The organism is Flagellimonas beolgyonensis (genome assembly GCF_003992615.1).
Classification (GTDB): Bacteria; Bacteroidota; Bacteroidia; order Flavobacteriales; family Flavobacteriaceae; genus Flagellimonas; species Flagellimonas beolgyonensis.
Genome location: NZ_RZMY01000003.1, coordinates 2501 through 117843, shown reverse-complemented (window position 1 = coordinate 117843; position 115343 = coordinate 2501). Strand labels below are relative to the sequence as shown.

The window sequence follows — 115343 nt, the reverse complement described above, 5'->3', positions numbered from 1 at the left end:
TCTTTACCGACCCCACTCTCCCCGGTGACCAGGACGGAAATGTCCGTTGGTGCTACCTGAATGGCTTTTTCTATGGCACGGTTGAGCTTAACATCATTGCCGATGAGCTCAAACCGCTGTTTAATGGATTGAACACTTTCCATGTATCAATTGTTCTTTGAGTAACCTACGGCTTCACCGATCAAGGTGGCGGAGGTGCATTCGTTGATCTTTACGTCGACAAAGTCGCCAATTTGGAAGTTTTCCTTTGGAAACACCACCACGGTATTCTGGGAATTGCGACCCATCCAATGGGCATCCGATTTTTTGGAAGGCCCTTCGATCAACACTTCTTCCACTTTGCCCACATGTTGTTGGGTTCGGTATAGGCCGTGTTTTTGTTGTAGGTCGATGATTTCGCGTAGGCGTCGTTTTTTGGTTTCTTCCGGAACATCATCCTCCATTTTTCGCTCTGCCAATGTGCCTGGACGCTCTGAATAGGCGAACATGAAACCGAAATCGTATTTCACATATTCCATTAAACTCAAGGTATCCTGATGGTCTTCCTCGGTTTCCGTCGGGAATCCTGTTATCATATCCTGACTTATGGCACAATCGGGGATGATGCGACGAATATTGTCAATCAGTTCGAAATATTCCTCCCGGGTGTGCAAGCGGTTCATTGCTTTCAATATGCGGTTGCTACCACTTTGCACGGGCAGGTGGATGTATTTGCAGATGTTGTCGTATTTGGCCATGCTCTCGATCACATCGAGGGTCATGTCCTGTGGATTGGATGTGGAGAATCGGATGCGCATTTTGGACTGGGCCTGAGCCACAAGCTCCAACAATTTGGCAAAGTTCACCGAAGTGGCCTTTTGCATGTCGGAAGCTTTGTCAAAATCCTTTTTGAGTCCGCCTCCGTACCAAAGGTAGCTGTCCACATTTTGGCCCAATAAGGTTACTTCCTTGAAGCCTCTTTCCCAAAGGTCGTTCACTTCCTCCAAAATGGATTGTGGGTCACGGCTACGTTCCCGACCGCGGGTAAACGGTACTACGCAAAAGGTGCACATGTTATCGCAACCACGGGTAATGGATACAAAGGCGGTGACTCCGTTGGAATTCAAGCGAACCGGGGCCACATCGCCATAGGTCTCATCCTTGGACAGGATCACATTTACGGCATTTCTTCCTTCATCAATTTCCTGGATCAGATTGGGTAGGTCTTTGTAGGCATCCGGGCCCACGACCATGTCCACGATTTTTTCCTCCTCCAAAAATTTGCTCTTCAACCGTTCGGCCATACAGCCCAAAACCCCAACTTTCATACCTGGGTTGGTCTTTTTAACGGCGTTGAACTTTTCCAAACGTTTGCGCACGGTCTGTTCCGCCTTTTCACGAATGGAACAGGTATTTACCAGGACCAAATCGGCCTCGGCCAGATCTTGGGTGGTATTGAAACCTTCGTTGGCCAAAATGGAAGCCACAATTTCGCTATCGGAAAAATTCATTTGGCAACCGTAACTCTCAATGTAGAGCTTACGGGTGTTCTTTTCGTTCCCTGTCATCGCCAATGAGCTTCCTTGCTGGCTTTCGTCAATAATTTTCTCTATGCTTTCGTCCTTGATCATATGGGTTCAATGGGGTGCAAAGATAGTGCTTATTCCATTTTAGTGACAATTTGGCAGTATTTTTTAAGATTATGTTGTGGAATCAATTGTTAGTAGTAATTTAAAGTTCGAAAACAACTGACCGAACCCATGGATTTTACAAACATCACCCAACGCATCGGTGCGAGCGCACCCATAGAATTTGGAACCGTATTTAACAACTCTGTAGAGCTTTTTAAAAAGGTATGGCTACAGGGTTTCATTACTATTTTGTTGACCCTTTTGGCGATTCTGCCTTTTTACTTGGTTATTTATGCTCCCATGATAGCTATGGGCATTACTGATCCTGAAACCCTCAGACATAACCAAATGCCCCCGGTGTTCACCCTTTTTATGATAGTTTTTATGCCCATTTTCATGTTGGCCATAATGACCATTTCCTTGTGTTTGAACGCGGCTTTTCTTCGTATATGCCGTAAGTACGATCTTGGTGAAATGGGGAAGGACGATTATTTTTTCTACTTTAAAAAGGAGTATCTAAAAAAGGCCTTTGTATTGGCCCTGTTGATGCTTGGTTTGTCGTTGTTGGGCCTACTGGCCTGTGGCTTGGGAATTATCTATTTGGTGGTCCCCATGTATTTGTTTCCTGCTTTTCTTGCTTTTGACAAAGAACTGTCCCCGATGGAAATTGTAAAATCCAGTTTTGCCCTGGGCAATAAAAATTGGTTGATGGTCTTTTTGCTGGTCGTAGTAACCGGGATTGTGGCCGAACTGGGCGTTGTACTTTGTTTTGTGGGTGTGTTCTTCACGGCCATGTTCAGTAAGATTCCTGCATATTTTATGTACAAGGATACGATAGGGTTGTCCATGGATATTTAATAAAAAACGCCCTTGATTCAAGGGCGTTTTTCTTTTTCTGTTCTTTTCAGAATCAATCCATCGAAATCATTTTGATGTGATTTTCATCTGCTTTGTTGTTGATGGCCGTGGCCCTTTCTTGGATCAATCGGTTTAAAGCGCTGATTTCCGTATCCAATTCCTTGGTCACTTCGGCAAAAAACGCTTTGGCCTGTTGGGTTGGTCGTTGGTCGCCACGCTGCGAATCGGCCAAGAGAAATGCAATCCGGTTGTTGATGCGGATACCATAGTTCAATGGGTCTTGTCGGCTTTGGTTTTTGGTCATGTGAATGTTGTTCTCGATCACGGAAAGTTCGGTTTCAAAATCAGTGGCCATCTTTTGCAATTCGGGGTTGTCCTTGGTTTTGGCCTTGAGATAGTCTAAATCTTTCTTGATGTTCCTGATGTTGATGATGGCATTGTTGGCGCGTGTCACTTGATCACGAACGGCCATTAAAAAGTCAAATTGATCTTGAAAATCTTTTTGTGTATTGGGTATGCGTGGATCTTTCACAATGGAAAATTCTTGCTCCATGGACTGGCCATTATACGTGAGTCTTACCTTATAGTTTCCTGGAACAGCCTTCGGTCCTACATTGGGTGATGAGTAGAATACCATTCCTTCAAATTCTTGGAAGCCGGGGTAGCGCATGTTCCAGACCATGCGGTTGCCACCCTTGGTCACCTCCAGTTTTTGAGTGGAGGCAGGATTTAACTTATCCGGCATAGCCGTGTTCGAAAAGCTTCGGATCACGGTACCGTCCATTTCCAAAATATCCAAGGAAACTTGGTCGCCCTCTTTGATATCGTTCAAATAAAAATTGATGATTGCCCCATTGGGATGGTTTTCGCCCACCAATCTGGTGTCCGGCTCTTGCCACCCACCACTTTGGTGCATGCGGTAGGCCATATCCGGTTGGTACAGGTAAAAATCACTGTTCCTGACCTCGTCGGACAGTTGATGAAGTGGGGTCAGGTCATCGATCATCCAAAAACTTCTACCATGTGTGGCCGCTATCAGGTCGTTGTCCCTAACGTGAAGATCTCTAATGGAGGTGATGGGTAAGTTCAACTGGAAGGAAGACCACGACTCCCCGTCATCAAAGGAAACGAACATACCCCATTCAGTGCCGGCGTAAAGCAGTCCTTCCCGTGTTTTGTCAGCGCGAATGGCCCTTGTGTAGTAGTTGTCTTTGATGCCGTTAGTGATCAATTTCCATGTTTTGCCGTAGTCATCGGTTTTATATAGGTAGGGAGTGTAATCGCCAAATTTATAGGAAGTGGCCGCCACATACACGGTTCCCTTTTTAAAGGGACTTGGATCGATGCAGTTGATCATGTTCAATTTAGGGGATAGGGACGAGGGAGGGGTCACATTTTCCCAGGTAACGCCATTGTCGCGGGTTACATGGATCAAACCGTCGTCGCTACCTGTCCAGATCACCCCTTTTTCAAGAACAGACTCACTGATGACAAAAATGTTGGAATAAAATTCCGCCCCTGTATTGTCCTGGGTGATGGGACCTCCAGAAGACTCAATGGTTTCTGGAATCCCTCTGGTTAGGTCCGGAGAAATGGTCTTCCAGGATTGTCCGCCATCGGTGGTTGCATGCAGGTAATTGGATCCTGCATACAAAACATTCGAATCGTGCCTGCTGAAGGTAACCGGATAGTTCCAGTTAAATCGGTACTTCATGACTTCGGCCCCGGAACCTGCTGGGTTATCCGGCCATACGTTGGTAGAAATAGTCTGCCCGGTGGTGTGGTCCAAACGGTTCATGTACCCTTTATAGGTGCCCCCGTACACCAATTGATTGTTTTTGGGGTCTGGAGCCAAGTGGGCACTCTCGCCACCTGCCGTGGGCTCCCAATCAGCTTCGGTAATGGCTGCATCCGATGAGCGGTGCGAGATACGCAGGGCGGTATTGTCCTGTTGTGCACCATAAATACGATATGGAAATATGCTGTCGGTAGCAATACGATAAAATTGGGCAGTAGGTTGGTTGTAATAAGTGGTCCAGTTGTTGCCGCCATCATTGGAGATTTGTGCCCCTCCATCATCCGCAATGATCATGCGTTGGTTGTTGTTGGGGTCGATCCACAGATCGTGGTGGTCGCCGTGGGGCGCATTTTTTAGAGTGAATGTTTTCCCGCCATCGGTAGAAACGCCGTAGCTTACGTTCATTACCCATACTTTGTCCACATTTTGGGTGTCGGCATAGATCCGACTGTAGTACCAAGCCCTTTGACGCAGGGCGCGATTGGTGTTTATTTTTTTCCAGGTCACTCCCGCATCATCAGATCGAAAGACACCTCCGTCCTTAGCTTCGATAATGGCCCAAATACGATCGGAATCCAATGGGGAAACGGCGATGCCAACTATGCCCCAGGGAAAACCTGGCAATCCTGAACGGGTAGAGATGTCTGTCCATGTATCGCCACCATCCGTACTTTTAAACATTTTACTATCGGGTCCACCACTGTCCATGCGGTAGCCGTTGCGCTTCATTTCCCAAGTGGCTGCATAAAGGATCCGGCTGTTGTTGGGATCCATAATCAAATCCCCGGCCCCGGCCTTATCACTGACATATAAAATCTGTTCCCAATTTTTACCACCATCGGTTGAGCGGTAAACACCCCGTGTCTTATTGGGCTTCCAAAGATTTCCGATGGCTGCCACATAAACAATATCCGGATTTTTGGGATGGATACGGATTCGGGCAATATGTTCGGAGTCATCCAACCCAATAAATTGCCAGGTCTCACCGGCATCCATACTTTTCCAAAGTCCTTTTCCAGAGGAGACATTGCCGCGAAGCGTTTGTTCACCTTCACCCACATAGATAATGTTGGGGTCCGATTCCGAAACGGCGACGGCACCAATGGAACCCCCAAAATAGCCATCCGAAATACACTCCCAAGAATTTCCGGCATCGGAGGTTTTCCAAACACCACCGCCCGCTGTACCCATATAATAAAGGTTGGGGTCGTTGGTCACTCCGGTAACGGTACCTGCCCGTCCCCCACGGTGCGGACCCACCATGCGCCATTCCATGCCGTTGTACAGGGTTTGGTCATACGTTGTGGTGGTCTTGTTTTTTTTGCGTTGTGCAGTGGAAGGATAAAAGCAGAGCAGGGCAATGGCCAAAAGAAGGATGCGATGGGTCATTTTGAAGCGGTTTAGTTGGTTATCGACCTTAAAAATACTAATAATTTAAAGTTCAATTTGGATTCTATTTTTATAATTAATGATTTTGGATTTTGGTCGATTTACATCAAAATCAATAGTTTCAAATCTTAAAGTTTAAATTTTAATATACTTTTGTTACCACAAAACCCAGTGCATGCCAAAGAATTTAGTTATAGTTGAGTCCCCCGCAAAGGCCAAGACCATAGAGCGTTTTCTTGGAAAAGATTATCAGGTCGAGTCGAGTTTTGGACATATTGTCGACCTTCCTTCCAAAGAGCTCGGTGTTGATGTGGAGAACGATTTCAAACCAAAATACACTGTTGATAAAGAGAAAAAGGCCTTGGTGAAAAAGCTGAAGGACCTTGCCCAAAAAGCTGATATTATTTGGCTGGCCAGTGATGAGGACCGCGAGGGAGAGGCCATTTCATGGCATTTGGCCGAAGAGCTGAAACTCGATAAAAACAAGACCAAGCGCATTGTTTTCAACTCCATTACCAAATCGGCAATCCAGAAAGCCATTGAAAACCCAAGGGACATCAACTATAATTTGGTGAATGCACAACAGGCCCGAAGGGTATTGGACCGTTTGGTGGGTTACGAGCTTTCGCCAGTACTTTGGAAAAAGATAAAACCGGGACTCTCTGCAGGTAGGGTGCAGTCCGTTGCAGTACGTTTGATCGTGGAGCGCGAAAGGGAGATTGAAGCATTCAGTCCTGAAGCGTCGTTCCGAATCAAAGCGGAATTCAAGACAGAGGGAGGCAACACGGTCGCAGCGCGACTGAACAATCCGTTCCCGACCAAGGCAGCAGCAGAATCTTTTTTAAAGCAAAATATAGGAGCGGATTTTTCAGTGGCCGATTTGACCAAAAAACCGGCCAAAAAATCTCCGGCACCGCCATTTACAACCTCCACCTTGCAACAGGAAGCATCACGAAAATTGTATTTTTCGGTAAGCCGCACCATGCAGGTGGCCCAACGTTTATATGAAGCGGGTCTGATCACATACATGAGGACCGATAGCGTTAACCTTTCCAGTGAGGCACTTGCCGCTGCAAAGGACGCTATTCTACAAAACTATGGCGAAGAGTATAGTAAGGTCCGGAATTTTAAGGGCAAGACCAAAGGGGCACAAGAGGCCCACGAGGCCATTCGCCCCACCGATATGAAACTACAGTCACCACAATTGGAGCGGGACCAGTCCAAACTGTATGAATTGATTTGGAAACGTACCCTTGCTTCTCAAATGAGCGACGCCGAATTGGAACGTACCAATGTAAAGATAAAGGCCAGTACGCATAATGAAGAGTTTATGGCCAATGGGGAAGTGGTCAAGTTTGATGGATTCCTAAAGGTATATTTGGAAGGCACCGATGATGAGGACAGCTTGGAAGAGCAAGAAGGTATGTTGCCTGCACTTCGAGTTGGGGAGCCTTTGCAAAATATATTCATTTCTGCCACTGAGCGCTTCACTCGACCACCATACCGCTATACAGAAGCCTCCTTGGTGAAAAAGTTGGAAGAACTGGGCATCGGAAGACCCTCTACCTATGCACCTACCATTTCCACTATTCAAAATAGGGGTTACGTAGAAAAAGGTACTATTGAAGGAACCGAGCGTAAGTATATGCAGTTGGTTTTGGAGAATGGTAAGCTATCCGACACCCAATTAACAGAAACCGTTGGGTCGGATAAGGGAAAAATGGTGCCGACCGATATTGGAATGATCGTGAACGATTTCTTGGTGGATCATTTTACCAAAATCTTGGATTATAATTTTACCGCCAAAGTAGAGGAAGATTTTGATGAAATAGCAGCCGGTGAGGAAGATTGGCAGCATATGATGAAGAACTTTTACAAGGATTTTCATCCCAATGTCATCGAAGTTGAGGAAAATGCAGAACGGGCCAGCGGTGAACGTGTTTTGGGCACCGACCCCAAAACCGGCCGACAAGTGTCCGTTCGATTGGGTCGTTTTGGACCCATGGTGCAAATCGGCACTGTGGAAGAAGAAGAAAAACCCCAATTTGCCAGCTTATTGCCGGATCAGTCCATAGGCACCATAACTTTTGAAGAAGCGATGGAGCTATTCGAGCTACCTAGAAAGTTGGGCGTTTATAAAGGGGAAGAGGTCGAGGCCAATGTAGGCAGATTTGGACCCTATGTGCGCTTTGGTAAAAAGTTTATTTCGTTGGATCAGGGCGAAAGTGCATTTGATGTGGATTTGGATCGCGCCATCGAATTGATCCAGGCCAAGGAAAAGGCAGATGCCCCCATCGCCAAATATGAAGGATTGGATGTGACGAAGGGCAAAGGTAGGTTTGGACCTTTCATTAAATGGAACGGCATCTTTATCAATGTCAATAAAAAATATGATTTTGATAACCTATCCCAATCCGATATCGCCGAGTTGATCGAGGACAAAAAGAAAAAGGAGGCCGAGAAATTGGTCCAGGAATGGCCAGAGGAAAAAATCCGTATCGAAAAAGCGAGATGGGGAAGGCACAATATTATAAAAGGTAGGGTAAAAGTGGAACTCTCCAAGGATGTGGATCCATTGAAATTGACTTTGGAAGAGGTCAAGGCCCTCATCGAATCAAAAACACCGAAGAAAAAAGCCAAGGCAAAAGCAAAAAAATAGTATGGCGTTCGATTTTCTGGTTCCAGTAAAGGACAAGGTACTGGCCCATTCCGAATTATTGCCGCAGCAAGCACTGGGCAAGAATGTTTTTGTACACACCGAAAAGGACGGACTCCCGGTTTTTGCCCACGCCGATGTCGCTATTTTTGGCGTTTTGGAATCCCGCAATGCTTTTGAAAAGAAACCCGAAAAGTTGGATGTGGACGAAGTGCGCATCCAATTGTACCGATTGATGATGGGCAACTGGAATTCAACCATCATCGATATCGGTGATGTGGAAGAGGGCGATACGGTGGAGGATACCTATTTTGTGGTGAAGGAAATCGTGGCCGGATTGCTCGAAGAGAATATTATTCCCATCGTAATAGGACTTACCCAGGATATTACCTATCCAACCTATCGTGCGTTTGATAAGATCCGCGATATGGTCAATATCGTTTCCATCGACAGTCGGTTCGATTTTGGCGAGGATGATGAATTGATTTCCTCCCATTCCTATATGAGTAAGATCATAACCGATAAACCCAACAACCTTTTCAACTTTTCCAATATTGGCTATCAAAGCTATTTCAATGCCCAGGAAGAAATGGACCTCATGGAACGCTTGTTCTTTGATGCCTACCGATTGGGTGAGATTGCTGCCCATATTGAATTGGCAGAACCTGTTTTGCGCAGCAGCGATATCGTTAGCCTTGATCTCAGGGCCATTCGTGCCAGCGAAATGGGCTGGTCCAAAAACTTTTCCCCCAACGGATTTACCGGAAGGGAAATTTGCGCGATTGCGCGATATGCCGGTATCAGCGACCGGGTCTCCCTATTTGGCATCTACGAAGGGGAGAATTCCAACCAGGCATTTCAAATGATCGCCCAGATCATTTGGTATTTCATTGAAGGGCTCAGTTTCCGTATCAAGGAACAGCCCAGCTCAAAGAGCGAAGACTTCACAAAGTTCACCGTCCCCACGGATACGGAAGAATTGGTGTTCTACAAAAGCCACGTTACCGAAAGGTGGTGGGTAGAGGTTCCATCAATTTTGGCCGAACATACTAAAACAAATCCGGTGGCGTTATTACCATGCACCGAAGGGGACTATTTGGATGCTTGCAACCAGATCATTCCAGAAAGGTGGTTCAAAGCCTACAGGAAAGGCTTTAACTAAACAAATTAATTTTTGGGCATTAATCGTGTTTGCACAATAATTTATTCAAAAATCAGTTTTGAGAGTAATGAATTTGTGTTTCACAGTTTATAATCTTGAATCGAATAATTTAACCTAAAGTATGAGAAAGCTATTCTTTTCATCTATAGCACTTGTTTTTTTGCTTACCAGTTGTGGCTCTAAATCAAGATCAAAAGGTGAACTAGTTGGGGTAAGTGGTAAAAAATGGCATCCAGAGAAACCCTATGGAATGGAACTGATTCCCCGAGGCGCCTTTGTTATGGGTAAGGCTGAAGAGGATCAGGCAAAAGTGTTGAACGCACCGACCAGAACGGTGACCGTTCGTTCCTTCTATATGGACGACACGGAAATCACTAACAGTGAGTACCGTCAATTTGTGGAGTGGGTAAAGGATTCCATTGTTAGGACCAGATTGGCCATCTTGGCCGATGAATTGGGAATGGGTCCGGATGATGAAGGTATCGGGGAGTACGCTTTCAAGGATACCGACACCACCGAACTATCTGCCTACGACAAGTACATGCTCGACAATTATGCTGGCCTGGGTGAAACCGGCTACGAAGGAAGGGCATTGAACAAAGATGTGGATTTGATCTGGGATACTTCCGAGTATCCGGATGAGTATTACGCCGAAGTGATGGATTCCATCTACTTGCCGGAAGAGGAAAGCTACAATGGTCTTAGGAGCATCGACGTAACCAAATTGAAGTACAAGTACAACTGGATGGATATTGAAGCTGCCGCACGTTCCAGAACAGGTAGCAGAAAAGACTTCATTAAGCAGGAAGAGTTGGAGATCTACCCGGATACCACCGTATGGATCAGGGATTTTGAGTACTCTTACAACGAACCCATGCACAATGATTATTTTTGGCACGATGCCTATAGTGATTACCCAGTGGTGGGTGTCAACTGGATGCAGGCCAAGGCCTTTTGTAACTGGAGGACCAAGTTCAAGAACGACGATCAAAAAAGCCGTGGCAAACAATTCGTGAACCAGTTTAGGTTGCCGACCGAAGCTGAGTGGGAATATGCCGCACGAGGCGGTATCGAAGGAGGAACCTATCCTTGGGGTGGTCCGTACGTGATCAGTGATACCGGTTGTTTTATGGCCAACTTTAAACCACAACGTGGAGATTATGCAGCCGATGCGGCATTGTATACAGTAGAAGCCAAATCATTTGAACCAAATGATTACAACTTGTACAACATGGCCGGTAACGTATCGGAATGGACCAATTCCAGTTTCGATCCAGGGGCCTACGAATACCTGTCCACCATGAACCCGAACGTTGGTTCCGGACAAAACAAGAGAAAAGTAATCCGCGGAGGATCTTGGAAGGATGTTGCCTACTTCCTACAAGTGAGTACCAGGGATTACGAGTACCAAGATTCCGCAAGAAGTTACATTGGATTCAGAACGGTACAGGACTACATGGGCGAGGAAGACTCAACCAATGGTAGAAGTGGATTATAAGCATTGAAAATCAGAGAGAACATTATATAAATAGCAATTTCGTAACCAAATACTTATTTATATAACTTAATTAAAACTAGAATTATGGCACAGTCAAAATCAACAAAAAAGCTGTTTAACATGGCCTACGGGCTTGGAGCATCGGTAGTAATCATCGGTGCATTGTTCAAGATCCTTCACTGGGAGTTTGGACCACTTACTGGTGGACTTCTTCTTGCTGTCGGACTTATTACCGAAGCATTGATCTTCGCTATCAGTGCATTTGAACCAGTAGACGACGAATACGATTGGTCGTTGGTATACCCTGAATTGGCCGGTGGTCAACAGAACGCTTCCAGAAAACAAGAGGCTAAAGATGCCAAGGAAGCTGAAGGTCTTCTATCCAAGAAATTGGATGAATTGCTTAAAGAAGCCAACATCGATGCCGATTTGTTCTCCAGTCTAGGTGAGAGCATCAAGAGTTTTGAAGGTGCCGCTAAAAATATCGCTCCTACTACAGATGCTATCCAGCACACCAAGAAATACTCTGAAGAGTTGTCCCACGCTGCCGCTCAAATGGAATCTTTGAACAGCTTGTACAAAGTACAGTTGGAAAGCGCTAGCAGACAAGCCTCCATCAACGAGGAAGTTGTACAGAACGCAGGTGCGTTGAAAGAGCAAATGGAATCCTTGGCTACCAACCTTTCTTCCTTGAACGGAGTTTACGGTGGTATGCTATCCGCTATGGGTGGAAGAAACTAATTAGACGTTTTGATCAACAAAAAACAAACCCAAATCAAATTAATTTTTAAAATCTAATTAGAAAAACATGGCAGGAGGAAAACAAACACCACGTCAGAAGATGATCAACCTAATGTACTTGATCTTCATCGCGATGTTGGCCCTGAATATGAGCAAGGAAGTACTTGCGGCTTTCGGACTTATGAACGAAAAGCTGGAAACTTCGAATACGAACATGGACACCAATAACGCTAGCTTCTTCGCTAGTTTGGAGACCAAAGCTTCTGAAAACGAGGAAGAGTACGGAGAATTGTACAAAGATGCTCAGAAAGTAAAGGAACTTTCAGATGACTACTACAGTTATTTGCAAGGTTTGAAGACAGAAATGACCAAGGATTTGGAAGATCCCAAAGATTATGTGGTCATGGACAAATCCGATTACCTGGACCAAAAATTCTTCCAGGGCGACAATTTGGGCCCAGAAGGAAAGAAGTTCATGGAATACATCAACAACTACCGTGAAGGCGTGATCAATGCATTGCCCGAAGGTAAGTTCGAATCATTGAAAGCTGCGGTTAAAGCGCGTTTTGCTACCGGTGATGCAGATGGTAAGGTTGAAAAAAGAGACGGTACCCGTCAAGATTGGATCAACTACCACTACGAAGGATTTCCTTTGGTAGCCTCATTGACCAAAATGACCCAATTGCAGGCCGATATCAAAACTACCGAGCAAGAGGTGTTGAAGACCCTTTTGGAAGGTGAGTTGACCGAGGCGGTTTCCTTGACCAACTTCGCCAGTGCATTGTCCGCTCCAAAAACGGCATATTATGCAGGAGAAAAGTATGATGGTAAGATCATTGTGAGCAAGACTGACAAGACTTCCACTCCTGTAAAAGCGGAATTGACTTTGGACGGAAGACCATTGACCGAAGGTAAGGATTATGCATTGGAAGCTGGTGGTATCAAAATGTTGATTAGTGCCGGTACCCCAGGTGACCATACCATTAAAGGAACCATGACCTATATGCAGGATGGAGTTGAAGTGCCAGTGGAAGTGAACAACACTTTTGCAACCATCTCCATGCCGAATGCAGCGGTTATTTCTGCTGATAAGATGAACGTAGTGTACCGTGGTGTGGCCAACCCAATGACCATCTCCATTCCTGGTATCCCTGATAACAAAGTTTCGGCTTCTGCTCCTGGTTTGACCAGAAGAAGTGGCAGCAACTATATCATGAACCCAGGTACAGGTAGAACAGTGACCATTACTGCTTCAGGTACATTGCCCGATGGTAAAGGAATCCGTACTTCCTCTGAGTTCCGTATCAAGGATATTCCAAGACCTAGCGGTACCGTGCGGGGTGAGGCTGGTAGCGTACAGATGCCAAGAAAGAACTTGGAAATCTCTACCATCAGTGCCATGTTGGAAGACTTCGACTTCGATTTGAACCTTGGTGTTAGCCAGTTCAAGTTCAAGGTTCCAGGTCAGCCTACCGTGGTTGTTAACGGAAACAAATTGGATGCCAGAGCCAAGTCTGCCCTTGCTAGAGCAGGTAGAGGTGATGCCGTTCAGATATTCGATATCCAAGCTTACATCACAAACAACAAGAGCTACAAGTTGAAGAAAGTATCGCCTGTTGTGGTTGAGCTTACAAACTAAAAAGTATATAAGTGATCATGAATTGGAAAAATGCATTATTGATCGGATTGTTGGGTGTTTTGCCCGTATCCCTGATGGCCCAGGCAAACATTTTGAATGCCAAGTTGCCGGATGATATCGGGAAAAAGACCGAGGCTCAAATAGAACAAGACGCCGATGAACCCCTACCTTATGGTTATGTGGACGATAGGGATATCCTTTGGTCCAAGACCGTGTGGGAAATCATCGATCTTGATGAGCGTGTCAACTTTCCGTTGTACTACCCAACCGATACCGTGGGTATCGGGGCGGACAGAAGGTCGCTGTACCATGTTTTGATGAAGAACATCAGGAACGGGAACTTGACCGAGGTGTATGCCGACTCCTATTTTACTGAAAAAAGGAAGTTGTCCGACCTTTCCGCTACCTTGAGCAAAGTGGATACCACAGACCTTGGGTACGAACAATTGAACGCCGGTGAGCGCATTTCTCCTGAGTTTATCAACCAAAGGGATCTGACCGCCGCTGATATTGAAGAGTACCGCATCAAAGGAATCTGGTATTTCGATAAGCGCCAAGGGGAGTTAAAGTACCGTTTATTGGGAATTGCACCGGTTGCGCCGGACGTAAACTTTATCGATGACGAATCGATAGACCCAGGAGAGAACAAAGTTGAATTGTTCTGGGTTTGGTACCCTGCAGCACGTCAAATTCTGCACGATGCCAAAGTGTACAACCAGCAAAACTCGGCTCGACCCATTTCTTTCGATAACCTTTTGAACGCAAGACGTTTCAACGGGGTGATCTACAAAGAGGAAAACGTTCACGAAGATCGTGAGATAAGCGACTATATTTTTGACAATGCATTGTTCCAGCTACTGGAGGCCCAACGAATCAAAGAGGCCATCAGAAACAAGGAGCAGGATATGTGGGCTTATTAATGAGGCCCCACTTTGAAAGCGAATAACGAATCAAAGTTGTAGGCCGAATTAATCCCGAAGCAGTTCGGGATGGCCTAATAAAAATTTCCAATTCAATACAACTAACGCCGCACTTTATGTGCGGCGTTTTTTTTTATAAAAATGATAAAGACCCGCATTGGGTCAAAAAGCGTTCCCTAATTTTGCCGTATGTTGGATTATATCGTAGTTGGTTTGGGTTTGGCAGGAATATCGGTCTGCGATACCTTGGAACGTAACGGAAAAACCTTTCACGTGGTTTCCGATGCCTCCCAACAGGCCTCGCAGGTGGCGGGCGGATTGTACAACCCCGTTATTCTAAAAAGATTCACCATGGCTTGGAAGGCCGGCGGTCTAATGGAAGCCGTGAGGCCATTTTACCAACAGCAGGAGGAAAAACTTGGGGTAACCTTGGATCATCCACTGCGTGTATTGCGAAGGTTTGCCTCCATAGAAGAGCAAAATACCTGGTTTGAAGCTGCCGATCGTCCCGGATTGGAGCGTTTTTTATCCACCAAGATCTTGCCCAACCAAAATCCAGCGTTGGATGCCCCTTTTGGTTTTGGGGAAGTAATGCATACCGGCAGAATCGATACGGCGTTGTTGATCAAAGCCTATAGAGCCTATTTGGAACAAAACGACCTCCTTACATTTGAAAATTTCGATTTTGGGGCATTGCACTTATTAGAGCAACATGTTTCGTACAAAGGAATCGAGGCTAAGCGCATCGTTTTTGCCTGTGGATTTGGCCTCAAACAGAACCCTTATTTCAACTACTTGCCTCTAAACGGCACCAAAGGGGAACTGCTGATCATAAAAGCGCCCGATTTTAAAGAGGAAAGTGTCATCAAGTCGTCCGTGTTCACCATTCCTTGGGGAGAAGATCTTTACCTCGTCGGAGCCACCTACAAGTGGAAGGATAAGACGAACACACCCACCGAGGAATCCAAAAATGAACTTCTGGATAAATTAAGTACCTTTTTAAAATGTGATTTTGAAGTTGTGGACCACGTGGCGGGCATTCGCCCAACCGTTTCGGACAGAAGGCCTCTGGTCGGGCAGCATCCCAAACACCAAAATTTGTATGTATTGAATGGTTTTGGATCCAGAGGAGTACTTATTGCGCCCTATGCATCACAACAATTATTCAGCTTTATAGAGGATGGACAAGCACTGGATCCAGAAATTGACATCCAGAGGTTCACCAAAAAACACTTCAGGAATTAGTTTTCCACTGCGTGCTTGTGCTGTTGTACCGAATTGGCGTCGTACTTCACAAAGAAATTGATCCAAATATTTCGGGACAATCGAATGATCACAGGCATAAATACGACCAAGGTGCCCACTATGGCAATAAATGCGGTTTTAAGCGATGCACCCATAAATAGGAAGCTGATCACAAAGGCAGCCACTGCAAAGGCAATACCAACTGCATAGCTCACGTACATGGCGCCGTAAAAAAAGGAAGGTTCAATTTTATATTTTAAACCACAGTGGGAACACCGCTCATGCATTTTAAAAATTTGCGTTAGCATATACGGATTTGACTTTTCATACATGCTCTCCTCTTGGCATCTTGGACAACTTCCTGTTAAAATGCTGTAGAGTTTGGTTCCTTTTTTTAACATTTGCACCGATTTTTACGCAAAAGTAAAGATACCCTTGGTTTTGTAATGTAATTCAAGTCACAAAAAATGCTAAATGTCCATAATCTTTCCGTAGCCTTCGGAGGTGAATATTTGTTCGAGGAAATCGCGTTCCGTTTAAACGGTGGCGATCGAGTTGGACTTATTGGAAAGAACGGCGCTGGAAAATCCACCTTGCTGAAATTGCTTTCCAAGGAAATGTTTCCGGATGAAGGGACCATCGCCATGGAAAAGGACATCAAGATCGGTTTTTTGAAACAGGATATCGATTTTGAACAGGGGCGAACCGTGTTGGAAGAAGCCTATCAGGCCTTTGCCGAGATCAAATCACTGGAATTGCAGTTGGATGAGATCAATACCGCACTGGCCGAACGTACCGATTATGAAAGTGAAGGGTATCACCAACTGATGGTAGATCTGAACGATGTGACCCATCGGTATGAAATATTGGGAGGGTATAATTACCAAGGGGACACCGAAAAGGTGTTGCTCGGACTCGGGTTTAAACGGGAAGATTTCAACAAGCTGACCGATACCTTTTCGGGAGGATGGCGTATGCGCATCGAATTGGCAAAGCTGCTACTTCAAAATAACGACGTTTTGCTATTGGATGAGCCGACCAACCACTTGGATATTGAATCCATTATTTGGTTGGAGCAATTTTTGAACAATTATTCCGGTGCCGTGGTCATTGTTTCCCACGACCGAATGTTCTTGGATAATGTGACCAACCGTACCATTGAGATTTCGCTGGGCAGGATCTATGACTACAATAAACCCTATACCAAATTTTTGGATTTGCGCAAGGAAATCAAGGAGCAACAGCTGAGCGCACAAAAAAATCAAGAAAAGCAGATACAACAGACCGAGAAGCTGATCGAGAAATTTAGGGCCAAGGCCAGCAAAGCTTCCATGGCGCAATCACTGATCAAGAAGTTGGATAAAATGGAGCGTATTGAGGTGGACGAAGAGGATAGCAGCGTCATGAACCTTCGTTTTCCAGTATCCGTTACGCCAGGCAAGGTGGTGGCAGAATTGGAAGATCTATCAAAAAGCTATGGTAAAAAGCAAGTGCTCGAAGGCATCGACCTCTTGGTGGAACGTGGCAGTAAAACCGCTTTTGTAGGTCAGAACGGTCAAGGAAAGACCACTTTGGCCAAAATCATTGTAGGGGAATTGGATCATGAAGGTCATGTGAAAATGGGCCACAATGTGCAGTTGGGCTACTTTGCCCAAAACCAAGCAGAGTATCTCGATGGCAACAAGACCATACTGGACACCATGATCGATGCGGCCAACGAAGACAACCGTAGTAAGGTGCGCGATATTCTGGGATCCTTTTTGTTTCGCGGCGATGAGGTGGACAAATACGTGAAGGTACTTTCCGGAGGGGAACGTAACCGATTGGCCCTGGCCAAAATGCTGCTGCAGCCCTTCAATGTGTTGGTAATGGACGAACCTACCAACCACCTCGATATCAAATCCAAAAATGTACTCAAGCAGGCCCTGCAAAAATTTGAAGGTACCTTGATCTTGGTTTCGCACGACCGGGATTTTCTTCAAGGACTTACCGACCGGGTGTATGAGTTCAAGGATGGCGGCATTAAAGAATACCTAGGGGATATCGATTTTTACTTGGAACAACGGAAATTGGCAGACTTTAGAAATTTGGAAAAGGGCGACAAGAAGGTAGTGGAAAAGACCCAGACCGAATCCAAGGAAAACGATTACCAGACCCAAAAGAAAATGAAATCCCTCAAGAATAAGTTGAGTGGGGTGGAAAAGCGTATTTCTCAGTTGGAAAAGGATATTGCGGACATTGACCATGATCTGCTCATGGATTATGATGCGACCATAGCCAAACCCGGCTTTTTTGACGGATATCAAGGAAAAAAGAAGGAACTCGAAACACTCATGGAAGAGTGGGAAGATCTTTCCCATGAACTGGAGTCCCTGTAATTGCCCCCACATTCAACTTTTAAACCACAGCTTTTGGCTGGTTCACAACATTTTACCGCACCTTCATCGATTTAATTTGTAGGGTTTTTCAACTTATGCGTACTTTGTAAGTAAATTCTTTACGAATAAATAAGTATTCAATGAATCGATTGGCCATTTTATTCTTCTTTTTAACGACTTCCGTAGGAACGTTGTTTGCCAGTGGGCAGGTTTCCCAAAGGGAAAAGGATGTTTTATTGGATCTGTATCATAGCACCGATGGACAAAACTGGAAGGTGACCTGGAACCTCGAAGAACCCGTCAATACATGGAAGGGAGTTGAGGTAAAGGATGGACATGTTGTCGGCATTACCCTTTTCATGAACAATTTGAGCGGTGTACTGCCCGAGAGTTTGGGCAAATTAAAACAGTTGACGACTTTGAATTTGGCCTTCAACAATATTACCGGTGTATTGCCCAAGGATATTGTTAAACTGGAAAATTTGAAAGTTTTCCGTTTGGAAATGAATCGAATTAAGGGTGGAATTCCACAAGAAGTGGGTCAACTGCAAGCGTTGGAAGTTTTTTCCATGTTCAACAACTTTTTGACCGGCCCTATTCCCGAATCCTTCGGTGAAATTAAAAACCTGAAGGAACTCAACCTATCTAGCAATAACTTAAAAGGCATTATTCCCAAAACCATTGGAAATCTTGAAAAGTTGGAGACTTTGGGTCTTTTCGAGAATAGTTTGGAAGGAGAGATACCCTCCGAAATCGGAAAATTGGGCAAGCTTAAGGAACTGGTATTGGCCAATAATCAATTGGGAGGTGAAATTCCCAAGGAATTTGGACAATTGGCAAGTTTGCAAATTTTACAGCTTCAGAACAACAGGTTCAATTCTTTTACAGGTTTGAAAGCCATGGATACAAAACAGTTCTTGGTTTTCGATACCGATGATAAATCGCTTAATCCTAGATTTAATGATTTTCAATTTGATCGCTCCCGAATGGCAGACACCAAATTCGAGGACGATGAAAATAATGAGTAGTTAGTTATTACTTTAGTTTGTTTGGTTAGGGGATGCCGTTTGGGGTCCCCTTTTTGCATTTGACCAGATTTAAAATGCATTTTATGAAATATTTAACCATTGTAAAAAAAGTAGGGAATAGTTTTGCACCAACTAATTCGACTTGCGCATGCGAAAGCTGATTATTTCTGCTGTTTTGGGTGGAATCTTAATTGTGGCATCCTTGTATTTTGCCGGAGTAATTGCCGGAAGTAAGGACAACAGGAGACCTACTGCTCCCAAAGTGATCAAAACCGTTTTTGTGGATACGGTCCAAAATGGTACTGTACCGCTAGTGGTGCCTGCCAATGGAAATTTGAAGGCCAAAAAACGAGTGGAACTGTATTCCGAGGTGCAAGGCGTTTTTAGGCCCGGTAGCAAACTGTTCAGAACAGGGCAGGAATATAGCGACGGACAAACCCTGATCCGAATCGATGCCAGCGAATATTTTGCCTCGGTACAATCGGCCAAAAGTGTGCTCTACAACCTGCTCACTTCTATTATGCCGGATCTACGCTTGGATTACCCCGAAATCTATCCCAAGTGGCAAAACTACCTGAACAGCTTTGATCTGGATAAAACAACCCCGCCGCTGCCGGAAATGGAGACGGAGCAAGAGAAATTCTTTATAACTGGCAGACAGATCGTTTCCAATTATTATAATGTGAAAAATTTGGAGCAACGTTTGTCCAAATACACCATGACGGCGCCTTTCAGTGGTATACTCACCGAGGCTTTGGTAACCGAGGGTTCCTTGGTGCGCCCCGGCCAAAAGTTAGGGGAGTTCATCAATACGGGACTATATGAATTGGAAGTATCGGTAAGTAAAACCTATGGCGACTACTTAAAATTGGGCAATAAGGTTGAACTGTCCAATTTGGAAAAAACCGCAACATATGTTGGTGAAGTCACCCGTGTGAACGGTAGGGTGGACCAAGGTTCACAGACCATTACGGTATTTATAGAAGTAAGAGGCGAAGACCTGAAAGAAGGCCAGTACCTCGAAGCGACCCTAGAGGCTAGGGAAGAAACCGATGCCATAGAGATCAATAGAGCCTTGCTGCTCGACAACGACCAAATTTTTGTGGTGAAGGACTCCATTTTGGATTTAATGTATGTGGATCCTGTTTATTTTACGGATAAGACCGTGGTACTTAAAAATGTTCCCGATGGCGAGGTTATTGTTTCCAAACCTTTGACCGGTGCCTATGCTGGAATGTTGGTGAAGATATTTAACGAAGGACCTACCCAAAACTAAGCTGCCGTGAGAAAAGTTATCTCGTATTTTATAAAATACCATATGGCGGTGAATGTCTTTATTCTGGCATTTCTCGTATTTGGTGTTGTAGGCATGCTTTCCCTTAAATCCTCCTTTTTTCCACTTACCGAATCCAAGAACATCCAAATAACCATTACCTACCCAGGCGCTTCCCCACAGGAAATCGAGGAAGGTATCGTACTTAAGATCGAGGACAACCTGAAAGGTTTGGAAGGCGTGGAAAGGGTTACCTCCACTTCCAGGGAGAACAGTGGTTCCATCAATGTGGAAATTGAAAAGGGCAGGGATGTGGACTTCATGCTGTTGGAAGTGAAGAACGCGGTGGACAGGGTACCTACCTTTCCCACCGGCATGGAGCCGTTGATCGTGGCCAAATTGGAAGCCGTGAGGCCAACAATAAGCTTTGCCATAAGCGGAAAGGATATCCCCTTGGTTACCCTAAAACAGATCGGTCGACAGATTGAGAACGATCTTCGGGCCATAGATGGAATTTCCCAGATTCAGATTGATGGCTATCCAGACGAGGAAATCGAAATTGCCGTCAATGAAAACAGCCTCCTGGCTTACGATCTTTCGTTCAATGATGTATCGCAAGCTGTGGCCAACCATAACATTTTGGTTACGGGGGGTAACATCAAGACCGATACCGAGGAGTACCTGATACGTGCCAACAACCGTTCCTATTTTGGGGATGAACTTTCCAATATAGTCGTCCGTGGCGATGCCACAGGTAGAACGGTACGTTTGAAAGATGTGGCCATCATTCGTGATCGTTTTTCAGAAACGCCGAATGCCACCTATTTTGATGGTCAGCTTTCGGTAAACATCACTATTACCAGTACCAACACGGAAGATTTGATCGGCTCATCCGAAAATGTGAAAAAATACATTGAGGAATTCAATCAAAAATACACCAATGTCCAGTTGCAAGTGGTGGACGATAGATCTATTACACTTACACAGCGTACCGAACTGTTGACAGAGAACGCAATAGTGGGTATGATTTTGGTTTTGGTCTTTTTGTCGTTGTTCCTGAATACCCGTTTGGCATTTTGGGTGGCCTTTGGACTGCCCATTGCATTTTTGGGAATGTTTGTGTTTGCACCCATGTTCAATGTGACCATCAATGTGTTGTCCTTGTTCGGGATGATCATCGTGATCGGTATTTTGGTGGATGATGGTATTGTGATCGCTGAGAACATTTACCAACATTATGAAGATGGAAAACCACCGGTAAAGGCGGCCATCGATGGAACCATGGAAGTGATTCCTCCCATCTTATCCGCAATCATCACCACGATATTGGCATTTTCCATATTCCTGTTTCTGGATAGTCGGATTGGGGAATTCTTTGGGGAAGTATCGGTCATTGTTATTTTGACTTTGGTGGTTTCCTTGGTCGAAGCCTTGATCATTCTGCCTGCCCACTTGGCGCATTCCAAAGCCTTGCATCCACAGGACAATAAACCTAAAACAGGTATTGCGCAAGTTTTTGCAAAGCTCAGGGTCATCAATAAAATGGGTGATCGTATCATGACCTACATGAGGGATAAATGGTACAGCCCGGCCTTGAAGTTTACCTTGAACTATAAGTTCCTGACCTTTGCCATTTTCTTTATGGCCTTGGTACTTACGTTTGGCTCTATCGGCGGTGGAATTGTGAGAACAGCGTTCTTCCCGCAGGTGGCAAGTGATCAAGTTTCCATACAGCTTCGGATGCCCAATGGTACCAACGAAAAAGTGACCGATTCCATCATCAGTATGATTGAGGAAAAGGCCCATATCGTTAATGAAGAACTTACCGATCAGTTTTTGAAAGGCACCGGAAAAGTACTTTTTGAAAACATGATCAAAACCTTGGGTCCTGGATCATCCACGGCAAGATTGCAGATTAACCTGTTACCCGGCGAAGAACGCCCTGATGGAATACGGTCCGATATGGTAACCGGAAGGCTTCGAGAATTGGTGGGTCCCGTTATTGGCGTGGAAAGTTTGATCTACGGCTCAGGAGGTAACTTTGGAGGAAGTCCCGTTTCCGTTTCTCTTTTGGGCAACAATATTACGGAACTTAAGGCGGCCAAAGAAGAATTGAAGGCGGCCATGCTCAACAATGCCAACTTAAAGGATGTTACGGATAACGATCCGGCAGGTATCAAGGAGATACGATTGCAGCTGAAAGAAAATGCTTATTTGCTCGGGCTTGACCTTCGCACGGTAATGAACCAGGTGAGAGCTGGATTTTTTGGTGCACAGGCACAACGGTTCCAGCGTGGACAGGATGAAATCAGGGTTTGGGTAAGGTACGACCGTGAAAACCGATCCTCCATTTCCGATTTGGATGAAATGCGGATCATGGCACCCAATGGCGATCGTATTCCATTAAAAGAAATTGCGTCCTATTCCATTGAACGGGGAGATGTTGCTATAAATCACTTGGATGGTCGAAGGGAAATCCAAGTATCATCGGATCTTACCGATCCCGAGACTACTAGTGGAACCGATGCCATGGCGTGGATCCGTACTGAGGTGATGCCCGATATTGTATCCAAATACCCGTCCATATCCCCATCGTACGAGGGTCAGAACCGGGAGGCCAACAAACTGTTTGGTTCTTTGGGATTTGTGGGACCAGTGGTATTGTTCCTGATTTTTATTACCATCGCCTTTACCTTTAGAAGCATTAGTCAACCGTTGCTTTTGATATTACTGGTACCCTTTAGTTTAACGGCCGTTGCTTGGGGCCATTTTATTCATGGTTTTCCAATCAATGTGCTATCCATGTTGGGTATCATAGCTTTGATCGGTATTATGGTGAACGATGGTTTGGTGTTGATTGGAAAATACAACATCAATTTGCGCAACGGGATGAAGTTTGAAGAAGCCCTATATGAGGCAGGACGTTCCCGTTTTAGGGCAATATTTTTGACTTCAATCACCACCATCGCGGGGCTAGCACCTTTGTTGTTGGAGCGAAGCAGGCAAGCACAGTTCTTAAAGCCAATGGCCATTTCCATTGCGTACGGAATCGGTTTTGCCACCATTCTCACCTTGTTGATGCTGCCCTTGTTCCTTGCCTTCGGCAATTCGGTGAAAGTTTTTGCCAAGAAGTTGTGGACAGGAGAAAAAGTAACCCCGGAAGAAGTGGAACGCGCCATAAGGGAACAACAGGAAGAAATCGATATGATAGATGATAGCTTGTATCATCAGAACGGTACTGGTAACAATGGAACCTATAATGAAGAAGAAACCTCTAAAGCTGTAGAAGAAACCAGATGATGAAAAGTTTGTATGCGCTAACGCTGTTCTTCATAGTTGGGCTAACGGCCAAAGCACAAGATTCTCTTTTAACCAAGGAAGCTGCCATTGATTTGGTATTGGAAAATAACCTGAGCATCAAGGTGGCCCGAAACAACCGAATGGTGGGTTCCAACAACGCCAGTATTTTGAATTCTGGATACTTGCCTACGGTAACGGCCAATGGAGGAGGTTCCATCGATAAACAAAATACGGAAGGTAAATTGGCCAATGGCGATACCCGTACAGCAGATGGGGTAGAGACCCGAAGGTACAATGCCGCTGTCAATGTCAATTATACGTTGTTCGACGGACTTGGACGTTACTACAATTACAAAACCTTTAAGGAGCGTTCCCAACAGTCCGAACTACAAGTTCGTCAGACCATAGAAAATACCATACTGCAATTGTTTTCGGTGTATTATGAAGTGGCCCGGTTAACCGAAAATACCCATAATTTGGAACAGGCCATGGCCATTTCCAAAGATCGCTTGAAGCGGGCAAAATACCAGTTCGAGTTTGGCCAGAATACCGGTTTGGATGTGTTGAATGCCGAGGTCGATATCAATACTGACAGTATCAATTTATTGAACTCAAGGCAATTGTTGCGCAATACCATGCGCGATTTGAACCTGATATTGAACCGTGATCTTACTGCCAAATTTGAGGCCGATACCACGGTGAACTTTGTGCCCGGACTTCAAATGGAGAGCATGTTCAACGAGGCAAAAATGAACAACGTGCGCATGCAGATCGTGGAAAAGGACATCAATATCAGCAATTACAATATCAAAATTGCAAAAAGTGGCTTCTTGCCCACAATCGGGTTAACGGGAACATATGGTTGGAACGAATCCAACAACAACAGTCCACTTGCGTTTCTTTTGCAAAATACATCCACCGGACTAACGGGTTCCGTGAACCTAAGTTGGAATTTGTTTGATGGTGGCAGGACCATTACCAGTGCCAAGAATGCCAAGATCAATTACGAAAACCAAGAATTGCTCAAGAAACAGATTGAGCAGGAAGTGGAAAGGGACATCCGTAATGCTTGGGACAGTTACAAAAATGCTTTGTATGTGTTGGAAGTACAGGAGAAAAACCTGCAGACCAACCAGGATAACTTCAATCGGACCGATGAGCGCTACAAACTGGGTAGGGTAACCTCGATTGAGTTCAGGCAGGCCCAATTGAACCTGCTGAATGCCGAACTGGCCAAGAGTCAAGCAAAGTACAATGCCAAGTTGGCCGAGTTACAAATGTTACAGGTCAGCGGCCAATTGCTCAACGTGGATTTCTAAGAGAATGTACGAGCATTTCTTCCAATGTCCATATTGCTGGGAAGAAATATCCTTTCTATTGGATGCATCCGTTTCCCGACAGACTTATGTTGAGGACTGTGAAGTGTGTTGTAATCCCATTGAGGTTACTGCCGGTTTCGAAAACAACAAATTGGTCGAATTTGAAGCCAGGGAACTGGGGCAATAATCACTATTGATAAATTCGGACGTAATCGATCACAAAATCGGCTTGGGAAAGGGAACTGGGAACTTTCCCGCCCAAATTTCCACCCATGGCGAGATTTAGGAAGAGGTAATGATGATGGTTGAAGGGTTTGTTATCTGAATTTTCAAGCTCATAAACCAAATTTCCGTCCACAAACGTACGGATACGATCTTGTGTCCATTCCATGGAGAAAACATGGAACCCATCATCACTTGTGGAAAGCGTATGAGTGGAACCTTCCTCATGATACACTTTGGTGATCAAATCATCCCAGTGAAAATGGGATATGGTATGCTCCTTGTCCCAACCGGTCTGTTCCAGAATATCGATTTCCCCACATTTGGCCCAGCCAACACTACCAAATCGATTACCAAAATAATTGCCTCTTTCATTCACGTTGGCACCCAAGGTCCAAATGGCGGGCCATGTTCCTGCATCTTTGGGCAATTTGGCCCTTACTTCAACTTTTCCGTAGGTGAAAGCAAATTTGGCATTCAATCGAGCGGAGGTGTATGACTTTTTTGAACCTTCAACCTCGTAATCTTCCTTTAAGGCACGAATTGTCAATTTTCCATTGGTTACACCGGAGTTGATCAATCGATCGGTATAATGTTGCAGCTCATCATTGAACCAACTCCCATCTTTGGGTGGCAGGATTTGATGGTGCCACTTGTTTGGATCGGGATGTCCCTCGTTATCAAATTCATCAAAAAACACCAAATGATGGAATAAGGAATCAGAAGGATATAACTCTTCGGATGTTTGTCCCCAAGAAGGTTGAACGCAAAATTCAAGACAAATAAAAATGAGAAGGGTAAAGTAGGATCTCAATTTGTAGAATAAATGGTTTGCTGTTGAATATACGGATTCTTTGCGTGGCAGTAGCATACAAAACCAATGGTGTTAACAAAAGTAAGGTTAGTAGCGGGCTTTCTTTTTTTGAACAAATAGAATATAGATGCCAATACATGCACCAATACTGGCCAAAATGGCACCAACTACACTCGAGTATGTTACCTGTAGGCCGAAAACCATGGGAAGCCCACCAAAGTAAGCGCCTGATGCGTTGCCCATGTTAAAGGCGCTTTGATTCATGGAGGAGCCCAGTTTCTCGGCTCCCTTGGCCGCTTTTATAATGGCCGTTTGAATAGGGGCGGTCACCGAAAATGTAATAATGCCCACTATAAAACTTAGGATGAAAATGGCGATGCTGTTACTGGCCAAAAACGAGTTGGTCAATAAAGTAATGGCCATACAGCACATACTTACGACCACCGATTTTACAGGGCTGAAAAGTTCGATCATACGAGCGCCCAAAAAATTTCCCACAAACATGCCCACCCCGGCCACAATCATAATGTAACCCACATAAGAATCAGGCAACTCAGCAATATCGGTAACCAATGGCGCGATATAACTGTACCAGGCAAAAAAACCGCCACTGCCAATGGTAGTCAATGCAATTAACGCCCAAAGAGTCTTGTTTTTCAATCCCTGATTGGCACTTCCACTGCTTGCTATGGATTGATCTTCCAGTTCTTGTTTGGGCATCCAAAAATAGAGGCTGGTCAAAGTGGCCAATCCGGCGAGGCCCACCAGCAAAAATGAAAAGCTCCAGTGCCATTCCTGTCCAATATACGTGCCCAGAGGTACACCGATTATATTGGCTACCGTTAGGCCGGAAAACATGATGGCCATGGCCTGTGCGGCTTTTTCAGGACGGGTCAAATAGCCCGAAACCACTGCGCCAATGCCAAAAAAGGCACCATGTGGCATACCTGATAAAAATCGAAAGAGCATCATGGTCCAGTAATTCCCTGAAAAGGAGGAAAGGGTATTGAAGACCGTGAACCAAACCATCAAGAACAGCAATGTTTTCTTGGGAGAAAGATTATTGGTAAGTCGGGCCATAAACGGTCCTCCGATTACCACACCCAAAGCATAGATGGCGATAAAATGCCCCGCTTTGCTGATGGAAATCTGCATGGAATCCGCAATGTTGGGCAGTATGCCCATGATTACAAATTCGGTTAATCCAATGCCGAATCCGCCGATGGCAAGGGACAACAATGCTTTCTTATTGGTCGGGTTGGTGTTGTTTTCCAATTTGGAGTAGTTGTAGCCTTGGTTTTAAGAGTGTCAAAGGTACAAGTATTCGGAAGATAAAAATGCAATGAAATTTTCTGAATTATGTGTTGGATTGTGATGGTGAAAGAAAAAAACAGCCCTGAAGGTAATGGTGACTAATTCAAATACACTCAAAAATGAAATAAATACGTTTTAAAGTTATTCTTGCCAGGGCTGTTTTGAAGATTACTCCGTACTCTGAATAAAATTAGGGGGTTGGACAGCAAAAAGGGATAACCCTTATCCAAAAGGACTTGTCCTTATCGAGTAGTACTTTTTTTTACAAAAAAAGCCCGATTTTATAACCGGGCTTTGTTAAAAACAGCATGTTGGAGTTAGTTAATACAAGGAGAAGGGTTGGGTCCAAAAGGTCCACGAACATCACCATCCGGTGTTTGAATAGTGTATACGTGTTCCTCCTCGAACGCTCCACTGGTATAGGAAATCACCAAACTGCTTGTGCCTGCTGGTACATCCACATTGAACGTTGCCGCATCGCCCGCAGTAAAGGTGTAGTTTGTGGCAACTCCATCGATCTCGAAGGTGACGAATGCGCCATCCCAACCATCTCCATACAGATCTTGCATGTCAATGATCCAAGTTCCGGCAATGGTGGCATCCGAGATGGCCGAACATTTCACCAAAACAATAAAATTGAAAGCTTGTAGCTGCTCTGGCTGACCGGTTACGGTTGCACTATAGTTTTCAAATGTGGTAACGGTTCCATCGGTTCCTGTTGATTTACCTAGGAACCGAATAAAGTCTCCTCCCGAAATGTCATCTACGGTAATGCCCAAAGCACTGGCGATATCAGTATACGGAATGGATATATCACTTGGGAAACTGTTTACCGTTGCCAAGGCAACCGTATCCGTGGCAACCCCACCTGATTCGATACTCACGCTAAGCTCCCACGAAGCGACATTGTCACTTGGGTCATCTACCGTGGCCGTAAAAGTTGCCGTGCCCAAATCTCCCTTGGCCACAATAGTCTCATCGACCAAAATACGAACGTAAGGGGCTTTGGAATTTTCCAGATCAAAAACGTTAAGTGGGTTCTTGTCCTTGTCCTCGCAGGCTACTGTTGCAACGGCAACCACCAGAAGACCTAAAATATAGTTGAATGTATTTTTCATTTGTATCATTTTTTAGATTGAATCAGTCTACAAATCCTTTAGGATTGGTATCCCAAAAAACGGGCGTGTCCGGAGCACTTTTTTGTGTGATGTTGGTGTTGCTGTCGGCCGCGGTTTGCGGATACCACATGGATCGTAAAAAGGTGCCGGGATCCGAGATGGTAAACGCAGGGGTCAGATTATCCGGTTGTCCGGTCCTTCTGTAGGTGTTATAGGCTTCTATACCATTGCACCAAAGCGCTATGAAATATTGCTCGGCAATAATCCTCATCTTGTCCGTATCGCTACCTGCATCAAAATTGGTGAGGATTTCGGCAATATGGTTTTCAATGGCGGTGGATGTTGGCACAAATCCTGACCCGTCGGCCAACGAAGCTCCAAAGTTTACCACGGTATTGATGGATTGTCGGATACCTGTTTCCAAATAGTTGCGGGCACTTCCGGTTGTATTCAAGGTCAAAGATGCCTCAGCCAACATGAAATAGGTATAGGAAGACATGAGAATGGGAGAAATACCTGCTCCAACAAGTCCTTCATTTACTGCTCCTGATCCTGATACATTTCGGAACGAATTGTCATCAAACGGACCGCCTACAGGATAGGTGCCGTGCAAGGTCCTGAAAGCATCATCTGGTGGAATTCCATCATCATCCAAGTGGTTTCTGCCCCAATATCCACTTAAGCCATTGATGGCCGGAACCAAACAATAAGGCTCACTGGGATCCCACCAAGAGGGTAATGCCACTTCGGTAACACATTCCTTTGTAACCACATCGGCACCGGAAAAATCCTCTTGTTGCCTGTAGAAATAATAACGTATTCTGGGGTCTGGCTCATTGTATTGATTGGCCATAAGGTTCATGTAATAGTTACAGGTATAAAAATCTGAACTTGGGCCAGCACCATCATAGTTGGCATCGAAATAGGGATGTCTGCTATCCGGTGATGCATTGTTGGTGCCCCATTGGAAAAAGAAATCATCTTCAGGATCGAGGATCAATTGGTTGCCACTGATCAGCTCGTTGATGCGTGCAGTGGAAACAGAAGCTCCAAACCCGTCTGCATTGGCAATCCTGGTCTGCAGATATAATTTGAGGCGCATGGTATTCGCCACTTTGATCCATTGGCTTTCATCACCTCCATAAAAAAGGTCGTTTAATGGTAGTACAGTTTCATCCTTGTTAAGATTGGCTATGGCATCCACCAGCAACTGATCGGCAGCGGCATAAATGGAGGCGCCGGAATCCAATGATGGATTCAAAATGCCCTCACCGCCTTTGGCAGCTTCAGAATAGGGCACATCCCCAAAAAAGTCGACCATGGCCATCATAATATAGGCTTCCAAAATTTGACCGATGGCTATATGGGTGTATTGCCCAGCTTCCTCGGCCAAGGGATTCATGGTTCGAATGTCGATCAATGCCCGCGCATAAACGTTATCCCAAACACGGTCAAAATCGCTGGGATCGTAACTTTCCCGATACGTGGGGCCAAACCCGTGCTGCATACGAACAGGTTCCATACCAAACTGGCTCAATCCATTTTCGGCACGCCCTTCTTCACCGGAATGGATCTGGGCGGTCATCAATTGAATCTGGTTCAAAAAGAAATCCACACTCGCTTGCGATGGATTCAGCGCATTCGGACTTTCCACCACATCCAAGGTAGTGGTCTCACAGCCCAATAAAGCGGCTATCGCAGCGAAGGTGAGACAAGTTATCTTTGCTATTTTTTTCATGATATTTATTTTAAATCTTGTTAGCTGCTATTAAAATGTTGCCTTCACGGTAAGACCGTATCTTCTTGTGGATGGTCCAGTGAAGAAATCGATTCCCTGACCATTGCCTACACCTGTACTGGATGAGTTGGTGTCGTACCGGATATCATCTGGAAAGTTCACTGCCTTGTACCATAGGTTGGAACCTGACAAAGTCAATGAAAGGCTTCCAAATGGGGTTTTGTCCAACATCTTTTTGGGTACGGAATACCCCAATGAAGCTTCTTGCAACCTAATGGTGGTTCCGTCGTAGATGTTTACCTCATTGATGCCGCCGGCGAAATACGTATTGAAACCAAACTCTGTTGATGTGATGGCCACATCATTAGGGGTTCCGTCGGCGAAGACTCCTGGCAAAATATAGTTGGATTCACGGTCGATAGGATCGTCTGCATCCACAACGCCTCGGCCGATCAAACCTGCTGTAGTCACAGAGTACACATCGCCACCATGACGGTATTGTAGGTTGGCCGATAATGTGAATCCTTTATAGGTAAATGTTGGAATCAAAGCAGTGGTCCAATCTGGGTTGGGATCGCCAATTTCGCTGATTGTATTGTTTACCTGATAGCGTCCGTTGTTGCCGACCACCTTGTTGCCATTGGCATCCCTTTGTATGGTAGAACCTAAGAATACCCCGAATGGTCTTCCTTCCACGGCATAGTTTGCAGCTTCGCCGGCAACGGCAAAGGTCAATAAGATGTTATTGGTGCCCTCGGCCAAATCGGTTACGATGGTTTCATTGGCGGTAAAGTTTCCAGCAATGTTAAATCCGAAACCGGTATCACTTTTTCTAAAGATATTGAGGTCATAATCCACCTCAATACCTTTGGTTTCCACTTCCCCGATGTTCACAAAGGTGGAAAGGAACCCGGTAGAACTATCCAAAGTTCTGTTGGTGATCAAATCGCTGGTGGATTTTTTGAAGATACTGACGTTAAAGTTCAAACGGTTGAACAATCTAGTATCCAGACCCACTTCCAATTCTTGTACCTTTTCAGGAGATAGCGCTCGGTTACCCAAAGCATCGGAAACGGTGTTCCCTGAAACCACATTTCCATTGTTGTCCACGAAAGCCCTTGATCCAAGTGTTAATACATCACGTGTATTGAACGGAGTAGGGAATCCCGCTGATGAACCATAACCCAATCGTAGTTTGGCATAGTTCAATGCATTGCCTTGAATGGATGGGAAAGCGGTTGTTGGAATAAAGGACAAGCTCGCTCCTGGATAAAACAGGGAGTTGTTTTCCTGCTCCAAAGTGGACGACCAGTCGTTCCTGCCGACAACGTTCAAGTAAAGCATGTCTTTATAGGAAAGTGTTGCGTCCAGGTATACACCTACTAAATTTTCCTCGAAATTTTGGTTAAGGTTTGATCCAGAAAAGGAGTTGGACGATGATGGGGTCGTAAAATTATAGTGTTCCAAAACCCCAAAGACCAATTGCCCCTGACTTTCTATACCATCTTGTGCATACGTGTCCCTTCGACTGTTTGCTCCTAGGGTTGCATTCAGTTTCAAGTCTTCGTTGATAGCTTTTTCGGCACTTAGGATAAAGTCATGGTTCCAAATGGAGTTTCGGACCGAAGTTGTTCTTAAAATACCCAAAGTAGGGCCATCCACACCGCCTTTGTTCTGACCGTAGGAGTTTAATTCCGTATAGGTGTCAAGACCCATTCGGTAGGTGAGGTTCATCCAATCGTTGATGGCATAACTTAAGGACATGTTGCCGGTAAAGCGATCGGTTTCTTGCGAGGTCTTGGAATTGGCTACCGTCCAATAAGGATTTTGGATATCGTTCCCGGAGCGGTAATATACGCTTCGACCATCGGCCGCTTGGAAAGGGATATTGGTAAGATCTACACTTCGGGGCGTGTACAGCACATCACCGAAAATAGCAGAGCCATTAAATGCCGCACCACTACCGGTACTAACGGCATTTGGTGGAGAGCTGTATCCGGTCCTTGCAAAATTAAAGATACCCGAAGCCGTAAATTTATTTGATAACCGTGCGTTGCCGCCCAGGCTAAAGTTGTTACGAATCAACCGGTTTCCTGGGGTTACCCCAATATCTTCAGTTCGGCCATAATTGGCATTGAAACTTATTTTTTCGGAACCCCCTCTAATATTCACAGAGGTATTGTACACATAGCCCGTTCTGAAAAATTCTTCAACTCCATTGTATGGCTTGTATGGGTATTCATCGTCCAGAAGGTCTTCATAGCCCGCAATAAGGGTTGGATCGGCAATAAAGTTGAAAGGGTGTTGTAATATGGCCTCACCATTAGATCCTGTTCGAATAAATTGGCCGGCCTGGGCAATACCATCATCATCCGTACGATCAAAGCGTGGCCCCCAGTTACTGAAAAAATACCCAAATCCTTGATGGAAACCACCACCATAGTTGTCTTGGTATTTAGGCAATACAGCATTCGAAATAAATACCGATTGGGAAACGGTGACTTCTGTTTTTGATGGTGTGTCACCCGAAGCAGAACCTTTGGTGGTGATCAAGATTACCCCATTTCTACCCCGGTTACCATACAATACTGTGGCACTCAAACCTTTCAAGACACTTACACTGGCAATGTTGTTGGGGTCAAGGTCCAAAAAGCGGCTGGACTCGGTGTTGCCATCCAAAAAGTTGGTCTGGGTGTTGGTTCCAGAATCAAATGGGATTCCATCTACAATAAACAACGGTTGGTTGGACTGTGTGGCCGATGAATACCCACGAATAATGATATTGGTACCGGAACCGGAAAGACCGTTGTTGTTGGTAATGTTCACCCCAGCGACCTTACCGTTCAAAACACGGGCAATATCGGCCTCTGGCCGCGATTCCACTTTATCGGCCTCTACGGTGGTTACGGCGTAGCCCAGCGATCGCTTTTCACGAACGATTCCCTGAGCAGTCACGACCACCTCCTCCAATTGCGAGGCATCTTCCTGCATTTGGACATTGATTGTGTTCTCTGCACCAACGGAACGCTCCACCGTTCTTTGGCCCAAATAGGAAAACACCAAAACGTCGCCTACACTTGCCTCGATCAAGTATTGGCCATCAAAATCGGATTGGGTACCGTTTGTTGTGCCCTTCACAATTATGTTTACACCGGGCAATGGTACGCCTTCTTGGTCGGTTACCGTTCCAGAAACCGATTTTTCTTGGGCCTGCACAAATGCCATCGAAAGACAAAGTGCCAAAAGCGCTCCAAAAAGATTCTTAACTTTCATACGAATAAGTTTTGTTAGTAATTGAATGAGTTACGGCAATTGAGAAAGGCGGGCGGGGAAGGAAAATTGATAGCTAATTCAAATAATACTTCATAGAAGTGAACAAAACTTAATGGATTTTGTTTTTTAGAAATAAGGCCTCTCACCGCCCTACCTTTACAATTGCATAACAAATCAACTCATTGCGGTACTAGGATTGGTACTTCTGCAACGGGGAGAACCTTTAAAAACAAGCTGCCCATGGGCAAGTACTCTTTTTAACATTGGCAACCCAAGGGGTATTTGGACTTGGAATGGCAGAAATACAAAAAGGCCCCTCGCCAATAGCGAGGGGCCTTTTTCGGTGTTGATGATTGGATTGGATTTGTGGAACAGCTTGGGTGATTAAGCCATTTGCATTCCAAAGGAATATGCTGCGGAACTTCTAAAATCATTCGGGCTAACGCCGGTATTCTTTTTGAAGGCCGTATAGAAACTGTTCTTACTGTTGAAGCCTACTTCGAACATAATCGCCTTAACACTTAATCCAGGATCGGAGGCCAAAAGGTATTTTGCCTCCTTAATTCGGTAGTCGTTAAGAAACGTATAGAAATTCTTGGCAAAATACGTGTTGATGACTTGGGAAACCTTGTACCTGTTTTGTTGAATGTGTTCTGCCAGATCATCCAAGCCCAGCGTATTGTTCCTGTAGATTTTGTCCATCTTAAAAGCTTGCTCAATGTTGGCCTTGATTTCCATTGCCTGAATTTCAGTAAGTCCGGATTTTTCATATTTTCTCTGGACAGGGCACGGTTCTCTACCAGGGTCCTCTTCGACCAAGTACCTCGATACGAATTGTTTTAGTAGTCTTCTCATTTGATTGATGTTTTGATTGATGACTACTAGTTACCCATAAATAGGGCGATTGTCGGTGTTCCCGATAAGAGTTTACTTATTTTTTACACTTACAAGGTATTGGCTTGGGGTAAGATTGGTGTCTTTTTTAAAAGCCTTGTTAAACGATACCTTGTTGTTGTAGCCCACTTCGTAAGCAATATCTATGATATTGGATTTGGATTCTTTTTCCAAGAGTTCCTTTGCTTCTTTAATCCGATAAGAATTGACAAATTCATGGAAGCTCATTTCAAAGTGTTCGTTTATCAGTTGTGAAGCGTTGTGCCGTGTGGTATCCAATTTTTCAGCCACCATATCAAGGTTGAGGTCGTTTCTTCGATATAGTTTTTGATCGTCAAAAAGATCTTGGAGGCATTTTTTCAAATCTTGGGATAGGCTTTCCGTTAAACCGGATTTTACATACTTAGGGAACAGTCTATTGGTGTACGCGTATAACCCGCTGAACACGTCCGGTTGTACATTGGCCGCATAACCAATATAAAGGACCATCACGCTCATTAGTACAATAGGGGCATGAAATAAAAAACCACTGTTTTTACCTACAATGATGAAACTGCCATACATGATATAGACAAACACATAGCTCACGTGAATGCCGTAGATGTTTTTTTGCCATAGTCTGGTTTTTGGTGAAAGTTCTTCGTTACCCTTGCGTATGGTTCTGTGGACAAAATAAGCATAAACGGCCAAGGAAATGGCTTTTAATAATACCAGCAATATTAATTTGGTAGAGTCGCCAGGGTTTATTCCGTCCTTTAGGCGATCCAACATGGCATTTAACTTTTCCGTCCCTGTGAAAGCATAGACCTCTGGAATGAGATAAAAAAGAAGGATCACTGTGGGGATAAAATGCCAAAGGTCCCTTACTTTCAGATTTTTGTAGCGCGATACCCTTCGGAAATACAGGTAGAGCAAAGGACCATATAAAAAGGAGGACCAGGTTGACATTAAATACGTGTGGGGAAACTCAAAAACGTAATTGGTGTTGTTCACACATATATTTAATATAAACAGGGAATGGATAAATACAAAAAGGGCAATGAGGGTGCGGGCTTCCTTATCTATTTTTTTATTCAGCAATAATAGGAACATGACATAGAAGCCGATGATCGCCACAAAAAAGTAAAATACCGACCAAATGGTGATATTGGGTAGCAGTTTACCCGATAATCTTTCAAACTCATTGGAATGCCGTATGTTGTCAAAACCCTCGTGTAACAAAAACGTGGGTTGAAATTCCATTTTAAAGTAATCATAAATATGGGAAATGGATTCTTCGGGATGATCAATGGCGGCCTCGCTCAAGGCCAACTTTTTAAGCACATGGATTTTTTCCTCCTCATCTTCAACCTCCAGATTTTTGGTGTAAATGGGAATTGCTTTTTCAAAATGATGAATGTTGAAATAGTAATCGGCCCAATCAATGGAATCTTTAAATGTAACACCGTTAACACCAATCACACCACCAGTATTGCGGATTCCTCCATAAACAGAAATCGCATATACCAATAGAAATAGTAAGACAATATTTTGGATGAATTGTCTCATTTTTGATTGATGATGAATTAGTTCTGTTAACAAATTAGCAAAACCAAACCTTAAAATTGTTAACAAACTATTAAAATAGGTAAGCCCCGATAATAATTTACCTTTTTAAGATATTGGAATAAGCTAAAAACCAGAGTTTTGGATAGATGCATAAAAAAAGCCGAAGCATTTGCTTCGGCTTTCCTAGTAGCGGGGACTGGACTCGAACCAGTGACCTTCGGGTTATGAGCCCGACGAGCTACCTACTGCTCTACCCCGCGATGTGGACGGCAAATATACAAACAATAAACAATTCTACACAATAGAAACCTGCTTTTGTTTATTTTGTGTTTTGATAAAGTTGAAAAACCAGATGTCTGTAATAGCTGTATGGTTTCAACGGTCATCAAACAAATTAAATTCCCAGGTTGACGATTTCTGGACTATCTTTTGAATAAAATACCCCTCTCCAAAATTGGTTGCCCAATCCATCATACTTCCATACAACTTCGCCAGTGGAAGTTACTTCCCAAAACCCAAAATCTCCCTCGCAAATTAAAGTGTTTCCATTGGGGAGCCTGGATGCACCTCCAATTCTTGGAAAGAACAAGGTGTTGTCCGTAAACTCAAAAATTATAGTAGGATCAGTGCCAATTGGAGTTGTCTCATTTATTTCGGGTAACAAAAACTCCATGGCACTGGATTGCCCAGCAACATTGTTATTGTTAAAAATCAATAAGCTTATTTGACCTTCATTGGTTATAAAGGTAGGATTGTGGTTGAAATCAAAAATGTTGGTTTTGGCCAAGTCTCCAAATACTTTTTGGTTGCCAAAGCGATACAATAAATCGCCACCTTTGTTAAATTGTCCACCACTGCTCGTTCTTGCTTCTTCCGTTGTGGTACTGTGATCGATGATCCAAACCTCACTGAAAAAATTTATGCTCAGCACTATAATATCCTTTTCAGGTAAATAGTCAATACCGTTGGCATGCATAACATCTCCAGATGCCACAAATTCATGTACATCCGAATTTGCATAAAGAATATTGATTTTATTCTTCTCCAACCCTGGGTCTCCAAACGAATCCAGTTCGGAATTAAAATCTTGCACAATATGGTCCCAACTTTTCCATTCCCACACTATTTCATCGGAATCTGGATTTATTTCAATTACTTTCTCAGTGAAAATATCCGTTGTGCTGTTCAAGCCAATCGAGCTCGCTTCTGCCAGGGGGATTCTTTCCCAAACGAGAACTAAAATATTACCGTTTGGCATCTGTACAAGGTCGTGATGTGTGATTTCATTCTCGGTTGCAAGTACATATTCCCAAAGGACATTACCTTCTTTGTCTATTTCCCTTATAATGCCACTTTGACCGCCAAAGGCAATAGGAGGGGCATCAACCTTGAAAAGGCCCAAAAGATTGCCCTCAGGAGTAATTTCAATGTCTTGGCCCAATACTCTGTCAAAAGTCCAACTAAAAACTTTGTTTCCGTCATGGTCCACTAAATAACAACTGTTTTGCCCATTTTCTATTGCAAAAATGTAACCGGAATCATCAATTAGTTCGGCATTCAAATACGTGACTTCTGCTTCCGCTTTTTCGGGTTCCTCATTTATTTTTTCTATAAAGTTGGCGTGTAGGTTAATTGATTTGTCCACAGTAACATCGATCACAGGTGAGGTCGAATTAATATCGCCACTCCATTTTTCAAACTCAAAGTTGGTGTCTGCGGTTGCCGTAATTGAGAGTTCGGTACCTTCAATATATTCACCGGAATCAATGTCGACACTGCCACCGGTATCCGTTGTTATGGTCAAGGAATAAAAGGTCTCTTTTGGTGTTTGGTCCTTTTCACATGCTGTGCTAAGTACACCAATAATTAAGCAAAGGATTGATATTCTTTTCCCCACAATTCTAATTTTGATTTCTAAGTTAACTAAAAATATTTTGGTCCTCAAATTGGGTTGTTTTTAGTTGGGGTTTATTGGGAAAACATATAGATTCTTTAGCTTGAACTAAAATGATTACCTTGTGGATTTTTTAAAATATATGGATGGTTTAAATGAATTAATATCTTCTTTACTTCCTTATACGGAGTGGCCCATGTTTATCCTGCTTATTGGCGGGGGACTTTTTTTGGTCTTTTACTCCCGATTTGCACCTTACCGTTATTTTGGTCATGCTTTGGCAGTGGTTTCCGGTAAATACGACGACAAAAATGCCAAGGGAGATGTAACATCGTTTCAGGCATTATCGGCAGCAGTGGCTGCAACGGTAGGTCTGGGGAACATATCCGGTGTGGCCATCGCCATTCACGATGGTGGCCCCGGAGTGGTATTTTGGATCTGGATGACAGCCCTTTTGGGTATGGGAATCAAGTTTTATTCAGGTAGTTTGGCCATTATGTTCCGAGCTACCGATGCAGAAGGTCACTTACAGGGCGGTCCTATGTTCTATATCACCAAAGGAATGGGTAAATGGGCCAAGCCCATGGCCGTATTTTTTAGTATCTGCGGAATGATCGGGTTTTTGGGCGTGTTTACGGCCAACCAATTTACTGAGGCCTTCATGGGTGTAGTTCAACCGCATGAAACCATCTTCGCCACCAGTGAGTACAATTGGAAATTGGGAATCGGTTTCTTTTTGGCCATAATAACCTCCATCGTGATTTTCGGCGGACTTACGAAGATTGCCAAGGTCGCATCGGCCATTGTGCCCTTCATGGTCGGGGTATATCTTCTGGCAGTCATTTTTGTGATGGCCAGTAATGCTGGGGATGTTTGGCCGGCCCTTAAAATGATTTTGGTGGAGGCCTGGAACTTTGATACCATGGTTACCGGCGGCTTTTGGGGATTGGTGATCATAGGTGTCCGTAGGGCCATGTTTTCCAATGAGGCAGGTTTGGGCAGTGCCCCTATGTATCATGGGCAATCCAAAAACGATGAGCCAACAAAGGAAGGCCTTGTGGCCATGTTGGGTCCGTTTATCGATACCATTATGGTCTGTACCTTTACTGCAGTGGTCATTATTTTAAGTGGTGCTTATTTGGAAGAGGGAAGTGGCATCACCATGACCATGACGGCATTTGAAAAAACATTGTACGGTATGGGGGATGTGCTTCTGATGATCATCGTTACGGCATTCGCCCTATCCACGTTGTTTACCTATTCTTATTATGGCGTGAAAAGTTTATCGTTCTTGACCACTCCGAAAATAGGAAAGTGGTACAATGTATTTTTTGTGGTGATGGTTGTTTTTGCCGCTGTGGCTTCCCTACAATTGGTGAAAAATCTCATTGACCTATCCTATGCATTGATGGTCATTCCGAACATGATCGCAGTTTTGTATCTTTCACCAAAGGTGAACGCAGCATCGAAGAAGTACTTTAAAAAATTGAAAGAAGGTGGGGCATAAGGCAGGTTTCGTAAATATTATTGGTAATCCCAATGTGGGCAAATCCACGTTGATGAATGCCTTTGTGGGCGAAAAATTGTCCATAATCACCTCCAAGGCGCAAACAACAAGGCACCGAATTTTGGGTATTGTCAATGGGGAGGATTTTCAGGTCATCCTTTCCGATACGCCTGGAATCATAAAACCGGCCTACGAACTCCAGACCTCGATGATGGATTTTGTAAAATCGGCCTTCGAGGATGCCGATGTACTTTTGTATATGGTGGAAATCGGAGAAAAGGCGTTAAAGGATGAAGCTTTTTTCAAAAAAATCCAGAACAGCAAAATCCCGGTCCTACTTTTACTCAATAAAATTGATACTTCCGACCAAGCGCAGTTGGAAGAACAAATGGCCTACTGGCAGGAACAGTTGCCCCAGGCAGAGATCCATCCTATTTCCGCCCTCGAAAATTTTAATGTCAAGGAAGTGTTCGAGCGCATCCTGGAATTGCTGCCTGAAGCACCGCCTTATTACCCTAAAGACCAATTAACGGACAAACCGGAACGTTTTTTTGTGAACGAGACCATTCGTGAAAAAATATTGCTCAATTATAAAAAGGAGATTCCCTACGCCGTTGAGGTGGAAACAGAGGAGTTTTTGGAGGATGAGGACATTATCCGTATCCGTTCGGTGATCATGGTGGAGCGCGATACCCAAAAGGGTATCATTATCGGTCATAAAGGGAGTGCACTTAAAAAAGTGGGGGTGCAGGCCCGCAAAGACCTCGAGAAATTCTTTGCCAAACAAGTGCACATTGAACTGTTTGTGAAGGTCAATAAAAATTGGCGAAGCAATGCCCAGCAGTTGAGACGGTTTGGCTATAACGGGTAAACATTAGATACGCTGAAATCCCGAAATGGTATCCCTGAAAAACTGTTTCAACTGGTTCATTTGTCCTTCCCCTTTCGATTTTCCCAATCGGCCAAAAGCATAAAGGGCTATCCAGACCACTACCAATAAAAACATGCCCAAAAGCCAAAGGGTCACATCTTTCCCCAACGAATGTTTGGAATAGGCAAATATGCCCAAAATGATGAACAAAGTCCCCACGCCAAAATGAAGGAACATAAAAAAGGTCCAAAGGGTGGGATTAGGGCCAAATACCCCACGAATGTTACTGATACCCTTTTCGTAGGATGAAAGTTCCAAATGCAATTGGGGCGTCCAAAAATTGGTATCGGCCTTTTTGAACCGGATATAGATGTGCTCGTCCAATCGATTGATCAAAAACCCATTGCGGTTCATCGCATCAAAAAACTCTTGCAATTGCTCTATTTCCGTCTTTAAAGTGACGTGGAAACGGGGCCTTAAAACGATCTCATTGGTCAGTTCGCTCATAATCAATTGAAAGTGATGAAAAAAGGTATCAATTTTTCTTCATAATAAATGGTACTTTTGCCAAAATTTTAATGCAGATGGGAGCTATTGTAGCCATAGTCGGGAGACCCAATGTTGGGAAATCCACTTTTTTCAACAGATTGATCCAACGCCGAGAGGCCATCGTGGATGCTGTGAGTGGGGTGACCCGTGATCGCCATTATGGAAAAAGCGATTGGAACGGAAAGGAATTTTCGTTGATTGATACAGGTGGCTATGTTTTGGGAAGTGATGATGTTTTTGAAAAGGAGATAGACAGGCAAGTGGAGTTGGCCATCGATGAGGCGGATGCCATCATTTTTATGGTCGATGTTGAAGCTGGGGTTACCGGCATGGATGAAGATGTGGCCAAGCTATTACGCCGCGTCGAAAAGCCCGTTTTTTTGGCCGTAAACAAAGTGGATAATGCCCAACGTGAAGCCGATGCGGTGGAATTTTACGCCCTGGGTCTGGGGGAATATTACACCTTGTCCAGCATCAACGGAAGTGGAACGGGGGAATTGCTGGATGCTTTGGTGGAAGTGTTGCCCGATGTTAAGGAGGAAGAAAGTGAATTGCCCAGGTTCGCAGTGGTGGGAAGGCCCAATGCCGGTAAATCATCTTTTATCAATGCACTGATAGGAGAGGACAGGTACATTGTAACCGACATAGCTGGTACCACAAGGGACAGTATAGACACCAAATACAACCGCTTTGGGTTTGAGTTCAATTTGGTAGATACAGCAGGTATCCGAAGAAAGTCCAAGGTGAAGGAAGACCTCGAGTTTTACTCGGTAATGCGATCCGTTCGTGCCATAGAGCATTGCGACGTGTGTATCTTGATGCTGGATGCCACCCGAGGCTTTGACGGTCAAGTTCAGAATATTTTTTGGTTGGCCCAACGCAACAACAAAGGCATTGTGATCTTGGTGAACAAATGGGACTTGGTGGAGAAGGAAACCAATTCTGTCAAGGAATATACCGCCAAAATCAAAGAGGTGATTTCCCCTTTTGAGGATGTGCCGATCTTGTTCATCTCTGTTTTGACCAAACAACGTATATTCAAGGCTATAGAAACGGCTGTGGAGGTCTATAAAAACCGTTCCAAAAAGATTCCGACCCGAAAACTGAACGACATCATGCTCCCTATTATCGAGCATACACCGCCACCAGCCTACAAGGGGAAGTTTGTGAAGATCAAGTTTTGCACCCAGTTGCCCACGCCGTATCCGCAATTTGCCTTTTTCTGCAATTTGCCCCAATATGTGCGTGATCCCTACAAACGATTTTTGGAGAACAAACTACGGGACAACTTTGATTTCACCGGGGTGCCCATTACCATTTTTATGCGGAAAAAGTAGGTTCAATTGGCAGAGGCTTTCCTGACCTCCATAGGTTGCTGGTTACTGTTTCCTTTATCATCCACTGCTGTTAGGATATATGCTCCCGGTTCCAATTCCAGAATTAGTTCGTGGAAATTTTCTGTTTTGCCCACGTAGCGCTCATCCACATACCAAAATACGGTTGCATCGGCCATTTGATGGGCCAATTTTAAAACAACCCCTGAGGTTTTAGCACCCATATCCTTGGGTAGCAAAATGGCCTCATTTTTTTTAGGATAAATAAACTCCATCAATTGGCTTTCTGAGGTGGCGCAATTGGCCAAGTAGGGAGGCAATTGTTTATAATTGGGATTGGTCTGCGCGTAATAATACTCCAAGGTCGGTGGTAAAACAAACCAATTTTTGGCCACCATTTCTTCCATGGGATAACATTCTGAATTGACCCTCCACTGTTCCGACGCATCCAAAAACAATTGATGATGGTAAGGGCAGGGACCGGTGCGGCTACCATGCAGGGGCACCAGCTCCTTTTTTATATCATCACAATAAACGGAAGCGCGGTACCCACTTTGAGTACATACTTCAAGTTCCATGAGATCATCAAAAGGCTCTTGGAACCAACCACTGGGGGGTAAAGTTTCCAATATCTCAAAAAATAAAGGGGCGGCAGCTGTTATTCCTGTCAGGCCGGGTCTTCCCTCCCCATCGGCGTTGCCTGCCCATACTCCAATGGCATATTTTGGGGTTACCCCTACGGCCCAGGCATCCTTAAACCCGAAACTGGTCCCTGTTTTCCAGGCTACAGGTTGTGCCGAATCAAAGAAATGCCAGTTTTCGTCACCTTCCGGACGGTTAACCTCAAACATGGATTGGAAAGTGCTGTAAATGGCGCCCGCACCCAGTACTGTCGGTTCAAACTGGGTGGCGCCAAAATCAATGGTCCTATCATTTACATAAGTAGGAGGTAAAAATTCGTTTATGCGATAGGTGCTCGATTGGTCAACAAATTGATTTAAGGTTGAAGCCATGGCAGCATAGGTGGAAGTCACTTCCCAAAGGGAACTTTCACCACCACCCAAAATAAGGGAAAGCCCATAATGGGATGCAGGCTTGTTCAAAGCGTTCACCTTCATTTTTTTGAGCTTGTTGTAGAATTTCTCCAAGCCATATTCCCGAAGCAACCGAACGGCCGGGATGTTTAAGGATCGGGATATTGCCCTACTTGCGGTAACGGCACCCCGATGTTTTTTGTCAAAATTTTGTGGTTGGTACCCATTGATCACTGTAGGCACGTCTGCTACCAAACTGTGTGGAAGCAACTGGCCTTCATCCAGTATGGAAGCAAATAGGAAAGGTTTTAAGGTGCTTCCGGTACTTCTGTTCTTGGTAATGATGTCCACGTAACTGGCATGTTCTTTACCCGAAGGAGCATTTCCCACATACCCCAAAACTTTTCGGGTTTCCACATCCAAGACCAAAATGGCCAAATTGTGGATTTCATTGCCCTTAAGTTGTTGGTACTGGCGTTCTGCCAAGAGGTTCAACTGCCTTTGAAGATTTCGGTCGAGGGATGTGTTTATCCTGTTTCCCGGATGTTCCAGTCGAATTCGTTCGGTTAAATGCGATGCCAAATCCGGTAGTGGGACAGGTTTTTGGGGCAAGGGTTCCGCCAAGGCCAAATCATAGGTGGTCTGGTCTATGATGCCCTTTTCATTCAACTTATTCAAGAGGCGATTACGCTTCTCCAAAAATGCCTTTTCATTTTTCCCGGGAAAAATAAGCGAAGGAGCATTGGGTAATACGGCCAAGGCAGTGGCCTGGCCCCAGCTGAGTTCATGTGCCGGAATACCAAAATACCGCCAAGATGCGGTTTCCAACCCCACAACATTGCCGCCAAAAGGGGTGTAGGACGCATATAGCCGAAGAATTTCATCTTTGGAGTGGCGTACTTCCAATCGCGTGGCCATTACAATTTCGATGACTTTTTCCCAATAGGTCCGGCCCTTGTTCTTTCGACTTAAGCGCACCACCTGTTGGGTGATGGTACTGCCGCCCCTTCTGGAATCCTTGGTCAGGTTGTGACCGATGGCTTTTAAAATAGATATGGGATTAAATCCAGGGTGGCTATAAAAGTATTCATCTTCAAACAACAATACACTTTGTTTATAGCGTTCTGGTACGGAATCCATTTCGGGGAAACGCCATTGTCCATCGCTCGCAACACGGGCCCCGATCAACATGCCATCCGAACTGTTGACCACTGTTGAAGTGGGGTCGCTGAACAAATGGTTGGGCAAGGAAAACCACCACAGGAGCAGCACAGCAACGAAAACTATTGCTTTGATCCTATGCGTGGTAACAAGGACCCATAATCGCCGAAAAAGAGCCTTTATTTCAACCACATCATTGTACCACTTTTATCCATTGTCCTTTGTTTCGGGCCATATAATTGTTATCGTACATGGCTTCGGCTTGGGCACCCGGTAAATAGTAGGTGCCAAGGAAGGAGGCATTCAATTTAATGTGGAAGGTTTTTGATTTTCTACCCCCCAAATCAAAGTAGATCTGCGTGCGATCGTCACGGGTATCCACATAATCGGCCTTGGAGGCATTGGTATTATCACCAGTGACATAGGAAGTGTCCACAATTTCCCAACCACTGGGTACGATATGGGTAAGCGCAATGTTGTCCATCCTATCATTGGAACTGTTGAAAACCACGATTTCCGCTTGGAATTCGGTTCCCTGCCTCAATTCGTCCACCGAAATGGTATTGCCAAGGGGGTCCAGGTATTTTACGGAAAGGTTCAAGTTTTGCTGCTGCGCCATTTCTTCACCCACAGGAAGTTTTCCTGTTTGGGTAAGGGTGACGTACACAATGCTGGCCTCCTTGTTGTTCACGTTAATTTCTTCCTTGAACGACGTAATGGAAAGATTCCGCTGCGCCATGGCACGGTCTGTTTTAAGGGCAATATCCTTTCCGTTGTTGGTAAAGGTCACATTTATGGACTTGCCACCATTCTTCGTTACCATTTTTGATAATGCTAAGAGGGCAAAGGCAGTTTCTTGGGTGCTATACCAGCGTTGGGAAGCTAGGTTTTTGGCCAAGGAAACGGAAAGGTCCCGTTGTTTTGAATCACCCAAAATGACCATGGTCTCCAAGGCCATGGCACGATTTCTAAACACTGACCCATAGGTTCTGTAATCGTAATTTCTAGGTTGAAAATCGATATTGGATTTTTGTACCAAAGCTTGGGCCACTTCCTTTTTACCTGCGAGAGCATAGGCTGCGGCCAATCTCAATTTGGCCTCATTACTCAGTGATTTGGATTCCCGTAGTCGGTTCATGGCCGCCAATTCGGGTTGTTGTGCCAAGGCCAAGGTGTACAACCTATAGGCTTGTGAAATATCATCATTGTAGGAACTGCTTTGATTGCTCCATTGTCTGGCCGCGTTTTTTTGATAGCGCAACCAGTTGCTCAAAAAGGTCAATGGCAGCTGATATCCTTTTTGCTTGGCTTCCAACATAAAATGTCCGGCATAGGAGGTGCCCCAATCATCGGCATTGCCATACCCTGGCCAATAGCTCAAGCCACCGTTCGGTACTTGAAAATTCCCCAATCTTTTGATGGCGGCCTTCACATTCTTTTCGATATCCTGTTTCTTTTCAAACGTGATGTCGAGCACATCGCTCAAAAACAATTGCGGAAACGAAGCCGAGGTGGTCTGTTCCACACAACCATGTGGATAGCTCAGCAGATAGGCCATACGTTTGGAAAAATCCATGGGAGGCAGTGTAGAGAACTCCAAAACGGCCCCATTGGTGCCGGAAGTGCCAAAAGTTTCAAGGGGGATGGTCATGGAACCATTGGCCTCTAGGGTTAAGGTTTCACTTTTGGTGGTCACCGGATTTGGGTTTACCACATCCACTTCCACTTCGCTGCTGGCAGATTCCCCAGCTCCGGAAGCATTCACTTTAATGGTCTGGAATGCTGCTGAAGGATTGACCTGGAATTCAAAATTGACAATCTGTTCACCCACAGCATTGAAGGTAATAGTTTTTGAAGTGGGACCCACAGGTTCCAAGGCCTTTCCTGCATCAATCGAAACCTTTACATTTTTCACCTTCGGCTCCATGGCAAAAACGGTAACGGGTATGGTCACTTTTTCTCCTGGTGATAATTTTCTGGGGAGGGAGGTCAATACCATTAACGGTTTACGCACTGGTGTGGTTTTTTCCGTATTTCCATACGCACTGTTCTGGTTACCGGCCACAACCATGGTACGAACGGAGCCAACATAATTTGGCATATCGATGGTGTGGGATGCTTTTTCACCTGCTTTCAACATAAATGGACCCAAATAGGTAACCACTGGCTTGAAGCGTTGTGCTTTTCTGTTCTTGGCACCGGCACCGATACCGCCCCCTCCAATGGCGTAAATGTTGTCCACACTTACGGAATAAGCACCCATTACATCATCAAAAATATCAAAGGTTTTAACGCCCAGGGCTTGACGGGCATAAAATGCACTGTGGATGTCCGGTGTTTTGAATCGGGTCAGGTCCAACAGGCCATCATCAACCACAGCCAAAGAGTAGGTCATGGGTTTGTTGTTGGCTTCGGAGACCGTTACTTTAAACGATTTTTCAGGTTCCAGCACATTGGGCATTGTCAATTGGGGCTCCAATTGGGTAGCAGGGTTCGCTACCAAAAGCGGGACCACTCCGTACAATCGGATGGGTAGGTCGTTGGCCACTTGACCGTGGGGTTGCAAAAGGGAGATATTGATATAGGCATTGGGTGCCATCTCGGCTGTTATAGGAATGGATGCCTTGGTTTCCTTGGCTGTGGTTTCTACCCATTGTTGGGACAGCACCTCCGTGCCGTTTTCCACACTGATGAGTGCCCTACCACCTCTGTCTGAAGGAAAGGTAATGGATGCTGTTTCGCCAAGTTTGTACGATTCCTTATCGGCAGCAAACACCAGAATCTTTGAACTTTCGGAATCACCGGACGGTCTTTTCCACCAGCTACGGTAAAAATAGGCCGTCCTACCTGTGGCATGACCGGATGCTTCATCAATTACCCGAATCAAGAAGCGACCACCATCCTCGTCAGGCACGTTTACCTTAAAACTTCCTTTCCCATCAGTTCCAGTGGTTAAGGTCATTTGTTTAAATGGTCTGTGTACGGAAGCATTTTCATATCGGGAGAGGTTGTCGTAGCCTCTGTTCCACCACCAGCGCCATTCAATTTTAAAAATCTGGACCTTGAGTTTACGGTTCGGGGCTGGCTTGCCTTGGGAATCCACGGTCACAACCCCAAAGGTATTGTCCTCGTCCGTTAAGAAAGAACCATATTGTTTGGCTTCGGGCGATTTCAATCCAACAAAGTGGGGGTATGGTGCCAAGTTTTTGGAGAACACATCTATGGAAAAATCCCCACCACCTTCAAACACTTTTGTGGTAAAAGTGGCCTGTAGCATACCTGGGGCATTTCCGTTCACAGCAATTTTTTCGTTGATGTCCAATTCTCCGTCGGCGTTCAATTGGGATGAAATCCATTGTAGTTCGGTTTCATAGAAATCGCGGGTCGGGTCTTGAAAAATATAGTCTTTAAAATTGGCAAAGGGCGAGGCCGTTTTGTTCAATGTGGCGTTGATGTCTATTTTGAGATTTCGTGCAGGGGCGCCATGCAACCATTGGACCACAGCTTTTCCCCTGTTGTTGGAATTGGCCTTTAACACCTCGTCCTCAAAGGAGAAATCAACTTTTAGTCGATTGGGTTTTACGGTGGCAACCTTCAAGTATTTTGAAAAACTGGCTCCACCCACAATCACTTTGGCAAGCCAATTACCTGTTGGCGCGTTGGGTTGGGTAGGTATCGGGAAATAATAAAAATTACCTTCTTTTTTGGCAAAAAGTCCATCCGAAACAGGAGCAGTGCCACTGGTAATTACGTTGCGCTGCACCAATTTGCCCTGGGCATCGCTTACCTCAAGGGTGACTGGATGGTCTTTGGGCAGTGGGTTGGCCTTATCGTCCAAAACAAAAGTAAGGTGCGCCACATCACCGGGTCGGTGTACCCCTCTTTCGGTATAAAAAAAGCCTTGCAGCCCTTTTTGAAGAACCTCCCCTGCAATATCAAAGTTACTGAGGGAAAGTGCATTGCCATCCATCAATTTGGCATAGGCATAATTGTTGTTTTTTTCGGCCACCGCAAAGGCAACACTTTTTTCGCCATCGTATACGGCAAAACCTGCCGCATCGGTGGCCACTTCACCTAAAAATTGCTGTTGATAATTATACAATTTTATTTTGGCACCGGCCTCTGGTTTGGTGGTAAGCAGGTTGGTAACCGCAAAATGATAGGTACGGTTATTGCCTTTTTTCACGATCAGACCCAAGTCACTCCCCAATAGGTTTGTGGCAGCAATCCTATCATAATTATAGTAGGCACGGTGACAGGGATTGTCCCGGTTTTCCCAATCGTAATCGTAGTCGCGCCAGGAATAGATTTCGTTGTCCCAATAGCGTTCTTCCCTGCTTGCTTCATCGGATTGGTCACCGGTAGTTTCGGCAATCAGGTCATTGGATTCCGAAGTATCACCACAATCATAGGTGGTATGTTCTTTCTTGAAACTGAACTCAACCCGATAGAGCGAACCGGGGTTTATTTTGATCAACTCGGAAAGATCTAGGGCATGTGCCTGCCAATAGCTGGGATTTTCTTGGCCTTCCGCCAATAGGGGAAGCACTTTAAAGGCCACCCGTCTGCCCACAGGTCTAAAATCCGGGCTGTAGCTTTCGGTCAGTTCATTGTTTTGCAGGTATTGCAGCATATTGTTTTCATATACCTGGATCACCCGGACTTCCACAGCAAAAAGGTTTACGGTTTCAAAATAAATGGGTGTGGAAGCGGCATTGGGCAATATGGTTCCTTTGGAAATCAAGCGAACTGCGGGTTTCAATTGCTCAAAGGAAACTGTTTCAGAAAAGGTGTTCTTCAATGAAAAGCCATAAGCGCTCTTAATGCCCTCGAAAGCCTGTACCCTAACTTCCCCCAAAATCCGATTGGACGGATAGATCCTAAGGAGATTGCCATCGATCTCGTAACGAAGATTTTCTGCATTTTCAATGGAAACCAACCCGTTGAGGTTTTGATCGGGCAGCAATGGTTCGGAAAAATTCAAGGTTAGGGTTGCATTTGGAGAGGAGGTGGTACGGGCGTCCACAACCACGAATTTGTTTTGTCCAGGAACGATATATTCCTCGCTACCTTCGTTGTCGATGTCGAGGTTCTTGCCACTCCAACTGATGGCCAGTTGGCTGTCTTCCACTTTTCTGGGAATACTATCAATCGTAAAGCTAAAATATTGGGCATTATCTGATGTATTGTCCCATTTTACTGGGATTGATTTATCTCCTTGCTTAACGGCCAAAATGCCCGAAACTTTAGAGGCATCCAAAATATCCGAGGCATCCAAGGTGCCCGTTAAATATTGCCAATCCTTGCTGTATGATTGCAGGTTGCCCAGATTGATCCTGAAATTTGGGGCTATGGTCTTAAAACTGAAGGTGTAGGATTTGAAATCACTCGCAACATCTTCAAAAAGTTTGTTCAGAGCGAGCGTTACGGCATATTCCGTGTCCGGTTTAAGGTATTCTGATGGCTGAAAGGTGAGTTCCCTACCGTTTTCGATAATCAGTTTCCCATCAATTTTGGGATTGATCTTGAGGTAATCGTTAGGTAGTTCCTGACTCAGTTCAAATTGCTCCAAAGGTTGGGCCAACACAATGGTGATGGGCGAAGCAATGCTTTGGTTGCCACGGGTATGGTAACTAATGTAATCCTTGAATCTAAAAAGATTGTCGGTTTCGACCGTAGAGGTCTTTTTTTTACAGGAACCTACCAAAACCACTAAGAAAATAAAGAGAAATTTGTACAACCGAGACATGCCAAAAAGAGTAAATGTTAAACCTAAATTTTGCCTAAAGCAAGATAGTTAAATTTGGTGTTGGGGGCTTTGTCAGTTGACGGATAGTTGTTTTGGATTTACGAGTAAAATGCAAAAAGTGGATGTTTTGAAATCGATTTATTGTATTTTTTGAAGTAAAACAGCTGTATTTGTGACTATTTTCTGAAAATTTCGTTAAAAAAGATGGGTGCGAAATAGCAAAGCAATATTTTGGTATTGAAATCAAATCAATCAAAAAACTAACCATCATTTGAAAAGATTTTACACCAACCCCGTATTCCTTGCATTCCTTTTTTTTATCAATTTAAGTTTTGGCCAACAAGATTTCTTGGTCAAGGGAAAAATTGTGGATGCCACTACCGGATCTCCAATTGAAGCGGCCACTGTTTATGCAGAAACTGTAACGGATAGTACACTGATTACCTATACCATTACCAATGCAGATGGCAATTTTGCCCTTGAGGGAAAAACAGCCTACAAAAAGGTAAGGGTGGCTTTTTCCTCCAACGGTTACCAGTCCAAATCCCAGGAGGTGGAACTAAAACCCGAAGTAGTGCTCCAGCCCATTGCGTTGGAAGAACGGGTACAGCAATTGGCTGGAATCGACGTGGTCGGTGAACGGGTGCCCATTACTATAAAGAAGGACACCTTGGAATTCAACGCCGATTCGTTCAAAGTACGACCCGATGCCACCGTGGAGGATGTGCTCAAGAAACTGCCCGGAGTGGAGGTGGATTCCGATGGTAAAATAACGGTGAACGGAAAGGAAGTAAACCAAGTTTTGGTAAATGGACAGGTGTTTTTTAGTACCGATCCCAAAGTGGCGACCAAAACGTTGTCCAAAGATGTGATCAGCAAAATCCAGATTACCAATACCAAGACCAAAGAGCAAGAGTTTGTTGGGGACGAGGGCGATGGGGAAGCCAAGACCATCAACCTTACGCTAAAGGAAGATAAGAACAAGGGCTATATGGGTCGAGTGTCAGGAGGGTATGGTACCGATGACCGCTATCAGGCCAATGGTTTGCTCAATTATTTCAATGATACCAAACGTATGAGTCTTTTGGGGAGTTCCAATAACATCAACAATCCAGGTTTCTCGTTCGATGAAATTTATGAAATGGTTGGAAATAACCGGGGCGGGGGCTTCAGTTTTAATAGTGGAGGAGGCTTTGCCATTGGCAACCTTTCTTTCGGATTTGGCCAAGGGATTACCACTTCGTCAACCTTAGGAACCAGTTTTGCCGATCAAGAAAAAGGAAAATACCGCATCGATGGCAACTACTTTTATGCCTACAGTGATTCCTACAATGACGAAAAGATCGCAAGGGAAAACATTTTGCCCACAGGTAGTTTTTTTACCGATACCGAAACAAATTTCGTGGGCTCCACTATTTCAAACCAAGGTTCCGCCAATTTGGAATTTGATGTGGACAAGACCACTCGCATCACCATTCAACCGAGTTTAAGTGTCAATAATACCAGCTCTACCAATGTGGATAATACGGTTTCCACGGATGCTGATGGAAATTTGATAAACAGCAATACAAGCCGGCAAACTTCGGATGGCTTCCAACGAAATTTCAGGAACCGATTGGAGATTATGAAAAAGATTGATACCGCAGGAAGTTACGTTCGGGTTTATTTCGAGAATAACAACCGGGTGAACGATTCGGAGTCCTTTTTGAACGCACAACGATCAATTTTTGGCGACAACCCAAGTGAACAGCTACAGGACCAACAAACCATTGTCGACAATGCCAATGATACCTACGAGTTGGGAGGCTCTTTTCGACAAATGTTGAACAAGGATTTGTATTTGGATGTGCGGTATGGCTATGAGAACAACCAACAGAACAACCAACGTTTGGTTTCCGATTTTGATGAAGTTTTGGGCATTTACAATTACAATGAGACGTTGAGTTCGGATTTTGATTTCAAGGTAGGCAAGCACATCCCAGAAATCGGAGTAGGTTCCAACGGTAAAAAGTTCCGCTTCAATTTAAGGGCCCGGTTGGAGCAGATTCAATTGGAGAATCAGGATTTTATCCAATCCACTTCGTTTTCAAAGGATTATAACAAGTTTTTGTTGAATTCCTACGCCAATTATAACATTGGAAATAGCAAACGGATCAGTGTGAACTACAATTCCAATTTGAACGTGCCCTCCGTGAACCAATTGCAACCGGTACCCAATGTTAGCAATCCACTGAACATCATCGTCGGTAACCAGAATCTGGATCCCGAAATCAACCATAGCCTATTTTTAAACTACAACAATTACAACTGGAAAGAGCGTACCGGGGTTTTCCTCTATTCCGGGATGCGGATCGAGCAGGATAAGATCGTTTCCAATACCACTACGGATGCAAATTTCATCCGGACCACCACCTTTCAAAATGTAAAAGGCAACTACAACGGATGGGCCGGATTAAGTTATTCCAAGCAAATTAAAAAGGATAGCCTGTATACTTTTAAGTTTACCTTTAACCCCTATGCCAATTTCACCAGGCAGATCGGATTTACCAATGGTAGCCGTTTGGAGGCCAAGACTATTAATCTGAATCCTCGGGTCGGGTTGTTGTACAATTATAAGGAAAAGATAGAGTTCGAGCCCGAGTATCGATTGGGGGTAAATGCTACAAGGTATAATCTGGACAATGTGAACGACATCAATTTTATCACCCATAACCTATCGTTGAAACTGACCTCTTTCTGGCCCGAAAATGTGGTATGGGGCAACGATATTACCTATAGCTACAATGGTAATTTGGGGGCTGGGTTCGATAAGGATGCGATTTTTTGGAACATGAGCTTGGGCGTGCAAATGTTCAAGAAAAAGGCCACGCTTAAAGTTTTGGCCTACGATTTGCTCAACCAGAACATCAACACAAGACGAACCACAGGTCAGGATTTTATCCAAGATTTCCAAGGAACGGTATTACGGCGCTATTTTATGGGCAGCCTGACCATCAAATTTGATTCCTTCGGAGGAAAGGGTGCTCCCAACCAAAGAGGGGGTGGACCCCGCTTTATGCGATTTTAAACCCGCACTTAATCGATTAATAAGGTCAGGTTTAAGGGAAGCAAGTTCGCAACCGTAGGTTTTAAGGTATAAACGGTGGCTTCAATGTCATCCAGCGCGGTATAGGGCCCGCAGCATTCAGAATCATCGGATAAGGACGTGGTAAAACTGATGGTGAACGGTTCACCGCCTTCAAAAGTGATGTTCAATTGTTTGGGGCCATAGGGTTTGGCAGGTACGGCAACTGCAATATACTTGCCCAAATTGGTAGGTCCTTCAACGGTATAATCCACGATGGCATTGTTTCCATCCCGAATTTCGATAGTGGTTGCATCGATGGTCTCGTCATCCAAACGGTTACTACTTTCAGTGGTATCATAAAAGTACAAAATGAGGGTGTCGGAGGCAGCCATACATAAAACAGCAGCACAATCTTCAGGATCATGTTTGGAATCGGTACAAGCCACAAGAACAAGCGCACATAAAAGGAGCGACCATTTTTTTAGCATAGCGTATCTTTTTGATATAGATGGGAATAGCTAAAATGGGTTGCTTTGTTGGCTTGAAAGCTACCAACCACCCGAGGCACCGCCGCCACCAAATCCGCCACCGCCGAAGCCACCACTGAATCCGCCTCCACCAAAACCACCGCTGCCAAAACCGCCCGAGGAACCGGAACTGCGGCCCATATTGCTCAAGATGATCATGTCCCAAATGTCCAGGCCTTTTCCTCTTCGACCACCACGCCCACCGTTTCCTTTATTTTTTCTGTTCAGTAAAATGATCAGGATAACAATAAAGATGATCAACGGGAATAAGCCTTCAAAAGGAAAACGCGTGCCATTGCCAAAACTCCGGTCTTCGGTAAACTCTCCGTTCAACACCTGAAAAATGGCATCGGAACCCTTATCGAGTCCGGCATAGTAATCCCCTTTTTTAAATTCGGGGATAATGACCCGTTCAATAATGCGCTTGGACATAAGATCGGTAAGGGAACCTTCAACACCATAGCCGTTGTTGATGGCAATACGCCTGTCGTCAGTGGCCAGCAAAATCAGAATGCCATTGTCCTTGTCCGCTTGCCCGATACCCCAGGCCTGACCCCATTGGGCACCCAGATAAGTAATGTCTTCACCTTTGGTGGAGCTGATTATGGCCACCACAATTTGGGTAGAGGTGCTGTCGGAATACCGGATCAGTTTTTGTTCCAGATTTCGTTTTTGGGTATTGGAAAGTAGGTCCACATAGTCGTAGACACTTGTTTCAACACTGGGTTTTTTGGGTATGGTGAATTGACCCCATGCTAGGGATACACATAAAAAAGCGAGTATGAAACTACCCTTTGGATATGGCATCGGTCAACTCATTGGTGTCGTTATGGTTCCATGGAAAATGGGCTTCGAGTTCCTTGCCAGCAAGCAATACTCCTTCCACAACACCTTGTTTAAAATTTCCTTTTTGAAAATGGGAGGCCATCACATTTTTGGTAGATTCCCAGAATCCCTTGGGCACTACTTTGTCGATACCGGTATCACCATAGATCACAAACTTTTTGTCGTCCACGGCCACATAGATCAGCACCCCATTGCCTTCTTTGGTGTTGTCCATCTTTAAAAAGTGGAACAACTGCTGTGCTCGGGAAAAATGGTCAATTTTGGTGGTGGCCTCAATGTGCACACGGATTTCACCACTGGTATTCTTCTCGGCTTCCACAATGGCGTCGATGATCTCCTGTTCCTCTTCAGCGGTCAAAAAGTCCTCTACGTGCGACATGGCTTAGTTGAATTCGAAATCTACCTCTGGCGCGTTTTCTGCTCCTGGATTGGAACTGAACAAAGCCATGGGCTCAAAGTTGGCAAAGTTCGCTACGAAGTTCGTAGGTATCTGTTTGATCTTGATGTTGTATTCCCCAGCCAGGTCATTGAACCGATTTCGTTCCACATTGATGCGGTTTTCGGTACCTTCCAATTGGGATTGCAATTCCAAAAAGTTTTGATTCGCCTTTAAATCGGGATATCGCTCCACAGTGACCAACAATCTGGACAAGGCGGAGGAAAGTCCGTTTTGTGCCTGTTGGAATTCGGCCAATTGTTCCGGTGTAATGTTGTTGGCGTCAATGGTGGTCGAGGTGGCTTTGGCCCTGGCCTCAATGACTTCCGATAGGGTCTGTCTCTCAAAATCGGCGGCTCCTTGTACCGTTTTTACCAAATTGCCGATAAGATCACTCCGACGTTGGTAAGAGCTTTCCACATTGGCCCATTGTTTGGTAGCCTGTCCCTTCATATCAACCAATTTATTATTGGTGCTGATGTACCAGCCGACAAGCAAAGCGGCCAACCCCAGTATTACCACGATGGCGATGATGCCTTTTTTCATTTTCGTATGGTTTTAGTGTTTATAGTTGTTCTTTGATTTTCAAGAGTTCTGCTCTTACTTTTTGCAGTTTTTCAATCACCTCAAAGTTGGATAATGCTTTCTGTTTTTCTTCCTTGAGATGGGTTTTGGCGCCATCCAAGGTAAATCCCCTTTCCTTCACCAAGTGATAGATCAATTGGAGGTTCTTAATGTCCTCTGGGGTGAATTTGCGGTTGCCCTTGGCATTTTTTTTGGGTTGAAGCACGTCAAATTCTTTTTCCCAAAAACGAATCAGGGAGGTGTTTACCCCAAAAGCTTTGGCCACTTCGCCAATGCCATAATACCGTTTTTCGGGAAGGTCGATGTGCATTAATCCAAGGATTGGTTTTCTTGATTGGCATGTTTGAGCATGTTTTCAAACTCCTCTGCCGTCAAACTTCCGTAGTAGAAGTTAATGGGGTTGATCCGCTCCCCATCCTTAAAGATCTCGTAGTGCACGTGGGGTGCTTCCGATCGTCCGGTGTTGCCCACAAAACCGATCAAATCGCCACGCTTTACTTTTTGGCCCACGGTAACGTTGTACTTGCTCAAGTGTGCATATAACGAAATGTACCCATAACCATGATCGATCCGAATGTGTTTTCCATAACCTGAGGATCTATTGTCCGCACGCACGATTTGGCCGTCGCCCGATGCGTAGATCGGTGTGCCCCTTGGTGCGGTAAAGTCCATCCCCCAGTGCATTTTTCGTGCTTTGGTAAAGGGGTCGGAACGCCAGCCATAACCGGAGGCCATGCGGGTGAGGTCTTCGTTGCTTACCGGTTGAATGGCAGGAATGGCCGCCAATAATTTTTCTTTTTCCTCTGCCAACTTTGCGATTTCATCCAACGATTTGGACTGGATCACCATTTGTTTTTGAATAATGTCCAAACGCTTGGTGGCGTCGATGATAATTTCGGAATTGTTGAAGCCTTCCAGGGATTTGTATCGGTTGATACCCCCAAAACCTGCCCTTCGTTGTTCTTCGGGAATGGGATTGGCTTCAAAATATAAGCGGTAGATATTGTTGTCACGATCTTCAATGTTCGTCAATACCTGCTCCATTTGATCCATCTTCCGGTTCAGGATGTCGAACTGAAGTTCGTAATTGCGCACTTCGCGTTCCAAGGAAAGTTCCTTGGGGGTATTTACCCATCGGGTGTTCAAAAGAATGATGAGACCCAAGAAACCGAACAGGGCGGAAGCCAAAACAAAAAGGACGATGTTTCGGTATCTTTTGGATTTCTTCGGCTCGATCTTTCGATAGGAAAGCGTATCCGGGTCGTAATAGTACTTAACTTTAGACATGAATGGATTTTATCCTATTTTTGCTCACTCTTTTTATCAAAACAAGCAAATATAAAAATTGTTTTGCTTAAAGTGTTAAATTTAAGAAAACCCTAGGAATTCAATGACATCCCAAGAAGTTAGAGCACAGTTTTTAAACTTTTTCAAAGCAAAGGACCATAAGATCGTTCCCTCGGCACCCATGGTGATCAAGGACGATCCCACCTTGATGTTCACCAACGCCGGTATGAACCAGTTCAAGGAATATTTCTTGGGAAATACCGTGGCCAAACACAAGCGGTTGGCCGATACCCAAAAATGTCTCCGTGTAAGCGGCAAGCACAACGACTTGGAAGAAGTGGGCAAGGATACCTACCACCATACCATGTTCGAAATGTTGGGCAACTGGAGTATTGGCGATTATTTTAAAAAGGAAGCCATTGCCTGGGCCTGGGAATTGCTTACCGAAGTCTATAAAATCGACAAGGAAAGTTTGTACGTTTCGGTGTTCGAGGGCAGCGATGATGATGGACTCGCCATGGATCAGGAAGCCTTCGATCTTTGGAAGGCCATCGTGCCCGAAGAACGCATCATTCTGGGCAATAAAAAGGACAATTTTTGGGAGATGGGCGATCAGGGACCTTGTGGGCCCTGTTCCGAAATCCATGTGGATATACGTTCCAAAGAAGAAAAGGCAAAGGTGCCCGGTGCCTCCTTGGTGAACCAGGACCATCCGCAGGTAGTGGAAATATGGAACCTGGTCTTTATGCAGTTCAACCGAAAGGCAAACGGTAGTTTGGAACCCCTGCCCGAAAAGCATATCGACACCGGAATGGGTTTTGAACGTCTCTGCATGGTGCTCCAAGGTGTGCAGTCCAACTACGATACCGATGTCTTCACCCCGTTGATCAGAGAGATCGAGGTGATCACCGGAAAAAAATATGGCAAGGATGAAAAAATTGATATTGCCATTCGTGTGGTGGCCGACCATATTCGAGCGGTGGCCTTTTCCATTGCAGATGGACAATTGCCAAGCAACACAGGGGCCGGTTATGTGATTCGAAGGATTTTACGACGTGCCATTCGGTACGGGTTTACCTTTTTGGGCACCAACCAACCCTTTATTTACCGTTTGGTGAAGGTGTTGGGCGAGCAAATGGGTAAGGCGTTCCCTGAATTGAAGGACCAACGCCAATTGATCGAGAACGTGATCAAGGAGGAGGAAAGCTCATTCCTCAGTACGTTGGAACAAGGATTGGTGTTGTTGGATTCGGTGATCAAATCTGCCAAGAACAAAACCGTGGAAGGCGAAAAAGCTTTTGAACTGTATGATACTTTCGGTTTTCCCATTGATTTGACCGCCCTTATTTTGGAGGAGAAAGGCTATCAACTGGATGTGGAAGGGTTTGATAAGGCCCTGAAAGCACAAAAAGACCGATCTAGGGCTGCTTCTGAGGTTTCCAAAGATGATTGGACCATTTTGCAGAAAGATTCCGAACAGGAATTTATTGGGTATGATAACCTGGAAACGCAAGTAAAATTGGTGAAATACCGAAAAGTGACCAGCAAGAAAGAAGGAGACCAGTACCAGATGGTTTTTAACCTGACTCCATTTTATGCCGAGGGAGGTGGACAAGTGGGCGATAAAGGTTACTTGGAAGCACCCAATGGCGATGTCACTTATATTGTCGATACCAAAAGGGAGAACAACGAAATTGTACACTTTGCAGACTCGTTGCCGGCCAATGTAAACGAGACCTTTAAGGCCGTGGTCGATAAAAAACAACGGTGGAGAACCGCGTGCAACCATACTGCGACCCACTTGTTGCACCAAGCACTTCGCGAGGTGCTCGGTCCCCATGTGGAGCAAAAAGGGTCTGCCGTACATTCCAAATACCTGCGTTTCGACTTTTCACATTTTGCCAAACTTTCGGTGGAGGAACTACGCAAGGTGGAAAACTTTGTGAACGCCCGTATTGATGGACAATTGCCCTTGCAGGAAAACCGAAATGTGCCCATCAAGGAAGCTATGGAACAAGGAGCTATGGCCCTGTTTGGGGAAAAATACGGAGATACCGTTCGTACAATTCGCTTTGGTCACTCCATCGAATTGTGTGGGGGAACCCACGTAAAAAATACAGCCGACATCTGGCATTTCAAGATCGTTTCGGAAGGCGCCGTAGCTGCTGGTGTTCGTAGGATCGAAGCCATCACTTCCGATGCGGTAAAAGATTTCTATTTCAACAACAACCGCATGTTGTTCGAGATCAAGGACCTGTTGCACAACGCCCAAGACCCTGTAAAAGCGGTTGCCGGTTTGCAGGAGGAGAACAACGCCCTGAAAAAGCAGGTAGAGCAGTTGCTCAAGGATAAGGCCAAAGACCTTAAAAACGAATTGATCGCCGAACTGGAGGAAATCAATGGGGTGCAATTTTTGGCCAAGCAGGTCGATTTGGATGCTGCCGGAATCAAAGATCTTTCCTTTGAAATGGGGGGTCAAGTCGACAATCTCTTCTTGCTTTTGGGCTCGGAAAATGAAGGCAAGGCCTTGCTTTCTTGTTACATTTCCAAGGAGTTGGTGGCTTCCAAAGGTTTGAATGCCGGTACCATTGTCCGTGAATTGGGCAAATACATCCAAGGGGGTGGAGGGGGTCAACCCTTCTTTGCAACCGCAGGGGGTAAAAATCCAGCAGGTATTCCCGAGGCGCTCTCCAAGGTGAAGGAATACATTGCGTAATGGAACTACAGACCCAACTTCCACTGAACGCAGCCAATCATCCCATCGATTATGAAAGTGAGGTGTTGTTGTTGGGATCCTGCTTTTCGGAGAACATCGGGAACAAGTTGGATTATTTCAAATTCAGAACTATCCAAAACCCGTTTGGTATCCTGTTCCATCCGTTGGCGCTGGAAAACTTGGTACAACGCTCCCTACAAAACCAACGGTTCCAGCCGGACGAAGTTTTTGAGCAAGAAGGCATTTGGCGTTGTTTTGATGCCCATTCCGATGTGCGCTCCGACGACCAAAAACTGGAAGTGGAGCTTCTTAACCAAAGGTTACGGTTAGCGCGCCAAGGTTTGGAGAATGCTTCCCACATCATTTTTACGTTCGGTACAGCATGGGTATACGAGCATGTTGCTACAAAAAAAATGGTGGCCAACTGCCATAAGGTGCCCCAAAAAGAATTTCATAAAAAACTGTTGTCCGTTGAAACAGTGACCACCAGTTTGAACAACATGGTGGACATGGTGCAAAAGGCAAATCCAAAGGCTCAAATTATTTTTACGGTTTCGCCGGTAAGGCACCTTAAAGATGGATTTGTGGAAAACCAACAAAGTAAGGCCCATTTGATTGCTGCAATTCACCAAATGTTGTCTTCTCGAGCGCCCGCCAGCCGGACGGGCAGGCTGGAGGAAGATCTTCACTATTTTCCATCCTATGAAATCTTAATGGACGAACTCCGTGATTATCGTTTTTACGAAAGGGACATGGTGCACCCCAATGCATTGGCAGTGGAGTATATCTGGGAAAGGTTCAAAAACGTGTGGATTTCGTCCGACAGTTACCCCATAATGGATGAGGTGGAAGCGGTTCAAAAAGGGCTGATGCATCGGCCATTCAATCCGGGTTCGGAGGCCCATGAAAAATTCAAAACATCGCTTCGGTCAAAAATTACGTATCTTCAAGAAAGGTATCCGTTCATGAAATTCGAATAAATGAAGAAAGTACTCTTCGGGGCCGTCATTGCCCTGTCCACAGTTTTGATCTTTCGGTCCTGTGCAGATGAACGGGAAAAGCAATCCATTCTGGAAGAAAACTCCATGCTCATTCAGCAAGAACTGAAAAATGTCTCCAAATTGATTGTTACCGAAGGCCATTTTGTAGAAGTGTACAATTATAAGGATTCACGGGAACTTTTCGGGACCATGCTCACGGCCGACAAAAAGGCTTTGGTGGTCGTGAATGCCGAAGCGACCGTTGCCTACGACCTTTCCCAAATTCAATATCAGGTGGATGAAGCCACCAAAACCATCACCATTACGAATGTCCCGGAACCGGAAATCAAGATTAACCCCGATTTTGAATACTACGATGTGACCGCTGATTATTTCAATCCCTTCAGTGCACAGGATTATAACAACATCAAAAAAAATGTAAAAGCCTCCTTGCTCAAAAAAGTAGAGACCTCCTCCTTGCGTTCCAATGCCGAAAACCGCTTGGTAAGCGAACTTTCACGCATTTTGGTGCTAACCCATACGATGGGATGGACCTTGGTTTTTGACGGCACCGTGGTCCAAAATATGGAAGAATTGGATATATTTTTGGATTAAGTTGTCACATTTTTCGTTTTTGTGCGTCTTTATAGTACATCAATCAACGAACCAATGTTTAAAAGAGCACTACTAATCGTCCTTTTAGGCACTTTTCTATTTTCCTGTGCCCCCAAACGAAATGCCGATGTTTGCTATACCATAGCACCTGCCATGGTGGACAGCATTCCCCAATTACAGATTACCATGCGCCTGAAGGCAGACCCGAGTGGAACCACAAGTCTATCGTTTCCGAACGAAGCTTGGGGCGAAACCGATCTATACCACACCTTGGGCGAGATGCAGTTGTTGAATGTGGAAGGCGTTGTGGAAAAAGATACGGACAGTAGCCGTATTATTTTAGTGTACCCCAAAGACACTAAGGAACTGGAGTTTCAATATTATTTGAAACAGGATATTGAAGGGGATATTTCCACACGCAACGTATACCGCCCTGTGATCAACAACACGTATTTCCATGTGTTTTCCCATAATATGTTCATGTTGCCCGAGCATTCGGAGGATCACATTTCCATAGGTATGGATTGGTCCGAGTTTCCAGAAACGTATACCATTCACAACAGTTTTGGCAGTGGCGAACGAAAACAGCTGTTGAAGGACATGGACAAGGAAAAATTTGGCAGCGCCATTTTCGTAGGGGGCGATTTTCGGGTGTTGGAAGGAGAGATCAACGGGAACAAGATCAGTCTGGCCACCCGTGGGGATTGGGTTCCCTTCAAAGAAGAGGATGTGTTTAAGGTGTTGGAGCAAACACTCACCTACCAACGCAATTTTTGGGACGACCATTCCCAAACCTATTTTACCGTGACCATGCAGCCGTTCCCGCAAGAAATGGGCAGTAGTTTTCAGGGTACCGGGCTTACCAATTCATTTGCCACAACAGTTTCCAACAACGATATGACCGATATTGAACAGATGGTGTACCTTTTCAACCACGAGCTGATGCACAATTGGATCGGACATACCATCACCACGGCCAACGAAGAGGAACAGTACTGGTTCAGCGAGGGATTTACGGAATATTACACTTTTAAAAATATCGCCAAGAACCACATCAACGGATTAGGGTCGGATTTTTTCATCAACGAGATTAACCGTACCATACGCGACCTGTATGGTTCGCCGGTGATGACGGCACCGAATGCAGAGATCAACTACGATAATTTCTGGACCAATCCCGATTATTCGAAATTGCCCTATTGGCGCGGAGCGCTTTTTGCCTTTTATCTAGATCAGACCTTGCAAAAAAATTCCAAGGGGAAGCAAAGCTTGGACGATGTGATGCACCAAATCTATGCGGATGCCACCAAAGGCCAGAAAGTAGATCATGCCTATTTCATCCAAGTTATGGAACCTTTTTGGAAAGGTGATTTTGAAGCGTTTTTCCAAAAACACATTGTGGATGGAGTGCCCCTCGACCTGTATGGATTGTTTGACGAATTGGGATGGGAGTATAGCCCCATGAACGATATCTATCAACTGGGCTTTGAATTTACCGAAGACCGCAAAGCCATTAAAAATGTGGTGGAGGGCAGTGCCGCTTGGGAAGCAGGCCTTAAGGTGGGCGATTCGGTGTTTTCCCGTAGTATATGGCAAGGCAGCATCGACCATCAAGTGGAATTGGGTGTCCTCCGCAATGGAGAGAAAATGGAATTCGCCTATTATCCTGTCACGAAGGCTGAGGTGCCACAGATCAAGCCTACACCCACCAATGGTGCGGAGCTGGGTTTTTAGCTTACCAAAGGGGCATCCACCAAGGCTATGCCATCATCTATCAAATGACCGACCTTCGGGTTGTTACGTTTAACCTGCTCCAAATGCGCCAAAATTTCCGCTTGAAAATCGTGGTCATTGCTTTTTTTGGCCAATTCGTACAGTTCCACCGATAACAACCAATCTTCGGGGTATTCCTGTTTTATGGCTTGGAACACCTTGTTGCGGGAAATGGTGGTATTGGTCCCTTCCCGATACTCACGGATTTGTTGATAATATTGCTCCAATTGGGTCCTTCTGGGGTCCTCTTTGGGTTTAATGGTGGTCTCGGTCAGTTGGTGCGTGATCAGGTTAAAACTGTTCAGGTCTGCAGGACCGTTGTAGCCCGATACCACCTTTTGTCCCACGGCCATATCATAGAGGCCCCATTCCGGTTGGAATAGGACTTCGCCATTATGCGTTACCGTACAATCCTTGAAGGTGATCAGGATGATCTTTCCCATCAGGTTGCGGGTTCCGGTGATGATGGTTCCTTCCACTTTCACGCCACCTTCAAATTCGAGAGAAACCTGTTCCCCTTCGTAAATGTTATAGGCCTTCAGGTCGCGGGGATACATGTCCTCAATGGCGATGTTGATACCCTTCAATTTGCCAATGGGCGAACCAAAACCTTCGGCATGGTAGGCCGTGCTGTGTCCTACCAATTCCTTGTCGCGGTAGGCCAATGCGGTTGGTCCTTTGGTCTGGATATAGATGGGTTTCCCCTCATGTTCGATCACGTTGTGGAAGTGCCCAGAAATCTGGAGTCCCGTGCTCAATTCCAAGGTGCCCAAGGCCTGGGAGGCAATCAATTTTTTAACGCTGGAAAGTCCACCGGTACGCAATGCCATGGTATTGGCAAAATCCTCCAACACCTGGCTCAAAAAGGCAAAGTCCGGGGTCACGAAGAGCTGTGGTTGTGGTTTGGTGATGTCGAACTCAGTGTGGGCCGCTTCAATGGAATAGGGCAGTTTTTTTACTTGGTCCGTCATGCACCAGGCACTTTCCCCTATGGAGGAAAGCAATCCGGCCCCATAAATTTTGGGGTGGTCCACGGTGCCGATCAACCCATATTCCACGGTCCACCAGTGCAGGTTTCGAATCAGGGCCATTTCACTGGGTTCCCCCATGTTTTCTTGTAGGTATTCGATATGTTTTTCCGCTTTTTCGATTTCTTCTTGGGGCGTGCCGTTGGCTTCCTTGATGATGGAGAGGTGACGCACCGCATCGTACAGCTCGTAATCCTTGGCGCTGGAAATGGCCTTGCAGCCGATTTCCCCGAACCTTCGCAGGTATTCGGCATATTCCGGATTGGCGATGATGGGTGCATGCCCGGCCCCTTCATGAATGATGTCCGGCGCAGGGGTGTACTCAATATTTTCCAACTGGCGGATATCGGATGCGATCACCAGTACGTTGTACGCCTGAAATTCCATAAAGGCCGATGGGGGAATAAAACCATCCACGGCCACGGCTGCCCAACCGATTTCCTTCAAAATACGGTTCATACCGTACATGTTGGGGATATGGTCGATGGAGATACCCGTTTTTTGCAATCCTTCCACATAGGAGCTGTGTGCCACTTGGCTGAGGTAGTCCACGTTTTTACGCATCACATAACGCCATACCGCTTGGTTGATGGCGGTATATTCCTCATAGTTTTGCGGTTTGATGAACTGTTTTAAATGCTTGGGCAGTTTATCCAGAATAGGATTGGATTCGTAACTCATGAATGCAATTTTTTAGGCACATAAAGATACGAAATCGATATCGTAAATACGAAGAATTGGCCAAAGCGCAATAAAAAACCGCCCTATTGGGCGGCTTATTTTTTAGTTGACTGCCACTGCCGTTTGTGGGGGATATTCCTTCAGGATTTGGGAAACAAATTCCTTGATACGTTCCTCTTTTTTTTCAATGTTCTTGGTGTTGCTCAAGGTACCCACACCACGACCTTGCCAAACCAATTCTTTTCGGCTGGCATCGATCACGTCAATGTACAGCGATCCTTCGGTACGGGTGCTCACATTGTTGCCACCCCAGCCCCAGCCCCAACCGGGACCCCAGACCCAAGGGTTATAGAAGCCGCCCCAACCCCAACCGGAGTTGTTGTAGACATCCACACGCTCGCGTTCTTTGGTGAAAATGCTGATCAATACATCGGGGTTGTCCGATTTTACAAAACCCCGTGCAGTCAATTCGGTTTCGATGGCACGCAAGATCCGTTTTTTGTCCAGATCCGAAATTTGGGCCTTATCGATGCCTGTTTTGTAAAAAGCATAGCTTTTATATTCGTTGAAGTCGGCTTGTTTGTCGTAGTCGGAAACGACCGATACGGTGCTGCAGGACACCAACAGGCCAAGTGAGAAGGCGGCGAGTGCAAAACGTTTTAAACTTTTCATAGTACTTTTTTTAAATTCTTGAGATTTCACTAAAAAATGCACAAATATTGTGCCGAATAGGGTGTTCAGCTCCGCGAATTGGTCTTTGCGTTGTATCCGTACGGACAATGGCGGCAACCGCTTTCGCAGCAGTACCCCCGTTTTAGGAGGTATTGCTCCGTAAATACCCGATATCCCTCTTCCGAAAAGTAATAATCCCCCTCTTCCAAGGGAATGCGTTCTTTCATCTATTCACCCGTTTCGCAACCTAAAGTTACGGCTTTCCCGAACATGTTGCCAGCGTTTTAAGATTTTGGCAACATTGGGTTATTCACCGAAATTGTTGATCGAATTATCGGGGCAATGCCGTATGGAATACTTTGGGCGGTTATATTTGTAGGAAACCGATGATAGTTTTTAAGTGATACTCATTTTTAAACATTTCTTTTATAAAAATTATGTGGGCCTTTCCCTTTGGCCCTTCATCATCCTGAAGGAAGGTGCCCTGCGCACCGATGACGTGCTCATCAACCACGAGCGCATCCATCTTCGGCAGCAGCGGGAACTGTTACTTGTTCCTTTCTACATCCTTTATTTTTCGGAATGGCTGTTGCGTACCGCCATGTATCTGGACAGCTACCGAGCCTATCAGAACATCAGTTTTGAACGCGAGGCCTATGCCAATGAGCGGGATATGCAGTATCTTTCCAAACGGAAACGGTTTGGTTTTTTGCAGTACCTGACGCGATAAGCATTCACTTTGAACACCCCCAATCAGCATATTGATGTGCCCTTACTACGAGAAAAGGGCGTAACGCTCCATATCAAACGGGAAGATACCATCCATCCGTTGATCTCGGGCAACAAATACCGCAAGCTGAAATACAACCTGCTGGAAGCCCAAAAATTGGGGCAGCGAACACTGCTCACCTTTGGTGGGGCCTTTTCCAACCATATTGCGGTCATGGCTTGTGTGGGTCACGAACAAGGCTTCAACACTATTGGGGTAATCCGCGGGGACGAATTGGCAAATACCTGGCAAGACAATCCTACCCTAAAACTGGCCCACGAACATGGGATGCAGTTCCATTTTGTGTCCCGAAGCGATTACCGATTGAAAAATGAACTGGATTTCCTGCATCACTTGAAGGACCGATTTGGCAATTTTTATCTGGTCCCAGAAGGCGGCACCAATGCCTTGGCCGTGCAAGGTTGCGAAGAAATTGTGACCGACGCCGACGCCCAATTCGATAATATTTGCTGTACAGTAGGCACGGGCGGCACGGTGGCTGGACTCATCAATTCGGCCCAACCCCATCAGCAGGTGTGGGGATTTCCAGCACTGAAAGGGGATTTTTTAACGGAAGAAATCAGCCGATGGACCACGCGAGAGAATTGGCGGTTGGTCACCGATTATCATTTTGGCGGCTATGCCAAAGTGGACCGCGAATTGGTGGACTTCATCAACCATTTTAAAGCGCAAACTAAAATTCCTTTGGATCCAATTTACACAGGAAAGCTCCTTTTTGGTATTTTTGACCTTGTAAATCAGGACGTTTTCCCCCAAAATACCAAAATCTTGGCCATCCATACCGGCGGATTACAGGGCATTCAGGGGATGAATCTGGTACTGAAAAAGAAAAATTTACCGCTTTTGGACGTATGATCAAACGAGTAGGATATGCAATTTTGGTGGCCCTTTTGCTCACCGGCTGTGGTGCCAAAAAACGAAGAAGTACCCAACGGAATGGGGGTCCCGAAATCTCCCGATCGGAAAATCGACCCACTGTGTCGACCAACACCGATAGCGAGAACCCTGATCTGTTTCCCATGCCCGAGGATACGGGCCGTTTTGAACGTTTCCCCATAACCGATACCGAAGAATACATCAAAACCTTTGCCGAGATTGCCCAGTACGAAATGCGTGCCTTTGGCATTCCGGCCAGTATTACCTTGGCGCAGGGTATTTTGGAAAGCGGTTCCGGGCGCGGGGAACTCACCCTGAAAACCAACAACCATTTCGGGATCAAATGTCATACGGGTTGGGAGGGCGAATTCGATTTTCATGACGACGACGCCAAGGGCGAATGTTTCCGAAAATACAACCACCCCATGTACAGCTTTCGCGACCACAGTATCTTTTTATCCACTCGGTCGCGCTATGCCTTTTTGTTCAATTACCGTCGGGACGATTATAAAAAATGGGCGCACGGACTTCGGGAGGCGGGCTATGCCACCGATAAAAAGTACCCCCAAAAGTTGATTGCCCTGATTGAGCGCTACAACCTGCACCAATACGATGAGGCCGTCGTGGACAGTGGCCTTTCCATGGTTCGGGAACCCAAGACCTACGAAGTCACCACGCATACCGTGGAGCAGGGGGAGACCCTTTATGCCATTTCCCGTAAGTACGATGTTTCGGTGGACGAGATCAAGCGCCTCAACAACTTGGAAGACAATATCATTTCCATTGGGCAGGTACTTAACATCCGAAGGGCACAGTAGTTTCTTTTTATCATTCTGAGCGCAGTCGAGGGGTCTAAATTCATTGCGAATATTTTCAAAAAAAGTGGTCAGTTCGAGTGGCTTGATCTAGGGATCAAGGTGTATCGAGAACTGGTTTTCACCATCAGCCCTTCTCGCTTTTCCTTCGACTCCGCTCAGGAACCCGCTCAGGAACCCACTCGAAGTGACAAAAAACCACTTCCAAGGAATTAGCAGGATACGTACCTTTGCGGCTCAATTGTCATTCCGCACGGCTGCTGAGCGTAGTCGAAGCACGATGCGGAATCCATAACAAAAAATAGATTCCCGCCTTCGCGGGAATGACAGGATACAATACGTACTATGATCTACCAACGCAGCAGTGCCTTGTTCGCAGAGGCCAAAAAATACATTCCAGGAGGCGTAAACTCACCCGTTCGGGCGTTTAAAGCGGTAGGGGGCGACCCCATTTTTGTAAAGGAGGCCAAGGGTGCCTACCTCTACGATGTGGATGGCAACCAACTCATCGATTACATTGCCTCGTGGGGGCCGCTGATCTTGGGTCATGCCTACGAACCCGTGATCAACGCCGTGGTGGAAAAGGCCAAAAAGGGCACTTCCTTCGGGATGCCCACCGAAATTGAGACCGAACTGGCCCAATTGGCGGTTTCCATGGTGCCGAACATCGACAAGATCCGCTTTGTGAACAGTGGTACCGAAGCCTGTATGAGTGCGGTGCGCCTCGCGCGCGGGTACACGGGCAAGGACAAGATCATCAAATTTGCGGGCTGCTACCACGGCCACTCCGACTCGTTTTTGATACAGGCGGGGAGCGGGGCCGTTACCTTTGGCAGTCCCAACAGTCCCGGGGTCACCCAAGGCACGGCCAAGGACACCTTATTGGCCACTTACAACGACCTGGGCAGTGTACAGGCCTTGGTGGACGCCAACCAAGGCGAGATCGCGGCGATTATTTTGGAGCCCGTAGCGGGCAACATGGGCTGCATTGTGCCCCAAGACGGTTTTGTGGAAGGGCTACGCGACATCTGCACCCGCGAGGGCATTTTGTTGTTGTTCGATGAGGTGATGACCGGCTTCCGTTTGGGCAGAGGAGGCGCACAGGAAGCCTTGGGCGTGAACGCCGATATTGTGATGTTCGGAAAAGTGATCGGGGGCGGACTGCCCGTGGGGGCATTTGCGGCCCGAGCCGAGATCATGGCGCATTTGGCACCGGAAGGCCCCGTGTACCAAGCGGGTACCTTGAGTGGTAACCCCTTGGCCATGAGTGCCGGACTGGCTATGCTCACTGAACTGTACAACCGCCCCGAAGTGTTTACCAGCTTGGCGGAAAAAACCGAATACTTGCACAAGGGGATTGCCGAAGTATTGACGGAAAAAGGGGTGACCCACCAGATCAACCGTTTTGGCAGTATGATTTCCGTGCACTTTACGGACGAGCCCGTGGTGGATTTTTCCAGTGCGGCCAAGGGCAACAACGATATGTTTAAGAAATACTTCCACGGGATGTTGGACAATGGGGTGTATTTGCCCCCTTCGGCCTTTGAAAGCTACTTTTTAAGCGATGCTCTCAGCTATGCCGATTTGGATAAGACCATTGAGGCCGTGGGGAAAGTTTTCTAATGGTCGATGTCATTTCGAAGGAGCGTAGCGACTGAGAAATCTATTTGTGGTTGAGATTTCTCATACTCCCTCTGGTCGGTTCGAAATGACGTTGTTTTGGTCATTTCGAAGAAGCGTAGCGACTGAGAAATCTAACACTTTCAAATTATGTTATCGCCTTATTTTGTTTACATCACAACCAACCAAAATAAAAGTGTGCTGTACATTGGGGTGACCAATAATATTCAAGACAGACTTTCCCAACACCAATTCGATAGTCAAAACGCCAAGAAATCATTTGCTGGGCGGTACAATTGTATTCATCTGGTGTACTATGAACGGTTTGATTCCATTGAAATGGCCATAGCCCGAGAAAAGGAACTCAAGAAATGGAGAAGGGAAAAGAAAGATAGGTTGATTTCCAACTTTAACCCTAACTGGGAATTTTTGAACAATGAGATGGTGTAGATTTCTCACGCTCCCTTCGGTCGGTTCGAAATGACGTTCGATTGGTCATTTCGACATGAGGAACGCAGTGACGATTGAGAAATCTATTTGTGGTTGAGATTTCTCACCCTCCCTTTGGTCGGTTCGAAATGACGTTCGATTGGTCATTTCGACATGAGGAACGCAGTGACGATTGAGAAATCTGTTTGAGGTTGGGATTTCTCACGCTCCCTATGGTCGGTTCGAAATGACGTTGTTTTGGTCATTTCGAAGGAGTGCAACGAATGAAAAATCTCTTTATTAAACGATGCCCTCAGCTATGCTGATTTGGACCGGACGATTGAAGCAGTAAAGAAAGTGTTTTAAAAACAGGGAGAAGAAGTTCACCCACAATGTGCGCAGTCCGGTTCGCCCACCAACTTGCCCGAGGCATCCAATTGGTATTGGCAACACGTAACAAAACGGGTCTTTAAAAGTTCCTTTGCCCTTCGAATATGGGCCTTTACATTGGCCAAACTTAAGCCAAGCACATCGGCGGCCTCTTGTTGTTTTTTGCCCTGAACATAAACCAGTTGCAGGGTTTGTTTGTAGTTCTGCGGCAGCTCTTCCATAAACCGATTAAAACAACAAGGGCTCATCCCCTGGGTATCGGATTTGTCCTTAAGTTCCCTTTTTTGGGGCACGAACTTACTTTCCGAGGCCACCAGATCAATAATTTCATTGCGGGCTATTTGAAAGACCCATGAGCGTACTTTCTGCGGATCTTTAAGTTGATCCAGGTTGTTGTGGATCTTTACAAAAGTGTTTTGAAACACATCATGGGCCACCGCTTCATCCCGAACCCGTTTCAGGATAAAGAAATACAATGGGTCGCCATATTTTTGATGGATTTCTTGGGTGTTCATGTTACTAAGGTACAAAAAGGCCAACCTTTGGGCCGGCCTTTTAGGGTTTAGTTGCAGCACGCACAATCGGGGCAGTCGCATTGGGTGCAGCTGCATTGGGCAGCCTTGCAATCGCCGCAATCACATTGGGTGCATTTACAATCGGTACAAACACAGGTATTCATAGGTATATTATTTAAGGTTTGTAAGGGAGACCCAATAGCCACCAAAAGGATACAGAAAAAAGCAATTATTTTAGGAATGTTCCGAGTTTGTCATTTCAAGGGAGCGTAGCGACCGAGAAATCTGATTCTTTATATTTGAGATTTCTCACGCTCCTCATGGTCGGTTCGAAATGACGTTCGATTGGTCATTTCGACATGAGGAACGCAGTGACGATTGAGAAATCTGTTTGAGATTGGGATTTCTCACGCTCCCTTTAGTCGGTTCGAAATGACGTTCCGTTGGTCATTTCGATATGAGGCACCAAATGACGATTGAGAAATCTGTTTGAGGTTGGGATTTCTCACGCTCCCTCTGGTCGGTTCGAAATGACGTTCCGTTGGTCATTTCAATATGAGGCACCAAGTGACGATTGAGAAATCTGTTAGAGGTTTGGATTTTTTACCGATGTCTCGACTGCGCTAGACAGGACAGGGAATGAAAGTGCCATTCTAAAACCGCACCGAAAGCCCAAACCCGTTTTGGTTGTTGATCACAAACACTTCGGGTTGAAAGCGGTAACTGGTGGAGGGTGCAATGGCCATATTGTAGGTGTCCACGCCTTTGTTGACGTTGTTAAAGGCCCTAAAAGACAAATGGAAACTAACAACAGCAATGGCGCCGCCAATATAGGCCAGTTCCCAATTGGGGTCACGGTTCGCCGATTGCTGACCCAAGGGCACGCCGATAAAACCACCGCCCACAAAGGCCAAAACATTGGAAAAGGTGCGTTGTGATTTTGCTCTTTTAATCAATTGGTTGGCTTCCTCCACGGCCACGGTGGCCGCTTCCAGTTCGCGCCAGTTGAGGCGTTCTCCATCTTGGAAAAAACGGTAGCCCAGTAGGTTTATCTTCATGTCGATGGGTTTTGGAGAGGTAGGAGTTTGTTGCGCTTGTAGCGTACTTAGGGCCATAAAAACAAGAAGGCCCAACAAAAGGGTATTTTTCATAGTTGCGGTTATGCGTTGGGTTGAAAATACAGTTTTGCAATTACTCTTGCAAGTGGTGTTGGGTTGTCATTTCGAAGGAGTGCAACGACTGAGAAATCTAATTGCAGTTGAGATTTCTCACACTCCCTCTAGTCGGTTCGAAATGACATTCCGTTGGTCATTTCGAAATGAGGAACACAGTGACGATTGAGAAATCTGTTAGAGGTTGGGATTTCTCACCGATGTCTCGACTGCGCTCGACAGGACAAAATTTTAGGGTTTCGTAGGCACCAAAAGTTCGCGAACATCTACGTCCAGTACTTTAGCAATGTCGCGAAGTACGGGAATGCTGGGCTGGGTATTGTTGTTGCAGTAATTGGTGACCACCACATAGCTTTTGCCGATTTGCTCTGCCAGCCAAGTTTGGGTCCTGCCCTGTTGTTTTAAAACTTCCTTGATACGGTTCATAACGGAAAATGATACACCAACCTATTACTTTGTAATAGGAATTTGTAACGTATTACAATTGATGCATTAATTCTATAGCAAAATACAATACATAAAAATGTTGTGAAATAATATAAAATGATATACTTTTATATTGTAATACAATAACTTTTATTGGGGATGCACAACAAAATGGTGGTGATACGGCTTATCCAACAAGATTTAAAACACAGCCAGCTTACGGAACAATTGCGACGCATGGGTTGGGATGATGGCGGGTTATACACTTTGGATTTGATGACGCTAGTGGCCGAACTTTTGGAAGTGCCACCTACCCAAATGGACCAGTTTGCCAAAATTTATGGGCAATATTTAGATAAGGTCACAGTATACCCGGTTACACATTTGGGAGAAGAACTTTTACCTGTAGCTGAGGCATGTTATCTTAGGCTGTTAGGTGGTAAAGACGATTGAATTGGTGGGGAGGTGTTTTAGGAACGGTTTGTATAAACGCAGTGGCAGATTGAAAGCGTTTATTTTCAATTATTTATATAATTATTTAAAATAAAATAGCGGTTCAAGTTTGCACCTAAACCGCTATTGCGTTTATACGTTGTTGTGTAGCGTTATTTCCTATTCAAATTAGAATAAGTTTGTCTACCCAATGTGTCTGTCAAAGGAAAACTATAGGTAGGTTTTTCAGACTTTTCCACATCACCTAACATTTTAATAGTTTCATCAAATTTGGAAATCTGCTCCAACTTATTTTTTTCCTCTTTAGTCTCATCGACTATTTGTTCTACAAGTTTTGCTATATTTTCCATAGTTACAAATTTATATAAATTTTCGAGTGTGAAAGAACATTTCTCCGTTGTTTCGTCCAATGTATTGGCAAATTAGGTCATTATATTCTCTGATTATTTTAGTTAAAGCAGCATCTCCTGAATAATCTTCTATTTTGAGCTTTAGTATGTGTGTTAGTGCTGAAACACCTATTGAACGACCGTGAGAGTGCCATATTTTGTTGTCTCCTAAATCTCTTGCAATTTCTGTAGCTCTGTCCTCTTTTTCTTGCGATGTTACAGGATTTCCTGTCGAACTGTGAGTATTCCAATTTTTGAACTTATACTTTACCAACCATTCTTTTAAAAGTGCAATTGTTAAATCTCTTGCTTGTTCGTGTCTTCGCAACATAGCTAAATCTTGTTCTCTTAACATTATTAACTCTGCTTGCGAAATTGTTCCTGCAATTGACTTATTTATTAGTTCTTCTACTTTGTCAAGATAACCTAAAGCTGGCACCCAATTTTTTCCATTATAAACTTGTGGGTCAATTGGTCCAAGAGAAGATGAGTAGTCCATAAAAATTGCATCTCCAGACAAGCAAAATATTGTTCCAGCTGAATATGCTGCATCTGGGACTATGAAGTTAACAGTCTGATAATGATGCCGTGTAATTTTAACTAATCTTTCCACAGTTTCGGCACTTCCTCCAGGTGTGTTAAGCACTATAAACAAAGTATCCTTTGTGTCGGGTTCGGCTTTTAATTCTTCTACTAAATCTCTAAAGGGTTTGTCAAGAGAATCAGTAATTGGGCCGTAATAAAATAAAAAATCCGCAGCGAAATGATTTTCAAGTTGTTCTAATCTTTTATTTAGAATTTCGTGTAATGTTGAGTCAAATATTGGTTTCATATTACGTTTATTTTAATGCTACACAACGGTCTCGGCTTTGAGTAGTTGCGTGGGTTAACACATAACTTTGCAAGTACACACCAAACTGAAAATCTGCGAGGATTTTCAGAAGCCTGTCCTGAGCGTTGTCGAAGGGTAGGCGAGAACAAGCAATTACTTATAGCCATTGTTGCCATTAGTTATTTTTTTGTTAATTCTTTTTCTGTAATTTCTATTTCCTGAATTGTGCCTGACTTGCTTGCTGTCAGATTGTTTGCAGAATTTATAACTACGAAGTAAAAAACCTTGTTGTTAAATTGAATGGATGGGGGAAAAATATTGCTGTTATCAGCTAAATTAAAATTCAATTCAGCTTTGTCCATATTAAAAATCACTAAATAACCAACGTCCTTATTGTAGTCATTCGCATATTTTACGATTTGGTTAAATCCATCTTTTATTCTTTCTTTTCCGTATCCTTTTTCTCTGTCGAAAATTTTTATCTCAACTACTAAAGGGTCATCTGTTTCTATTTCTCCTATAATATCAGCTCTTCCAGAAGCAGAAGTTGGTGTGGAAAATGGATAGTCTATCCCTTGGTCAAAAAGGAATAATCTCAAATCATCTTCTAATATTTGCTCGTAGCTTTTGTCTGCTGTCTGGTACTTGTCGAAAAGTTCTTTTTTTGTAAACCATTCTGTCCGCCTTTTATACTTTTCTAACAAGTAAATTATTGAGTTTGATTTATCAAGCTTATCGTGTAAATAATAAATTATTGGTGAAATATAATCTTCAACAATTTTTGTTTTGGTATCGTTGAAGTCTCTTCGAGAAAAAATGATAAGATTATGTAGGTTATAATTTCCAGCTTCCTTAATTATGTATTTCAGAAATTGGTAGCAATAAGCCGTTTGATGTATTTCGGATTCAAATTCCATATCGACACCTCTTCTTTCTCGTTCAGTCTGTTTGTCAAATTCTTCTTTAGTATAAGTATGTTTATTTATGGTTTCTTGAATAAGTCCCTTTATCTGTAAGTTCGTATCAAGATTGTTGAGTAAATATTTTAGCTGATTACCGAATTGACCATATGGTGCTCGATATAATCTATTTTTCCATTCTTGTAAATCAGTTCTTAGATTATGGTTTGAGTAGTTCATTTTCCGAAATTTTTTAATGTGTTTTCAAGTTCTTTCAAAGCGTCAGTCATACTGTCAATTCCTGTGTGTACAGAAGCTTCACTATCGGAAAGTCTTATTTGAATTTTACAATTATGGCAGTAGATAGTTTTTTCCGTTTTAGCATCAATCAACTGTATTTCATCTTGATATCCACATTTTGGACATTCAATATCTACCCATAAGTTGTCGAAGTTTATCATTTTCTAATTAATGGCAACTAGTTTATATGGATCATAAATACATCCCTATACACCCATAATGGCACATTATCGATGTATTTGATCATTCTTTATTTTTCTAAATTGGTTTTGTCAATGATTGGGGAAGTGCTTACAAATTACTAATTCCCAAACAATTGGCCTTACGGAAAACCGTAAAAAAACTGGGGGTTTTGTACAATGTACAATGAGCAATAAACAATTTGCAATGGGTGAAGGGTGAAGGGTTAATGGGGGTGTAGGCCCAATTTTTGGGTGATTTTGGCCAGTTGCTTGTCCAAATTATCGATATAAATGCTTTCTCCGGTTACCAGTGTACCGCTGTAAATAATGGTGCTGTCTTGTACAATGATGAGGTGGGGGTAGGCATTGAAATCCAACGCCTCCTGCACTTTTTTTAGGTCTTCTGCGTAAAGGGTGGTATACGAGTAACCCAACCGGGTTTCCACTTGGGTACGAGCTTCAAATTCTTGGTCTTCCAAGGGAACGTTAACGGAGTAAAAGGCAATATCGGGATGGTTGTATTTCTCACTCACCTTTTCAAAGTAGGGGAATTTTTCAAAGCAAGGCTTGCAGGCGGTGTTCCAGAAATCCAAAACCGTAATCTTTTTATCCAATGCAATGGTGTCTTTGGTCTTGTCTACAAAAACCAATTGGGTAGGAAAAGGTTTGGTGTCGTGAAAAGTGGAATCGTCGGTTAAGGCCAACAGCACACTCGGATATCCAAATTTTCCCAAAAAAAGCGCCAATACCACCATGACCATCAATTTGGGTACAAACCATCCCTTTTTGGCCCAAAGACCAAAAAGCATACTCAAAGGAATGCCCAACAAATAGAGGATGGAACGTTTAAAGTCCAGAGTAAGGAGAGAGGGAACCAAGATCAACAACCACAGCGGGACAAAGGCCCAAAACCACTGCCATTTTTTTGAGGTGTCCATCAAATAATAGGCGGTCAAAAAACAAACGATCAGGGTGGTGGGCAGCATATACAAATGATCACCGTAAAACAGAACCCCGGCCAATAGGTAGGTGAGGGGGACAAGGAGGTATTTAACCTTGAGAAATATTTTTTTCATGATAAAATATTTTACTGCCCCCAATGAATAGAGGGCAGTTTTTGGTTTATACTTTTTCTACACAGCTTTGTAACCACAAAAACCCACAGCCGGTTGTGGTTTCATTACAATTAGTGTTTGAATAGCCATTGTTGTACCAGTCACACGTCCAACTGCAATTGCAATCGGGCAATGCTTTGTTGAAACTTGTGGTTTTAAATGTTTTGGAGTACGATTCTAAATTTTTTAGACTGTGTTGTAAGTCCAATGAAATAATGTTGTCATGAAATGACCCGTCCTCACCAAGCTTATAGTCGTCCAAACTTCCAAACATCATTAAGAAGTCCTGTTCTGGTGTAATTTTAGCCAACGATACAGCTATTGAAGAGATCTTATCCTCATCAGTTTTCTCGTCTTGTAACTGATTGATTAGATCTTTAATCAGGTTGTTGTGGCTCTCTGAAAGATTGAGATTGCGTAGTTGGGTCAACTTTTCAAGCCACAACTCGGTTTTGATGGAACTTTCCAAAATGGAATACTCACTTTTAACGGTTTGGTAATCTTTATCCTTTAAAAAGGCGGACCGTAATTGCGTCTCCGTATGTGTTGCATTATCGTTCTCGTTAGAACAAGAGAAACAAATGGAAAGAACTAGCGTAATGATAAGGTTAAGTGTTTTATGATAATTGGACATTTGTTGATTTTTAAAATGTTAGAATTATCCTACTCTTTCGATTTTCGGATTCTCGTCCAATCTATTTTAATGTCTGTATTGGCTTTCACATGTTTGACTTTGGATGGCCAGTCCGTTTGTAACCTTTTTATGGGTTTTAACAGACAGACAAAGGGGTTAATCCCATGACGTAGCGTCATCGGTTTGAAATCTGTGTTGATAAATTCTAGGGAGGTTGAGCAGCCAAAATATAAAATCCAGTTCAAATGCCATTATGCAAAAACCTTAAAAAAACTGGGGATTTTATACAATGTACAATGAGCAATAAACAAGGTACAATGGGTTAAGGGTAAAGGGTGAAAGGTAAAAGGTGAAGGGAATTTTTCAATTAATAGTAAACAATAAACAATGTGCAATGGGAGTACAGGTGTGCCAATTGAAAATGAATAACGTAAAATTACTAACTACTGACTACTAACCACTAATTGTTCATTGTTTCTCAAGGAATTCGAGTACCATGGCGGGGTTGCTGACCTGTAGGGCCTGGTCGCCGTGTACCAAAATAGGTTGGGTCACCACTTTAGGGTTGTTTTCCAAGACTTTGAGCCAGTCGTCGTCGCTTTCCAAATCGTGGTTTTTGCCGTAGGCGTGGATAAAGTCCGGGTGATCGGTGTTGATCAAGGCTTTGATGGGTTTGCCCAATCGTTCGGCCAGTTCGGCCCATTGGGTGCCGGTTACCTTGGTTTGGGTAAGGTCCACGGCCAGCACTTTGAACTTTGAGGCCTCCACAAAGGCCAAGGTTTGCATGCCCACACTGCTATTGGGGTTGTAATAGAGGTTCAGTTCGCGTTTGTTGGTGGCTATGACTCCCATTTCTTGCTGCATTTTAGTGTTTTACTAGCAAGTTCTCTTTTTTTAAATGGAGGGGTTAACGCAATCCATTTTTTTCGTAGCGCAAAAGAGTAACGCGTACCGAGTGAAGGCTACTGCAGTAAACTGACTTGGTAGTCCAACAGTGCCTTCTTCACCACAAAATACGATCGACCTAGCAGAAAGGAATAATTGGATAGGGCCTGCATGAGTACGGCCAGGTTATCATCAAAATAACTTTGTTTGCCAAAATAAGCCCATTCTTTGGATAGGTACTTTTCAATGTTTTCCCGAATCGGTTCCGTGATTTCGCTAGCCAATTTGGGATCTTCCAAAAAGGCTTGGAGCTCTTTTTTCAATTCCCTTTCCAATGAGGTCAAATGCCTAAAGTTGCTTTGGATTTCCTCGTGCGGGGTCACCACACTCAAAAACTGGAGCTTTTGCTGCATCTTGGTATAGAGTTCAAATTTGGTTTCGAAAGTGGCATCGAGACCAAATAAATCGCTGTAAAGTTGTTCCAGTTTTGGCGCCCCACCTTTGGTGTTTTCCAACTGTTTGAAATAGGTATAAATGTTACGGTCGTTATCAGCGATTTGCTGCTCCAGTGCCATTAATTCTTGATGGAGGGCAGCGACCAATTCCGGCGCATCCTTTCGGTTGTGTTTTTTTCCATCATAATCGAAGGTTTTAATGCCATAGGTCTTATCGGTAATCATGTTCAAGGAATCCATATCATTGATTAGGGCCAGATGGGAGTACACCAATTGTACTTTATCATCCGAGTACAACTCGGACACCTTTAAGTGGGCCGGTGCCAAGGCAATCATTGACGTATCGAATTTGATCGGGTTTTTGTTGTCGTAGTAGGCATTGTATACCTTAGAAAAGGTGTTCTGGGTAAAACTATTCTGGTATTCCTGTTGAAAAATGGGCAAGGAAACGGTGCTGGGGATTTCGGCAAAAGGTACACGGTTGAACATCTGCTCAGTAATTTGTTTCTGGGTCTTCTCAATATCCCGAAACAATTGGTTGGCCGATTGCTTTGGACCATTTTCCATTATGATCTGGGTCTGCTCCAATCGTTGGATGCGTTCCTCTGTACTAGGGTGCGAGGCCCATTGGTCTTTGATCACCAATTTGGACTTATTGAAGCGGTTGAGCTCATCCACACTTACTGCAGGAAAATCGTTTTGGATGGGAATCTGATTGTCCGAGGCAATGAAATGCATTACGTAGTGCTGTTCCTTAAAGATGTTCTCGCTCTTTTGGTTGGAGTTTATGCGCTCCTCGTAAAAAGATAGCACATTGCCCATGGAATTGTCTGCCAGTTGGAAACGGAGTAATGCCGTGGCCAAAGGGGGATACCCCGTTACATGCGCGGCAATCTCATCGGCATGGAATTCCATTTCCCTGGAAAGGGCCATATAACTTTTGTTGACCACGCCATACATTTTGCCCAAGACCCATTTGATACCATCCATGATGCGAACGGCCAACACGGCAAAGAGGGCAATATAGTTACTGATGCTGCTCCATTTACGGACCACTTCGTCGTAGCCGTCATTATCGTATAGCAGATTGAAGATTACGTGATTGACACTGTACACAAAGCTGCCCACTTTCATGGTTTTTTGTGAAAAATGCCCAAACTCGTGCGCCAATACGGCTTTCAATTCTTCCTGAGTCACCGAGTTTACGAGGCCAAGACCAATATGCAGGTTTTTGCGAACCGGAAAGAACATGCTCCAAAAACTACTGTTGTAAAAAACGGATGCGTTCACTTCGGATGAGAGGTATACCTTTTTAGGAAACTGCGTGCCCACTTCCTTCACAATATCCTCGATCATAGCAAATAGCTCCGGCTCATCCTTGGCAGTGATTTCAAGTAGATGGGAGCGATCTACTTTGTGCGATTTGAAAATGAATTTTAAAAGAAACACTAAAATCAAGATGCCCAAACTGGCCAGTCCGGCTCCCAGGGCAATAGTTACGATACGAGGCACCGTTATTACCAACATTACTCCTCCGTAAATACAGAGGGCCGTCAAAGCAACGGCCAATAACAACAACAGCGAATAGACAAGGGTGAACAAAAAAATGGAAAAAATAGCTTTACGGGTTTGCGTCTTGAAAGCCACAGTAGGCACAATCTGATCGATCATTATGGTTTAGTTAGGTTTTGTTGGTACAATCTAACATTTTTTAAAAAAATATTGTAGGGCAGTAAGGAATTTTCTGATAGTAAAAGTGTGCCATAAAAAAACGGGGCCGCGCCCCGTTTTTCTTGACTAACTAACTCAAATAAATGCTGTACTAAGAACGGGCCTCTTGGCAGGGACCCTATTTTACTTACGGCCAAACCAGTGATTTGGTCGCAGGCGTTTACAAAAATAATCAATTTAAAACGATTCTAAATAATAAAATTATGTTATATTTGAAGGAGCGCTTGGATGCGCAATGTTTAAAATCGCAAAGTGTTTAAAAAGTAGATTCTTTTATTCGGAAATGCCGTCCCAAAGGGACGGTTTTTTCGTTTACAGCGTTTCCGACAGGTGCAGGTACAGCATACCGGATAAAATGGCGAGCCCAAAACTGAGCAGGGTGCCGATCAGCACATATTCCGTCAGTTTTCGGTTTTTACCCTTGTTGAGGTCCCCAAACCGGAACACGGATTTGGCCGCGATCAACAGCCCAATGGCCGCCCATTGCTGCATCAAAATAAACCCGAACACGAACAACCGCTCCAACATCCCGATATAGGTACCGGCATTTTTTAGGGAACCACCCTCGCCCGAGGCATCGTCCTTGGCAATTTCATCGATATAGGGCGCGAGGAACATCCGCATTACAATACCCGAAACAAAGGTGACGAACACCAAAAAGGTAATCAACAACAGGGTCTTTTCCGAGAACCACCCCGCCAAATCCAAGGTAAAGGGTTCCATGAGGTACAGTGCTCCGGCCAGCACCAGCAAGTGCAACACTTGGTCCACCACAAACAGCCAGCGGTAGTTTTTCGGATTGGTAAGGGCAAGTTTGCCCACATCGATACCGAAATGCGTCACCACAATAAGGGCCACGATCCCCAAATGCTGAAACTGCAACAGGGCCAACAGCAGTGCCAAATGCACCCCAATGTGATAGTAGAGGTACTTGGACCGCCATTTCTTTTGGAGCTTGTCGGCTACCCAACGGGCAGGCTGCAATGCAAAATCCCCAAGAAAATGGGCCAGGATCAGTTTAAGCGCTAACAGTGTCATACTAGGGTGAGTTGGGTCGTATAAAAATGCATCATTTTTTGCACTTCGTCAAATCCGGCGCGGAGCAATGCCTCGCTGATGGTACTCTGCGATTTGTCCAATAGGGCGGCCAGTTCCTTTTGGTTGGCCTCCGGGTGTTCCAAGCTCACTTTTACGATCTGGGAAGCGGCCGGCAACCAATTGTCCATGGTAAGGCAGGCCAGTTGCAACATCAGGTTCAGGGGGGTGTCGAACGCCTCGTTGTCCGATTGCAGGGCCAAGGTCTGTTTTTTCAAGTTTTCGAAACAGGTGCCGGAGCGCACAAAAGCGGTGCCGTTCGATTCGGTGATCTTCTCGGCTTGGTAATCCTGTTCGCCCAGCCCGATGGCGATGCGCACATCCAAATGGCGTACCTGCTTGATGCTGGCCTTGAGATAAATGGCAGCTTCCAGGGCCTGTTCGGGGGTGGTGCGCAGTTGAAAGCTATCGCCCCGGTAGATTTCCCAATCCGAAGGCACCTCCCCATATCGGGAAAGTGCCTGTTTAAGGATGGGAAGCCATTTGTTGGCTTTATGGTCCTTGGAGTTGATGATGTCCCCAGTGAGTACGGCAATCATAAAATATCGTTTAATTAGACGAATACTTCAAATATCGTTAAAATAGACGATAAAACAAAATATCGGTTAAATAAACGATAAAATAGTTAAATTATTGCCCTTTTTCATGGGGATTGGGGCGCAGTTGCCCATCCGTCCAAGAAAGGATGCGGGTTTCACGCGCACTTTGCTGCCATTGGGTGTTAATATCGAGGTTGCGGCCCCACACCTTTTTGTACAATACCTTATCGGCCAGTCCTCCTTCATCATCCGGAAAAATGAATTGTTCGGAATGGTAGTAGGAACCTGCCTGTTTTCTTTCGGAAAGTTCCACGGCATCCCCCAGATTGAAATGGTTCAAAAAGAGGTAAACGCCCCCATCTTCCACCGAATCCGGTCCGGCCTTGTAGTCGATATAAAGGATACCATCCAAATTGGGAATGCCCCGATTGTCCATGGTTGCAATGGCAAACCTCGAATTTTTGAGGGGAATCTGCTTTTCCAAATAGGAGCCGTGCAGAATGGTACGCACCTTCAAAAAGGTATCCGACCCCTGTTTGGCATAGGCAAAAAAATAGGGCCGGTCATTCACCGTCTTTTTATCGAGCGACAACAGTCCGCCAAGCAAGTAGCCCGTCATACCATTGTAGGTTACTTTGTAAAAAGGGGAATCGAATCCGTTGTAGGGCCAGGAGAACGGGGTCTTTTCCACAATTTTGACCCATTCCCCGATCACGAGTTCGTCCAACACCTTGGAACGGATATCGGGTTCGGCCCGCAGCTTGATTTTATGGCCAAAGGCATACACCTGTTCACCGGGTTGGAAATCGCAATCGGCTGACGGACAATGCAGTTTGTTTTGCGCAAAAGTGAAGGAAAAAAGAAATAGGGATACTAAAACGGAGGGTAAGAAACGTGCTTTCATCTGTACTGAATTTTAAATGTTACGATTAAGGCAGTTCTTAGGGAGGTTATGTTATATACGGCACAAATGGTGCAAAAGGATTTTCTTTCCCCGTCCACAATGCGTAATTTCATGTATTCGATTACTGAATACTACTAAACAAACCTCAAAAATGAAAAAAACCATACAACGCATGTGCGTGCTCGCTGCACCACTGCTTCTCATTAGTTGTGGACCCCAATGGACCGAAACCGAAAAAGAAGGGTACCGTGTAATTTCCAATCCAGATGGAGCCACCTTGGGCTATACGCCCCAATCGGCCATTACCCTACTCACTGTAGATCGATTGGCCTTTAAGGACCACAATAGAAATGGCATTTTGGATCCCTATGAAGATTGGCGATTACCGGTGGATGAACGCGCCAAGGACCTTGCCTCCAAAATGAGCATTGAACAAATCGCGGGACTGATGCTGTATTCCGCCCACCAATCCATACCCGGTGGCGGCAACCGATTTTTTGGTCCGGTTACTTACAATGGCAAACCCTTTGAAGAAAGTGGCGCCAAGGCCAGTGACCTTTCCGATGCACAAAAGATATTTTTGAAGGATGACAATCTGCGCCATGTGCTGATCACCAGTGTGGAGTCCCCAGCTGTGGCGGCCCAATGGAACAACCATGCCCAGGCTTTTGTGGAAGGTATCGGGATGGGCATTCCAGTTAATACCAGTTCTGATCCCCGGCATGGAAGTGACTCCTATGCAGAATTCAACGCCGGGGCAGGGGGCAAGATTTCCATGTGGCCCAGTAGCTTGGGCATTGCGGCCAGTTTTGATCCCAGTTTGATGCGTCAGTTCGGGGAGATTGCCTCCCAAGAATACCGGGCTTTGGGTATTGCTACCGCCTTGTCGCCCCAAATCGATTTGGCCACAGAACCCCGTTGGTCCCGTTTTGATGGTACCATGGGTGAAGACCCCGATCTGGCGACCGATCTGGCCCGTGCTTATGTGGATGGATTCCAGTCGTCGAATGATGGCGGATGGGGTTACCAAAGTGTGAACGCCATGGTAAAGCATTGGCCCGGGGGCGGACCTGAGGAAGGCGGTCGCGATGCGCACTTTGGCTACGGTTCGTATGCCGTGTACCCGGGGAACAACCTAAAAGACCACCTAAAACCGTTTACCGAAGGGGCCTTTAAACTGGAAGGAGATACCCAAATAGCTTCGGCCGTGATGCCGTATTATACCATTTCCTTTGAGCGGGATACCGTAAACGGGGAGGAAGTGGGCAACTCCTACAACAAATACCTGATTACCGACCTGCTCCGTGGTACATATGGGTATGATGGTGTGGTGTGCACCGATTGGGGCATTACCCGCGACGTGAGCAATGTGTATGTGTTCGAAGGTAAACCCTGGGGGGTTGAAAATTTGAGTGTGGCCGAACGCCATTACAAAATTATTGAAGCCGGTTGTGACCAATTTGGGGGCAACAACGATATGGATCCCGTGATCGAAGCCTACCAAATGGGGGTGAAGGAACATGGGGAGGAATACATGCGTAACCGTTTTGAGGTATCTGCGGTTCGTTTGTTGAAAAACATTTTTAGGACCGGACTTTTTGAAAACCCGTATCTGGATGTGGACGAAACCGAAAAAACAGTAGGCAAGCCCGAGTTTATGGCAGCAGGTTACGAAGCACAATTGCGCTCTGTAGTAATGCTAAAGAATACGGCCAATACCCTGCCCAGGACCACAAAACAAAAAGTTTATGTACCCAAACGGTATGTGGCCCCAAGTAGGAACTGGTTTGGTTTTGAAACCCCGGAAAAGCTGGATTACCCTTTCAATATGGAGGTGGTGTCCAAGTTTTTTGATGTAGTTGAAGATCCGAACGAAGCCGATTTTGCCCTCGTGGGCATCGAAAACCCGAACGGAGGCGTTGGCTACGAGGTCAAGGACGCTGAAGCAGGAGGCAACGGCTATGTGCCCATCAGCTTGCAATACGGGATGTACAAAGCGGAAGATGCCCGGGAGACCAGTTTGGCCGGTGGCAGTCCGATGGAAGATTTTACCAACCGTTCGTACAAAAACAAGACTATTGTGGCTTCGAATACCACGGATATGGACTTGGTGAAGGAGACCAAGGCAAAAATGGGCGACAAACCTGTTGTAGTGATTGTAAGGGTTGCCAAACCCATGGTTTTTGCTGAAATCGAGCCCTATGCGGATGCCATTTTGGTACAGATGGGTGTACAGGACCAAGCCTTGATGGATTTGGTTTCCGGTGCCAGGGAGCCCTCGGCTTTATTGCCCTTTCAAATGCCAGCGAACATGAAAACCGTGGAATTGCAGTTTGAAGATGTGCCCAGGGATATGCAGCCCTATGTAGATACCGAGGGCCATTCCTATGATTTTGCCTTTGGGCTCAATTGGGCCGGGGTGATCAATGATGATAGGGTGCAGAAGTACAAATAAGGCTTTATAAAAAACGAAGAAGCCGCGACCATGGCAGGCGCGGCTTCTTTAAATCAACAAAAAACACTATCCTCTTCTCCCTCTCTCCTGCATTTTCTTTCTGCCAAACTTGGCATTTTGTCTTCTCATGTCTTTCCAAGATTGGTACTGCTCATCGTTGAGTACCTCCTTCATTTTGGCCTGAAAGGCAATCTGTTCGTCCAATCGGGCATTTTGCCGTGCCAAACGCTCTTCATCGGTGGGCCTTTTCCAATCCCCACTGGCTCTGAGCTTATCCATCTCTTCCCATCGTGCCTTGCGAAGCTTTGCTTCTTCCAAATGCAATTGCATGACTTTTTTTTGTTGCGCCTCGGTCAAATCAAGGACCAAGGTCATGTGTTTGGTTTGCATGGTAGCCATTTCCTCGGCGGTCATGTCCATTTTTTGACCACGGGGCATGCAGGGACCATCGTTTCTTTGGGCCGCAACACCAAGGGAGGTGAGCAACGCCAGTACTACTGCAAATCGTTTCATATGTCCTAAAATTTTAATGATTCGTTCCTTGGACATGGCATAAAGCCATAGGTTTAATCACCGTTGGACGGTTTGTGAGGATTTTAACAGTAGCGGAATAAACGCGGGAAATTAGGGGTTTTCTTCTTCCAGCTCGTCTTGGGGTTGGTCGATTTCATCAGCGCTGTGCAAATCGGCTTCAACGTAGGATTTGCTCTGTAGCTGCTTTTGAAATTCATCATGTTGCTCCACCAGATAATATCCCAGGGAAGCCAGTACGAAACAGGAAAAGTAAATGAGGCTTTTTAATTTGTAAGTCATGATGTTGAGATTTGGGATTACTAAGTTAATCAATACATCATTGTATATATGGCAGATGTTGTGAAACGGTTGCTAAGTGATGTGAAACAGACAAAAAAAAAGGTGTAACCGACCAATGGCACGGTTACACCCTTCCTATTTGTGACTCCAGGTTTATTTTGGATCCAAAATCATGTCAATTCGCTCCAAAGTATCCTGTAAATGATAGCGGCTCATGGTGTCGGAAATACGTGAAAGTCCGCCACGAATGTCGCTTTTTAGGTTGTTCAATTCAGCACGGGCCACCGAACGGATGTCAGACTGGCTTGTGTTTACCGGAGTGGATTTGCGGTAGCCTCCAAAATCGGGCAGTTTCCCTTGGTTTTCAGCTGTCATCAAATACGCCAATCGGTCAATATGCGCCTTTTGAAGGTTTCTTCTGTAGGTATCGATAGATCTACCACTGCGGGTCTCAGACCAGATGCCCCTGCGCAGGTCGCGCATCATCTCCAACAAACCGTAGGCCTCATCGCCGTTGATGGTTTCATTTTCGATGATTCGTGCCAATTTGCCCAATTGCAACATAGTGTTCAAATAACGTTCCTGCATACCACGGATACGATCTACGGAACCGGAATATTGGATCTTGTTGATGATGTTTTGATCGATCATCCATTCCGGAGTGGCAAACAATTGCTCTTGCATAAAAGCCATGGCGTTCTTTTGGTGTTGTTTGGGCACGTGGGTGTACACGGGTCCTTCCTGATCGGCGGTTTTGTGGTACTCGTACACACCTCCGATGTTGTTGGACACGTGGCCCATATATCGTTGGAACTGGCCGATGACCTGACCGTACAATGTTTCCAAATTGTCGTAGTTCTCGCCGTCCTCGGTGGTCCATTCCATCAATTTCGGAACGATACGCTTTAGGTTGGCAATCCCGTACAAACTGGCTTTGATGGCATCGTCACCCAAATCTTCCGTCTGGGAGCTCGGGTCGTGGATGTCGCCCACTTGTTGGTGTCCGAAACGGTACATTGGATCGCCCGCATGCTCCATGATCCAGCTGTTCAAGATCGGTTTTTCCTCCTTGGCCGTTTTATCCAAAATAGGACGGTAGCCCCATTTGATGGCGTATTTGTCGTACACCCCAATATTGGGCATCAAAGCAACGCCTTCGTCACCGGGCTGTGCCACATAATTGAATCGGGCATAGTCCATAATGGAAGGTGCGGTACCGTATTTTTGGGTAAAGCTTGCAGATCGCAACGAATCTACCGGATAAGCAGGGCTACTTCCCATGTTGTGCGGTAATCCCAAGGTGTGTCCCACTTCGTGAGAAGACACAAAACGAATCAACCTACCCATGATGTCTTTTTCGAATTCCACTCGTTGCGCAGCAGGGTTAATGGCGGCCGTTTGTACAAAGTACCAGTTGCGCAATAAGGACATTACGTTATGGTACCAGTTGATGTCCGATTCCAAGATCTCACCGCTTCGTGGGTCGCTTACGTGTGGTCCGTTGGCGTTCGGGATTGGGGAAGCCAGGTAGCGCACCACGGAATAACGCACATCTTCAGGGGACCATTCGGGGTCTTCCTCAGGAGAAGGTGGGTCTTTGGCAATGATCGCATTTTTGAAACCAGCGGCCTCAAAGGCTACTTGCCAATCCTCGATACCTTGTTTTATGAACGGTACCCATTCCTTAGGGGTGGCACGGTCTATATAATATACAATCTGTTTTTTAGGCTCAACAAGCTCACCTGCCTTAAATTTTTCAATGTCCTCATCCTTCACCTCCAAGCGCCATCTGTCGAGATAGGTCACAGTTTTGCTTTCTTGCGCGTCTAGACCATAATCGACCTGACCACGGGCGAACCAGCCCACACGCTCATCAAAATAACGGCGCTTCATGGGTTCTTTGGGCAATAGGATCATGGAGTTGTTGATCTCTATGGAAATGGAACCCAGGCTTTCGTTGCTTGGTGGATCGTTGGATAGATAGGTTTTTACGTGACGGGCTTCGATATTCAAAGGATAACTTTTGATGGATTCGATGTAACTGCGATCGCCATCCAAGCGGGTCACTTTGTATCTTTTGCGGTAGCCATCGGGCAGTCCAAGGGCATTTACATCCTTGGTGAACATGGGATCTACTTCAATAACTGTAGCTGGGTTCAAGGAATCCTTTTTATTGAATGCCTTAATGTCGAAGGCATAGAGCACGGGCTCAAAATTGGAGTTTTGCACCGCTTCGTGGATTGGCAGGGAATCGGCGGCCACATTTTCGTAAGACACCACGCGGAGCAATACCTGTTTGGGTCTTTTTTCCCAACGCATTACTTGGGTGTTGATCTTACCGCCCCCAAAACCGATGCCTGTGGCTGTTTTGGAGATACGGCTCACCATCAACATCTCTCGGTTGAATAGGGAGTCGGGAATTTCGTAAAAATGCTTGTCGTCCACCGTATGGACACTGAACAGACCGTCGTCGGTCTTGGCATCCTTGGTGATTACCTTATCATAAGGTTGAATGTCGCCAGGTTTTGGTTTGGCTTCCTTTTTTTGTTCGGTTTCTTTCTTCTTCTTTTTGAAAAGTTGGGCCTCAGCAGTTTGAAAGGATCCCAATAAGATAAATAGTACGAGTAGTCGAGGTAATAATTTTTTGATCATTCTAAGTCGGTTTGGATAACTAAAACAACCAAAGAACCTAAAAAACATCAAAATTTACTGTTAAATAAATATTAACACTCATTTTTTTAGCAAAATACCCCAACCTTTCGCAGTCCTGCGTTTTACTGATGGTCCGGGCCGAAACGCCCAGTATAGCTGGGCTGAAGGGATATCGGTTTTTCGTAAAAAAATGCTAAATGCTGTAACATTTGCGAATGAGTATAGTCTTATAAGCATAACATCAATCAAAAAATTCAATCAAAAAATGAACAAGTTATTAATGGTCTATGGATGTGTTCTTATAAGTAGTACCGCCATAGCAAACGATCAGCAGAATGCAACGGTTGTCCAGACCAAATCTGAGACCCCTAGCAGTTTAGAGAACAGTTATACAGCATTGCACATCAATGCTGAGTGGAGCGAATCAACTTGGGACATGGCCCGCTATGAAGGTTATGCGATGTATGAGTTGAATTTGAATGAAATAGAGTATATAGAGGAAGAACCCGAGTTTGATCTTGGTTTTGATACCGCAGACTACCTTCCTTCGGATTTTAATCCCTATGAAACCTATTTTGATTTGAATTCCATCATATATGTCGAAAACGAAGTTGAACCCGAGTTAGGTTTTGATACCCAAAAGTATTTACCTGCCGATTTTAATGCCTATACCGACGTGGTGGATGTACATTCCATCAATTATATAGAAGTGGAGGACTTTGATCTAGGATTCAATACAAGGGATTATTTGCCAGAAGGGTTTTCACCCTATGAAGTGTATGTGGATTTGAATGCCATTCCATATGTTGAAGACGACGTGGAGTTGGAATTGGGTATCAACAGCAAGTATTTGTTGCCTGCCAATTTTGATCCGTACACCAATGTGATCGCAATCGGTTCCATCAACTACATGGAAGACGATGAAATAGAATTGGGCTTCGATACCGGAAAGTATCTCCCAGAAAATTTTGACCCATATATTGGGACAAACTAGTAGGATGTTTTGTTTTCATTTTACAAATTTTTGAGTTAGTTAGTTAAAGCCCTCGTTTGAGGGCTTTTTTGTTAAGGTATTCTATACAACCTCTTGGTTAACAAAAAAATAACACTGGGGGTAATTGTGGATGAAAGAGCAAGAAAATAGATAAATCGCTGCAGAAAACGCAATGCATTTTAGATTGGGCTGCATCTTTTTCAATGAATTGGCCAAGAAAGGTTCTTTTATCCCACAAAAGCCTGAAACTCCCAACGTTAACAAAAGACTAATTATAATAATCTTCACTTTAACTAGTTATATCTTTGAAGCGTGCAAAGGACGAAAGTCCAAAGAAACGCATAAGGTTGAGTTAGTTTCTTACATTTTTTTGAGTTAGTTAGTTTGTAAATGCCCCCTCCACCCGGAGGGGGCATTTATTTTAGAACAATAGGGGAATCACAAACTGGAAGACCAAAATGAGCAGTACCACGGCTATGAGGTTCAAGATAAACCCTACCCGGGCCATTTGTGGAATCTTTACATACCCACTCGCAAATACAATGGCATTGGGCGGCGTGGCCATGGGCAGCATAAAGGCACAGCTACTGGCAATGGTCACTGGAATGAGCAGATAAAGGATCGGTATCTCCAAACCAATGGCAATACCCGCCACAACGGGGGCCAAAACGGCCACCAAAGCCACATTGCTCATCAGTTCTGTCATAAAGAGCATCAAAAAAATGAGTAGGGCCGCGGTGAGTAAAATGCTGATCTCACTTTGTGCAATGGCATTGGCCACCATATCAACGATACCGCTACTGGACATTCCTTGGGCCAGTGCAAGTCCCCCACCAAAAAGGATCAATATGCCCCAGGCCAATTTGGAGGTGTCCTTCCAAACGATGATAAAATCACCCTTTTTCAAGTTGTACGGTATGGCAAAAAGTGAAATGGCCGCAAAAATGCTGATCATCGTATCGGTTAGCCCCAATTTGGGGAATAGGGCATTGATCAGGGTCCTGAAAATCCAGAGGAACACGGTTACCGCAAATATGACCAAGACCATTTTTTCCTTGCCCGAGGTGGGCCCCAATTTTTCCAATTCGGTTTGAATGACTTCCTTGGAGGCGCTGAATTTTAGGTTTCGGTTGGGGAACATCCATTTCACCAGAACCAGAAAACAAATGGCTATCATGATGATGGAAAAGGGCAAACCGATGGTCATCCATTTTAAAAAGGAGATTTCGGTATTGTATTCGTTTTCCAAAAGTCCGATCAAAACGGAATTGGGCGGGGTCCCTATCACCGTGGCAATGCCACCTGCATTGGCTGAAAATGCAATACCGAGCATCACGCTCAAGGCAAAATTTTGATCATCTTTGGTGAAGCCATCCTCATCGTCGATCAACAGATTGATCACCGAGAGGGCTATGGGCAGCATCACTACGGTGCTTGCCGTATTGCTGATCCACATGCTCAAGGAAGCTGTGGCAATCATAAAGCCGAGTATCACTTTATTCGGGGTCGTTCCCGTCAATCGGATGATGTTGAGTGCAATGCGCCGGTGCAGGTTTACTTTTTCCAGGGCCAGCGCCATGACAAATCCACCAAAGAACAGGAATACGATCGGGCTGCCATAATTGGCACCCACCTCTGCAATGGGAAGGATGTTCAACATAGGCAGTAACAAAAGGGGTAACAACGCCGTTACAGATATGGATACCGCCTCGGTGATCCACCAGATCAACATCCAGGCTGCTACGGCGATTACAGGATCTCCTTTGGCCGAAACCAGCTCAAAGGGCAAATTGTTCAAAATGAAAAAGGCGATGGGCCCAAGAAACAGCCCTATTTTTTTGCTTAACTCCATATGGGATCCTAAGCTATGCTTTTTTGTTAAATATTGAAAATCATCTAGCTGTACCCTTGTTGTTTTTTGCTTAAAATTTAATTCAAATTTCCAGTTTACTCATCATAAAGCTTTGATTACTCATTCAAACAAATAATTTCCTAAAAACCATTGGCATGGTATCCTTCCAATTTAGAAATTGAGCATATAAACTAATTAATTATGAAAAAGTTAGCACTGTTTTTTCTAGGTTTTAATTTGATGACATTTGCACAAAACAATAAAAGTGATGCGGAATTGGAATGGTTTGAAGAACTATCTGAAACCACCTATCAAGGAGATTTTATGACCGCTTATTTGGGTTTTGGAAAATTCCTTGAGAAATTTCCGGATTCAGAGTTGGCGCCAAGAGCCCTATTTAATCAGGGTTTTCTTTTAAGGGAGCTTTGTAGGGAACAAGAGGCCAAGGAGATTTTCGAGAGAATAATGGAGGAAGAGTTTAACGAATATGAGAATTATGGTGGAATAATGGAACAGTATACATTATTTAAGAATAGGAGTGCCAAGCACCTTGCTGAAATTTATTTAAATGAAGAAAACTTCATAGCGGCCTTAAAATATATCAAGATCTTTGACAACATTTATCCCTACAAACATTTTTGTGGAAATGAATTGGAGGCCGATGCCATTTATACAGATGTCATGTACGCCAAAACCTATCACGGTTTGGGTAAATTGGATAAAGCCATAAAGAAGTTGCTACCACATCTTTTTTACAATGGATTGGCCAGTAATAATGAGGTAATGGAACTTTTAAGCCAATATTTACCACAACTTTACTCCAATGATGAAGTAAAACAGTTTGTACAAGATGGTATCCAGAATTTCAAGGCTAAAGACAAAGACTACGGAACATTCCAATTATTGGGAGTGAAAATCCCAGTATATACCTATCAATTTTATGGTGAAGACGAAATAGAACTTGTTTCCATTAATGGCACAAAAAATAATCAGGCCATAGAAAAAATAATCAAGACCCACCCTGTTTTTGCGGCTTATTTTGATAAATGATTTTTACATAAACCGATATTCGAGCAAAGGTTTATCTTTTATCGATTGCAAAAAGCCCATCATCCGTTTTGGTAACCTCTAAAACTCCAAGTTTTGCCAAGTTTTTAGTACTCTTGTCCCATTTCTTGCCGCTCAATCCGGCTTTGTCTTTGAGCTCGGCCAGTGGCATTTCACCCACAGGCTTTAAAATATCCATAATGGTTTTTTCCTCTTCCGTGAGCTCCACCTGTTTTTTCTCAGGACGCATCTGGGGGAAGAACAACACTTCTTGAATGGAGGAGTTGTTGGTCATCAACATCACCAAGCGATCGATTCCGATACCAATACCGGAAGTTGGGGGCATCCCATATTCCAAGGCTCTCAAGAAATCCTGGTCGATGAACATGGCCTCGTCATCCCCTTTTTCGGAGAGTTTCAATTGATCTTCAAAACGCTCGCGTTGATCAATGGGGTCGTTCAACTCCGAATAGGCATTGGCCAATTCCTTGCCGTTCACCATCAACTCAAAACGTTCGGTCAAACGTGGATTTTCCCTGTGCTCCTTGGTCAACGGGCTCATCTCTTTGGGGTAATCGATGATGAAGGTGGGTTGAATGTAATGGTGCTCACATTTTTCCCCAAAGATCTCATCGATCAATTTGCCCACACCCATGGTATCGTCCACTTCAATGTCCAATTTTTTGGCCACTTCACGAAGTTCGTCCTCGCCCATACCGGCCACATCGTAACCTGTATGTATTTTGATGGCCTCCAAAATGGGGACCCTTGGGTAAGGTGCCTTGAACTCGATTTCGTGTTGGCCCACTTTCACTTTGGTGCTTCCTGTAGCATCAGTTGCCACTTTTTCCAATAGTTTTTCGGTGGTGTCCATCATCCAATTGTAATCCTTGTAGGCCACATAGAGTTCCATTACGGTAAACTCCGGATTGTGGGTACGGTCCATACCTTCGTTACGGAAATCCTTGGCAAATTCATACACACCATCAAAGCCACCTACGATCAATCGTTTGAGGTAGAGTTCGTTGGCTATCCTGAGGTACAAGGGAATATTCAATGCATTGTGGTGGGTGAGAAACGGACGTGCCGCTGCACCCCCGGGAATGGGTTGCAAAATGGGGGTTTCTACCTCCAAATACCCTTTGGCATTGTAAAATTCACGGATGCTGTTGGTGATCTTGGTACGTTTGATAAAGGTGTCCTTCACCTGTGGGTTCACGATGAGATCCACATACCGCTGACGGTAGCGTAATTCGGGATCGTTGAATGCATCATATACGTTGCCTTCGTCGTCTACCTTTGGTAGGGGAAGGGGGCGCAATGCTTTGCTCAACAAAGTAAAGTTTTTTACCATTACGGTTTTTTCACCGACCTGGGTGGTGAACAGTTCACCTTCCACACCGATAATGTCCCCGATGTCCAACAATTTTTTATACACGTCATTGTACAAGGTCTTGTCGTCCCCGGTACAGATTTCGTCCCGGTTAAAATATACCTGAATACGGCCTTCGCTGTCCTGCAATTCGGCAAAGGAAGCCTTACCTTGGATACGACGCGACATCAATCTACCGGAAATCACCACCTTTTTGCCCTCCTTAAAATCATTCTTGATGCTCTTGGAAGTGGCATCAACAGGATACAATGCTGCGGGGTAGGGGTTGATTCCCATCTCCCTGAGTTTGGTCAATTTTTCCCTTCGAACGATTTCTTGTTCCGATAGTTGCATAGCTGTATAAAAAATTAAAGCGCAAAATTACACTTTTGCGCTTTAATTCCCTGCCTTGTGAAGGTTTAATGTGCATAATTGGGGGTGTACGATCCCTGTAGCAGGATTTGGGCCATATCTTCCTCGAGGGATTCCATCGGACTTTCCACGATCCGATTCACTTCTTTGCCATTTTTAAAGAAGATAATGGTGGGCACCTTGATGATATTGAAACCTTTCTCTTCCCCGGTCGGGCTGGTCTTGTACAATCCCTTTCTTCGATCTAATGCAATGATCTCCAATTGTTCCATGGGAAAGTCGGCTGCTTCCAGGATTTTGATGATTCTGGGGGTTTCCCGTTTGCTATCGCCGCACCACGTGCCCAAAAATAGTTTGATGGTGTATGCTTTCAATTCCTTTTTAAAAAGATTGACCATGGTCCTGTCCACCTCATAGTTTTCCTTGCCACTTTGGAACCATTGCTGATAAGGAGCCGTGTTCAATCCCTCCAAATTGATCTTACCTACCATAAAGGCATAGCCGTTTTCCAGGGTAATTTCTTGGTTTAATTCTTGGGCATTGCCCCAAAAAACCAGGAGGGTGCATGCCAACGTAAAAATGTGTTTCATGATTTTTGTGAATTTAGGTTCGAAGCGAAAATTCACTAAAAACAAGGCTTTTGGGGCAATTTCGGGGATGGATTTCGGGACTAGACCCCCGGTTGAAATTTATTTTTTGAAGAGTTCCACCATTTCGTCCCGCGACGATACATCCAGTTTTTTGTAGAGGTTGTTGATGTGGGTCTTTATGGTGCTGAGGCTGACAAAAAGTTCCGAGGCAATTTCCTTGTTGCTCTTGTTTTGGAAGATACATTCCACGATTTTCTGCTCTTGAGGGGAAAGTTTGGCGAAAAGGGCTTTGCGTCGGGAACGTATGCTTTGTCTCCGATTGGCAATCAAATAAAAGTTTACCAAAAGGGACAAGGTCATTAAGGAGAGGATGGCCCAATCCCAAAGTCGGAGGGAGGAAGGGTCAAAACCTGCCAAGTTTTTGTCCGTGTTGATTTCGGCGATGTATTCTTGGGTGAAGAGAGCATTGGGATAGGTGGCGGAAAGCCGGTCCGCCAAGGCATCGTAATAGGGATTCATGGCCAAATCCTTCAAATAGTAGCCATAGGTTTCATTTCTTTTATCGGAAAGGAAATCGTAAACGAACAGTTCGGCCAAAGGCTCGTTGCTGTCCAAACCTACTTGTTGTAGGGTGGCGAACCATTTTTTTAAGTTCAATTTCTTGTTGGCTTCGCTGGGATATTCCATAAAATCGAAGGCCATCTGCTCCTTTAGCGATGCGATTTCAAGAAGTAAGCCCGAATTGGGATTGGTGGAATTGATGGAGCAAAGCGATTGGTCCTCGAACGAAGTGGGAAACACCAAAGTATCGTTATTGTTGGCAATAAAAAGTACACTTTTGCTATTGTTGCACTGGCCCAAAAAGTGATTGCCTGAATCTTCGCTGGAACAACCATCCAGATGAATACGGTATATGCGGTTGTCCGAAGTAAGATTATCACCTTGGAAACTGAAATGCCCCAAGGAATCGACCACTTTCTTTTTTACGATCTGGTCCAAATAGACCCGCGACGATTTTCGGTAATCCTCCACCAAGGACAGATAGATGGCGCTACCTGCATTTTCTGGGGAAACTTCACCTGAAAAGTGGTACTGTCCCCAATTTATGGTTGCTTTCAAGAGCAAAATGTAGAGTATAAAATACCGCATCGTACTTGTATGGAACACTAATGTAATGGATTTATGTAACAAAACTGAATATTGGGCTACCTATAGATAGCATCAATCAAAATCAAAAATCATGAGTTTCTGGCGGGTATTATTGGCCATTTTTTTTCCACCCTTGTCGGTTATCGGAAAAGGTTGTGGTTCTTTCCTTATTGTGTTACTTTTAACCCTTTGCGGATGGGTTCCCGGTGTTATCGGAGCCTTGGTGATTTTAAATAAACACTAACTAAAAGTATTTTGATGAGGAAAGTAAAGGTTCTATTGGGGGCAATGGTCATTGCCCTGATCAGTTCGTGCAATTTTACGGAAGAAATCCATCTGAATGAAAATGGTTCAGGCAAATTATCCATTCAATTTGATGGTTCGGAAATGATGGAGATGGGCGGCGAAGAGTTGGCCAAAACGGATGAAAAAGCTGTTGACTCCATAATTTCTTTCAAGGACTTTTTGGAAGAGAAAAAGGACAGTATTGCCCAACTTTCTCCCCAAGAGCAGGCCAAATTGAAAAAATTGGAACCCTTCAGTCTTCGAATGATGATGAATCCCGAGAAAAAAGAGATGATGTTCGATTTATTCGGTGAGTTCAAGAATGTCAGCGAAATGAACGATGCCTTTAATACGTTCCAAGATGCCAGCGCCATGGGACCCGGGGCCAAACAACAGGCCAATCCGGCACCAGTGGAAGAGCAGGCCACACAGGTAAGCTATTCATTTTCCAAAAATAAGTTCAGCCGTTCGGCCAAAATTGTTGACCCAGCACTTTTCCAACAACAACTGGACAGTATGCAAGGAGCCGAGATGTTCCTTTCGGGTTCTACCTATACCTTGAAATACCATTTTCCAAGAAGGGTAAAATCAACCACGGCCGAGGGTGCCACCTTCAGTGCCGATGGCAAGACCTTGATCTATGAGGTAAGCTTTATGGATTTGATGAAGAACCCTTCCATTCTTGACTTGGAAGTGGAACTGGAAAAGTAGGTGGACAGTACAGGTCTTTGTACCTTTGTGGCATGAACAAGAAAGTTGCCCTTCAGGATTTAGGTCGTAAGGATTATAAGGAAACCTGGGATTACCAGGAACAGCTCTTTAAGGCCATTGTAGATGCCAAAGTTAAAAACCGCAGGGAAGGCATAAACCTTGAAACACCCAATCATTTTTTGTTTGTGGAGCACCCCCATGTGTACACCTTGGGCAAAAGTGGTGACATCGGTAATTTGTTGGTAGACGACAAGGTGCTGGCCGCCAAAGGCGCCACTTTTTATAAGATCAATCGAGGTGGGGATATTACCTATCATGGTCCGGGACAAATTGTGGGCTATCCGATTTTGGATTTGGACAACTTTTTTACCGACATCCACAAATACCTTCGCTTTTTGGAAGAGATGGTCATCCGAACCTTGGCCGAATATGGGTTAAAGGCCGAACGTTCCGAGGGAGAAACCGGCGTTTGGTTGGATGTGGGCACCCCGTTTGCCCGAAAAATATGCGCCATGGGCGTGAGGGCCAGCCGTTGGGTGACCATGCACGGGTTTGCCCTTAATGTGAACGCCGATTTGGGCTTTTTTGATTTGATGATCCCTTGCGGCATCAAGGACAAGGCAGTTACTTCTTTAAATGTGGAATTGGGTAAAAAGGAAGTGAACATGGAAGAGGTAAAACAAAAACTCCTGAAGCATTTCACGGACTTGTTTGAAGCTGAGCTGGTCAAAGAAGAGGCTGGGGTTTAACTTTAGCAAATTGTATGCGACACAACTTTACGGACATGGTAAGGATGAAGTTGATACAATAACCAAGCGATTACAATGAGGTGTTTTCTTGTAGTCAATTAAAGGCCTTACTGGGCCAAATTTCCTATGGATTGGATGGTGGGGCAATAGTAATTGGAAAAGGTGCAGTTTCAATTTTGAGATACTTGATTCAGAGCATGAAATATTGGTATTTCTTATTAATTCGAATAAACAAAACAACCAAAAAAGAAATAACAGTTGATGATCAATTATACTAAACTCCCTATACCCATCCTGATATTGTTTACATTCATTTTTAGCAATTCGGTTTCCGGGCAAACAGCTAGTGAAAGTGAATTAATATCTGGTGAAGTAATCAACAAGACCATCGCTGCCGACGAGCAACATGTATATGCTGCTGAATTGAAAAATGGAATGGCATTAATGGGAAAAGTTGTTCAACAAGGGATTGACGTTGTAATTGATATTTATAAGCCCAATGGTCAACTTTTAAAACAAATTGATAGTTCCAATGGAACAGAAGGTGATGAACCCTTTGATATTACCGTAAACCAATCTGGCAAATACAAGTTTGTGATACATTCTCTAGAAAAGGATTCCAAAAAAGGTGTTTATACTTTAGATGTAGAACAGATTTTAAGCTTGTCCGAGAATACAAAGCGTTTTACCAAAAGGGAGCTTCCGACAGAAACGTTGTATAATTTATGGGAATCTTCACTCACCAATCCGCAAGTTATTGACACCTTTATGGCCAATCATCCTGAAAAACATATCATAGAACCAATAGAAGGAGATGATAAAAATATGTTGGTCACTTATTTCTGTGTGCCTCATGGAAATACCGAATATGTCATGCTTAGTGGTGGTCCTGATTTTTTGGGATTGCGTTTTCAGCAATTACCAAATACAAAACTTCATTTTGTAACCCAAAAAGTTCCTAAAGATGCTAGGTTCAATTATGGGTTCAATTATTTTAATTTGGATAAAGTAGGACCTAATGGTGAAATTGAAACCAGAAATGTCCTGCATGCTTACGACGGAACTGTAGAGATGCCCAATGCTCCAAAGCAAATTTATATCAAAGAACGGGAAAATGTAGCCAAAGGAACATTGTTGTCGACATCGTTCCAAAGTAAGATTTTAAACGAAGAAAGAAAGATCACCATACATACACCGGCCAATTACAATTTAAAGGAAGCACACGACTTATTGGTGATTTTTGACGGAGAAGCATATGGTGCAAATCGTAGGACAAGAATACCAACGCCTACCATTATGGACAATCTTATGGCGGATAAAAAAATCCCGAGAACTATTACAGTTTTGGTTTGGTCCATGGGAAAACGTGGCAAGGATTTGATCAGTGAAAATTTTGGAGATTTTATAGCGACCGAACTTATTCCCTGGATGCGTTCAGAATACAATATTCATCCCGAATCTGATAAAGTTATTTTGGCAGGTTCCAGTAGAGGTGGTTTTGCTGCAAGTTTTATAGCATTGAATCATTCGGATGTCATAGGAAATGTGCTTTCGCAATCTGGCTCATATTGGATTAAAGGAACCGCAGATGAAAACCATTGGATATATCCGGAAGATAATGGTAAACTCATAAATGAGTATATGAACAGCGAACGCCTACCGATTAAATTTTACATGGATGTTGGACTATATGATGCAGGAGCATCTATGCTGGGCATGAATCGGCAGTTTAGGGATATTTTAAAATTGAAGGGATATGAAGTCGATTATCAAGAGTTCAAAGGCGGGCACAACTATGTAAATTGGCGTGGAACCCTATCAGATGGCTTAATATCTTTGATTGGAGCAAAGGCAGAATAAAATTCCAATCTGTAAAAGCTTCTCCCAAAAATCCTTAACTTACTACATGCACAAATTGGGTATAAATAGGCATTATGGGGAAATGGAGTTATGTTTGGTCGGTCCCCATCAAAGTGTCGACAACTAAATTCATTACGCCATGAAACGATTTCTCTTAACAATTGCCTTTGTAGGGGTTTTGATTTCCTGCAAGAATACCAGTGAAGACAAAAATGATTCAAACGAATCAACAGTTGCATCCACCGTAGGGGAGAGCACTTCTGATGAGGTCAAAATCAACTACGTTCCCATCGATACGGACGAGGCCTTGGTCGCAACGGCTTTGATGGCCGCTCCAAAAGCAAGCCGGGACGGATGTAAAGTGATAGGGTTTAATATGGCCGGAGAATTTGTGACCTTTAGGGAAGGCAGCAACGAGTTCATAGTTCTTGTGGATGACCCGAAAAGATCAGGATTTAATGCAGCTTGCTATCACAAAAGTCTGGAACCCTTTATGGCGAGAGGTAGGGAGCTGCGTGCAGAAGGTAAAACAGGGCCGGAAATCTTTGACATCAGGGAAGAAGAGGCGAAATCAGGTAAGCTGGATATGGGAAAACCAGGTGCCACCCTGCACATTTATTATGGGGAAAGTGAACGATACAACCCCGAAACAAGTGAAGTGGAGGGCGCAAATTACCGCTATGTGGTCTATTTGCCATTCGCAACGGCGGCCTCTACGGGACTTCCTGAAAATCCTATTGGGCCGAACCACCCATGGATCATGAATCCGGGAACACACAGGGCGCATATAATGATCTCACCTTTGCACGACAACAAGAACGAATAAAAAAACCGAGGGACACCCTCGGTTTTCTGTTTTTTACAAAGTAATCAGTTTATTTGCTGAACTGCGTCAAAACCGAGCTGCCCATCAATTTACCGCTTTTGTTGTATGATTCCTGTTTTATCATACCAACGCCGGCGGCCAGCCAAACACGTGAAGGCATGGTTTGGTTGGTCATCATCATTTTGCTCTTGGTCTCGCTATAGATAACCACACAATCGAATGTGCCGGCAGGGGTGGTCACCTGTTCCTTTTTTTCCACTTTCCGGTTGATGGTTTCCACGTTCATGTTCATGTTGATGGCCCCACCCATTTTCATTTTTATGCTCACATTGCCATCGGGTAGTTCCTGGCCAACGGATAGGTTATTGGGTAGTTCCACATCGGTGCCCGAAACATCGACTTCCATATCCTGGAACTGGCTCATCATCTGCTCGTTCATCAACGATTTAAAATCAATCTTTACCACATTGCCATCGCAATGGATGTCATAACTGGAGTTGTAGGTATTGCCTTTTTGGTCGGCAATTTCCATGGCCATGGTGGCCGACACTTGGTCGCCAGAGGAAGATACATTGGTGACCATATAATTGATCTGGCCTTCTTCCTTACCCTTTTTGTCGTAAGAGGTGTATTGGAAAGTGGCACCATCCACCAGCGGATAATATTCGCTGCAGGAAGATTGGGCAACAGAAAGGTTCAAGGCAAAAAAGGCGATTAATACTAAAAGAACATATTTTTTCATGGTATAGTGTGCTGATTAAAGTTTAATAAATTCCACGCGTCTGTTTTGGGCTTTTCCCTCGGCCGTAGTATTGTCGCCCACAGGTGCGCTCTCGCCCTTCCCTTCGGCCATCAATCGATCGGGAGCAATACCATAAACGGTGGTCAAGGCTTTTTTTACAGACTCGGCCCTGGCTTGCGATAGTTTAAGGTTGTTTTCCTCGGACCCATCGGCATCGGTGTGTCCCACAATTTTGAGCTTTATGCCGCCATCTTGGGTCAACACCTGCGAAATTTGTCGAATAATCCCCATGGATTGTGGCAAAATATCCGCCGACCCCGAATTGAACAGGATGCCGTTGGTGGAAATTTTTCCTTCCGCCAATAGTTTACGCCTTAGATCCACACCGCCTTCGTTGATCTTAAGGTTGCTGATCAGTACATGTTCCCCATTTTTTTCTTCATCAATGCCAATGACGTTAAACTTGGCATAATTGATCAATTCAGGTTTTACAATAAACTGGGGCAGATCTACAATCTTGGTTTCGTTGAGCCAAAGGCGATAGCGGTTCTTGTTTACTGCGATGGATACATGCACCACATCTTGGTACACTTGGCGAAGGTCGCGTTGCAAGGTGTTCGTTATAGGCGCTGGGTCACCCCTAAAATTGTTGTCCACTTTAACCCCAACGGCAATGTACTGGCAAAAGTTCAGGTTGGCCAATACATTGTTCTCACTGGTGGTCAGGTTAGGTGTTTCGGACAGGTAGATGCCCAGTTTGGCGCCCGAACTGGTATTCCTACTGAGGTTGGTCACCTTCAGGTCAAATTCCATTGTAAAGTCTTCGGGAAGTTTGCCCAACATATTGGGCACCGTTAAGCTGCGATTGGTAATGGCATACCATTTGTCCGCAGAGCCTTCAAGGTTTACTACCTCCCCTGACCCGTTCGTGTTCCATTTGGAGGGGAAATCCCCAATAAAATCTTGGCTGAAATCGTCATGGTAAAGGGGCTTGTCTCCGGGTACAAAATCAAATTTGCTGTAAACGGCAAGCGTTTTCGGTCCTGTGGCAATGGGCCCTTCGTTCGTAGTATTGTCATTGGTGCCATTCGGAGTGCCGGCCGGGTTATCTTGGGTATTTGGTGCTTGCCCATTTCCGGAACCGGGTTCCAGAATACTATCCAAGGCTTGGTCGGTCTTTTTTGTGGTTTCTTTTTCCACCCTTCTTTCTACAGTGCGCTCGGCGGCTTTTTGCGCCTTTTTGCTCAATTTCTTCAAAAATTGACCTTGAGCACTAGCACCTACAAGTAGAAAAACAGTGAAACAATACAGTAGTTTGTTGGAGGTTTTCATCATATAGTGTTTTAGTAGTGTTGATTTAAAAAATCACATCAAACTACTAAAATGATGATGTTGTCGCCACCTAAATTGTATGTCTCGTGCGTACTACTGTATATATCGCAATAAGATGATAATCAGTTCATTTTGTATACAATCAACGAATTGTCCTGATCCTTGGCCACCAATTCCAGTTTACGGTCGTTGTCCATATCGGTCAAGTCTATTAGTGAACTTCCGAAGACCGGGAAATTGGGAATGGATTTGGCCTGGCTGTCGAACAGGTAGATTTTTTGGTTTTGGATATCCGTTACACTTACATAGATTTTATCATAGAGGTAAAAAATCTTCGGTTTGGTGTAAACGCCTAGGTCCAATTCCACTTTTCTACCCTTAATGGTCAATACATTGTCGTCCATAAAAACGAGTGTATTGCTCGTGGCATACATGCCATGGTCGTTGTTCAAATTAAAATTGGTGGCAGACAGATTTCCTTTGGTGTCGATTTGATGGAGGACTCCTTTTTTGTTGGTAGTCGAGAATTTGTTCTTGTACAGAAAGACTTCGTTGTTTGAAAAGTCGATTTTTTCCGCCACTTTGATTCGGTCCACGCCGGTTCTATGGAGGATTTTTAGCGTATTGTCCTCCAATTTAAAAACCAGATAGTCCTTGTTGCCCACCCTAAAATGCTTGGGGATTCCCAAAATATTTGCTGGAGCTTCGGTGAACTTGAAGCCGGTTACAATTTTCCCTTGGTTGTTGTACATGTACACTTTTCGCCCCTGTGTTATCAAGAAACGGTAGTCTTTTTTGCCTTCGTAATCAAAAATCGCCAACGGGCTCAGGTTGCCACCTTCAAACTTGATGTTGAATGGGGCCACTTCCTCACCGTTGCGATCCAAGATCAAAAATTGGTTGTTGGTGCAGAACGCGAGTTGAAGTCGACCATTTTTATAAATGTCCACCTGCTGTATCGAGCCTTGGATACGGCCCTCCAATTGCTTTGTCCATAACACTTTTCCATCCGTGGAAATAAGATACAGCACATTGTTTTGGTCCTGGACCACGATTTCCTGTTGATTGGTTCGGTGGTTTTTTACAAACTGGGGGTCCAATGCCAGGTCGGTATCGAGTTCCAAAGTAAACAAGGGCGTTACGGTAGCACTTTCTTGGGTGACTCCGATTTTGGAAATCACAACATTGAAATGGGCAAAATCGTGGTCTGCGACCAATTGGGAGGCAAAGGCATACTCATCCAGTTTTGTTTTTTTGAGGTCTTCCCAAAATGATGGTTCCAGTTCCTGTTCAGCAAAGAAATCGATTCCCGAGCTGTTGGCTATGAACAGCACACTGGATTCATTGGCCAAGAAAGTCTTGCTGGTCTTGAAAACACCTGCGTTGTTGAAGTTAGAACTGCTCTTATAATTGCTTAAAATGGTCTGCAGGGTTTCCTTGTCTTCCGAAAAGATAAAACTGTTTTCGATGACCGTGCAAAAATTGGAATCAAACTCATGAACCAATGGGGTGAACCCCTCTGTCACAAATTTATTGTTCCCCAGTTCCAATATTTCGCTGCCCTGATAGGTTTCCGAACCTGTTCGGTTGTTCTCCAAAAATTCAAAAAGCCCTTCCGTACCATACGATTTCAGTAACACCGCTTTTTGGTTGTTCAGATAAATAATGCCGACTTCCTCAATGGTATTGAACAGGGAATCCATCTTTTTGACACGGTCCAAATACGTGTTTTGGTTTTGGGCAAAGGTTTGGTAGTCATCAAAAGTGAAGGAGAGCACAGCTTGCGAATTTAAAGGGGCAAACTCAGTAACCCTGTTGGCCAGGGGGGAGGTACCTTTGAATAAGTTGATGAAATTATTGGTTGAATCAGAAGCCATGGCAATCCCGTTAAGTTGCACCGCATCGGAATTGGCCGTGAAATCCAACGATATCCATTCAGCAAATGGGTTTTTATTGTCGGTTGTTTCTTCTTTAAGTGATAATAGCGTCGGATTGTTCTCCATATTCAGGTACAACGAGGCTGATTTATCCACGGAAGAAGCCTCGAACAAGCGTTTCAGCATGGGGTCCACGGGATTGTTTCTTTTGTTCCTTGCTACATTTTCTATCAGCAATTGGGATGAGGAAAGTACCATTTCCTTGCCTATGGACACGGAGAATATTTCGTTGTCATCCAGGGTATATTTGGTGATGTTTGCTCCTTCGTACAATAAGGTCTCCACTGTTTTGTTGGTAATACTTTCAACATTGAAGGCATCAGAGGCATTGGGAAGCACAACAATAAAATCATACCGGTCTTTGCCCACTTCATACAAAGCAAGAATACTGGTTTGGTCGGTGGCTACAGAACCAAGGTTGTCCAGTTTATCGACCAATCCTTCCAAACTCGAAAAACCTTTTAGGTTGTTGAGGATGGCGTTGTTTTTAAGCTCGCTCTTAAAATTGGTGAGGTTCACGATCTTAACGACCAAGGCAGGGGAAGGGGGCAGATAGTCCAACCGGGTGTCATGGGTCTGTTTTTCTTCTTTGCAAGATAGTAGGGAAAGGGCGGCAAAAACGAACAGTAGCTTTATTTTCATTGCTGAAGTTTCGAACAAAGTTAGGATTTTTAGATATCCAGTGTCAATTGATTCGGCAACTGTTTGAAGCTTTTTCGATGGTACTTGGTCAATCCATACTTTTTTATGGCCTCCCTGTGTTCCTTGGTGGGGTATCCCTTGTTCTTTTTCCAATTATACATGGGAAATTCTTCATGAATCTTTGCCATATACGCATCCCTGTGGGTCTTGGCCAAAACAGAGGCTGCAGCTATGCTGAGGTACTTGCCATCTCCTTTTATTATGCAGCAATGTTCGATGTCTGCATAGGGTTTAAATCGGTTGCCATCCACAATGATAAAACTTGGTTGTTTTTGAAGTTGATCCAGGGCTCGGTGCATGGCAAGGATGGAGGCATTTAAAATATTCATCTGGTCAATTTCTTCTTCAAATACATGGCAAACACCAAAAGATAGGGCCTTGGATTCCAATATCGGGCGTAAACTGTCTCTTTTGGCCTCGGAAAGTTGTTTGGAGTCGTTAAGCACCGAATTTGAAAATTTTTCCGGTAGTATTATGGCTGCAGCAGTAACGGGTCCGGCCAAGCATCCTCTTCCTGCTTCATCGGTTCCTGCTTCAAAAAGTGTCCGGTAACAAGACTTTAACACAATAGTTAAAATTTTAACACAGTTTGGATCAATATAAGTATTAAGGTTAAATAAATGTGAAAAGAAATTCTTACATAATTCATATACAGTTATTTACAATATTTAATGTTGTTAAAGTTTATAAAAATTTATTCAAAGTTAGGCATTTGCAAGTTGATGGCTCCCTGTTAATTTTTTTGGTTTCTCAAGTTTTTATCTAGATTTTTGGCAACGCTAATTCAAAAAAAGTAGTACATGAAAACTAGATTAATGTACATGCTTCTGCCGTTTTTGGCATTATGCATGTCCTTCTCTTTTGCACAAGAGAAAACAATTTCAGGTAATGTTACGGACCAAACCGGTCTGCCGTTGCCAGGTGTTTCCGTGGTTGTAGTAGGTACATCTGTCGGAACACAAACGGATTTTGATGGTAATTATACCGTTTCCGCTTCCGTTGGTCAAGTATTGCGTTTCAGCTACATTGGTCAAAAGACAGTGGAACGTACAGTTGGTTCGGCCAGCACCATCAATATCCAGATGGAAGAGGATGCCCAAGCCTTGGAAGAGGTTGTTGTAACAGGGTATACCTCTCAAAGACGTTCCGACATCACAGGATCGGTTGTTAAAGTTGATTCTGAGAAGTTAGGTGAGATTATCGCACCTTCTGTGGACCAGGCACTTCAAGGTAATGTTTCTGGTCTAACGGTATCCGCCACCTCAGGTACACCCGGTTCTGTTGCCAACATCCGTATCAGGGGTATCAGTTCCATTACAGCTGGTAACGAGCCATTGTATGTAATCGATGGTGTGCCTGTGAGCAATACCAATGTGGGTTCAAGTGGTGCTTATTCTTCTTTGTCAGCGTTGGCTGGTTTGGATCAAAACAACATCGCTTCCATAACAGTTCTTAAGGATGCATCTGCGACTGCACAATACGGTGCTCGTGGATCCAATGGTGTAATTCTTATTACTACCAAAAGTGGAAAAGCAGGTAAAACGGTATTTAGCATCAATAGTAGCTATGGTTTCCAGAACGATGCGATCACGGGTCCAGTGCCATTGACGGCGGCCAATCGTTTGGAGCTTGCATCCGAGGCCTATTTCAATGATGGCTTTTATGCTTCAAAGGCTGAAGCTGAAGCTGCCCTGCTTGCTGGTCCTTACGCCGAGTGGGATGCCAATGGTCGTCCAGAAGCACATTGGGATAGGGTAGTGCGAAACAAAGATGCTGTTATCCAACAGCATAGCTTCTCTGCCTCAGGTGGTGATGAAGGGCACACTTTCTTTGCTTCCCTTGGGTACATGCAACAGGAGGCTACTGTAATCGGTTCTGATTTCGAGCGAATCTCTGGGTCTTTGAATTTTTCAAAGAAACTGAACAATAAGATTACATTCTCTTCAAATAACCAAGCTTCCCACATGCTACAGAATGCATTTTTGGAAACCAGTGCGTATTTTGAGAGCCCACGTACAGTGAAATTCTTCCTTTCTCCATTGGTGTTGCCATATAACGAGGATGGAAGTATAAACCAGTTTGGAGGTTCATTGCCAAACCCATTGTACCTGACAGAAAACAATACGGCTGAAAACAGATTGACCCGTATCGTTTCCAACAATGGTGTGACTTGGGATTTGACCAATAACCTTACTTTTGGTTCCACGTTTAACGTTGACCTTCAGTTGTACAACTTTAGATCGTACTCCAACCCAACATATGGTTACGGTGAGCCAACCAGTGGTGATGCCAGCCAGTATGACAGAACCAATGTATTCTATGTTTTCCAAAACTATTTTGATTACAATTGGGAATTGAGCCAAGATCATAGATTCAAGATTAAAGTACTTCAGGAATACCAATCCAACAGACGTTATTTCGTTGGTGGTGCTGGACAGAATTTTGCTGATGAAGGTCTTCAGTTCCTAGATAACTTGGGAACGCCAACTTCTGTTAGTTCTTCTTTCAGTGATTGGTATGTTGGAGCTTACATGGGGTTGGTTAACTACTCTGCCTTTGATAGCCGTTATGTTTTGGATTTGTCCTTCAGAAGGGAAGGTAACTCTCGTTTCAGTAAAAACAACCGTTGGGGTAGCTTCTGGTCTGTTGGTGGAGCTTGGAACTTAAACAAAGAAGCTTTCTTGGCGGACTCTGAAATTATTAATGCCCTTAAATTGCGTGCTTCTTATGGTGTTACCGGTAACGCGAACATTGGTTTGAACCAATACCAATCATTGTTTGGTTACTCTGCTGATTACGGTGGTGAAGGTGCACAATATGTTGACACATTCGGTAATCAAGATTTGACTTGGGAAACATCCCATACGTTGGATGTTGGTGTTGACTTTGGATTGTTCAACAACAAGTTGAGCGGTAGCTTTGCATACTTTAATAGGGATTCGAAAGACCTTTTGTTGGATGTGCCACTTTCAAGAACCACTGGTTTCACCAGTCAAGTTCAGAACATTGGTGAGTTGAACAACAAAGGTTTTGAATTGGATTTGAGCTACAATGTGGTAGATACCCAAGATGTGGGATTGACTATCGGAGGTAATATATCTTTTGTTGAAAACGAGATTACCAAATTGCCGGTGGATCCTAATGGTGAGGAAAGAACCATTACAACTGTTAGAACCAGAATCGAAACTGGACACCCAGCTTATGCATGGTACATGCCAACATGGGCAGGTGTAAATCCGGACACTGGTCAAGAAGAATGGTATATTAACGGAGTCGACGGTGCCACAACTACCAACTTCAACGAAGCTGAGGCGGTTTTCCAAGGTGGAAATGCGATTCCCAAAACAACAGCTGGACTTAATTTAAACTTTAGATACAAAGGATTCTTCTTGAACGCAACTGGTTACTATGCCGGTGGTCACAAGATCTATGAAGGATGGCATAGGTACTTGAACGAGTCAAATGCTTATCCAATTTTGGCCTTCCAAGGATATACATCATTGTTGGATAGATGGCAGCAGCCTGGGGATATTGCAAGAAACGGTGCATTCACCACTTCTGCAACACCATGGCAACGTCATTCCAAGTATCTATACGATGCTGATTTCATGAGATTGCGTGCCGTTACAGTTGGTTACAATGTGCCTGCAAAGGCGCTTGAAAAAATTGGTTTGACAAAGTTGAGCTTTTTCCTAAGAGGTAACAACTTGGCAACTTGGGTGAAAGATGACAATTTGTTGTTTGACCCCGAAGTAGACATCTCTAGCCAGAATGGTACTGTGGATCCAGGGGAAACAGGACTTGAAACTCCTCCGGCCCGTTCAATTTCTCTAGGTGTAAACATAAATTTCTAAGAAAAAGAAGATGAAAAGAATAATTAATAAATTTAACATTGTGCTGTTGGCCAGTGCCGGACTTATTTTGGGGTCTTGTACAGCGGACAGCTTAGAACCAACCCTTACCCAGAACAAAAGTGTTGAAGGGAGTGTTACCAAAGTGGATAACCTTTACAGTATCCTAAAAGGAGCGCACAATACCCTAACAGGTTCAGGTTATTATGGGCGCGACATGATTGCTACCTGGGAGGTACGGTCAGACAACTGTTTCTCAAATGGTAACTCGGGTAGGTTCACTACTCAAGGTGAGTACGAACAAAACGCCAATTCCGGATTTATGTGGGAAGAGGCCTATTATGTAATTGCCAATGCAAACATCATTATCAACACAGATGTAACCACATTGGAGGGTGATCAGGCGTATGGTGAGCATTTACAGGGTGCAGCGATGATTCTTCGCGCTTTGGCCCACTACGATTTGCTAAGGGTTTATGGACAACAACATGCTTCAACCAGTGGAAATTTGGGCGTGCCTGTTGTTACCGAATTTAAAGGTGAGAACTTGGATCCGGCCAGAAATACAGTTGATGAAGTTAAAGCAGCCATTTATAGCGATTTGGAAACAGCATTCGCTATGATGGATTCCAGCTATGATACTTCAAAGACCATTGTGTCCAAGTATGTGGCGAAAGCTCTTGAGGCTCGTGTTGCCGTTTATTTCGGTGATTGGGGTAGAGCGGTTTCCGCTTCTGAGGCTGTTATCAACTCTGGATTGTATTCTATCGTTAGTGCAGGTTCCTATGTAAGCAGTTGGGCTGGTGACGGCGGATCGAACGTATTGTTCGAATTGGCGTTCAGTGGCTCGGATAACGCAGGTTCCAATGCGTTGTCATATATCTACCGTTTCCCTTCGGATGCCCCTGCAGGGTATGGCGATATTGAAGTGGTAAGTTCAGTGTTCGATTTGTTCGAGGACGGAGATGTACGTAGGGATATTTTGGGATACCAAGACGGTGGTACTCGATTGAGAAATATTGGTAAATACCCTGATACCGCAGTTGGGGCTGACAACATTCCGCTTTTTAGATATGAGGAAGTTATTCTTAACTATGCCGAAGCATTGTTGGAAACTGGAGGCGATGCACTTACGCAAATCAATTTGATTACCAGTAATCGTGGTGCTAGCGCGTATGCCAGTGTAACCAAAGATGACATTCTTAATGAGCGAAGAAAAGAGTTGATGTTCGAAGGTTTCCGCTTTGATGACATGATGAGAACTGGTATGGACATGCCTTATTGGGGTACGGCTCAAAATAGTTTGGGCATTATCAATTACCCAAGTGACTTGTTCCCTTGGCCAATTCCGATAGGTGAAATCAACGCCAACTCCAATATGGAACAGAACGCTGGCTACTAATAGCGCATCGTTCAAATTATTTGAATATAGTATTGAAAAGCCCCCAATATTTGGGGGCTTTTTTTATGACCTAACTTTCACATTTGTTTAAAACCAAAACTTTTACCTTTGCCTAATCAATACCATGGAATGAGATTTTTGCTAATTGCCTTAGTGCTGTTTTATAGCCATAACATAGTTGCACAACAAGATCCGGTGCCACCAAAAAAACAGCCTGTAACATCCAAAGGAGATGTCATGTTACGTCAAAATGATTCAATAGGCAAAGGGGCGGTTATAAACAGAAGAGATGACGACGATTCAAAAAGTTTTAGGTACGGCAATAAAGACTCGGTTTCAGTTCAGGATTATAAAATCATCTCGTACCAAAGGGATACCGTTTATTTGGATACCACGCTCACCATTAATAAGGAATACTTATATAATTACATTCGAAGGGATGAATTTGAGCTGATGCCCTTTGCCAATATGGGGCAGCAATATAATGAGCTGGGCAGACAATTTTCAACCACATCCTATTATCCACGGATGGGCGCCAAGGCCAAACACTATGGCTATGCTGAGAAAGAAGATATCCGATATTACAATGTACCTACTCCCATGACGGAGCTTATGTTCAAGACCACCATGGAACAAGGCCAATTTTTAGACGCTTTGTTGACTTTCAACACTTCCAAAAGGTTCAATGCCTCAGTTGCTTATACTGGGTTTCGGTCGCTGGGAAAATATCGTTACGAGCAGGCTCAGGATGCGAAATTTAGGACCTCCTTCAACTATGCAAGTGCAAATGGCAGGTATGCTATTAGAGGCCACATCGCTGCTCAGGATCTAGAAGATGAGGAAAGTGGAGGATTGGCCAATAGAAGTCAGTTCGAAGATGATTTGCCCGACTTTCAGGATAGGGCAAAGATAGATCTGTTGTATACGAATGCAGATAGCAGAATTTTGGGCAAGCGCTATTTTTTGGACCATGGCTTTAAACTGGTCAAGCGCCAAAAAGATTCCACAAACGTTGAACAGACCTCCCTTGCCATAAGCCATGAGTTTAGCTATGAGACCAAAATTTACCAATTTACCCAGTCCTCCGTCCCCCCGACAGCACCATTTGGGAATGATCCTTTTTTGGTCCCCATAGAGGATAAGGCAAGGTTAAAGACCATGTTCAATAAAGGATCGTTGGAATTTTACAATAAAACATTGGGTAGGTTAACGGGCAACGTTGGGCTTTACAATTACAATTATTATTTCAATAGTATTTTGGTAACGGATGCGGGAACCATCCCCAACCAATTGAAGGGCGAAGAGATTTCAGTGGGTGGCTCCTATGTAAATACTATTGGGCCATTATTGCTGAAGGGAAATGTAAATTACACCGTGGTAGGGGATTTGACCGGCAACAATTTTGATGCTTTGACCAAATATAAGATCAATGAAAACAATACGATAATAGGTTCGATTCATTTGTCGTCAAGAATGCCCGATTTCAATTATTTGTTGTTTCAAAGTGATTATAGAAATTTCAATTGGCAGAACGATGGAAGTTTCGATAAGATGCGGACAAAAAACATCAGTTTTGGCTTAGATTCCAAAAAGTACGGTTTGTTGGAGGCCGAGTATACTGCCTTGGACAATTACACCTTCTTTAGGTCCACGGCCACGCAGGAACAGATTGATGCAGGACAGGAAACGGCATTCGTAAGTCCGTTTCAGGAATCAAGTACCATCAACCATCTTCGGGTAAAATACACAAAGGAGTTTAAATGGCGTAAATGGGCATTGATGAATACGGTATTGTATCAAGACGTTACCCAAGAGACGCAAGTGTTGAACCTGCCGGAGTTGATCACCAGAAATTCCCTATACTTCTCCAGTGATGTGTTCAAGAAAGCCATGTTTATTCAGACAGGGGTCACGTTCAAATACTTTACGGCTTATCACATGGATGCCTATAATCCTTTGTTGGGAGAATTTTATATTCAGAATAACGAAGAATTGGGAGGATATCCGTTGATTGACTTTTTTATAAATGCAAAAGTGAGGCAAACCAGAATTTATTTGAAGGCGGAACACTTGAATTCCATCTTTTCCGAGCCTAATTATTACTCCGCGCCCAACTACCCTTATCGCGATTTTGTGATTCGTTTTGGGTTGGTCTGGAATTTTTTCTCATAAAATTTTTAGGGCAGTTCCATTAATCGATATTGAAAAACAAGCACTTATAATTTTATGATTTTTTTTCGAAAAAAAATATGCCAAAACATTTTGCGGAGTAAAAATAACGTGCTTATATTTGCACCCGCTTAGCTGATGAGGCTGGGTTGTTTTCGAGAGGGGATTTGGTCATTTGGCCAATTTTTTTTCGGAAAAATTGAAGAAGAAGTTCATATACATATTGTAACGACAGCGTAAAGAGAATAAGAACCATTTTGATGCGGGGACTTCGGTTTTCCGGGTGTCGGACAGACATTCAAGGAAATACAATGAAGAGTTTGATCCTGGCTCAGGATGAACGCTAGCGGCAGGCCTAACACATGCAAGTCGAGGGGCAGCGGGGATAAGCTTGCTTATCCGCCGGCGACCGGCGCACGGGTGCGGAACGCGTATGGAACCTGCCCCTGTCAGGGGAATAGCCCAGGGAAACTTGGATTAATGCCCCATGGTACCGCGATATCGCATGATATTGCGGTTAAAGATTTATCGGACAGGGATGGCCATGCGTACCATTAGCTAGTTGGTAAGGTAACGGCTTACCAAGGCAACGATGGTTAGGGGCCCTGAGAGGGGGATCCCCCACACTGGTACTGAGACACGGACCAGACTCCTACGGGAGGCAGCAGTGAGGAATATTGGACAATGGTCGGAAGACTGATCCAGCCATGCCGCGTGCAGGATGACGGCCCTATGGGTTGTAAACTGCTTTTATACGGGAAGAAACCCGCCTACGTGTAGGCGGCTGACTGTACCGTAAGAATAAGGACCGGCTAACTCCGTGCCAGCAGCCGCGGTAATACGGAGGGTCCGAGCGTTATCCGGAATCATTGGGTTTAAAGGGTCCGTAGGCGGGCCTGTAAGTCAGGGGTGAAAGTTTGTGGCTCAACCATAAAATTGCCTTTGATACTGCAGGTCTTGAGTCATGGTGGGGTTGCCGGAACATGTGGTGTAGCGGTGAAATGCATAGATATCACATAGAACACCGATCGCGAAGGCAGGTGACCAACCATGTACTGACGCTGATGGACGAAAGCGTGGGTAGCGAACGGGATTAGATACCCCGGTAGTCCACGCCGTAAACGATGGATACTAGCTGTGGGGACCTCGGTCTCCGTGGCCAAGCGAAAGTGATAAGTATCCCACCTGGGGAGTACGTTCGCAAGAATGAAACTCAAAGGAATTGACGGGGGCCCGCACAAGCGGTGGAGCATGTGGTTTAATTCGATGATACGCGAGGAACCTTACCAGGGCTTAAATGCAGGCTGCATGGGGTGGAGACATCCCTTTCTTCGGACTGCCTGCAAGGTGCTGCATGGTTGTCGTCAGCTCGTGCCGTGAGGTGTCAGGTTAAGTCCTATAACGAGCGCAACCCCTGCCGTTAGTTGCCAGCATGTAAAGATGGGGACTCTAACGGGACTGCCGGTGCAAACCGTGAGGAAGGTGGGGACGACGTCAAATCATCACGGCCCTTACGTCCTGGGCCACACACGTGCTACAATGGCCGGTACAGAGGGAAGCCACCCCGCAAGGGGGCGCGGATCTACAAAACCGGTCACAGTTCGGATCGGGGTCTGCAACTCGACCCCGTGAAGCTGGAATCGCTAGTAATCGGATATCAGCCATGATCCGGTGAATACGTTCCCGGGCCTTGTACACACCGCCCGTCAAGCCATGGAAGCCGGGAGTGCCTGAAGTCCGTCACCGCGAGGAGCGGCCTAGGGCAAAATCGGTAACTAGGGCTAAGTCGTAACAAGGTAGCCGTACCGGAAGGTGCGGCTGGAACACCTCCTTTCTAGAGAAAGAGACGCCCGGAGACGGGGGTCCCGCACGAGGTGGTCCTTTTATCTTTGTGCTGTCGTTTATGATATGTTTGTTGATATACTGGCAAGAAAAGGCCAAGACAGTCTCATAGCTCAGCTGGTTAGAGCGCTACACTGATAATGTAGAGGTCGGCAGTTCGAGTCTGCCTGAGACTACGGAAGCGGCGAAGCCGCGGTTATAAGTTTTGAGTTTTGGGTTCAAGGTTTATAAAAGTTCTTTAAAAAAGTATTGAATAGGAAATTCTGGAAGTTGAGACACCAGTTGTTGGTTCTTGGTTGATGGTTGATGGAGATTACGATCAACGAACAACGAACAACAATCAACTAGACTGGGGAATTAGCTCAGCTGGCTAGAGCGCCTGCCTTGCACGCAGGAGGTCAAGGGTTCGACTCCCTTATTCTCCACCACGGCAAGTGCCGTCCACCGATCGGTGTGGCGGTGTGCCAGAAAGTTCATTGACATATTGGGACGGAGCGTGATGGTTTTACCATCATGGCGAAGTCAAAAGAAGAAACACGAAGTAGAATAGAATATATAAGGATTACGAGAGGGCATTTGTACTTAGGTACAGGTGCGACAAGCAAAAGAAGGGCGTATGGGGGATGCCTGGGCTCTCAGAGGCGACGAAGGACGCGATAAGCTGCGAAAATCCACGGGGAGCTGCACATGAGCATTGATCCGTGGGTGTCCGAATGGGGCAACCCGGCTGGTTGAAGGCCAGTCACACCGCAAGGTGGGCGAACCCGCTGAACTGAAACATCTAAGTAGGCGGAGGAAGAGAAAACAAAAGTGATTCCGAGAGTAGTGGCGAGCGAAATCGGATTAGCCCAAACCAATGTTGTTCCGGCAATGTTGGGGTTGTAGGACCGCGATATTCTTTGCGCGACGAACTGGAACCCTTTGGAAAGAGGGGCCGTAGACGGTGACAGCCCGGTACAGGCAAGGAGCGTTAAAGATAGTGGTATCCTGAGTAGCGCGGGGCACGTGAAACCCTGTGTGAATCCGGCGGGACCATCCGCCAAGGCTAAATACTCCTGAGAGACCGATAGTGAACCAGTACCGTGAGGGAAAGGTGAAAAGAACCCTGAACAAGGGAGTGAAAGAGACCCTGAAACCATACGCCTA

At 44.7% G+C, this 115343-nt stretch carries 87 protein-coding genes, 3 tRNA genes and 2 rRNA genes (2 of these 92 running past the window's edge); 43 read left to right on the top strand and 49 right to left on the bottom strand.

What is annotated here, in order from left to right; all coding sequences use genetic code 11:
• Both EO131_RS01455 and miaB read right to left on the bottom strand, forming a co-directional pair.
• Window positions 1-143: the start of a sigma-54 interaction domain-containing protein gene (locus EO131_RS01455; RefSeq protein WP_127018571.1), read on the bottom strand. The gene continues 1141 nt to the left of window position 1, outside the view; only the first 143 of its 1284 coding nucleotides appear in the window; the start codon lies at window positions 141-143; its stop codon lies beyond the left edge, outside the window.
• A 3-nt stretch (window positions 144-146) separates the two neighbouring features.
• The gene (miaB, locus tag EO131_RS01450) at window positions 147-1610 is read right to left on the bottom strand and encodes a tRNA (N6-isopentenyl adenosine(37)-C2)-methylthiotransferase MiaB (protein ID WP_417935566.1); all 1464 of its coding nucleotides are present in this window, start codon (window positions 1608-1610) and stop codon (window positions 147-149) included.
• Window positions 1611-1739: 129 nt separating this feature from the next.
• Between miaB and EO131_RS01445 the strand changes: the two genes are divergently transcribed.
• Complete coding sequence (locus EO131_RS01445) at window positions 1740-2468, top strand: hypothetical protein (protein ID WP_127018570.1); 729 nt, start codon at window positions 1740-1742, stop codon at window positions 2466-2468.
• Between the two features lie 52 nt (window positions 2469-2520).
• Here EO131_RS01445 and EO131_RS01440 read toward each other — a convergent pair whose 3' ends face one another.
• A complete protein-coding gene (locus EO131_RS01440; RefSeq protein ID WP_127018569.1) occupies window positions 2521-5655 on the bottom strand; it encodes a WD40/YVTN/BNR-like repeat-containing protein in 3135 nt (1044 codons plus the stop codon).
• 175 nt (window positions 5656-5830) lie between these two features.
• Here EO131_RS01440 and topA point away from each other — a divergent pair, with 175 nt between their 5' ends.
• From topA to EO131_RS01405, 7 genes are all read left to right on the top strand, one after another.
• Complete coding sequence (gene topA / locus EO131_RS01435; RefSeq protein WP_127018568.1) at window positions 5831-8314, top strand: type I DNA topoisomerase; 2484 nt, start codon at window positions 5831-5833, stop codon at window positions 8312-8314.
• Between the two features lies 1 nt (window position 8315).
• Window positions 8316-9473, top strand: coding sequence for a formimidoylglutamase (locus tag EO131_RS01430; RefSeq protein ID WP_127018567.1), 1158 nt, complete (start codon window positions 8316-8318; stop codon window positions 9471-9473).
• A 121-nt stretch (window positions 9474-9594) separates the two neighbouring features.
• Window positions 9595-10971, top strand: a complete 1377-nt coding sequence (gene porK, locus EO131_RS01425; protein ID WP_127018566.1) for a T9SS ring complex lipoprotein PorK/GldK — start codon at window positions 9595-9597, stop codon at window positions 10969-10971.
• An 84-nt stretch (window positions 10972-11055) separates the two neighbouring features.
• Window positions 11056-11712 (top strand): type IX secretion system motor protein PorL/GldL, encoded by a 657-nt coding sequence (gene porL / locus EO131_RS01420; RefSeq protein WP_127018565.1) that lies wholly within the window; start codon window positions 11056-11058, stop codon window positions 11710-11712.
• A gap of 67 nt (window positions 11713-11779) precedes the next feature.
• A complete protein-coding gene (gene porM, locus EO131_RS01415; protein WP_127018564.1) occupies window positions 11780-13351 on the top strand; it encodes a type IX secretion system motor protein PorM/GldM in 1572 nt (523 codons plus the stop codon).
• Between the two features lie 17 nt (window positions 13352-13368).
• Window positions 13369-14271, top strand: a complete 903-nt coding sequence (gene porN / locus EO131_RS01410; protein WP_127018563.1) for a type IX secretion system ring subunit PorN/GldN — start codon at window positions 13369-13371, stop codon at window positions 14269-14271.
• Window positions 14272-14460: 189 nt separating this feature from the next.
• Window positions 14461-15516 (top strand): NAD(P)/FAD-dependent oxidoreductase, encoded by a 1056-nt coding sequence (locus EO131_RS01405; RefSeq protein WP_127018562.1) that lies wholly within the window; start codon window positions 14461-14463, stop codon window positions 15514-15516.
• Here the strand turns inward: EO131_RS01405 and EO131_RS01400 are convergent.
• On the bottom strand, window positions 15513-15917 hold the full coding sequence (locus EO131_RS01400; protein WP_127018561.1) for a DUF983 domain-containing protein: 405 nt from the start codon (window positions 15915-15917) through the stop codon (window positions 15513-15515). The genes EO131_RS01405 and EO131_RS01400 overlap by 4 nt on opposite strands.
• Before the next feature lie 66 nt (window positions 15918-15983).
• Here EO131_RS01400 and EO131_RS01395 point away from each other — a divergent pair, with 66 nt between their 5' ends.
• The 6 genes from EO131_RS01395 to EO131_RS01370 all read left to right on the top strand — a co-directional run bounded on the left by EO131_RS01395 (window position 15984) and on the right by EO131_RS01370 (window position 25001).
• Window positions 15984-17894 carry an ABC-F family ATP-binding cassette domain-containing protein gene (locus EO131_RS01395; RefSeq protein WP_127018560.1) on the top strand — a complete coding sequence of 637 codons (1911 nt, stop codon included), beginning with the start codon at window positions 15984-15986 and terminating at the stop codon, window positions 17892-17894.
• 140 nt (window positions 17895-18034) lie between these two features.
• The gene (locus tag EO131_RS01390; protein ID WP_127018559.1) at window positions 18035-18922 is read left to right on the top strand and encodes a leucine-rich repeat domain-containing protein; all 888 of its coding nucleotides are present in this window, start codon (window positions 18035-18037) and stop codon (window positions 18920-18922) included.
• Window positions 18923-19070: 148 nt separating this feature from the next.
• Window positions 19071-20198, top strand: coding sequence for an efflux RND transporter periplasmic adaptor subunit (locus tag EO131_RS01385; RefSeq protein ID WP_127018558.1), 1128 nt, complete (start codon window positions 19071-19073; stop codon window positions 20196-20198).
• Between the two features lie 6 nt (window positions 20199-20204).
• A complete protein-coding gene (locus EO131_RS01380) occupies window positions 20205-23495 on the top strand; it encodes an efflux RND transporter permease subunit (RefSeq protein WP_127018557.1) in 3291 nt (1096 codons plus the stop codon).
• Window positions 23492-24814 carry a TolC family protein gene (locus EO131_RS01375; RefSeq protein ID WP_313790019.1) on the top strand — a complete coding sequence of 441 codons (1323 nt, stop codon included), beginning with the start codon at window positions 23492-23494 and terminating at the stop codon, window positions 24812-24814. Before EO131_RS01380 ends, EO131_RS01375 begins: the two co-directional genes overlap by 4 nt.
• Window positions 24815-24818: 4 nt before the next feature.
• Window positions 24819-25001, top strand: coding sequence for a CPXCG motif-containing cysteine-rich protein (locus EO131_RS01370; protein ID WP_127018556.1), 183 nt, complete (start codon window positions 24819-24821; stop codon window positions 24999-25001).
• 3 nt (window positions 25002-25004) lie between these two features.
• On the opposite strand, the gene EO131_RS01365 is transcribed toward EO131_RS01370, so the two are convergent.
• The 9 genes from EO131_RS01365 to EO131_RS01325 form a co-directional block, all read right to left on the bottom strand.
• Complete coding sequence (locus EO131_RS01365; RefSeq protein WP_241243765.1) at window positions 25005-25850, bottom strand: glycoside hydrolase family 16 protein; 846 nt, start codon at window positions 25848-25850, stop codon at window positions 25005-25007.
• Window positions 25851-25937: 87 nt separating this feature from the next.
• Window positions 25938-27125, bottom strand: coding sequence for an MFS transporter (locus tag EO131_RS01360; RefSeq protein ID WP_127018554.1), 1188 nt, complete (start codon window positions 27123-27125; stop codon window positions 25938-25940).
• A 356-nt stretch (window positions 27126-27481) separates the two neighbouring features.
• Window positions 27482-28282, bottom strand: coding sequence for a hypothetical protein (locus EO131_RS01355; protein WP_127018553.1), 801 nt, complete (start codon window positions 28280-28282; stop codon window positions 27482-27484).
• Between the two features lie 22 nt (window positions 28283-28304).
• On the bottom strand, window positions 28305-30020 hold the full coding sequence (locus EO131_RS01350) for a SusD/RagB family nutrient-binding outer membrane lipoprotein (RefSeq protein WP_127018552.1): 1716 nt from the start codon (window positions 30018-30020) through the stop codon (window positions 28305-28307).
• Window positions 30021-30050: 30 nt separating this feature from the next.
• Window positions 30051-33293, bottom strand: coding sequence for a SusC/RagA family TonB-linked outer membrane protein (locus tag EO131_RS01345; protein ID WP_127018551.1), 3243 nt, complete (start codon window positions 33291-33293; stop codon window positions 30051-30053).
• A gap of 384 nt (window positions 33294-33677) precedes the next feature.
• On the bottom strand, window positions 33678-34148 hold the full coding sequence (locus EO131_RS01340; protein ID WP_127018550.1) for a helix-turn-helix domain-containing protein: 471 nt from the start codon (window positions 34146-34148) through the stop codon (window positions 33678-33680).
• Window positions 34149-34220: 72 nt separating this feature from the next.
• On the bottom strand, window positions 34221-35735 hold the full coding sequence (locus EO131_RS01335; RefSeq protein ID WP_127018549.1) for a helix-turn-helix domain-containing protein: 1515 nt from the start codon (window positions 35733-35735) through the stop codon (window positions 34221-34223).
• A 187-nt stretch (window positions 35736-35922) separates the two neighbouring features.
• Window positions 35923-35995, bottom strand: a tRNA-Met gene (locus tag EO131_RS01330).
• A gap of 134 nt (window positions 35996-36129) precedes the next feature.
• Window positions 36130-37632 carry an aryl-sulfate sulfotransferase gene (locus EO131_RS01325; protein WP_164731584.1) on the bottom strand — a complete coding sequence of 501 codons (1503 nt, stop codon included), beginning with the start codon at window positions 37630-37632 and terminating at the stop codon, window positions 36130-36132.
• A 139-nt stretch (window positions 37633-37771) separates the two neighbouring features.
• Here EO131_RS01325 and EO131_RS01320 point away from each other — a divergent pair, with 139 nt between their 5' ends.
• Window positions 37772-39136 carry an alanine/glycine:cation symporter family protein gene (locus tag EO131_RS01320; protein WP_127018975.1) on the top strand — a complete coding sequence of 455 codons (1365 nt, stop codon included), beginning with the start codon at window positions 37772-37774 and terminating at the stop codon, window positions 39134-39136.
• The gene (era, locus tag EO131_RS01315; RefSeq protein WP_127018547.1) at window positions 39126-40007 is read left to right on the top strand and encodes a GTPase Era; all 882 of its coding nucleotides are present in this window, start codon (window positions 39126-39128) and stop codon (window positions 40005-40007) included. Before EO131_RS01320 ends, era begins: the two co-directional genes overlap by 11 nt.
• A gap of 3 nt (window positions 40008-40010) precedes the next feature.
• Here era and EO131_RS01310 read toward each other — a convergent pair whose 3' ends face one another.
• Window positions 40011-40514 (bottom strand): GTP-binding protein, encoded by a 504-nt coding sequence (locus EO131_RS01310; RefSeq protein ID WP_127018546.1) that lies wholly within the window; start codon window positions 40512-40514, stop codon window positions 40011-40013.
• Window positions 40515-40591: 77 nt separating this feature from the next.
• On the opposite strand from EO131_RS01310, the gene der reads away from it, so the two are divergent.
• Window positions 40592-41893, top strand: coding sequence for a ribosome biogenesis GTPase Der (gene der / locus EO131_RS01305; RefSeq protein ID WP_127018545.1), 1302 nt, complete (start codon window positions 40592-40594; stop codon window positions 41891-41893).
• A 2-nt stretch (window positions 41894-41895) separates the two neighbouring features.
• Here der and pbpC read toward each other — a convergent pair whose 3' ends face one another.
• Window positions 41896-44196 (bottom strand): penicillin-binding protein 1C, encoded by a 2301-nt coding sequence (pbpC, locus tag EO131_RS01300; protein ID WP_241243764.1) that lies wholly within the window; start codon window positions 44194-44196, stop codon window positions 41896-41898.
• Between the two features lie 82 nt (window positions 44197-44278).
• Complete coding sequence (locus EO131_RS01295) at window positions 44279-49834, bottom strand: alpha-2-macroglobulin family protein (protein ID WP_127018543.1); 5556 nt, start codon at window positions 49832-49834, stop codon at window positions 44279-44281.
• Window positions 49835-50105: 271 nt separating this feature from the next.
• Here EO131_RS01295 and EO131_RS01290 point away from each other — a divergent pair, with 271 nt between their 5' ends.
• Window positions 50106-52901, top strand: coding sequence for an outer membrane beta-barrel protein (locus tag EO131_RS01290; RefSeq protein WP_241243763.1), 2796 nt, complete (start codon window positions 50106-50108; stop codon window positions 52899-52901).
• A gap of 8 nt (window positions 52902-52909) precedes the next feature.
• Here EO131_RS01290 and EO131_RS01285 read toward each other — a convergent pair whose 3' ends face one another.
• The 6 genes from EO131_RS01285 to EO131_RS01260 are packed head-to-tail and all read right to left on the bottom strand — an operon-like array spanning window position 52910 to window position 56582.
• Window positions 52910-53389: a hypothetical protein gene (locus EO131_RS01285; RefSeq protein ID WP_127018542.1), complete on the bottom strand. Its 480-nt coding sequence runs from the start codon at window positions 53387-53389 to the stop codon at window positions 52910-52912.
• 60 nt (window positions 53390-53449) lie between these two features.
• Window positions 53450-54235 (bottom strand): TPM domain-containing protein, encoded by a 786-nt coding sequence (locus EO131_RS01280; protein ID WP_127018541.1) that lies wholly within the window; start codon window positions 54233-54235, stop codon window positions 53450-53452.
• The gene (locus EO131_RS01275) at window positions 54216-54653 is read right to left on the bottom strand and encodes a TPM domain-containing protein (RefSeq protein ID WP_127018540.1); all 438 of its coding nucleotides are present in this window, start codon (window positions 54651-54653) and stop codon (window positions 54216-54218) included. The genes EO131_RS01280 and EO131_RS01275 overlap by 20 nt, the downstream gene beginning before the upstream one ends.
• Window positions 54654-54656: 3 nt before the next feature.
• Window positions 54657-55256, bottom strand: coding sequence for a LemA family protein (locus EO131_RS01270; protein ID WP_127018539.1), 600 nt, complete (start codon window positions 55254-55256; stop codon window positions 54657-54659).
• Window positions 55257-55275: 19 nt separating this feature from the next.
• A complete protein-coding gene (locus tag EO131_RS01265; protein WP_127018538.1) occupies window positions 55276-55605 on the bottom strand; it encodes a MerR family transcriptional regulator in 330 nt (109 codons plus the stop codon).
• Entirely contained in the window at window positions 55605-56582 is a 978-nt protein-coding gene (locus tag EO131_RS01260) for a M23 family metallopeptidase (protein WP_127018537.1), read from the bottom strand. Before EO131_RS01260 ends, EO131_RS01265 begins: the two co-directional genes overlap by 1 nt.
• A 103-nt stretch (window positions 56583-56685) precedes the next feature.
• Between EO131_RS01260 and alaS the strand changes: the two genes are divergently transcribed.
• Genes alaS through EO131_RS01240 form a run of 4 tightly spaced genes read left to right on the top strand, consistent with a single transcriptional unit; the run spans window position 56686 to window position 62627 of the window.
• Window positions 56686-59298 (top strand): alanine--tRNA ligase, encoded by a 2613-nt coding sequence (gene alaS, locus EO131_RS01255; RefSeq protein WP_127018536.1) that lies wholly within the window; start codon window positions 56686-56688, stop codon window positions 59296-59298.
• On the top strand, window positions 59298-60278 hold the full coding sequence (locus tag EO131_RS01250; protein ID WP_127018535.1) for a GSCFA domain-containing protein: 981 nt from the start codon (window positions 59298-59300) through the stop codon (window positions 60276-60278). Before alaS ends, EO131_RS01250 begins: the two co-directional genes overlap by 1 nt.
• Window positions 60279-60893 carry a DUF4230 domain-containing protein gene (locus EO131_RS01245; protein WP_127018534.1) on the top strand — a complete coding sequence of 205 codons (615 nt, stop codon included), beginning with the start codon at window positions 60279-60281 and terminating at the stop codon, window positions 60891-60893.
• A 54-nt stretch (window positions 60894-60947) separates the two neighbouring features.
• Window positions 60948-62627, top strand: a complete 1680-nt coding sequence (locus tag EO131_RS01240) for a M1 family aminopeptidase (RefSeq protein ID WP_127018533.1) — start codon at window positions 60948-60950, stop codon at window positions 62625-62627.
• On the opposite strand, the gene EO131_RS01235 is transcribed toward EO131_RS01240, so the two are convergent.
• From EO131_RS01235 to EO131_RS17065, 3 genes are all read right to left on the bottom strand, one after another.
• Window positions 62624-64375: an aromatic amino acid hydroxylase gene (locus EO131_RS01235; protein ID WP_127018532.1), complete on the bottom strand. Its 1752-nt coding sequence runs from the start codon at window positions 64373-64375 to the stop codon at window positions 62624-62626. The two genes, EO131_RS01240 and EO131_RS01235, sit on opposite strands and share 4 nt — an antisense overlap.
• Window positions 64376-64477: 102 nt before the next feature.
• Complete coding sequence (locus tag EO131_RS01230; protein WP_127018531.1) at window positions 64478-65047, bottom strand: DUF4136 domain-containing protein; 570 nt, start codon at window positions 65045-65047, stop codon at window positions 64478-64480.
• A 65-nt stretch (window positions 65048-65112) separates the two neighbouring features.
• The gene (locus tag EO131_RS17065; protein WP_164731583.1) at window positions 65113-65274 is read right to left on the bottom strand and encodes a DUF5522 domain-containing protein; all 162 of its coding nucleotides are present in this window, start codon (window positions 65272-65274) and stop codon (window positions 65113-65115) included.
• 173 nt (window positions 65275-65447) lie between these two features.
• Between EO131_RS17065 and EO131_RS01225 the strand changes: the two genes are divergently transcribed.
• The 5 genes from EO131_RS01225 (at window position 65448) to EO131_RS01205 (ending at window position 69598) form a co-directional block, all read left to right on the top strand.
• Window positions 65448-65777: a hypothetical protein gene (locus EO131_RS01225; protein ID WP_127018530.1), complete on the top strand. Its 330-nt coding sequence runs from the start codon at window positions 65448-65450 to the stop codon at window positions 65775-65777.
• 9 nt (window positions 65778-65786) lie between these two features.
• A complete protein-coding gene (locus EO131_RS01220) occupies window positions 65787-66692 on the top strand; it encodes a 1-aminocyclopropane-1-carboxylate deaminase/D-cysteine desulfhydrase (protein ID WP_127018529.1) in 906 nt (301 codons plus the stop codon).
• Entirely contained in the window at window positions 66689-67531 is an 843-nt protein-coding gene (locus EO131_RS01215; RefSeq protein ID WP_127018528.1) for a glucosaminidase domain-containing protein, read from the top strand. Before EO131_RS01220 ends, EO131_RS01215 begins: the two co-directional genes overlap by 4 nt.
• 342 nt (window positions 67532-67873) lie before the next feature.
• A complete protein-coding gene (gene hemL / locus EO131_RS01210) occupies window positions 67874-69151 on the top strand; it encodes a glutamate-1-semialdehyde 2,1-aminomutase (RefSeq protein WP_127018527.1) in 1278 nt (425 codons plus the stop codon).
• 147 nt (window positions 69152-69298) lie between these two features.
• On the top strand, window positions 69299-69598 hold the full coding sequence (locus tag EO131_RS01205) for a GIY-YIG nuclease family protein (protein WP_127018526.1): 300 nt from the start codon (window positions 69299-69301) through the stop codon (window positions 69596-69598).
• A 362-nt stretch (window positions 69599-69960) separates the two neighbouring features.
• Here the strand turns inward: EO131_RS01205 and EO131_RS01200 are convergent, their stop codons facing one another.
• The 3 genes from EO131_RS01200 to EO131_RS01190 form a co-directional block, all read right to left on the bottom strand.
• Window positions 69961-70482: a sigma-70 family RNA polymerase sigma factor gene (locus tag EO131_RS01200; protein ID WP_164731582.1), complete on the bottom strand. Its 522-nt coding sequence runs from the start codon at window positions 70480-70482 to the stop codon at window positions 69961-69963.
• A 653-nt stretch (window positions 70483-71135) separates the two neighbouring features.
• On the bottom strand, window positions 71136-71633 hold the full coding sequence (locus EO131_RS01195; RefSeq protein ID WP_127018524.1) for a hypothetical protein: 498 nt from the start codon (window positions 71631-71633) through the stop codon (window positions 71136-71138).
• 252 nt (window positions 71634-71885) lie between these two features.
• Window positions 71886-72080 (bottom strand): helix-turn-helix transcriptional regulator, encoded by a 195-nt coding sequence (locus EO131_RS01190; RefSeq protein ID WP_127018523.1) that lies wholly within the window; start codon window positions 72078-72080, stop codon window positions 71886-71888.
• A gap of 159 nt (window positions 72081-72239) precedes the next feature.
• Here EO131_RS01190 and EO131_RS01185 point away from each other — a divergent pair, with 159 nt between their 5' ends.
• Window positions 72240-72533: a hypothetical protein gene (locus EO131_RS01185; protein WP_127018522.1), complete on the top strand. Its 294-nt coding sequence runs from the start codon at window positions 72240-72242 to the stop codon at window positions 72531-72533.
• A gap of 152 nt (window positions 72534-72685) precedes the next feature.
• Here the strand turns inward: EO131_RS01185 and EO131_RS01180 are convergent, their stop codons facing one another.
• From EO131_RS01180 to EO131_RS01130, 10 genes are all read right to left on the bottom strand, one after another.
• On the bottom strand, window positions 72686-72883 hold the full coding sequence (locus EO131_RS01180; RefSeq protein WP_127018521.1) for a hypothetical protein: 198 nt from the start codon (window positions 72881-72883) through the stop codon (window positions 72686-72688).
• 10 nt (window positions 72884-72893) lie between these two features.
• On the bottom strand, window positions 72894-73754 hold the full coding sequence (locus tag EO131_RS01175; RefSeq protein ID WP_127018520.1) for an SDH family Clp fold serine proteinase: 861 nt from the start codon (window positions 73752-73754) through the stop codon (window positions 72894-72896).
• 179 nt (window positions 73755-73933) lie between these two features.
• Window positions 73934-74893: a hypothetical protein gene (locus EO131_RS01170; protein ID WP_127018519.1), complete on the bottom strand. Its 960-nt coding sequence runs from the start codon at window positions 74891-74893 to the stop codon at window positions 73934-73936.
• A 466-nt stretch (window positions 74894-75359) separates the two neighbouring features.
• On the bottom strand, window positions 75360-76211 hold the full coding sequence (locus EO131_RS01160) for a TlpA family protein disulfide reductase (RefSeq protein WP_127018517.1): 852 nt from the start codon (window positions 76209-76211) through the stop codon (window positions 75360-75362).
• Window positions 76212-76257: 46 nt separating this feature from the next.
• Window positions 76258-76884 carry a bacteriocin fulvocin C-related protein gene (locus EO131_RS01155; RefSeq protein ID WP_127018516.1) on the bottom strand — a complete coding sequence of 209 codons (627 nt, stop codon included), beginning with the start codon at window positions 76882-76884 and terminating at the stop codon, window positions 76258-76260.
• 468 nt (window positions 76885-77352) lie between these two features.
• Window positions 77353-77748, bottom strand: coding sequence for an arsenate reductase family protein (locus tag EO131_RS01150; protein WP_241243762.1), 396 nt, complete (start codon window positions 77746-77748; stop codon window positions 77353-77355).
• Window positions 77749-77846: 98 nt separating this feature from the next.
• Window positions 77847-79895 carry a M48 family metallopeptidase gene (locus EO131_RS01145; RefSeq protein WP_127018515.1) on the bottom strand — a complete coding sequence of 683 codons (2049 nt, stop codon included), beginning with the start codon at window positions 79893-79895 and terminating at the stop codon, window positions 77847-77849.
• 372 nt (window positions 79896-80267) lie between these two features.
• Complete coding sequence (locus EO131_RS01140; protein ID WP_127018514.1) at window positions 80268-80993, bottom strand: DUF3307 domain-containing protein; 726 nt, start codon at window positions 80991-80993, stop codon at window positions 80268-80270.
• Window positions 80990-81589: a transcriptional regulator gene (locus tag EO131_RS01135; RefSeq protein ID WP_127018513.1), complete on the bottom strand. Its 600-nt coding sequence runs from the start codon at window positions 81587-81589 to the stop codon at window positions 80990-80992. The genes EO131_RS01140 and EO131_RS01135 overlap by 4 nt, the downstream gene beginning before the upstream one ends.
• A 91-nt stretch (window positions 81590-81680) precedes the next feature.
• Window positions 81681-82493: an SH3 domain-containing protein gene (locus EO131_RS01130; RefSeq protein WP_127018512.1), complete on the bottom strand. Its 813-nt coding sequence runs from the start codon at window positions 82491-82493 to the stop codon at window positions 81681-81683.
• A gap of 151 nt (window positions 82494-82644) precedes the next feature.
• Here EO131_RS01130 and EO131_RS01125 point away from each other — a divergent pair, with 151 nt between their 5' ends.
• Window positions 82645-84948 (top strand): glycoside hydrolase family 3 protein, encoded by a 2304-nt coding sequence (locus tag EO131_RS01125; RefSeq protein WP_127018511.1) that lies wholly within the window; start codon window positions 82645-82647, stop codon window positions 84946-84948.
• Window positions 84949-85014: 66 nt separating this feature from the next.
• Here the strand turns inward: EO131_RS01125 and EO131_RS01120 are convergent, their stop codons facing one another.
• The 3 genes from EO131_RS01120 to EO131_RS01110 all read right to left on the bottom strand — a co-directional run bounded on the left by EO131_RS01120 (window position 85015) and on the right by EO131_RS01110 (window position 88413).
• Complete coding sequence (locus tag EO131_RS01120; RefSeq protein ID WP_127018510.1) at window positions 85015-85461, bottom strand: hypothetical protein; 447 nt, start codon at window positions 85459-85461, stop codon at window positions 85015-85017.
• 111 nt (window positions 85462-85572) lie between these two features.
• Window positions 85573-85761: a hypothetical protein gene (locus tag EO131_RS01115; RefSeq protein WP_127018509.1), complete on the bottom strand. Its 189-nt coding sequence runs from the start codon at window positions 85759-85761 to the stop codon at window positions 85573-85575.
• A gap of 153 nt (window positions 85762-85914) precedes the next feature.
• Window positions 85915-88413, bottom strand: coding sequence for a zinc-dependent metalloprotease (locus EO131_RS01110; RefSeq protein WP_127018508.1), 2499 nt, complete (start codon window positions 88411-88413; stop codon window positions 85915-85917).
• A gap of 265 nt (window positions 88414-88678) precedes the next feature.
• Between EO131_RS01110 and EO131_RS01105 the strand changes: the two genes are divergently transcribed.
• Window positions 88679-89407: a hypothetical protein gene (locus tag EO131_RS01105; protein WP_127018507.1), complete on the top strand. Its 729-nt coding sequence runs from the start codon at window positions 88679-88681 to the stop codon at window positions 89405-89407.
• Window positions 89408-89828: 421 nt separating this feature from the next.
• Here EO131_RS01105 and EO131_RS01100 read toward each other — a convergent pair whose 3' ends face one another.
• On the bottom strand, window positions 89829-91259 hold the full coding sequence (locus EO131_RS01100; protein ID WP_127018506.1) for an SLC13 family permease: 1431 nt from the start codon (window positions 91257-91259) through the stop codon (window positions 89829-89831).
• Window positions 91260-91460: 201 nt separating this feature from the next.
• Between EO131_RS01100 and EO131_RS01095 the strand changes: the two genes are divergently transcribed.
• A complete protein-coding gene (locus tag EO131_RS01095) occupies window positions 91461-92309 on the top strand; it encodes a tetratricopeptide repeat protein (protein WP_127018505.1) in 849 nt (282 codons plus the stop codon).
• A gap of 31 nt (window positions 92310-92340) precedes the next feature.
• On the opposite strand, the gene lysS is transcribed toward EO131_RS01095, so the two are convergent.
• The 3 genes from lysS to EO131_RS01080 all read right to left on the bottom strand — a co-directional run bounded on the left by lysS (window position 92341) and on the right by EO131_RS01080 (window position 95789).
• Window positions 92341-94032: a lysine--tRNA ligase gene (gene lysS, locus EO131_RS01090; RefSeq protein ID WP_127018504.1), complete on the bottom strand. Its 1692-nt coding sequence runs from the start codon at window positions 94030-94032 to the stop codon at window positions 92341-92343.
• 65 nt (window positions 94033-94097) lie between these two features.
• On the bottom strand, window positions 94098-94640 hold the full coding sequence (locus tag EO131_RS01085; protein WP_127018503.1) for a thioredoxin family protein: 543 nt from the start codon (window positions 94638-94640) through the stop codon (window positions 94098-94100).
• A 99-nt stretch (window positions 94641-94739) separates the two neighbouring features.
• Window positions 94740-95789, bottom strand: coding sequence for a helix-turn-helix transcriptional regulator (locus EO131_RS01080; protein WP_127018502.1), 1050 nt, complete (start codon window positions 95787-95789; stop codon window positions 94740-94742).
• A 91-nt stretch (window positions 95790-95880) separates the two neighbouring features.
• On the opposite strand from EO131_RS01080, the gene EO131_RS01075 reads away from it, so the two are divergent.
• From EO131_RS01075 to EO131_RS01055, 5 genes are all read left to right on the top strand, one after another.
• Window positions 95881-96033 carry a YqaE/Pmp3 family membrane protein gene (locus EO131_RS01075; RefSeq protein ID WP_127018501.1) on the top strand — a complete coding sequence of 51 codons (153 nt, stop codon included), beginning with the start codon at window positions 95881-95883 and terminating at the stop codon, window positions 96031-96033.
• A 14-nt stretch (window positions 96034-96047) separates the two neighbouring features.
• Window positions 96048-96785 (top strand): hypothetical protein, encoded by a 738-nt coding sequence (locus tag EO131_RS01070; protein WP_127018500.1) that lies wholly within the window; start codon window positions 96048-96050, stop codon window positions 96783-96785.
• A 32-nt stretch (window positions 96786-96817) separates the two neighbouring features.
• Window positions 96818-97534: a lipoyl(octanoyl) transferase LipB gene (gene lipB, locus EO131_RS01065; protein WP_127018499.1), complete on the top strand. Its 717-nt coding sequence runs from the start codon at window positions 96818-96820 to the stop codon at window positions 97532-97534.
• 261 nt (window positions 97535-97795) lie between these two features.
• Window positions 97796-99394, top strand: a complete 1599-nt coding sequence (locus EO131_RS01060; protein WP_127018498.1) for an alpha/beta hydrolase — start codon at window positions 97796-97798, stop codon at window positions 99392-99394.
• 139 nt (window positions 99395-99533) lie between these two features.
• Window positions 99534-100220: a hypothetical protein gene (locus EO131_RS01055; RefSeq protein ID WP_127018497.1), complete on the top strand. Its 687-nt coding sequence runs from the start codon at window positions 99534-99536 to the stop codon at window positions 100218-100220.
• Between the two features lie 49 nt (window positions 100221-100269).
• On the opposite strand, the gene EO131_RS01050 is transcribed toward EO131_RS01055, so the two are convergent.
• From EO131_RS01050 to EO131_RS01035, 4 genes are all read right to left on the bottom strand, one after another.
• Window positions 100270-100962, bottom strand: coding sequence for a TapB family protein (locus EO131_RS01050; RefSeq protein WP_127018496.1), 693 nt, complete (start codon window positions 100960-100962; stop codon window positions 100270-100272).
• Between the two features lie 15 nt (window positions 100963-100977).
• Window positions 100978-102294: an OmpA family protein gene (locus tag EO131_RS01045; protein WP_127018495.1), complete on the bottom strand. Its 1317-nt coding sequence runs from the start codon at window positions 102292-102294 to the stop codon at window positions 100978-100980.
• A gap of 122 nt (window positions 102295-102416) precedes the next feature.
• On the bottom strand, window positions 102417-104873 hold the full coding sequence (locus tag EO131_RS01040; RefSeq protein WP_127018494.1) for a ribonuclease HII: 2457 nt from the start codon (window positions 104871-104873) through the stop codon (window positions 102417-102419).
• A gap of 29 nt (window positions 104874-104902) precedes the next feature.
• Window positions 104903-105499, bottom strand: a complete 597-nt coding sequence (locus EO131_RS01035; protein ID WP_127018493.1) for a ribonuclease HII — start codon at window positions 105497-105499, stop codon at window positions 104903-104905.
• A 234-nt stretch (window positions 105500-105733) separates the two neighbouring features.
• On the opposite strand from EO131_RS01035, the gene EO131_RS01030 reads away from it, so the two are divergent.
• The 7 genes from EO131_RS01030 to EO131_RS01000 form a co-directional block, all read left to right on the top strand.
• Complete coding sequence (locus tag EO131_RS01030; protein ID WP_241243761.1) at window positions 105734-108787, top strand: SusC/RagA family TonB-linked outer membrane protein; 3054 nt, start codon at window positions 105734-105736, stop codon at window positions 108785-108787.
• Window positions 108788-108797: 10 nt separating this feature from the next.
• Complete coding sequence (locus tag EO131_RS01025; protein WP_127018492.1) at window positions 108798-110186, top strand: RagB/SusD family nutrient uptake outer membrane protein; 1389 nt, start codon at window positions 108798-108800, stop codon at window positions 110184-110186.
• Window positions 110187-110315: 129 nt separating this feature from the next.
• Complete coding sequence (locus tag EO131_RS01020) at window positions 110316-112358, top strand: putative porin (RefSeq protein ID WP_164731581.1); 2043 nt, start codon at window positions 110316-110318, stop codon at window positions 112356-112358.
• A 305-nt stretch (window positions 112359-112663) separates the two neighbouring features.
• Window positions 112664-114189: ribosomal RNA gene (locus EO131_RS01015) — 16S ribosomal RNA — on the top strand.
• A 110-nt stretch (window positions 114190-114299) separates the two neighbouring features.
• Window positions 114300-114373: transfer RNA gene (locus EO131_RS01010), tRNA-Ile, on the top strand.
• A 175-nt stretch (window positions 114374-114548) separates the two neighbouring features.
• Window positions 114549-114625, top strand: a tRNA-Ala gene (locus tag EO131_RS01005).
• Between the two features lie 166 nt (window positions 114626-114791).
• Window positions 114792-115343, top strand: a 23S ribosomal RNA gene (locus EO131_RS01000) (it continues 2266 nt past the right edge of the window).
• Together the 16S and 23S rRNA genes with 2 tRNA genes alongside form the textbook arrangement of a ribosomal RNA operon.

Excerpts from the sequence above, each read along its gene's own strand:
- EO131_RS01430 (WP_127018567.1), top strand. The coding sequence starts at position 8,316 with ATGGCGTTCGATTTTCTGGTTCCAGTAAAGGACAAGGTACTGGCCCAT.
- EO131_RS01295 (WP_127018543.1), bottom strand. The coding sequence starts at position 49,834 with ATGTCTCGGTTGTACAAATTTCTCTTTATTTTCTTAGTGGTTTTGGTA.
- EO131_RS01150 (WP_241243762.1), bottom strand. The coding sequence starts at position 77,748 with ATGCAGCAAGAAATGGGAGTCATAGCCACCAACAAACGCGAACTGAAC.
- EO131_RS01400 (WP_127018561.1), bottom strand. The coding sequence starts at position 15,917 with ATGTTAAAAAAAGGAACCAAACTCTACAGCATTTTAACAGGAAGTTGT.
- EO131_RS01160 (WP_127018517.1), bottom strand. The coding sequence starts at position 76,211 with ATGAAAAAAATATTTCTCAAGGTTAAATACCTCCTTGTCCCCCTCACC.
- EO131_RS01280 (WP_127018541.1), bottom strand. The coding sequence starts at position 54,235 with ATGCCATATCCAAAGGGTAGTTTCATACTCGCTTTTTTATGTGTATCC.
- EO131_RS01190 (WP_127018523.1), bottom strand. The coding sequence starts at position 72,080 with ATGAACCGTATCAAGGAAGTTTTAAAACAACAGGGCAGGACCCAAACT.
- EO131_RS01350 (WP_127018552.1), bottom strand. The coding sequence starts at position 30,020 with ATGAAAAAAATAGCAAAGATAACTTGTCTCACCTTCGCTGCGATAGCC.
- EO131_RS01285 (WP_127018542.1), bottom strand. The coding sequence starts at position 53,389 with ATGCTAAAAAAATGGTCGCTCCTTTTATGTGCGCTTGTTCTTGTGGCT.
- porM (WP_127018564.1), top strand. The coding sequence starts at position 11,780 with ATGGCAGGAGGAAAACAAACACCACGTCAGAAGATGATCAACCTAATG.
- EO131_RS01320 (WP_127018975.1), top strand. The coding sequence starts at position 37,772 with ATGGATGGTTTAAATGAATTAATATCTTCTTTACTTCCTTATACGGAG.
- EO131_RS01245 (WP_127018534.1), top strand. The coding sequence starts at position 60,279 with ATGAAGAAAGTACTCTTCGGGGCCGTCATTGCCCTGTCCACAGTTTTG.
- EO131_RS01250 (WP_127018535.1), top strand. The coding sequence starts at position 59,298 with ATGGAACTACAGACCCAACTTCCACTGAACGCAGCCAATCATCCCATC.
- EO131_RS01080 (WP_127018502.1), bottom strand. The coding sequence starts at position 95,789 with ATGCGGTATTTTATACTCTACATTTTGCTCTTGAAAGCAACCATAAAT.
- EO131_RS01140 (WP_127018514.1), bottom strand. The coding sequence starts at position 80,993 with ATGACACTGTTAGCGCTTAAACTGATCCTGGCCCATTTTCTTGGGGAT.
- EO131_RS01060 (WP_127018498.1), top strand. The coding sequence starts at position 97,796 with ATGATCAATTATACTAAACTCCCTATACCCATCCTGATATTGTTTACA.
- EO131_RS01335 (WP_127018549.1), bottom strand. The coding sequence starts at position 35,735 with ATGAGACAATTCATCCAAAATATTGTCTTACTATTTCTATTGGTATAT.
- hemL (WP_127018527.1), top strand. The coding sequence starts at position 67,874 with ATGATCTACCAACGCAGCAGTGCCTTGTTCGCAGAGGCCAAAAAATAC.
- EO131_RS01385 (WP_127018558.1), top strand. The coding sequence starts at position 19,071 with ATGCGAAAGCTGATTATTTCTGCTGTTTTGGGTGGAATCTTAATTGTG.
- EO131_RS01445 (WP_127018570.1), top strand. The coding sequence starts at position 1,740 with ATGGATTTTACAAACATCACCCAACGCATCGGTGCGAGCGCACCCATA.
- lysS (WP_127018504.1), bottom strand. The coding sequence starts at position 94,032 with ATGCAACTATCGGAACAAGAAATCGTTCGAAGGGAAAAATTGACCAAA.
- EO131_RS01095 (WP_127018505.1), top strand. The coding sequence starts at position 91,461 with ATGAAAAAGTTAGCACTGTTTTTTCTAGGTTTTAATTTGATGACATTT.
- EO131_RS01215 (WP_127018528.1), top strand. The coding sequence starts at position 66,689 with ATGATCAAACGAGTAGGATATGCAATTTTGGTGGCCCTTTTGCTCACC.
- porN (WP_127018563.1), top strand. The coding sequence starts at position 13,369 with ATGAATTGGAAAAATGCATTATTGATCGGATTGTTGGGTGTTTTGCCC.
- EO131_RS01340 (WP_127018550.1), bottom strand. The coding sequence starts at position 34,148 with ATGAGAAGACTACTAAAACAATTCGTATCGAGGTACTTGGTCGAAGAG.
- EO131_RS01120 (WP_127018510.1), bottom strand. The coding sequence starts at position 85,461 with ATGAAACGATTTGCAGTAGTACTGGCGTTGCTCACCTCCCTTGGTGTT.
- EO131_RS01370 (WP_127018556.1), top strand. The coding sequence starts at position 24,819 with ATGTACGAGCATTTCTTCCAATGTCCATATTGCTGGGAAGAAATATCC.
- EO131_RS17065 (WP_164731583.1), bottom strand. The coding sequence starts at position 65,274 with ATGAAAGAACGCATTCCCTTGGAAGAGGGGGATTATTACTTTTCGGAA.
- EO131_RS01155 (WP_127018516.1), bottom strand. The coding sequence starts at position 76,884 with ATGTCCAATTATCATAAAACACTTAACCTTATCATTACGCTAGTTCTT.
- EO131_RS01030 (WP_241243761.1), top strand. The coding sequence starts at position 105,734 with ATGAAAACTAGATTAATGTACATGCTTCTGCCGTTTTTGGCATTATGC.
- EO131_RS01185 (WP_127018522.1), top strand. The coding sequence starts at position 72,240 with ATGCACAACAAAATGGTGGTGATACGGCTTATCCAACAAGATTTAAAA.
- EO131_RS01310 (WP_127018546.1), bottom strand. The coding sequence starts at position 40,514 with ATGAGCGAACTGACCAATGAGATCGTTTTAAGGCCCCGTTTCCACGTC.
- porL (WP_127018565.1), top strand. The coding sequence starts at position 11,056 with ATGGCACAGTCAAAATCAACAAAAAAGCTGTTTAACATGGCCTACGGG.
- EO131_RS01200 (WP_164731582.1), bottom strand. The coding sequence starts at position 70,482 with ATGAACACCCAAGAAATCCATCAAAAATATGGCGACCCATTGTATTTC.
- EO131_RS01100 (WP_127018506.1), bottom strand. The coding sequence starts at position 91,259 with ATGGAGTTAAGCAAAAAAATAGGGCTGTTTCTTGGGCCCATCGCCTTT.
- EO131_RS01070 (WP_127018500.1), top strand. The coding sequence starts at position 96,048 with ATGAGGAAAGTAAAGGTTCTATTGGGGGCAATGGTCATTGCCCTGATC.
- EO131_RS01175 (WP_127018520.1), bottom strand. The coding sequence starts at position 73,754 with ATGAAACCAATATTTGACTCAACATTACACGAAATTCTAAATAAAAGA.
- EO131_RS01375 (WP_313790019.1), top strand. The coding sequence starts at position 23,492 with ATGATGAAAAGTTTGTATGCGCTAACGCTGTTCTTCATAGTTGGGCTA.
- EO131_RS01075 (WP_127018501.1), top strand. The coding sequence starts at position 95,881 with ATGAGTTTCTGGCGGGTATTATTGGCCATTTTTTTTCCACCCTTGTCG.
- EO131_RS01230 (WP_127018531.1), bottom strand. The coding sequence starts at position 65,047 with ATGAAAAGTTTAAAACGTTTTGCACTCGCCGCCTTCTCACTTGGCCTG.
- EO131_RS01405 (WP_127018562.1), top strand. The coding sequence starts at position 14,461 with ATGTTGGATTATATCGTAGTTGGTTTGGGTTTGGCAGGAATATCGGTC.
- EO131_RS01355 (WP_127018553.1), bottom strand. The coding sequence starts at position 28,282 with ATGAAAAATACATTCAACTATATTTTAGGTCTTCTGGTGGTTGCCGTT.
- EO131_RS01125 (WP_127018511.1), top strand. The coding sequence starts at position 82,645 with ATGAAAAAAACCATACAACGCATGTGCGTGCTCGCTGCACCACTGCTT.
- EO131_RS01020 (WP_164731581.1), top strand. The coding sequence starts at position 110,316 with ATGAGATTTTTGCTAATTGCCTTAGTGCTGTTTTATAGCCATAACATA.
- EO131_RS01170 (WP_127018519.1), bottom strand. The coding sequence starts at position 74,893 with ATGAACTACTCAAACCATAATCTAAGAACTGATTTACAAGAATGGAAA.
- EO131_RS01390 (WP_127018559.1), top strand. The coding sequence starts at position 18,035 with ATGAATCGATTGGCCATTTTATTCTTCTTTTTAACGACTTCCGTAGGA.
- EO131_RS01235 (WP_127018532.1), bottom strand. The coding sequence starts at position 64,375 with ATGAGTTACGAATCCAATCCTATTCTGGATAAACTGCCCAAGCATTTA.
- EO131_RS01265 (WP_127018538.1), bottom strand. The coding sequence starts at position 55,605 with ATGCACATCGACCTTCCCGAAAAACGGTATTATGGCATTGGCGAAGTG.
- topA (WP_127018568.1), top strand. The coding sequence starts at position 5,831 with ATGCCAAAGAATTTAGTTATAGTTGAGTCCCCCGCAAAGGCCAAGACC.
- porK (WP_127018566.1), top strand. The coding sequence starts at position 9,595 with ATGAGAAAGCTATTCTTTTCATCTATAGCACTTGTTTTTTTGCTTACC.
- EO131_RS01240 (WP_127018533.1), top strand. The coding sequence starts at position 60,948 with ATGTTTAAAAGAGCACTACTAATCGTCCTTTTAGGCACTTTTCTATTT.
- lipB (WP_127018499.1), top strand. The coding sequence starts at position 96,818 with ATGAACAAGAAAGTTGCCCTTCAGGATTTAGGTCGTAAGGATTATAAG.
- EO131_RS01115 (WP_127018509.1), bottom strand. The coding sequence starts at position 85,761 with ATGACTTACAAATTAAAAAGCCTCATTTACTTTTCCTGTTTCGTACTG.
- alaS (WP_127018536.1), top strand. The coding sequence starts at position 56,686 with ATGACATCCCAAGAAGTTAGAGCACAGTTTTTAAACTTTTTCAAAGCA.
- EO131_RS01045 (WP_127018495.1), bottom strand. The coding sequence starts at position 102,294 with ATGAAAACCTCCAACAAACTACTGTATTGTTTCACTGTTTTTCTACTT.
- EO131_RS01145 (WP_127018515.1), bottom strand. The coding sequence starts at position 79,895 with ATGATCGATCAGATTGTGCCTACTGTGGCTTTCAAGACGCAAACCCGT.
- EO131_RS01345 (WP_127018551.1), bottom strand. The coding sequence starts at position 33,293 with ATGAAAGTTAAGAATCTTTTTGGAGCGCTTTTGGCACTTTGTCTTTCG.
- EO131_RS01025 (WP_127018492.1), top strand. The coding sequence starts at position 108,798 with ATGAAAAGAATAATTAATAAATTTAACATTGTGCTGTTGGCCAGTGCC.
- EO131_RS01055 (WP_127018497.1), top strand. The coding sequence starts at position 99,534 with ATGAAACGATTTCTCTTAACAATTGCCTTTGTAGGGGTTTTGATTTCC.
- EO131_RS01110 (WP_127018508.1), bottom strand. The coding sequence starts at position 88,413 with ATGATCAAAAAATTATTACCTCGACTACTCGTACTATTTATCTTATTG.
- EO131_RS01205 (WP_127018526.1), top strand. The coding sequence starts at position 69,299 with ATGTTATCGCCTTATTTTGTTTACATCACAACCAACCAAAATAAAAGT.
- EO131_RS01085 (WP_127018503.1), bottom strand. The coding sequence starts at position 94,640 with ATGAAACACATTTTTACGTTGGCATGCACCCTCCTGGTTTTTTGGGGC.
- EO131_RS01180 (WP_127018521.1), bottom strand. The coding sequence starts at position 72,883 with ATGGAAAATATAGCAAAACTTGTAGAACAAATAGTCGATGAGACTAAA.
- EO131_RS01270 (WP_127018539.1), bottom strand. The coding sequence starts at position 55,256 with ATGAAAAAAGGCATCATCGCCATCGTGGTAATACTGGGGTTGGCCGCT.
- miaB (WP_417935566.1), bottom strand. The coding sequence starts at position 1,610 with ATGATCAAGGACGAAAGCATAGAGAAAATTATTGACGAAAGCCAGCAA.
- der (WP_127018545.1), top strand. The coding sequence starts at position 40,592 with ATGGGAGCTATTGTAGCCATAGTCGGGAGACCCAATGTTGGGAAATCC.
- EO131_RS01395 (WP_127018560.1), top strand. The coding sequence starts at position 15,984 with ATGCTAAATGTCCATAATCTTTCCGTAGCCTTCGGAGGTGAATATTTG.
- EO131_RS01135 (WP_127018513.1), bottom strand. The coding sequence starts at position 81,589 with ATGATTGCCGTACTCACTGGGGACATCATCAACTCCAAGGACCATAAA.
- EO131_RS01440 (WP_127018569.1), bottom strand. The coding sequence starts at position 5,655 with ATGACCCATCGCATCCTTCTTTTGGCCATTGCCCTGCTCTGCTTTTAT.
- EO131_RS01260 (WP_127018537.1), bottom strand. The coding sequence starts at position 56,582 with ATGTCTAAAGTTAAGTACTATTACGACCCGGATACGCTTTCCTATCGA.
- EO131_RS01050 (WP_127018496.1), bottom strand. The coding sequence starts at position 100,962 with ATGAAAAAATATGTTCTTTTAGTATTAATCGCCTTTTTTGCCTTGAAC.
- EO131_RS01130 (WP_127018512.1), bottom strand. The coding sequence starts at position 82,493 with ATGAAAGCACGTTTCTTACCCTCCGTTTTAGTATCCCTATTTCTTTTT.
- EO131_RS01195 (WP_127018524.1), bottom strand. The coding sequence starts at position 71,633 with ATGAAAAATACCCTTTTGTTGGGCCTTCTTGTTTTTATGGCCCTAAGT.
- EO131_RS01040 (WP_127018494.1), bottom strand. The coding sequence starts at position 104,873 with ATGAAAATAAAGCTACTGTTCGTTTTTGCCGCCCTTTCCCTACTATCT.
- EO131_RS01105 (WP_127018507.1), top strand. The coding sequence starts at position 88,679 with ATGAACAAGTTATTAATGGTCTATGGATGTGTTCTTATAAGTAGTACC.
- EO131_RS01275 (WP_127018540.1), bottom strand. The coding sequence starts at position 54,653 with ATGTCGCACGTAGAGGACTTTTTGACCGCTGAAGAGGAACAGGAGATC.